Genomic DNA, 115343 nt, shown 5'->3' on the forward strand with positions numbered 1-115343 from the left:
CCACTTTACCGCCCATGCGGCTGATGCTGTTTACGAAGGAAGCGCCCAGGACGCCGGTTCCACCGGTAACAACGATGACCTTATCTTTTAATGTTCCGAATTCCATAAGCCTATGCTGCTTTGGCAAAAATGCCGGTTAAAGTTGATTAAACTGCTTCTTCAATGATGGATTCAATGGGTTTCATGTTTCTCGTTAGCAGTTGGATAACGCCCCAGGCCAGAATGTAAGCACAACCACTAATTATAAACAGAATATGATAACCTGCGGAAATGTTTCCAAGATCTTTATAGTACGCCAACAAGGTACCCACAAATAATGGGAACAGGGCGGAGGCAATGGAGCCCGACATGCCACCAATACCCACCACGGTGCTTACTGCGGATTTCGGGAACATGTCTGAAACGATCGTGAAGATGTTTGCGCTCCAAGCCTGGTGTGCCGCAGTAGCCAGGGCTACCAGTGCAACTACACTCCAGATGTCTGAGGCATATTGTACGAAGAAGATCGGCATCACCAGAATGGCCACGATCAGCAGCGTTGTTTTTCTGGCTTTTAATACCGGCCAGCCCGACTTGATGAAGTGCGAAGAAAGGAAGCCGCCGCCGATGCTGCCGAAGGTAGTTGCACCGTAAATTGCCGCCAGCTGAAAGCTTGGCTTGGTAAGGTCGAGCGCAAAAGTGTCCGCAAAGAAGGAAGGTAGCCAGAAGAGGAAGAACCACCAGATCGGATCGGTAAGCACCTTCCCAACGATGTACACCCAGGTTTGCCTTAACTTCAGCAGGTCCGCCCATTTAATTTTAATCTTGATTTCCGGCGCGCCCTGATCTTCATCGCTGTTGATGTAGTCGAGCTCCGGTTGTTTCAGGCGTTTCTGTTTGGTTGGAATTTCATAGAAGATCCACCAGAAGATGAGCCAGATAAATCCAATGGAACCCGTAATGATGAATGCTTCCTGCCAGCCGTATAGACCCAGAATCCAGGGCACAATTACCGGGGCAAGCACAGCACCTACACTCGTTCCGGAATTGAAAATACCCGTGGCAAGTGCCCTTTCACGCACAGGAAACCACTCTGCAACAGCTTTAATGCCTGCAGGGAAGTTTCCGGATTCCGCAAGCCCCAGGAGTCCACGAACAACACCAAATCCAAACGTGCTTTTCACGAAGGCATGCATGACCGCGGCAATACTCCAGACCAGTACAGAAATGCCGTAGCCGATCTTTGAGCCAACTTTGTCGATGAAAGTTCCGAAGATGACGTAACCTACAGCATACATAATGGCAAAGACCATCACGATATAGCCATAGTCTACTTCTGTCCAGTGGAACTCTTTCTCCAGGGTGGGTTTGAGTAGCCCGATAACCTGCCGGTCGATGTAATTGATTGTTGTCGCGAAAAATAAAAGGGCGCAGACGATCCAGCGATAGTTTCCTCTTTTTACGTTTTCCATAATTAGAAACGGGTTTATATTTGGTTATATTGGTTAAATCGTTGTAATGGCGACTTCAGTGCCTTTTTGTTCTGCAGACACGTAGCCGGCGTATATGGTTGCAATCACATCTGCGGCGAGGCTGCTGTTGCTTTCAATGGGTTCGCCAAAGGCGACGCTGCGGTAAAAGGCATCCATCTCATGCTGGTAGCCGTTGAACCAACCCTCATCGGGGGAGATGCTGGACCAGCCTTGTTTGGTCTCTGTCTTTTCCACCACGTAGAGGTCTTTAAAGTATTTTTCATCCGGGGTATAGGCCTGCATGGCGTTGTTCGGCCCGAGGTTACACACTGTGCGGTGGTTATTTGCATTGATCTCCAGCTGGTTTTTGACGCCGCCAAGTACGAGCTCACTGGCAAAGAGATTGGCGACCGTACCATCTTCAAACACGATGTGTACCATGGCCAGATCTTCGATGTCTTTGTAATGCGTTTGCAGATGACCTTTGTTGTCGTAATTGTCCATGCGGGTGATGGCATGGGTACGTGCAGAGATGGATTTCGGGCGGATGGGCTGACCTGTACGGTTCCGGCCTTCCGCATGTTTCAGGTAGATCGCTGCGGCAGTGGGGTGACTGCCTTTGCCAATCATAGAACCGCCTCCGGATAACCGCCATTCGCCATAAGCAAGTGAATGAGAGCCTGAGTGGGATTGTTCGCCATGGATCCAAAGGATTTGTCCGCCTGATTTTTCAAGTGTTTCGCGGGCTTTCTGAATGGCCGGTGCGTACACCCAGTTTTCTGCGTACATGATGCGGCCCTGGCTTGATCGCTCCGCATCCAGCATGCGGCGGATGCTTTCAAGGGTATGCTCCAAGCCAGTCTGGCGTGGAAAGGTGTCGCCATTGAAGTCTGCGCCACCATCACCAAAGTAGCCGGTGAATGGCTTTTCGACGATGGCATGTTTATGTTTTTGTAAGATGGCTATCACTAATGGTTCGTGGGTGACCGGTGGTGTACAAACGTGCAGCACGTCGCAGGCATCAATCAATGCATGTACATCCTGAAAAGCATGGATTTGTCGCGGTTCGGTAAACTGCAGCAGCTTATCCGAATTTCTGGCGTAGGCACCGATGACTTCAATGCTGGTACTGAAAACGCGTTTCAGGGCGTCGACATGGAATCTGGCGGCAAAACCAGCGCCGATGATGCCAACCTTTATGACACTTTTGTTCATAGCTTATATTTGGTATGGTGTGCAACCATGCATGCTGCAATCGATTGCAATTACATAATTAGAAATAATTATCTTTAAATCAAAAGCGTTAGCTATAATAAACTTAGGAATTTAACAGCAAGCTGCAGGAAAAATGCCTTTAAAAACGGGAAAGTTACATTAAAGCAGAAAGGACGTTATTATTTGTGCCTAATTTAGAGCTGTCGGCAGAGCCGGCACAAAACCAAATATCAGTTGTATGAGCAGTATGCACCGGTCTGATCCATTTTCTTTGAAAATGTTCAAAGGCCTAACCTTCAAAAGAACCTTCCAATTCCTGAGCCTGGTGCTGATCAGCATCTGCTGTAGCCAGTGTAAAACAGATCCACTTTCTGCCGAAGCATCACTCGATAATATGACCGTTGAAGAAGGCTTTGAAGTAAAGCTTATAGCCTCTGAGCCGCTGATCAGCGCACCCGTGGCGCTGACCTTCGATAATCAAAGCCGGATATGGGCATTGGAGATGAACGGCTATATGCCCGATACGCTGGGGACCGGAGAAGATCAGCCCAGTGGAAAAGTGGTTATCCTGGAAGACGAAGATCATGACGGGGTGATGGATACGCGGAAGGTCTTTTTGGATAGCCTGCGTTTGCCACGTGCACTGTGCCTGATTGAAGATGGCTTGCTGGTGGGTGAGCCGCCATACTTATGGTATTACGAGATCAAGAAAGATAAACCAGGTAAGCGCGTTCTGGTGGATAGCCTTTATGCAGATGAGGGGAATGTGGAGCATCAGCCAAATGGCTTGCTGCGCGCTATGGACAACTGGATATATAACGCGAAATCTGCCAAGCGCTATAAAAAGGACGGGGATCGCTGGATCATTGAACAGACGCATTTCAGAGGCCAATGGGGCATTAGCCAGGATAACTATGGCCGCCTGTACTATAACCATAACTCTGCAAATGTTATTGGCGACTACTTTACGCCAGGTTTAGGGGCGACAAATAAAAACCAGCGGGAAGTTGCGGGCTACAACATGAGTATTGTGCCTGATAATCGGGTTTACCCGGCACATGCAACCCCAGGGGTGAACCGCGGGTATCTGCCGGGGGTGTTGGACACGACGCAGCGACTGGTGAATTTCACCGCCGCCTGCGCTCCGCTAATCTATCGTGGTGGCTATTTCTCCGCGCCATATCGTTTAAATTCTTTTGTTGCGGAGCCTGCGGGCAATCTGGTGAAAAGAAATGTGATGACGCTGGACAGCGGTTATGCCGCAAGCGGGGTTCAGGCGTATCAAGATCGGGAATTCATATCGAGTGTGGATGAACGGTTCCGGCCGGTAAACCTGCATGACGGGCCAGATGGCGCCTTGTATGTTGTGGATATGTATCGAGGCATTATCCAGCATAAAACCTATCTGACACCGTATCTGAAGCAGGAAATTAAAAAGCGAAACCTGACTTTACCGTTGGTTTGCGGCAGGATATATAAGGTGGTGCCCAAGGGTAAAAAGCCTGATTTCAGGAAGATGCCGGAAGATCCACAAGTGCTGGTTCGCCTGCTGGCGGATCGTAACGGCTGGATCCGGGACCGTGCCCAGCAGATTTTGGTAGACCGCAAATCCAAGGATGTCGTGCCGGCATTGATAAAAGCGCTGCAATCAAACAACATCAATGCAAGGATGCATGCCTTCTGGACGCTGGAAGGACTACATGCGCTGGAAGCGCCACAGGTGCTCCAGTTCCTGAAATCACAACATTGGCCATTGCGGATGCAGGCCTTAAGTGTTTTGCCTTCGGTGATCAATAAGGCGACCGCAGCGGGATATGTGCAAGTGCTGACTGCCCCGGCAATGCTCGGGGATAAGCTTGCCGCACCTTACCTGGGCTTTCTCACAAACACCATTCGCAAGTTCGATCCTGCTGCTGCAGATTTAATGCAGAACCAGCTACTGAAGCGCTATGCGGCGGAAAAATTCGTTGCGGATGCCGTGATATCTAACCTGGAGGGTAAAGAGGAAGCATTCCAGAAGCAAGTCTTAAGACAGTTTCCGGATACTGCATTGGTCATCAATAAACAGCTTAAGACCATTGTGACCAATAAATTCAATGCAAGGAACAGCGACGATCCGAAAGAAACGGAGCGTAAATACCCAAGAGGCGCTGCATTATTCAGAACGAATTGCCAGACTTGCCATGGTGCGGATCTGAATGGCATCAAATCGCTTGCACCGCCGCTCAACAAATCGGAATGGGTGACCGGCAAAAAGGAACGCCTGATTGCCATCGTGCTTTATGGCCTTACCGGTCCGGTGGAAGTGAATAAACACCTGTACACGAAACCAGAGATCATGGCCGACATGCCGGGCATTGCAGGCAGTAATGAGTTTTCTGATGAAGATATTGCGCAACTGCTAAGCTATATCCGTGATTACGGCCGGAATAAGGCAGATAAAGTCAAACAACCGGAGGTCGCTGCAGTAAGGGAGCAGCTGAAAGGCAGAGATAAGGCTTTCACCGTTGAAGAGCTCCTGAGCCATAAGGTTACAAAATAATGCAAGAACAACCTATTACATGAAAATCAAATAAGAACGATATGAACCTAAGCAAATTAATAATCCTGACGGTGTTCTGCTACGCTGGAACGTGTAACGCACAACAACCGCAGCAATCCGGCGGTTGGAAGAACTTGTTCAACGGCAAGAATCTGGACGGTTGGGAGCAGCTCAACGGGAAAGCGAAGTACGAGGTGAAGAATGGCGAGATCATTGGCACAACCGTTCCAAAGGAGCCGAATTCTTTTCTGGCGACAAAGGAGCAGTATGGCGATTTTATCCTGGAGCTTGAACTGCTGGTGAACAATGAGATGAACTCCGGTATACAGATTAGAAGTGAAAGCAAACCAGATTACCAGAATAACCGGGTACATGGCTATCAGGTGGAGGTTGATCCATCCGCGCGGGCATGGAGCGGCGGCATTTATGACGAAGCGCGCCGAGGTTGGTTATACCCAATGGACATCAATCCCAAAGGGCAGAAGGCTTTCCGAAAAGATGCCTGGAACAAGTACCGCATCGAGTGTATCGGGAACAGCATCCGCACCTGGGTGAATGGGGTGCCTACGGCGAACGTGGTGGACAGCATGACCCCGTCTGGCTTTATTGCCCTGCAGGTGCATGGCATATACGGCGACATGCAACCAGGGATGCAGATCCGCTGGCGGAACATTCGCATTCAGACCAGTAATCTGAAGCCAAGCAAAATGGACGACATCTATGTGGTGAACCTGGTGCCGAATGACTTATCCAAACAGGAACAAGCGGAAGGTTTTGCGATGCTGTGGGATGGAGAGACGACAAAAGGCTGGCTGAGTGCCAAAACCAGGACGAAGTTCCCGGAAAGCGGCTGGAGCATCGCCAATGGAGAGTTGCATGTGCAGGAAGCAAAGGGTCAGGAATCCACCAACGGGGGAGACATCATCACGGAAAAGCAGTACAAAGCTTTTGAAATGAAGTTCGACTTCAAGCTGGATGAGGGTGCAAATAGCGGCGTTAAGTATTTCGTGACGCTTGCGGAGCAAACACAAGGGTCGGCAATCGGACTGGAGTACCAGATTCTGGATGATGCGCGCCACCCGGATGCGAAACTCGGCCGTGATGGCAATCGTACGCTGGCATCCTTATACGACCTGATTACCAGTAAAAAGATCCCAAATGGTCAGCACAAGATTGGCGAATGGAACCAGGGTTTGATTCGTGTTTACCCGGACAACCGCGTGGAACATTGGTTAAATGGCTTTAAAGTGCTGGAATATACACGTGGTTCCGAGGAATTCAAGCAGTTGGTACAAGCCAGTAAGTACAAGGATTGGAAGAACTTCGGTATGGCAGAAAAGGGACATATCCTGCTGCAGGACCATGGGAACCATGTGGCCTTCCGCAGCATAAAGATTAAGGAATTGTAGGCAATAAGCCAGATATATGTTGCTGACGATATTGAACATGATTTTCTGTATCTCCTTCATTGGCTTTGCTTATGTAAATCTTAATGATGGAGATTCATGGCTTTGGGTACCCATTTATCTGGTTGCTGCGGGCCTTTGTGGCGCCGCGGCTTGCGGCTATTATTACCCTTGGGCCTATATTGCTGCCATTTCCTTTTACCTGATCTATGCGGTGCAGCTATTCTTTAGTAAGGACGGTGTAAGGGATTGGATAAAGGTGTACGGGCGACCGAGCCTGGTGGAAAATATGCAGGCCACGAAACCCTACATTGAAAAGGCGCGGGAATTTTTCGGACTGCTGATCATCAGTGCCGCACTCGCAATAAACTATTTTACGATTTAAAGGAGCATGATAAACAACAATGCGATGGAAGCTATAGACAGCTTATTCATGGATATTCTGGAGACCAGGCTTCATCCGGAGGGGTATGGCTGGCTTTGCGAACAAGGTGCTGCACTGCGTTCGACCGCCAAGCCGGGAAAGCTCAACCGGATTTTCGCGCAGGTGCCGCGATTCGCAATTAAGGCTGATCCGGAACTTGCTGCGCAGCAGCTTGCGCAAGGGGGTAAGCAGCTGCCGGTAAATGCCATGCGCGAATGGTTGATAGACACGCTCAGCCGCGTATGGCTGCTGCTGCAGGTGCCCGATGGTGATCAAATCAGCTATGTAGCCACCATAGACCCGCTGTTTGTTGGGGCGGAGGTAAATGAGCTGGTGGCACTTTATAAATCCCTGGAATTGCTCGCCTATCCGGAGCAGTGGATTACGCGTTGTGAAGAAGGGATCCGAAGCAATATCGGGAGTGTTCTGGAAGCCATCATGTGTAACAATAACTATCCGGCCGTATACCTTAAGGAAGCCGCCTGGAATCAGATGATCTTAAAGGCATTCTTCACGGATAAAGACGTTCGCCGGATTCGCGGACTGGAGCAGCGGATGAACCCGAGACTCAAAGCAGCGCTGGAAGATTACGTTCAGGAACGAACCGCGGCAGGACGCAGCGTAAATCCTGAAATCTACAAGTTAATGGAACTACAATAATTGGAATAGATATGTGTTGCAACGATAATTTAAATGAACGAAATCAGGGTACAAGAACACACCGTGCACTTGACCTGAGTGCGATTGCGGGGATGCGGTTCTTTGACCCGCATGTACACATGACCTCGCGCACCACCGATGACTACCAGGCGATGGCTGATGCAGGGGTGGTGGCACTGATAGAGCCCGCTTTCTGGCTGGGCCAACCGAGAACGGGTCTGGACAGCTTCCGCGATTATTACAGCAGCCTGATTGGCTGGGAGCGCTTCCGTTCTTCGCAGTTTGGAATCAAGCACTATTGCACAATAGGTTTAAACTCGCGTGAGGCTAACAATGAAGCCTTGGCCGAGCAGGTAATGGAACTGCTGCCAGCATTTGTGTACAAGGAAGGCGTGGTGGGCATTGGTGAGATCGGCTTCGACGACCAGACCGCCGCAGAAGAAAAATACTACAGGCTACAGCTTGAACTGGCAAAATCGGCAGGACTCCCGGTTCAGGTGCATACGCCGCACCGGGATAAAAAGAAAGGCACCAGCAAAAGCATGGACATCGCGGTTGAACATGGCCTTTCGCCGGAAATGATCATCATAGACCACAACAATGAAGAAACAGTGAAGGAAGTGCTGGACCGGGGCTTCTGGGCCGCATTCACGATTTATCCCTTCACCAAGATGGGCAACGAACGGATGGTGGAAATCCTGAAGCAGTATGGACCGGAGCGCATCATGATCAATTCTGCAGCAGATTGGGGCATCAGTGATCCACTGGCCGTACCTAAATCGGCAGCCCTGATGAAGCAACGCGGCATTTCGATGGAAGCAATTGATTTGGTCTGTTACCGAAATGCCATCACCGCATTCGGGCAAAGTGGCCAGATCCATGAAAAGGATTTCGACCAGATCCGCGAAGTGGATCAGGCACAGAAATTTGAAAGCAATTCGATACTAAGAGGTGGGCAGCAGCCCAGAATAGATAAGGGTACGATCATTATCGCTTAGGCTTATGAGCACAGTATTGGGGTTTCTCCGTTTAATGCGGCTGGCAAATGTAGTTACTGCGGTAGCGGATGTGCTGGCGGGTATTGCCATTTCAGGGTACTTTAGCGATGCCGGGAGTTACTATCCGGTATTGCTGCTTTGTATCTCTACAATAGGACTTTATGCGGGTGGCATCATCTTCAACGATGTCTTTGACGCCGGCCTTGATGCGATTGAGCGCCCTGAACGGCCCATTCCCAGCGGCTTAATCTCCGTTGGCGCAGCCACGGCATTTGGCGTTATGTTTTTCAGCATTGGTGTTGGGGCAGCAGCCAGCTTTCAGCCGCTTTCTTTTCAGATCGCCGTACTCATTGTGCTTGCCTGCCTGACTTATAACCGCTGGGCGAAACATTATACCATTTGGGGCCCGCTAAATATGGGGCTTTGCAGAGGCTTGAACCTGTTGCTGGGATTAAGCATTGTTACACCGGCCCTTACCCACTGGTGGTATCTGGCCTTCATCCCTCTGATCTATATTGCCTCGATTACCATCATCAGCAGGGGTGAGGTGCACGGCGGCGATAAAAAGATGCTCCGCATTGCGGCGGTACTGTATGCCACAGTGGTGGCCAGCGTCCTGTGGGTTTCCATACATATGCAAAACGTCTGGCTTACGCTGCTTTTCATCATCCCCTTTGTGCTGATGATCTTTGGGCCGCTGCTCACCGCCTTCCGGATACCCAGTGCAAACAACATTGGCAAAGCCGTTAAAGCGGGCGTTATCGCGCTTATCCTGCTTAATGCTTCCTGGGCGGGTGCTTTCGGCATCTGGCAGGTCGCAATTGTTATTGTTTTACTCTTACCGCTCTCCCTGTGGCTAAGCAAAACCTTTGCAGTCACCTAGTTATACGCTTTTATGGACTACTTAGAACAATCTTTTAATATACGTTACCACTACAAGATCTTCTTCACAGAAGGCCTTTTTGATTCCGATAACTTACTGCTCGCCGATTTTTTCAATGGCGAGTCATCAGCTGCACAGAAGAAGGTGCTTTTTGTGCTGGATGCGGGCCTGGTAGATGCAAATCCAGCATTGGAAACGGCAATCACGGCTTATTTTCAGGTGCATCGGGCTGTGGAGCTGGTTAGCGAGATCCTGATCGTACCTGGGGGCGAGGCGGCAAAGAATAACCCCGCCGTGCTGGAAAGCATTATTGAAGCGGTGGATGTCCATGGGATCGACCGGCACAGCTATATTGCCGCTGTTGGTGGTGGGGCGGTGCTCGATCTTGTTGGCTACGCTGCAGCCATTGCACACCGGGGCATCCGTCATCTAAGGATACCAACAACCGTGCTTGCTCAGAACGACTCGGGCGTAGGGGTTAAAAACGGGGTCAATTACAAAGGGAAGAAGAACTTTCTGGGCAGCTTTTCCCCGCCAGTGGCAGTTTTCAATGACAAGCAATTTCTGCTGACGCTAAACAACCGTGATTTCCGGTCGGGTATCTCAGAAGCAATTAAGGTTGCTTTAATCAAAGATCCGGCGTTCTTCACCTGGATTGAAGCGCATGCCAGCAAGTTGTTGAACCGCGACATGGAAAGCATGGAATACCTGATAAAACACTGCGCCAGGCTCCACCTGGAACACATCTCCAGCCTTGATCCATTTGAGCGTGGCTCCTCAAGGCCGCTGGACTTTGGGCATTGGTCGGCACACAAGCTGGAACAGCTCAGCAATTTCAGCATTACCCATGGTGAAGCTGTGGCTATGGGGATGGCGCTCGACAGTACCTATTCGCTTTATGCAGGGGTATTATCCGAAGAGAAGCTACAAAGGATCTTAAACCTGCTGGCTTTATTCTTCGACATCACGAATCCTCTAATTCGGATTACAGACCTAAATGCACCCATACTGCAGGGTTTGCAGGAGTTTCGGGAGCATCTTGGTGGCAACCTCTGCATCACGCTGTTGCGCGATGTTGGTGAAGGCTTTGAGGTACATGAGATGGACCCACATACACTGTTGCAAGCCAGTCAATACATCCTGCAGTTTAAGAAGCGCCAGTTTGATACCAATACCTTCCCGCTATGAAAACGAGCTCAGGACATTTAACGTATTGTACCAATATCCATGCGGGGAAGGACTGGAGCACAGACTTTGAACAGCTCAAGACCCACTTTCCAGGCATCAAAGCGGCCATTTCCCCCGAAGCCCCAATGGGCCTGGGCCTGCGTTTATCTAATGCAGCCAGTATAGCACTTCAGGATGGAGCAACCCGCAGGGAATTTAAGGATTGGCTAACGGCCACCGATGCTTATGTTTTTACGATGAACGGTTTCCCTTACGGGGATTTCCACGATACGGTGGTGAAAGCAGCGGTGCACAGTCCGGACTGGACAACCCCGGAACGGAAAGCATATACCCTGAGGCTGATTTCCATTTTGGAAGACCTGCTTCCTGCGGAACAGGATGGCGGCATTTCTACGTCGCCCTTAAGCTACAGGCACTGGTTCAGGGATGCGGAAGCTAAAGCAGCAGCCGTGAATACGGCAACCTTAAACCTGCTGGAGGTGCTCAAGACCCTCATCGCGCTATACCTAAAAACGGGTAAGCAGATTCACCTGGACCTGGAGCCCGAACCCGATGGGCTCATCGAATCTGGTGCCGAATACATCAGCTGGTATGAACAGCATTTGCTGCCCTTAGGGATTCCTGTGATCAGTAGTGCGTTTGAAATATCTGCTTCGGAAGCCGAGGTCTTGATTAAACAACATCTGTGTTTATGTTATGATGTCTGTCATTTCGCCGTTGGCTATGAAGATCATGGCTCGGTACTGCGGGTACTGGAATCTAAAGGTTTAAAGGTTGGCAAGATCCAGATCAGCGCTGCATTAAAAGGACAATTTCTAGAGTATCAGTCCAGGGCGCAGGTGCTTGAAGAATTTAAAGCCTTTGATGAACCGACCTATCTCCATCAGGTGGTGGCAAAAAATACTGCCGGTTCATTGATACGTTATCCGGACTTGGATGAGGCACTAGCAAAATTCCCTGAGCAAGAAACAACAGAATGGCGTGCACACTTTCATGTGCCCATCTCGGTAGATGAGATTGGAAACCTCCAATCTACGCAGGCCGATATTCTGGAGGTGCTGGCCATTCAGCAACAGCGCCCTTTTACCAGTCACCTGGAAGTAGAAACCTATACCTGGGCCGTATTGCCCGAAGGTTTAAAACTTCCAATAGGCCAATCCATCATTAAGGAGATGGACTGGGTTATTAAGCATGCCATAAAATGAAGAAAACAGTCGTTATAGATGTCGTTGGCTTATCGTCCAACCTCATCGGCATACATACGCCGTTTATCCGGCAGTACATAGAAAAGCATCAGTTAAGCCGCATCAAACCCATGTTGCCGGCGGTAACCACAGCAGTGCAGTCGACCTACTTAACGGGACAGACCCCTGCTGCGCACGGCATTGTCGGCAATGGCTGGTATGACCGTACAGATGCGGAAGTGAAGTTCTGGAAGCAATCCAACCACCTGGTACAGCAGCCGAAGATCTGGGACAAGGCAAAGGCGATTAATCCTGATTTTACCTGTGCCAATATGTTCTGGTGGTACAACATGTACTCCAATGCGGATTATGCGGTTACGCCGCGCCCGAATTACCTTGCGGATGGCCGTAAAATCCCCGATTGCTACAGCAAACCTGCGGAACTTCGGGATGTGCTGCAGGAATCGCTCGGGCAATTTCCGCTGTTTCGCTATTGGGGGCCAGGTGCCGACATTAAATCCAGCAAATGGATAGCAGAGGCCTCCATGAAAACTGATGCTTTATACGACCCTACTTTAACCCTGATTTACCTGCCGCATCTGGATTATGGCCTCCAGAAGTTTGGACATGATTTCGATAAGATCGGCAAGGACCTTCAGGAGCTGGATGCACTGCTGAAGCAGCTCGTAACGTACTATGAAAGCAAAGCTGCGGAGGTGATCATCCTTTCAGAATATGGCATTGTGCCCGTGCAGCGTCCTGTACACCTGAACCGGGTACTGCGTGAACATGGGCTTTTACAGATTCGTGTGGAACGCGGACTGGAGCTGCTGGACGCAGGGGCATCAAAGGCTTTTGCGGTGGCCGACCACCAGCTTGCACACATCTACCTTAACGATCCCGCCGTTATGGAGCAGGTAAAAGCCGTCCTTGCATCCCTACCAGGCGTTGCGCAGGTGCTGGATGAAGCCGGTAAAAAGCTGCAGGGTATTGACCACGAAAGGGCAGGAGACCTGGTGCTGATTGCCGAGCCGGATAGCTGGTTCACGTATTATTTCTGGCTGGATGATGCTCTAGCGCCGGACTATGCGCGGTGTGTGGACATCCACAAGAAGCCGGGTTACGATCCTGTAGAGATGTTTATGCGCTCTAAAGGACGTGCGGCGTACAAGCTGCTGCGCAAAAAGGCAGGTTTCAGGTATGTAATGGATGTGGTGCCTCTGGATGCCACGCTGATCAAAGGTTCGCATGGTAGCATAAATTTCCCGGAAGCATTTTACCCGGTCCTTATTTCAGGTCAGGTGCCTTCAGGAAGTCTAATGGAGGCTACTGCGGTCCATGATGTGATCTGGAATACGCTGATGCAGGATGATTTATAGTTTCTGAAAGGGGATATCCAGCAGCTCGTATTTTTCCCAGTCTTTGAAGTCGTAGTGCCACCATTCGTTGTACATCACCCGGAAGCCATGCTGCTGCATCACGTTGATCAGGAAGTCCCGGTTCTTTTTAATGGCGGGAGTTAGGTCCTGGTAATCCGCTGCGGCAGCAGCGCTGAAGCTGTCGTATGGGGTTGGCATTCGCACCGCTTTACCGGTTTTCAGGTCAATGATCGACAGGTCGACCGCACAACCGCGATTGTGCCTGGAGCCACTTTTAGGATGCGCAACGAAGTTCTTGTCTGATGCTTTCTGGTAAAAGGCCACTGTAATGGCGTAGGGGCGATAAGCGTCATAGATTACCAGCCCATAACCTTTCTTCTTCAACTGTGCCTGAATTTTCTTCAGCTGTTCCACCACCGGCCTTCTTGCAAAGGCGCGGGCACTGGGATACATCACCTGCTTCATGAAGTTGTTTTTGGTCGCATAGCGAATATCCAGCATGACACCCGGAACAGCCCTTTTGATGTCCACTAGAGCCTTGTTCGGGTCCTTAGCAACTGATTTCAGGTATTCCTGCTTAGTGCTGATGATCGCCAGCCCATAAGGGTTCTGCTGCGCACAAAGCGCCGAAAACTGGAAGAACAGCAGAAGAGCCAAAAGGTGCTTCATAAGCGATTAACGATTGGATACAACCAGTAGCTCAATGTCTTTATATGGCAGATTGAATTTGTTTGAAAGGTCCTTGTTGGTCAGATGCCCCTGATATATGTATAGTGCCTGACGGATGCCTGGTTTGCTCCATGCCAGGTTCACCATGCCGCCCATTTCGCCGATATCCACCAGGATTGGCGTGAAGATGTTGGTCAGCGCATAAGAAGCGGTTCGTGGTACCCTGGACGCGATATTGGGCACGCAGTAATGGATCACATCATATTTGCGGAACACCGGATCCTTGTGGTTGGTTACTTCAGAGGTTTCAAAGCAGCCGCCCTGATCAATGCTGACATCAATGACCACGGAATTTGGCTTCATGCGACTTACCGTTTCTTCGGTGACAATGCAGGGGCTGCGGCCGTTGGTGGCGCGGATGGCACCGATAACCACGTCGCAAGTGGTAATAGCCTTGTTAAGCACAATCGGCTGCATCACGGAGGTGTACACACGATCATGCAGGTTATTCTGTAACCGGCGAAGCCGGTAAATGGAACTGTCAAACACCTTGACTTCCGCACCAAGCGACAAAGCCGTTCTGGCGGCATATTCACCAACAGTACCGGCACCGAGAATTACGATCTCCGTAGGGGGTACACCGGTGAAGCCGCCAAGCATCAAACCCTTGCCACCAGTCACGTTACTCAGGTACTCTGCGGCAATGAATATGGAAGTGGCACCCACGATTTCACTCATGGCGCGCACCACGCTGAGGCTGTTTCCTTCATCGCGCAAGTGCTCAAAGCTCAATGCGTTGATCTTCTTCTCCAAAAGTGCTTTCAAGTACTCAATCTTCATGGTACCCATCTGCAGGGCCGAAAGGAGCGTCTGCCCTTTATGCATCATGGCAATTTCCTCGAAGGTTGGTGGCGCAATCTTTACCAGAATATCGGAATCAAAAACATCCTTTTTGTTGAAGGTGATGATGGCACCCTGTTCGGCGTAATTGTGATCGGAGAAATTAGCGCCGTCGCCCGCACCGCTTTCAATAACGACTTTATGGCCATGGTTCACCAGCAGGGCCACAGACAGCGGCGTCAATGCAATGCGGTTCTCCTGAAAAGAGATCTCCTTTGGAATGCCGATATAAAGACTATTGCTTTTTTCCTTTATCTCTGACATGGTCTCCTTTGGCTGTATTAAGCCTTGCTGGGCAATAGAGGCCATTTCTTCTCTTAAACAAGTAGCCATTTTGAGTAGTTAAGTTCTTAGAATCGTAAAGTTAATCAATAAGAAGTTAAATTCTTGATAGCGAGATCATCCGCTGTTCCGGGCCGGTCACCTGGATATCCACTTTCAGGTGGTGCTCCGGGAGTAATGCGGCAATGCGTTCCGGCCATTCTACCAGACAAAGATCACCCGAATAGAAGTATTCCTCATAGCCGATGTCGTAAGCCTCCTGTATGTTTTTGATCCTGTAAAAATCGAAATGGTAGATCTTACCGGTTCCAGCCAGGTATTCATTTACGATGGAGAAAGTTGGGCTTGAAACCAGGTCCGATACGCCAAGCGCTTCACAGATCACCTTGATAAAGGTGGTTTTGCCGGCACCCATGTCGCCTTCAAACAGAAAGATCTTTTCATCACCCGCAAAGTCCAGCAGCTGAACTGCGGCAGATTTAAGATCTTCCTGACTATTTATTTCAATATCCATTTATCTTGAACTGTATGTCGCTACCGGAATAACCATTTCTTCAAGAGAGATCCCACCGTGTTGGAAGGTCTCATTATAGTAGTTTACAAACTGGTTGTAATTGTTCTGGTAAACGAAGTAGCGATCTTCTTTTGCAAAAATGTAATTGGAGCTGATGTTGATCTTCGGCAGTTGTGCTTCATGCGGATTCTTAATCAGAAAAACCTCTTTCGCATTGTAATTCAAATTACGGCCCTGCTTATAGCGCAGGTTCGTGTTTGTATTACGATCACCAATAACCTTGCTTGGGTGTTTAACGCGGATGGTACCATGGTCGGTTGTGATGACCAACTTAACAGGCTTCTGAGAAATCTTCTTCAGCAGCTCCAATAGCGGGGAGTGTTCGAACCAGGACATCGTCAGGGAACGATATGCTGCATCATCATTCGCGAGCTCACGGATCATCTGCATATCCGTACGGGCATGCGATAACATGTCAACGAAGTTATATACGATGGCGTTGAACTCGTTCTGCATCAGATTATTAACCTGCTCGGTAAGTGCCTTACCATCATCGTAGGTCAGGATCTTGTTATAGCTGAACTTGCAATCTTTACGCAGGCTCCTTTTGATCTGATCTTCCAGGAAGGCCGCTTCATACATGTTTTTACCACCTTCGTCATCATCATTCTGCCACATGGAAGGGAAACGTTTTTCCATTTCCAAAGGCATCAGGCCGGAGAAGATCGCATTTCTGGCGTACTGCGTCGCCGTTGGCAAAATACTGGAATAGGTATCTTCTTCTTCCATGCGGAAGTATTCGGTGATTAAAGGATTGATGATCTTCCATTGATCGTACCGCAGGTTGTCAATCAGAATGAAAAACACTGGTGTGGTAGAATTGATCAGGGGGAACACCTTTTTCTTCAGCAGTTCATTGGACAGTAAAGGCGCTTTTTCTTTGCCATTTACCCAGCCCAGGTAGTTGTCTTCGATAAATTTAGAGAACTGCATGTTGGCTTCCGACTTCTGCATGGTCAGAATCTCATGCATCTGCGGATCATCGAGTTTTTCCAGTTCCAGCTCCCAGAACACTAGCTTTTTATAAACATCCACCCACTCTTCGTAGCTCAGTTTATCATTCAGCGTCATGCCCAGGCGTCTGAAATCCTGCTGATAGGCCATGGAAGTCTTTTCACTCACCAGGCGTTTGTTATCAATAATCTTCTTTATGGTTAAAAGCACCTGTTTTGGATTCACAGGCTTGATCAGGTAGTCGTCGATCTTAGATCCGATGGCATCTTCCATCAGGTTTTCTTCTTCACTCTTGGTGATCAGTACAACGGGTACATCACTCTTTATATTCTTTATGGCGGACAGGGTTTCTATTCCGCTTAATCCAGGCATGTTTTCGTCGAGAAATACCAGATCAAAATGTTCTTTGCCAAACGCTTCCAGGGCATCGTTGCCGTTGGTGAAGGTCGTAACATGATAACCTTTTTCGTTTAGCAGTAAGATATGTGGTTTTAATAAGTTAATCTCATCATCGGCCCAGAGAATCTTGGTTTCCTGCATTATTTATCTAATTAATATCTAAAAAGAACCTACTCTTTCCAAACTATGGATAAAAATAGCAATTTTTGTACCGTATAAACGATATGACCCATATTGAACAAGAAGAAAATCATAAATGATCCGGTTTACGGATTTATCAATATACCTTCAGCCTTACTCTTTGATTTAATTTCTCACCCTTATTTTCAACGTCTGAGATACATTAAGCAGTTGGGCATGACCCACCTGGTGTACCCCGGCGCGCTGCACACGCGTTTTCACCATGCGCTGGGTGCGATGCATCTAATGAGCCTGGCGATCAAGGTACTGCGTGATAAAGGGCATGAGGTGACCGTGGAAGAGGAGGAAGCGGCAACCATCGCCATCCTGCTGCACGATATCGGGCATGGCCCATTCTCTCATGCGCTGGAACATTCACTGGTAAATGGCATAAAACACGAAGACATTTCCATGCTGATCATGCAGCGGCTGAATGATGAATTTAACGGCCGCTTAACTTTGGCCATCAAGATATTTACCGGCAATTACGACAAGATGTTCCTGCATCAGCTGATCTCCGGACAGCTCGATCTGGACCGGATGGATTACCTGAATCGCGATAGCTTTTTCACAGGTGTATCTGAAGGCGTAATCAGCTTCGACCGCATCATTAAGATGTTCAATGTGCATCATGGGGAGCTGGTGATCGAAGAAAAAGGCATCTATTCCATTGAAAACTTCCTTATCTCGAGACGTTTGATGTACTGGCAGGTGTACCTGCACAAAACGGTGATCGCTGCTGAACAGCTGCTGGTGAAAATCCTGGAGCGTGCACGTGAACTATCGCTAAAAGGTATGGACCTGTTTGCTTCGCCGGCTTTAAAGCATTTTATGACCAATGAAGTGTCTGAAGCAGCCTTCTTTCAGGATCCCATGCATCTGGCACAATTTACAGCATTGGATGACCAGGATATCTTCACGTCCATTAAGGTCTGGGCAAGCCATTCCGATCCGATTCTTTCCTCCCTGTGCAGGATGCTTACCGAGCGGAACCTATACCGGATAGAGATCAGCAATGATGCACCCGATGCAGAACGCATCAATATGCTAAAAGATACAACTGCTGCAGTTTACCACATCAGTAAAGCGGAGAGTTCGTATTTCGTATTTACTGCCGTTATTATGAACCGCGCATACAATGCCGGAACAGGAAACATCAACATCTTGCTGAAAAACAGTACGATAATTGATATAGCAAAAGCATCGGATTTATCTAACTTAGAATCACTGGATAAAACGGTGAGGAAGCATATTTTGTGCTATCCGAGGATCATTTAGCATAATTTAACATTTAAATAACCAGATTATTCCGTCTTTAGTCACAATGAACGTCGATTAAATACCACAGGGGGTAATTTGTTCATATCAATTTAACATCTAACTTTGTAAAATGCAATTTACTGCCCGGCAGATAAGCGAACTTTTAAATGGAACCGTAGAGGGTGATGAAAACGTTCTGGTAGGAGAACTTTCAAAGATTGAGGATGGTAAGGCCGGTTCGCTGTGTTTTTTATCAAATCCAAAGTATGAGAGTTATCTGTACGGCTCTAAAGCATCAATCGTCATCGTTGGTGCAGATTTTACACCTGCGCAACCCATAGCATCAACTTTAATTAAAGTTTCCGACCCTTATAGTGCCTTTTCCATACTTCTGGAGAAGTACAATGAGATGCTGAACCTGCCTGATGATAAATCGGGCATTGAGCAGCCGAGTTTTGTGCATCCTAGTGCCAAACTGGGGAAAAATGTATTCATCGGCGCTTTCTCTTACATTTCAGAAAATGTGGTTATCGGCGACGATACCAAAATTTACGCACAAGTATTTATCGGTGCAGATGCCGTTATTGGCGAGAAAACGCAGATACAGCCAGGCGTAAAAATATACAACCGCTCACAGGTGGGCGACCGGGTAACCATTCATTCCAACACCGTTGTTGGAAGTGATGGATTCGGCTTCGCACCACAGCCTGATGGCACCTATTCTAAAATCCCGCAGATCGGAAATGTCGTAATTGAAGATGATGTGGAGATTGGCGCAAATACCACGATCGACCGTGCGACGATGGGTTCTACCTTTATCCGTAAAGGCGTAAAGCTGGACAACCTGATTCAGATTGCACACAATGTTGACGTGGGCGCACATACCGTTGTGGCTGCACAGTCCGGTATTTCCGGCAGTACCAAGCTGGGTGGAAATTCTGTGATTGGTGGACAGGTCGGCATCGCGGGTCACTTAAGCCTTGCAAAAGGAACCCAGATCGGTGCGCAGGCGGGCATTAACTTCAACACCGTAGAAGAAAACAAACAATGGCATGGTAGTCCGGCGCAGCCTTTGCGCGACTGGATGAGGGCCTCTGTGATATTTAAACAATTACCAAGTGTCGAAAAGCGCATCTCAAAATTAGAGGCTAAAATAGCCGAACTAACAGCTTTATTAGATCAAAGTAACACTACACAGACTTCATAATGAACGTAAAACAAAAGACCATTAAAAGCGAAATCTCCGTAACCGGGGTGGGTTTACATACCGGAGCCAATGTGACTTTAACTTTTAGTCCTGCACCAGACAATCATGGATTCAAATTCCAGCGTGTTGATTTGCCTGAACAGCCAATTATTGAGGCAGACTGTGATTACGTGACCGACACCGCACGTGGTACAACTTTAACGCAGAATGGTGCAAGCATCAGCACGGTAGAGCATGTAATGGCATCTTTGGTGGGGATGGACCTGGACAACATCTTAATGAAAGTTGATGGTCCTGAGGTTCCGATTATGGACGGTAGTGCAATTCAGTTCGTTGAAGCACTTGAAAGTGTAGGAACCGTACTTCAGGAAAAAGACCGCGAGTACTTCCAGATCCCGCACAACATCACTTATACAGAACCTGATCGTAAAGTTGAAATCGTAGCCATGCCTTTGGATGACTACCGTTTTACTTGTATGATCGATTATAACTCGCCTGTATTGGGTAGCCAGCACGCAGGCATTTCCAGCATTGCGGAGTTTAAAAAAGATATCGCTTCCTGCCGTACCTTCTGTTTCCTGCATGAACTGGAATATCAGTTGAACAACAACCTGATTAAAGGTGGAGACCTTAACAACGCAATCGTTATCGTAGATAAAGAAGTGACCTCGGAAGAGCTTGACCACCTGGCTAAGCTTTTCAACCGTAATGAAATCAAGGTTGCACCACAGGGAATCCTGAACAATATGGAGCTGCGTTACCAGAATGAGCCTGCAAGACACAAATTGCTGGACATGATTGGTGACCTTGCGCTTGTTGGCGTACACCTTAAAGGGCATATCATGGCGGCAAGACCTGGTCATGCTGCAAACGTGGCTTTTGCGAAGAAAATTAAAGCAGCCATCAAAAAAGAGAGAAACAAAAAAGTACAGCATACTTATGATCCAGGTGCTAAACCACTTTACGACGTGGTTCAGATCATGGACATTTTACCACACAGACAGCCGTTCCTGTTCATCGACAAGATTCTTGAGCTTTCAAAAACGCACGTGGTTGGCGTGAAAAACGTAACCATGAACGAAGAATTCTTCAAAGGGCATTTTCCTGGCGCGCCAGTTATGCCTGGGGTGATCCAGATTGAAGCAATGGCACAAACCGGTGGCATCCTGGTGCTGAGCACAGTGCCGGATCCAAGAAACTACCTGACTTACTTCCTGAAAATTGATAACGTTAGATTCCGTGCACAGGTGCTCCCTGGCGATACCATTGTATTCAGATGTGATCTGATGGAGCCAATCAGGCGTGGAATTGCGCAAATGAAAGGCGTGGGCATGGTCGGAGAGAAGGTTGTGGTAGAAGCAGAAATGATGGCACAGATCAGTAAAGTAAAAGAAACACAGCCTACATCATGATACAACCGTTAGCATATATACATCCGCAGGCAAAAATTGCCGACAATGTGGTGGTCGAACCTTTTGCCGTCATACACAAAGACGTAGAAATTGGTGAAGGAACCTGGATAGGTTCAAATGTGGTCATCATGGATGGTGCACGTATCGGTAAAAACTGCCGGATCTTCCCCGGCTCTGTGATCTCTGGTATTCCGCAGGATTTGAAGTTCGCCGGTGAGGTGACGACCGCCGAAATTGGTGACAATACGACCATCAGGGAGTGTGTGACCATCAACCGCGGAACCAAGGATAAATGGAAGACTGTTGTAGGCAGCAACTGCCTGATACAGGCATATTCGCACATTGCACATGATTGCCAGGTTGGTAATCATTGCATTTTTTCAAACAGCACGACGCTTGCAGGTCACATCACCATAGGCGATTATGTGGTGCTGGCAGGATTGGTTGCCATAAACCAGTTCGTAAAGGTAGGATCACATGCATTCGTAACCGGGGGTTCCTTGGTGCGTAAGGACGTGCCACCGTACGTTAAAGCTGCGCGTGAGCCACTTTCCTATGCAGGTATCAATTCCGTAGGGCTACGTAGAAGGGGATTCTCTTCAGAACAAATTCAGGAGATTCAGGAGATTTACCGGATGCTCTTTGTAAAGCATAACAATGTGACCAAGGCGCTTGATATGATTGAAACGGAATTTAAACCGACGGAAATCAGAGACGAGATCGTTGATTTCATCCGCAACTCCAACCGGGGCGTGATGAAAGGTTATGGCTCCGGAAATTAACCCTAAAGGTTAGATGCGGATCGAACTAAAAGACGCTGGAAGGCGCTTCAATCAGGAATGGATTTCCAGGCATGTAAACTACCTGTTTGAAGCGCCTAACCGTTATGCGGTACTCGGCCCTAATGGTTCCGGAAAATCAACCCTTTTAAGCCTGCTCTTAGGCAACCTGTCACCCTCTGAAGGGGAAATCATCTATACCGCTGCAGACGGCACCAACATCCCCGTAGATCAGGTCTACAAGCACCTCAGCTTTGCAGCACCTTACCTTGATCTCATCGAGGAATTCACCCTACAGGAAACCATCGACTTCCATTTTAAATTCAAGAAGGTTCATCCAGCCATTCAGAAATCGGAAATTCTAAACCTGCTCGGCTTGAAGAAGTCGCAGGACAAGCCCCTAAAATACTTCTCCTCCGGGATGAAACAGCGCACCAAGCTCATTCTGGCGACCTGCTCAGACACCCCGCTGCTGTGCCTCGATGAACCTACATCGAACCTGGACGTTCAGGGCATCGCCTGGTACCAGGAACTCATCGCGCAATTTTCAAAAGACAGGCTCGTTTTGGTCTGCTCCAATCAACAAAATGAATATTTGTTTTGTAATCATTTATTAGAAGTAACTGATTATAAGTAAACAAGTTTATATTTGTGTATAGTTTTTCGAGAAAAAGCGAGAAAATATTGGTTATTTAAAATATTTATATTTACTATTGTTTTGTAAGTAATATAACTTTACCTTTGCGGCACCAAATAGGGTCGATTATATAAGGTTGATTTTTAGTACAATGGCAAAAGCATCAGAAGTAAAAAGTGGTAATATTCTTCGTTTTAATGGTGAGTTAGTACAGGTAGAAGAGTTTCTTCACCGCACACCAGGAAACCTGAGAGCTTTTTACCAGGCTAGAATGAGAAATGTTAAAACTGGAAAACTGGTTGAGTACAGATTTCGTACAGATGAAGAGGTGACCATTTGCCGTGTTGAAACGAATGACTACCAATATTTATATGAAGATGGCGACTTTTTGGTTGTCATGGACAACAGTTCTTTTGAGCAGTTTAACATACCAAAGATTCTTTTCGGAGATGCGGTAAAGTTCTTAAAAGAAGGCATGAATGTGATTATCGCATTTGAGAGTGACGAGCCGATTATGGCACAGACACCAGCTCATGTTGAATTAGAGATCACATACACGGAACCCGCCGTTAAAGGGGATACTTCAACAAACGCATTGAAATATGCAACCGTTGAAACAGGCGTAGAAATTAAAGTCCCAATGTTTGTCAACCAGGGCGATAAAGTGAAGGTTGATACACGTACAGGGGATTACATAGAAAGAGTAAAATAAAGATTTTTCATAGTTTAGTTTTAGGTTTAGGTTGATTGTGGCTTCGGAGTGGTTCCCGAAGCCATCTTTTTTTATATATGTTTGTAAATGAAAAAATCAGCACTCCGGAAACAAGCCAATCTGCTGAGGGCGCAGCTCGATGCGGAGGCCATTCAATCCCTTTCCAATCAACTCCTTACACAATTTTCCAGGCTCAATTTCAACGGTGTAAAGGTGCTCCATATTTTCCTACCCATTCAGGAAAAGAATGAACCTGACACTTTTCTGCTGATAGAATGGCTGCGGGCACACCATCCCGACATTAAAATCATCGTACCAAAGTCAGACTTCAGTACCTTCCTGATGACGCACCATGTGTTGGGCGACCATAAAGAACTTCAGAAAAATGCATTTAATATTCTCGAGCCACAACAAGGGGAGGAGCACAAAGGGGATATTGATATGGTGATCTTACCCTTGCTTGCTTTCGACAGCAGAGGCTATCGCGCAGGTTATGGGAAAGGGTTTTACGACCGTTTCCTGCAGGGCATGGATACGCTAAAAGTGGGGTTATCCTTATTCGACGTCTCAGAAAACATCGAGGATGTAAATGAACATGACCTCAAACTAGATCTATGTATAACTCCAGGCAAGCTTTATGATTTCCGCCTGCCTGAAGCATAAAAGGGATTTAGACGTTTAATTCCAGCAGAACCGGGCAGTGGTCGGAATGCACCGCATCTGGCAAGATGCTCACCTTCTTCAAGCGTGGCAACATCGGTTCTGTTGCAAGATGGTAGTCAATGCGCCAACCTAAATTCTTGCCTCTGGAACCCGCCCGGAAGCTCCACCAGGTATAATGATGGGGATCTTTGGTAAAGTGCCTGAAAGTGTCTATAAAGCCCCTTTTCAGAAACAGATCCATCCACTCCCGTTCTTCCGGCAGAAAGCCGGAGGAGTTCGCGTTCGACTTCGGGTTGTGAATGTCGATCGGTGTATGGCAGATGTTGTAATCGCCAGAGATGATCAGGTTCGGGTAGGCCTGGCGAAGTTCATCGATGTAGCCATCAAAGAACTTCATGAACGCATACTTCTTAACCTGGCGCTCATCGCCGCTGGAACCGGAAGGCATGTACAGGCTCATTAAGGAGAAATCCTCGAAATCAGCCCTTAGGATGCGCCCCTCACGGTCAATCCATTCCTCTCCACAGCCATACTCTACATGCAATGGCTTAATGCGGGTTAGAATCGCCACGCCGCTATAACCCTTCTTCTCTGCAGGGAACCAGTAGTGGTGGTAACCCAGCTGTTCTATCAGTGCAATAATTTCAGGGATCTGCTCGGGCATCGCTTTCACCTCCTGCAAACAAACCATGTCTGCATCCGTCGCCTGCAACCAGCCAAAGAAGTTCTTGGTGGAAGCCGAGCGTATGCCGTTCACGTTATAGGATATAATCTTCATTTCTTGGGAATCGTTATCATTAATAATCTTTGTTCACCAGCATCGGAGCGGTGGCTTTCAGCGCTTTCTCCAGCTTGCGCGCATGACGGCGCTTCAGGATGCTGACTTCCATTTTCACATCTGCTACCGGGCGGTCTTTTTCGTCCGTCTTAACAACGGCAATGCTGTCCACCAGCTCCAAACCTTTTACCACCTCACCAAAAGCCGTGTAGTTGCGGTCCAGATGTGGAGAGCCACCAAGCGTCTTGTAGATTGCGCGGTGTGCCGCAGGGAGCTTAAATTGCAGCCTTTTGGTCTCTATTGCATCCAGCTGCTCGTCGGTATAGGTTTTACCCTGCACAATGTAAAACTGACAACCACTTGAAGCCTTCTCTGGATTGTTATCTCGCGCGGCAGCAAGCACCCCTTTCTTATGAAAAAGGCTGTCCCTGAATTCTGCAGGAACGGTATAACCAACATCTCCTTCACCAAGCGCAGCACCACTTACGGCCGCTCTGGAATCCGGATCACCACCTTGAATCATGAAATTCTGAATTACCCGGTGGAACAAAGTCCCATTGTAGAACTTCTCTTTGGCCAGTTTCAGAAAGTTGTCGCGGTGTAAAGGCGTCTGATTGTACAGCATAATGATGCATTCACCTTTGCTGGTGCTGATCCGTACATACTGGTGTTTTGGCTTTGCGGCATAGCTGCCCAGACTCAGGCACAATAGAAATAGTAGAAAAAGATTTTTCATGGTCAATTTGTGGGTATTTGAAGCAGCAGCTTCGACGCTGAATGGCGCTAATTTCTTAAAAATATGTAATTGCTAAGGTAAAGGTTTTTCTTTAGGCATAGAAATGCTTCGATCATAGTACTTTATGTACAAAAATCCTTTTTGTTTCAAGAAATTTATTATTTTTGATCACAATGACAACAACGCGGAAGATAGCAAAAGGATTAAGCATGCTGTGCCTTATTGGGCTCATCGGCATTGGGCTTAACTTGCACGTCTCCAGCGTAGAAAAAGCGCTTATTGATTCTGCCAGTTCGACCAAAATCATCAATACAACGGAGGCAAGCAATACAGCAGCGGCCTTCCCATCAAACCAAAATTCTGCGACTGCGGAAAACGTACCCGGCGATCAACATGGGTCCCGCTCCACCTTGCCAGATTTAGGCATCAAACAAATGCTGACGCCGATCATCTCCCAATACCTGGCAGAATTCCTGCCGAGGTTGCTGCATTAAGCCACCACAAGACCTTCATCATCAATTACGCATCCTGCATTTAGTACGGATTAGGACTCACTGCGGACCAGCCGCCATCCACCAGGATCGTTTGCCCGGTAATTTGCGATGCTTCATCGGATACCAGGAATAAAGCCGTATTGGCAATGTCCTGCACCGTTGCTGCGCGACCCATGGGGGTAATCTCCGCCCAGATCTTCTCATAATCCGGGTCAGAGAGTGTGCGTTCTGTCGCTGTTGCGCCAGGGGCGATGCAGTTCACCGTAATACCATACTGCGAAAGTTCGATCACCAGGTTCCTCGCCAGCATCTCCAGCGCTGCTTTACTCATGCCATACGCAGCAAGGTTCTTGTGCGCCTGATGGCCCGTAACCGACGACATAAACAGCAACCTGCCGCCACTTGCCTGTGCAACCATTTGCTTTGCTGCTGCCTGCGCAAGAAAGAAGCTGCCGCTCAGGTTTACCTCCATCACCCGGGAAAAAGCTTCCGGGCTGTAGCTGAAAAAATCGCCAAAGAGTGTTATGCCTGCATTTGCAATCGCGATATCCAGTCGCCCATACACCTGCACCGCAGTATCTACCAAGGCCTGTATGACCTTGCTGTCGCTGGAATCACCAGACACCGCCAGGCAAATGCCTCCATTGCCAGCAATGGTTTCTGCGGCTGCAGAAGCAAGCGCCGCATCCGCATCATTCAAAATGACCTTCGCTCCGGCAGCGACAAGCTGCCTGCAAATTTCCAGTCCTATCCCTTGTCCTGCACCCGTTACAATTGCTACTTTTTCATCTAACCTCATCATACTTATTTATTCATCTGCGCTACTCAAAAATTCATTAAACCCGTCAATGGGAATCCCTGGTCACTTCACTGCCGGATCCCCCGCGAAGGAAGTCCAGGTCCGCACCCAGATGCGCGCCTTGCACGTGCGACTGGTACAATCGCACGTAACCTCTTGCTGCGATTGGCTGCGCTGGAGGCAGTGCTTTCTTACGTGCCGCAATCTCTTCATCAGAAACATGCAAATGCAGCAACCGGCCCCTTACATCCAGCGTAATTTCATCTCCACTACGTACAATCGCCAGCGTACCGCCTTCTGCCGCTTCTGGTGCCACATGCAAAACCACGGTGCCGAACCCGGTTCCGCTCATGCGCCCATCAGAAATCCGTATCATGTCTGTCACGCCCTTCGCCAGGAGCTTAGCCGGCAGTCCCATGTTGCCCACCTCCGGCATCCCGGGATATCCTTTCGGCCCAACATTTTTTAGCACCAGCAAGCTGGTTTCGTCTACCTCCAGCGCCGGATCATCAATCCGCGCATTGTAGTCCTCAATATCTTCAAACACCACCGCCTTCCCCGTATGTTTCATCAGCTGCGCGGATGCCGCTGATGGCTTAATCACCGCACCCTGCTCACATAAGTTGCCCTTAAGGACAATCACGCCTGACATGGTGCTGAACGGTTTATCTGTGCTGGTAATAATATCCGGATCGTAGCAGTCGGCCGTGCCAAAATTCTCGGCAACCGTCCTCCCGTTTGCACCGATACATTCCTTATGCAGCTGCGGCAACAGCTTATTGATGATGGCCGGCAAACCACCAGCATAGTATAAATCTTCCATGAAATAGCTCCCCGAGGGTTGCAAGTTGGCAATCAAAGGAATGGACGCCGATAATCGATCGAGGTCTTCTAAAGCCAGCGGTACACCTATGCGGCCCGCAATGGCGAGCAGGTGAATAACGAAATTGGTCGATCCACCAATAGCTGCATTCACCATAATCGCATTCTCGAATGCTGCAGGGGTCAGGATGTCCGACAGCTTACGATCCGCCTTAACCATCTTGACGATCTCCGATCCGGACTGCTGTGCAATGATTTTCCGGGCTGCATCGGGTGCAGGAATCGCAGCATTGCCCGGCAAAGAGATGCCAAGCGCCTCGACCATACAGGCCATCGTCGAGGCCGTACCCATTACTGCACAATGTCCGTCACTGCGGCACATACCGGCTTCGGCAAGCGTCATTTCCATATCGTCCATGTGCCCGGCACGCTGTGCTTCTGAAAACCGCCAGATGTCGGATGTACTGATGCGCTTCCCACGGTGCCGCCCCGTAAGCATAGGCCCACCGGAGACAACGATCGTGGGCAGGTCTACGCTGCAGGCACCCATCACCAGCGAAGGTGTCGTTTTATCGCAGCCGCAGAGCAGCACAACGCCGTCCAGCGGATTGGCCCGGATGGCCTCCTCCACATCCATCGAAGCCAGGTTGCGGAACAGCATCGCCGTAGGCTTCATCAGCGTTTCCCCTAAGGAAAGCACCGGAAATTCCACAGGGTAGCCACCAGCTTCATAAACGCCGCGTTTCACGTGTTCTGCGAGCTCCCGGAAGTGCGAATTACATGGCGTAAGTTCCGACCAGGTATTGCAGATCCCGATGATGGGCCTGCCATCAAAGGCATGCGCCGGAATACCCTGCTTTTTCATCCAGGCACGGTAAATAAATCCATCCTTGCCTTTGCGGCCAAACCAGCCCTGACTTCTTAGTTTTTGCTCGTCCATAAATTTCCTTGACATGAGCCAACATTTTAAATGTGGCTTTTTCTCGTACTCATATGCATGCAGGATCTCCGCCTGGCGGAAGGCCAGCAGATACCGCTGCGATACAGTTTACATTGGTTCTGAACTAAATCTAATAAAACAAACGCTGGATTGCCGTATCGTAAAGAGATTGTGGCTAAACAGCTATACCATTTTCTTTTATCTTGCAGCAGCTTTAAACCTTAGTCCTTCATGAAAAGAATTCTTACCGCCTTGCTACTGTGTACTGCGGCCGCTGTACATGCACAGCAAACCAGCACACTGACAGTCGAGAAAATTATGCGCGACCAGAAATGGATCGGCGTTGCACCCAGCAATTACCGTTGGGCAGATGATAGCAAATCCCTGTATTTCGACTGGAATCCGCAGCAAAAAGCCAAGGAAGAACTTTTCCGCATACAGGTCGGTAAGATCAAACCGGAACGTTCCGCCGATTCTACGACAGAGAAATCCATTGGGCCGGTATTTACTTTTAACCAAAAAGGAACTTTAGGTGTTGCAGAGCAGGAAGGCGACATTTATCTGCTCAATGCAAAGACAAAGAAGAAAACACGCCTAACGAATACACTTGAGCGCGAGAGTAATCCAGGCTTTCTGATCAACGGCGCGATCTATTTCATAAAAGGTGGAAATTTCTTTACGCTCGATCCAAATACCCTGAGCCTTACGCAGCTCAGCAACTTTATGCCCGGCCCTAAGCCAGCAGCGAACAAAGCAGCACCGTCTCCGCAAGACACCTGGCTGAAAAATCAGCAGACAAGTTTATTCGATGTGCTGAAAGAGAATACCGCATCGGCAGGTAGAAGACCCGGCCGGCCAGCAGCTAAACAGACCATAAAACCAATTTACCTGGAAAATAAGTCCATCAATGGCCTGTCACTGAGCCCGGAAGGCCGCTTTGTCACCTACCAGCTCGTGACCATGCCTAAAGGCAATACCAACACCATCATCCCGAATTTTGTCACGAAATCTGGCTATACGGAAGATATCAATGGACGCACCAAAGTAGGGGAGCTAGCTGCATCTTACGAGTTCTACATCTACGATAAACAGCGGGACTCCGCGTACCGGGTGTCTGTAAGCAACCTGACCGGCATCAAAGACCTGCCAGATTATGTAAAAGACTATCCGAAGCAACTGGAAGAACGTCGCAAAAAGAACGAGGATCGCAAGGTTCGCTTTACACCGGTCATCTGGAATGCAGATGCAACTGCAGCGGTGCTAACGGCAAAGGCGCTCGACAACAAAGATCTCTGGATCCTCAAGCTAGATGCCAGTACAGGTCGTTTCAGTGTTGTGGACCGTCAGCGTGATGAAGCCTGGATTGCCGGTCCTGGTATCAGCTCTTACATCGCCAACATGGGCTTTATCGACCCTCAAAAGATCTATTTCCAAAGCGAAGCCAGTGGTTACTCGCACGTTTACGTTGCCGACCTGACTGCAGGCACGAAAAAACAGCTGACCAGCGGCAAATGGGAGGTGCAAAGCCTGAACTTGTCTAAAGACAAAAAGACCTTCTACTTCAGCGGAAACATGGCCCATCCGGGCATCACCCACTTCTACAGCATCCCGGTAACCGGTGGTAAACCAACCCAAATCACCAGCATGAAAGGTGGCAACCAGATCACCATGTCGCCAGATGAGAAGTGGATTGCCATCAACTACTCGTATATGGACAAACCATGGGAGCTTTATCTGCAGCCAAATAAACCAGGCGCAAAGGCGGTGCAGATCACCGAATCCAGATCCGCGGAATTTAAGTCCTACGCATGGCGCCAGCCGGAAGTGGTGGCTTACAAAAACCGCCATGGTGATGATGTGTATGCCAGGATCTATCCGGCGAAGAACGGCGGTAAAAACAACCCCGCAGTCGTGTTTGTACATGGCGCTGGTTACCTGCAAAACGTCCACTACTGGTGGAGCCAGTATTCAAGGGAGTACATGTTCCACAACTTGCTTGCAGACAATGGCTATACGGTAATCGATATTGATTACACCGGAAGTGCGGGTTACGGCAGAAATCACCGTACCGGAATTTACAGGCACATGGGTGGAAAGGATCTTTCTGACCACGTGGATGGCGTAAAACTGCTGGTCGACAAGTATGGCGTAGATCCAAAGCGTGTAGGCATCTATGGTGGTTCTTACGGGGGCTTTATCACCCTGATGGCGCTTTTCAATGAACCTGATGTATTTAAAAGCGGCGCTGGATTAAGATCCGTGACTGACTGGGCGCATTATAACCAGGGCTATACCGCCAACATCCTGAATGAGCCTTTTAACGATGAAATTGCTTACCAACGCAGCTCACCAATAAACTTTGCACAAGGATTAAAAGGCAATTTGCTGATGTGTCACGGTATGGTAGATGTAAATGTGCACTTTCAGGACATCGTACGACTGTCGCAAAAGCTGATTGAACTTGGAAAAAATAACTGGGAACTTGCTGTATACCCGGTTGAGGATCATGGTTTTACCACGCCAAGCAGCTGGACCGATGAGTACAAGCGGATCTACAAACTGTTTGAAACAACCTTGAAAACACCATAGGAAACATCTAATTCAGTTTATTACATGTATAGTTATCCTCTATATAGCCATAGAGAATAACGATGTATAATAACCCGTTTTGTATTGTGATTGATGCCGCAGAGCCCTACCTTTGCGGCATAAAAAAACGAATATAATTATGATCAACTTAGGTGAACAATTTCCTTCTTTCTCTAAAATTGCCGTTGTAAGTCTAGAAAAAGGTAAAGAATTCGAAACCATTACTTCAGATTCTTTCATCAATGATAACAACGAGTGGACTTGCATGTTCTGGTGGCCAAAAGACTTTACTTTTGTTTGTCCTACTGAAATTGCAGAATTCAACGCAAACTACAGCGAATTCCGTGACCGTGATACCAAATTAATCGGTGCTTCAACTGACTCAGAAAACGTTCACTTGGCATGGAGAAACAACCATGATGATCTTCGTGGCTTAAAATTCCCAATGCTTGCTGATACTTCTAAGTCTTTAGCACAAGCTTTAGATATTTTGGAGCCGGTTGAAGGTATTGCTTACCGCGCAACGTTCATCATTGACCCACAAGGTATCATCCGTTGGGTAAGTGCTAACGATTTAAGCGTAGGCCGTAACGTAAAAGAAGTATTAAGAGTACTTGATGCTTTGCAAACTGACGAACTTTGTCCTTGTAACTGGGAAAAAGGTCAGGAAACTCTTGTAGTTTAATTTTCACAACAACAATATTATCCCTGTAAATGCATTTTGCAGGGATTTTTTATACCCCACTATTTAAATATCATGAGCGAAAATACAGAAGTTATTCAGGAAGTTTTAGCCATCGTTGGCTTGGATGCAACCTATAGAAATGAAAGTTTAAGCCTGCTTGAAAAAGGCAATTCCAGATATGTACGTGACCTTAAATTAAACTTCACCAGCACGCTAACCTCTTCTCATTTATCGGAGAAAGAATGTGCGCTAGTGGCTTTAAGCATCGCTGTAAACAACAACAACGCCGTTTTAATCAACTTCCTGGAGAAACACGCTACAGATAAAGGTGCTACTGCTGAAGAAATTGCAGAAGCAGCAGGTTGTGCGTCTTTATTGGCTTTAAACAACGTGTTCTACCGTTTCCGTCACTTCACCGGCAAAGAAAAATATACCCAGATTCCCGCACGTGTACGCATGCAATTGATGAGCAGCCCGGTTACCGGAAAAGAGTTCTTCGAATTGATGAGCATCGCGGTTTCAGCAGTAAATGGTTGCGAAATGTGTGTTAATGCACATGAGAAATCCATCCTTGCTTTAGGATCAACCGAAGAGCGTGTGTTTGATGCGGTACGTATCGCTTCAATCATCACTGCAACAGGTAAAGTGATCTACTAAATTGTACTACCCCATGTAAATGGTTAATGATTATATGCTAAAAGCTGCCCCCACCAGGGCAGCTTTTATTTTTTATATCAAAAATGAAACGCTTAGGCGAGATTCCTGCCGGCGTTAACAATACCGTAAACGGTTCGTATGGCCAGCTTCTCGTAAGATTGCTGTGCTTCTTCATCAGGCTGTTGCTGTAGCATGGCCATTGCATAATGCTGAATGAGTACCAATGGCAGTACAATCTTCTCCCTTACGGCGATAGAGCGCTTCTCTACCGGATAATTCTCCATCAACGCTTCCTGATCCGCGAGTTTTAATAACATCGCCTTAGAAAGCTCGTATTCCGCATGTAACATCTTCCAGAAACCGCCAAACTCCGGGTCCTCCGCAAAATGCGCGGTAATCGAGAAGTCGGTTTTGCTCATGGACATCATACAGTTTTCGATGATCGTCTTGAAATAACCAGACTCCTGGTAGGTCTTGTGTACCTTATCCCAATTGCCTTGTTCTTCCTGATTCTTCAATGCCGTACCAATCCCATAAAAGCCCGGGATGTTCTGCTTCAACTGGCTCCAGGAGGTTACAAAACTAATGGCACGTAAATCTTCAAGTTCTAACTTCTTACCGGAATTACGCTTTACCGGACGTGAACTGATCGTGATCTTGGAGAGCAGGGTTAGCGGTGAAAACTTCTCCAGATAGCTTAAAAACAGGGGATCCTTACGCAGCGAAACGTAGGCATCGTAGCTGTCTTTCGCCATGTTATCCAGCACATTTTTATGTAGCGGATCCAGCAGGATGTTGTGCTTTTCCCGGATGCCCGCGGAAATGCCGGCATTGATCAGTTGCTCAATGTTGAACTCCGCACTTGGAATGGAACCATACTGTGAGCTAATGGTCTGCCCCTGAATGGTCAGTTGTATATTCTTATTTGCGATCTCCTTACCCATTGAAGCATAGAAACGGTGTGTTTTACCACCACCTCTTGCTGGAGGGCCGCCCCGGCCGTCGAAAAAGGCCAGCTGTATGTTGTGTTTGTTGGATACTTCTGTTAGTGCAACTTTCGCATTGAAAATGGACCAGTTCGCCATCAGGTAGCCACCATCCTTGGTGCTGTCTGAAAAGCCCAGCATAATGTCCTGCTTATTGCCGCGGCGTTCCAGATGCCTTTTGTAGAAAGGGTGCGTGTATAAGGTCTCCATGATCTCACCAGCAACCGCAAGGTCGTCCACCGTTTCAAACAGCGGCACGAAGTCCATACTCAGATCTTCTTCCGTCCAGCCGTTAAACAGGAACAGGTCGGTAAGCTGCAGGATATCTGTTGCACGCTGACAATTACTGATGATAAAACGGTGGCAGGCCAACGCGCCGTTACTCTGCTGAATTTGCTTGATCTCACCAATGGTGCTAAGTGTATCTACCGTCAATGCATCTGCTTCTATTGTGCGGTCCATGCAATAAGCATGCGCTTTACGCAGAATTCTACTGTCCTGACGAATATCCAGAGAGGCAAAATGACAACCATAAAGGTGAACCTTACGGATCAGATCATCCACCACGTCAACGAACAGGCCGTCATGTGAGGTGATCAGCGTATTCCGGATCTCTTCCAGCTGCGCTTTTAAATCTTCACTGATGTTTTCGGCTTCAATGCTGGTATCGAAAGCATTTTTATAAAGCACGTCCTGAATCTTAGCGATTGTATCTTCCACACCGCGGAAGGTAATGCGGCGTTTTAAGTTTCTGAAATCGCGGTAGTAACAGCGGAAAAGAATCTGGCGGAGCATTTTCGATACCTGTAAGGTCGAATCTGCATGCACATTCGGGTTCCCGTCCCGGTCGCCTCCCGGCCAGAAGCCAAGCTCAATGACCTTCTTCGAAGGGATGTTAAATTCCGCCAGGGTTTCATCAATGTCTGCCTGAATATTCGCTGCGGCGAAATAGAAGACGTTTTCCAGGAACCAGGCCAGGCTTAATGCCTCATCAACAGGGCTCGGCGATTTCTTATTAAAGAAAGGTGTTTTACCGAGTTGCTGTAAAAGCTGATTGATCGTGGAAATGTCGTTTACCTTAAGTGCGGTGGTCAGATCCGTGATGATCGACAATACACTGCCAGGATAAAATTGTGTAGGGTGAGCCGTTAAAACCAGTCGTAGGGAAAACTCTTCAATCAGCGCTTCTACCTTGGTTTGCAGGATCTTATTGTCTATTCCCTTAGATAAATAGGAGTGCAGCGAGCTCTGGTCGTCTGGCGTATTCAGCTTTTTAAAAGAGGCATCTTCAACAGCATCGAAAAGCACCACCTGGCGCTCGATGTATTGGATAAAACGGAAGAGTAGGTCAATTACTTCATTTGCATCTTCCTGTTTGCTGAACTTTTCAAAAAAGCTATTGATAATCTCGGTTGGGTTTTGATGTTGCTTCACACCGTCCTCGCAATGTTTGATAAACAGCGGCAATAGCGTTCCGGTATCTTTGATTTTGTAGAAGGGAAGCGTGAGAAATAAGCTGTTATAAAGTTCAAATCTGGACACGACATCATTGGAAAATATCGCTTCTTTTTGCCCACTGATTTTTGGTTTATAGGTCATAGTTTTAGGTCATTAGGAGCCCTTAAGCTAGGTATTTTAAGGTAAAAAGCGCGAAAATGCGGAAACAAAAATTTTGAAGAAATATTAAAAGTTTATATCTTGCTACCACAAGGTTATTAAATCTTACAACAAATAGTAGTAATTGATGTCTGCAAGACCATCAGATTTATTGTGTTAATTGTTAATTTTTTGGGAAAAAAAGGCCGCTGATTTCAGCGGCTTTTTTTTGTGCCGGAATTTTTCCTTGCTGCTTTACAGAGGCTGAACAAACTATTAAAAACCGGTATACAGAGGCGCAGCATACAGGGTCCCGACAGGGTCTCCACAGGGGGCATACAGGGGGTTAACAGGGCCCTGGCCTGGTGAACCCCTTGCTGGCTCCCTGTGGCCCGCCAACCCAGCCTTGGTATGCGAATAATCTTTTATCCTGCTGTCTATGTTTTGCTATTTGAACAGTGCCGCAGTTTATGGATATTTGATTATGAAAAAAATCGTACTGCTCGTGTTCTTTTCGATGTTGGGGAGTTATTTACATGCGCAGCAACGGCCCGCGGTGAAAAAAGACTGGATAGAAGCCAAAGGGGAGAAGCGGAAAATGGTGACCGTGCCACGTCAAAAGTTGATCAGCACTGCGGTGAAAGAAGAATACCTGATTGTGGTAGACAACCGCATATTTGAGAGTGACGCCGCTGCTTTTGCACGCGTTCCAAAAGATTCTCTGCAGCTGGTGAATACCATCAGAGATTCGCTGAGCACTTCAAACATCAAGATGATCCGCATATATAAACGGAAATAAAAAAAGAGATGAGGCTAAACTCATCTCTTTTTTATTATTAACACCATTAACGTTGTTAGTGTACATCCACCGGGATGTCCACATTCTTTTTGAACTTCTGCAGATACAGTAGTGGGATGGAGCAGAGCATGATCATGCCGGCAACCCAATAGGCATCATTATAAGTAAGCAGTAAGGTTTGCTTCATGATGGTACCCTCCAATGCTTTTGTTGCAAGCATCTTCGAGTCCATATAACCATATCCTTTACCCATGAAGTTCTGGATAAAACCATTAAAGCGCTCCGTAAATGCAGGATTGTACTCATTTACGTTGGTTAGCAGGTTTGTCCTGTGGTAACCCTGACGTACGTGAATCAGCGTGGTCAGTGCGGCAATACCGAATGAACCACCAAGCTGGCGCATCATGTTGTTTAAGCCTGAACCCTGACCGATCTCCGGTCCTTTTAGGTCCTGAATGGCCAGCGTGGTAAGTGGTACAAACAATAGCGCCATACCAAAACCACGGATCACCAACGGTAAAAAGAAGTCGCCGGTTCCCGATTGCAGGGTCGACTTGCTCAGCATCATACAAAACACGTAGAATAAGAACATCCCTACAGTCGCCATGAATTGCGCTGGAATCCCTTTTTTAAGCATGATCCCGATGAATGGCATCATAACGATGGTACACAGTCCCCCTGGAAACAGGAGCTCTCCGGTTTGTAGAGCGGAGAATCCGAGCAGGTTCTGGCAGAAGATCGGGAACACGAACACGGAGCCGTACAAGCCAAATCCAAGGATGAACGAGGTGAACATACCCACGGCGAAACTCCGGTGGCGCATGATCTTGAAGTTCACAATCGGGTGGTCTGTGGTGGTTTCGCGCCAGATGAACAGGAAGATACCCAGTACCGACATGACACTCAGTACAATGATGTATCCTGCAGAAAACCAGTCTTCACTTTCCCCTTTTTCAAGTACGGTCTGTAAGCTACCCACGGCAACGGCAAGTAAGATGATGCCCCACCAATCGATCGGCATACCTTTACCATCTTTGGGCGTCGTTCGGACGAAGGTATAGGTGAGGTATGCGGCGAGGATTCCGACGGGAATGTTTACGTAGAAAATCCAGGGCCAGGAGCTGATGTCCAGAATGTATCCACCGATGGTTGGACCTACAGTAGGGCCAACAACGGCACCAAGTCCGAAAAGGGCAGTAGCAATACCAATATCTTCCCTTGGCCAGGTTTCGATCAGAATGGCCTGCGCTGTGGAGATCAGTCCACCCCCTGCGATACCCTGCAGGATTCGGAAAATGATGAGCTCGTCCAGGCCGGTTGCGTTACCGCACAGGAAGGAGGCGATGGTGAAAAGTACGATGGAAAACAGAAAGTAGTTTTTTCGTCCGAAGCGGGAGCCGAGCCAGCCCGACATGGGCAGCACGATGACGTTCGCGACGGCATAACCGGTGGAGAGCCAGGCAACGTCTTCGAGCGTGGCACCCAGGTTACCCTGTATTTGTGGGAGTGCGACGTTCACGATGGTGGTATCAATCAGCTCCAGCAAGGAGGCGGTGATCACCGTAAACGTAATAATCCACTTTTTAAAACCTTGTTCGGCCATAATATTAATCTTTTATGGAAACAGAAACCTGTACACTCATGCCGGGACGTAGTTTGTCCATGATGGCTTTAGAAGCTTTTGTAATTTTGATCTTCACCGGAACACGCTGTACAACTTTTACGAAGTTACCAGTGGCATTGTCCGGAGGTAGTAAGGAGCCTTTCGCCCCGGTTATCGGAGAGAAGTTATAGACCTCGCCAATCACCTCTTCATTTGGATAAGCATCAACTTCTACCCTTACTTTCAACCCAGGTGTGATGTCTTCAAGTTGGGTTTCTTTGAAGTTCGCAGTTACATAGATGCTGCCTTCATTTACAATAGAGAATAGGGATTGTCCGGCTTGTACCAGTTGGCCTTTCTGAATGTTTTTACGGGAAACGATACCTGTTGCAGGGGCTTTGATTTCTGTATAAGAAAGCTGCAGCTTCGCAAAATCTACATCTGCCTGGCGCTGATTTACGCTGGAGCTGCTTACTGCAAGTTGCGATTGCGTGGTACCCACTTGTTTAACAACAGCATTGTACTGGTCGGTCGCGGCCTGAAATGCTGCTTCTGCAGATTCTTTCTGCGCTTTTGCCTGATCAAACTGTTGTTGGGTGATTGAACCGTCTTTTACCAGGTTAGCATAGCGTTCGTAATCTTTTTGCGCCAGGTTTAAACGTACACGTGCTTCGGTGATATTCGCTTTTGCCGTGCTGGTATTGGCAGATGAAGCGGCAATCTGTGCCTGCGATACGCCAACACCTGCAGATGCACCTTTCTGGGTAGCCAATGCCTGTTCCAGTTTCACTTTATAGTCGCGGTCGTCCAGTCTAACTAGGGTCTGACCTTCGGTTACGCGTGTATTTTCTTCGAAAAGGATGTCGTTAACGTAGCCACCAACGCGGGTAACCACAGGACTGATGTCGCCATCAATTTGTGCATCATCTGTATCCACGTGGGTACTGTAATATAAGTATTCCTTAACGCCGAAGATGGCGCCAATAAGGATCAATACCCCTAATATGATTGGTACGATCTTGCTTTTCTTTTTTACTTCGGTTGTCATGTTAATGGTTGTATGATTTATTGAAAAATTTTTCCGGTTGCGTTTAGTAGGGTATAGTAGGCAAGGCCTGCATCTGCTTTCGCGATTTCCAGGTTGATCTTGCTTTGGTACAATAAGGTTTCGGCATCGATACGGTCGATTGCGGAAGCGACATTGTTCCGGTATTTAGATTCCAGCAAGCGGTCGTTTTCTGAAGCTTGTTGAATAGATGTTTCCAGGATCTTGATTCTGGCGAGTGCCAGCTGATAATCCTGGTAGTTCTTGTTGATTTCAGTTTTCACCTGATCTACCTGCAGGTCCTTCGTAAGCGTAACTTCCTGCTGCTGAATTCTGGCTTCACTTACCTTGTTTTTGTTGTTCCATAGCGCGCCGATGTTCCAGGCCACATTTGCGCCAACAGTCATCGGTACAATATATTGGTTGGCGGGTGGGATGAATTTGCCGCTTGGATTGACGTAATACAGATTGGCACCAACACCAACCGTTGGCAGCAGGTTCGCTTTCACGTTCTTGATGTTGTTTGCTGCAACGCGGTTCTGGATATCTAATGAGCGCAGTTCCTGGCGATTTGCCATAGCCAATTCCAGGTAGTTGTTCAAGTTTTGCGGGGTATTCAGCGTTTCATCCGGGTTTGCGATTTCAAGGGTTGTCTGCTCCGGCAGGCCAAGCAGAATATCCAGGTTATAGTTGATGACCTTGCGGTTGTTTTCTGCTTCCATTTGGGAGAGCGTAACATTGGCCTGTTGCAACTGGAACCGCAAAACGTCGTTTTTAGTGACGATACCTTGCTCGAAGAAGCGTTGTGCTTGTTTCAGCTGGCCCGCAATCGCTTCCAGGTTCTGGGCAATTACTTTCTGGCTCTGACTGATTTTATGTAAAGCGTAGTAGGTATTGATGATTGCATAGCTGACATCCTTGGCGCTTTTATCGGCGTCCAGTTTTGCCACTTCCGTTAGCAGTCGGGTAGATTCTTCTGCAAGTTTGAATTTACCACCACCGTAAACCACTTCCTTTACTGCTGCGGTACCGATGAAAGCATCTGAACGTTTCGGCAGGCTAAGCGGATCAGCACCGCCAAAATCAAATGTGCTGGTTGTTATTTCCGCATGATTGTAAGCGAAGGAAGCACTCGCTGAAGGGAGCTTTTCATCTTTCACAATTTTCAGCTGCGCGACCGCACGGTCGATTCTGTTCTGCGAGAGCTTCAGGTTCTTGCTGTTCTCCAGTCCGAGTTGCACGGCCTCTGGCAGACTCAGCTTCCTGACGTCTTGTGCATAGAGCATGCCCGGCAGCAGCAAAGCTACTATGCTTAGTTTAAAGGTGTTTTGTATCATTTTTGGGGTGTTAAATACGTTTTTGTTAAATCTTTAAGGTGGGTGATCAGGCGCTCCGTTAAGATTTCACGATCCGCAGGGATCTTGATGTCGAGCTTGGAGCCCGCCGTAATCTTTGATGGCGAGGTGACCACATTGGTGATGGTGCCCATGATGGAGGCAATGACCATTCTGACATCCACGGACCTGAATTCGCCTTGCGCAATACCTTCATTGATGATGCGCTCGATGATCATCAGATTACCGCTCATGGCTTGTTTAAGCTTGTCGTACATCTCCGGACGTTGGGAGAGCGACAATTCGCGGTGCATCATTTTATGAAAGGCGATGTTGTCCAGAATTCTGCGGGTGTACTGATCGATGACCATCATCAGCTTTTCGAGCTGGTTCAGGTCTTCAGCCTCAATGCTGGTCAGTGCCAAACTAAATCCCTTGATGCGGTTGGACATGATCTCCATGAATACGCCTTCTTTGGAGCCGAAGTAATAGTTGATCATAGACATGTTGGCACCGGCCTCCGTGGCAATCTGCCTTGTGGAGGTTCCTTCAAAGCCTTGGGAAGCGAAAAGCTTTTCGGCGGCGTTGAGGATGCTGGTTCGTTTGTCTGTCTTTTCCATTTTTGAATAGCGATGCAAAACTAATCAATCGTTTGATTGATTGAAAGTATAAATGGAAAAAAGATTACAGTTTACCGCGTGCTGACAGAGCAGGATGGATGCTTAATTGCTAGGTTATATGCCTGTTATGGGGAAACAGAAAGGGCAGGAGTTTGTTAATGAAATTAAATGGTTTTTAAAATATTTCGATACCTTTGAAGCATTAGCAATTATGAATATGAATACAGAAGAAAGCACACAGAGTTTTGATTGGGTATATTATGTGTTAGGGATCGTTGCCGGAATCCTTATTGCAGCGTCCGTAACAGGTAGCGTATTATCGTCGATTGCAGGCGGTATTGTTGGTTTGATCATTTCAGCGTTATTCCTGAATAAGATCGTTAAAGGCCGTACTTACTAGTATTTTACCTAACTTCATCACCAAACCAAATATTGAACAGATGAAAAAATTAAGTTTAATGGTCGTACTTGCATTATTTGCAATTACGGTTAATGCACAGGAAGTGAAGTTTCCGGGATTGGATCCAAGTCCGGTAGACCTGGCATATTTCCCTGGAAGGGCTACACAGATGGCTAAAAAAGGTGCAGAATCTGCAGCTTTAATTAAAGTTACCTATGCTCGTCCTGCGAAAAAAGGCCGTGAGGTCTTCGGTGCTTTAGAGAAGTTTGGTGCTGTTTACCGTTTAGGTGCAAATGAGAGCACAGAAATTAAGTTTTACAAGCCTGTTGTAGTTGGTGGTAAAACCATTCCTGCAGGTAGCTATAGCTTGTTCGCCATCCCGAATAAAGACAAATGGACCATCATCATCAATAAGGATATTGACAGATGGGGTGCTTATGCGTATGACGAGACGAAAGATGTTGCCCGGGTAGATGTACCGGTAAAAGCTTTAACGGAGCCGGTTGAAAACCTTGCGATGGTATTTTCAGGCACAGAAAAAGATGCTGTATTGAACATTGGCTGGGACATGACCAGCGTAGCATTGCCAATCCAGGTACAATAGTATATAAGATATTGATCTCCCTTATGGGAGAACAAAAATGAAAGGCCGCTTAGTTGGAAGACTAAGCGGCTTTTCTATTGAAGCAGCATTTACGTTTTAGCTGAGGGTGGTTTTATTGGCATGCAGCTTTCTTCTGAGCAGGCGATCCATGTAAAGGAGTGCCAGGGCCAGGTCTACCATCAAGAAGATTTTCATAGACAAAGGGCTGAGCATTTCGCTCATGTTAAAGCTGAAGCTTGCCTCAGGCAGCTTGAAGGCCGACTGTGCAGGGTAGGTGCTGTTTGCCAGGACATAGATGAATATCGCCGCCAGGCTGAGGATAAAGAAAGCCGCAATGCCATAGATGATGTTGTTATTCACCCTCGTAGAAAGCTTTTTTGGTGCAATTTCTAGTGCAACGGCATCCATGACATTCCTGCTGAAAGACATGGAAGGTTCTTCCAGTTCATCAGCGGCCATGAGGTCGTTAAGCTTGCTCAGCTCCTGATAGGCAACCGCGTAATTGTCATCCGTCGCGATTTTTTCTGCAATGCGCTGGCTTTCGGCGGCGTTACAACTGCCGTCAATGTAGGCCCAAATTTCTTCATCTATCGTTTTCATAACAATTCTTTAACTTCATCTTTTAACAATAACTGCAGTTTTTCTTTGAGCCTGGTTCTGGCTCGATGCAGCTTTACTTTGATTGTATTGGGCTCCATTTTCAGTGCCTGTCCGATTTCTTCCAGGCTTTGCTCGCCTTTGTAAAACAGGGTGATGATCGCTGCATCATCTGGCAACAGCTGATCAATGGCCTGGTTCAGGTAAACATAACCCGAGCGTTGGTCATGGCCGTTGGCCTGGTAAGCAGAGATGTGATTCTCCAATTGTATGCTACTTTCTTCGTCGTTAATGGAATCGGTAAGCAGTCGCTTTTTCCTTAGGAACGTCATGGCCGTGGTATATGTTATGCTGAATAACCAGGTGCTGAACTTTGAGCTTTGTTTGAAGGTCCCCAAAGCACGGTAGGCTTTCACGAAGGTGTCCTGCGCAATTTCCTCTGCATCTTCGCGGTTCTTCGCATAACGCATGGCTAAGGTAAATACGTAACGCTGGTGACGCTTCACCAACTCCGCATAAACAGCAGTGTTGCCCTCCAGTATGGCCGTAATGAGTTCGATATCGCTTAGCTGCTGCTGCATAATTACCTCTGAGACGTCGCTTTTGGAATGGAGGTTACAGCAATTTAAGAATATTTTGTGGTGCCGAAAACCGGCTTTGTCGCTAAATGGATAAAAAAACATTAGCATGCGCTGGCATGTACCCTTAATTTTGGTTTATAAACCACGATTACACCGAATGACTATGATTACAAAACTGAAGTTGTTGCCTGGTATCATGCTGCTACTTTTTACAGCAACCGCTACTTACGCGCAACAGACCAAAACCTACACCATTAAATCGCCAGATCAGCAGCTTTCCATTCAGGTAGAAGCTGGTAAAAAGCTCCAGTGGCAGGTGCATTTGAATGGTAAAACCATCATCGCACCTTCTGAGGCAAGCATGAAGCTTGCTGAAAAGCAAACCTTTGGTGAAAATATGGTTATTCAATCCAGTCGCATTGACGATGTGGACACGAAATTTGACGCGCACTTCTATAAAAAGAAGTCGGTGAAAGACCAGTACCAACAATTAACCTTGAACATAAAAGGCAATTATGGGGTTATTTTCCGCGCCTACAATGATGGGGTGGCCTACCGCTTTTTCAGTACGAAGAAGAACGACTTCACGGTTGTTTCTGAAAACGCAAACTTCAACTTTGAGAAAGATTACAAAGCTTTTGTGCCCTATGTGAACGACCCACGTGCACCTGGGGATTCATTTATCAGTTCCTTTGAAGCCTTATATGACGAACATTTGATTTCAGGTTTCCTGAAAGATTCCCTGGCATTTTCACCTTTACTGGTGGACCTGGAGAACGGGGTAAAAGCAGCGCTGATTGAGGCACACCTGGAAAACTATCCGGGTATGATGTACTTGAAAAGTTCGGTAGCTTACGGGCTGAAGGGTGCTTTTGCTGCCTATCCCTTAGCGTACAAGGTTGGTGGCCATAACATGTTGAACCAGCTCGTAACGAAAAGAGCCAATTACATTGCAAAGGTTAAAGGCGCAACTGCCTTCCCATGGAGGGGGCTGATTATTAGTAAGCAGGATACCGAGCTGTTGAATAATGACATGATACAGAAGCTTGCGGCACCAAACCGCATCAAGGATATTTCCTGGATTAAGCCTGGTAAAGTGGCGTGGGACTGGTGGAACAACTGGAACGTCAGCAATGTAGATTTCCGTGCAGGGATTAATACAGAGACCTACAAGTATTACATTGATTTCGCGGTTGCGAACAAGCTGGAGTACATCATTATGGATGAAGGCTGGAGCAATTCGGTAGACTTACAGCAAATCAACCCGAAGATTGAGGTGGAAGAGATTGTGAAGTATGCCAAATCTAAAAACATCGGTGTGATCCTTTGGGCATCCTGGAGAGCTGTAGATGCCGACATGGAAGCTGCATTTGCGAAATACGCGAAAATGGGCGTTAAAGGTTTCAAGATCGATTTCCTGGACCGTGACGATCAGGTGATGACCAACTCGACTTATCAGATTGCTGCTGCAGGTGCGAAACATAAGCTTTTAATTGACCTGCATGGGGTGTTTAAACCGGAAGGCTTACAGCGTACCTACCCGAACGTCATCAACTATGAAGGTGTTAAAGGACTGGAAAACTCCAAGTGGGCAGATGCCAATGATGTTCCACGTTATGACGTAACCATTCCATTTGTACGAATGCTGGCAGGTCCTTTAGATTATACGCCTGGTGCCATGCGAAACGCTGTAAAGGCGAACTACCGAGCGATAAACGATAACCCCATGAGTCAGGGTACCCGTGCACACCAGGTCGCGATGTACGTGATTTATGAAGCGCCGCTGCAGATGCTGGCAGATAACCCTACTGCATATTATAAAGAGCAGGAAACCACAACCTTCATCAGCAAGGTGCCTACAGTATTCGATGAAACGGTTGCGCTGACCGGAGAGGTGGCGGAATATGTCGCACTTGCCAGAAGGAGCGGCCAGATCTGGCATGTAGGTGCGATGACCAACTGGACTGCGCGGGACCTGGACATAGACCTGTCGTTCCTGCCTGCAGGAAACTATGAAGCGGAAATCTTCCAGGACGGCGTTAATGCTGACCGGGAAGCTACGGATTATAAGGTTAGAAAGATCAAGGTGAAAAAAGGAGATAAGATCAAGGCACAGCTGTCTACCGGTGGCGGATGGGCGGCGCGCATCTATCCTGTAAAATAAAATATCCTGATCCGCATTGCGGATCAGGATATAAAACCAAAAAAAGGATAGCCTTGGCTATCCTCGTGTTTTTTCGGATGTTTTGATGATTATTCCGGGTGTTTATCGATCCAGTTCTTCTCTATTACATAAGAGATGATCAGGCCAATTCCCCCGAAGATGCCCAGGAAGCCGAAGTAAACGGCAACGGATTCTTCTTCTGTGAGCTGGTATAACTTTGCGACGAACAGCGCGATAATTAGACCGATACCCAGTCCGACCAACAGTAAACCGAATTTAAGGCTCAGGAACGGTTTCGGCGCGGCAACACTCTTGCTCATGCCTGGATCCATGCCACGCTCGATCATGGCCATTTTCTCTTTATTAGATAGATATCTGATGCCAAACACCATTGCGAAAGCACCAAGGAACATTGTGATTGGAATTAATTCTTCCATGATATTGTGTGTTAAAAGGTTAAAGTAAACATGAACTTAACAGCTGTTCTGTATACTAAGACCACATGAAATTTTAACAGGTTACACCCTTATGAAAAAATACTGAAGGTTTATATGTGCTTTTTACCAAATGGGGCACTATAGGCCAGCTATATTGCCCTGAAATGCCCTTCCCGAGCAGTTCTTTTAAGCTTCAGGGCGGGCGAGGTACCTTTCTTTAATCACATTGGTATGGTGAATAACGTGACCCGCAAGCACAAATAACATCGCACGGACGGTAATGTCGCGGTTGGAGGCATTGCCCATCATGTTCAATTCATGTTCCTGCAGGGATTTGAAAAGATACATGTTAGACCGACGTAATAAAGAAAACTCTTCGGAGAAGCTCAATAAACTACGGTCGCTGAAATGTGCGTTTGCAACATAATCATCTTCTTCAAAGCCCGGCACGGGGGTCTTTTCACCTCTTGCGAAGCAGATTACCCGATAGGTCAGGATTCGCTCGGTATCGATCATGTGCCCGATCAGTTGCTTAATGGTCCATTTGCCTGGTGCATAAGCGTAATCTGCTATCTCGATAAGGTTGTTTATGAAATCGGCAAATTCGAGCGCCTGACTTTCCAGCACTTGTAAAACATCTTCATTTACATGTTTAATGTACGTTTCTGCCCAGACAGGATACTCATTAGGTTGTGGTCGGTTCATAGGTTATGCTGCTTTTTAATACGATTCTGAAGGTAGTGCCTTTGCCGAGTTCAGACTCTTTAACAAAGATTTGTCCGCTGTGGTAGTTCTGAACAATACGTTTGGTGAGCGATAATCCCAATCCCCATCCGCGTTTGCGCGTGGTATAACCAGGCTGGAATACGGCCTCGAACTTAGAACGTGGAATTCCCTTGCCGGTATCGGTTACATCAATAAAGACCTCTTCTTTTGCAAGGTGCTCAATGATGTTCACCGTAATGGTCCCTTCATTGCTGATGGCGTTTGCAGCATTTTTCAGCAGGTTCTCAATCACCCAGTCGAACAGCGGTACATTCAGCAATGCACGCACCTGATCGTCGCCGATGATTTGAAAAGTGATCTTATCTGAAGTCCGAAGTTTAAAGTAGTTGACGAAGTTGCTGATGACCACATGCACTACATGGTCTTCCAGGATGGGTTTGGACCCAATCTTAGAAAAGCGGTCGGTAATAACCTCCAGTCGCTTGATGTCGTTTTCCATCTCTTCAATGAGTGGATCGTTCTCCGCATTAAAGCGCGATTTCATGAGCTCCACCCATGCCATGAGGGAGGAGATCGGCGTGCCCAGCTGGTGCGCGGTTTCTTTGGCCATACCCACCCAAACCTGGTCCTGCTCTGCCTTACGTGCCGCACTGAAGGCCACATAAGCAGTAATCAGAAACAATGCAATTACCCCGAGCTGTATGTACGGGAAGTAACGAAGCTGCGTTAAAATAAAGGAGTCCTTGTAATAGACCAGCATCTTTTCACCCATGTAGTTAATTGGCAGGGGGGTATGCTGTTCTTTCATCCGCCTCAGTTCACGCTGAAAGTAGGCGGGGTCGTAGGTGGCGGTAGATTCTGCGTTGATGTAGTTGGTCTTGGTGCTGTCTAAGCGTAGATACGCCTGGATCTTTGTGCCGGTGGTGTCTGTCAGGATTACGGGCACCTTGCTGCTTTCTTTAATCATGTTCAGCACATCTGCGTAGCGAACATCATCGAAGATTTCAGAAGACTTTTCCGTTCCTTTAACCCAGAGTTCAAATTGTACTTTCTCTTCGCGCTCCATCTTCTTCACGAAAAAGTCGGAATAGAATACAGATGCCGTTCCAATAACGATGGCAAAAACAAGGAGAAAGATCTTCCAGCGGCGTTTCTTTTCGTAAGGATTCATAGTGTAGGAAGGCAAATTACAAATTATATATCTTTGCAACACAACTATGGAAAAGAAAGTAAGAGTAAGATTTGCTCCAAGTCCGACCGGAGGACTTCATTTAGGTGGTGTACGTACCGCCCTGTTTAACTATTTGTTTGCCAAACAAAATAATGGAACCTTCATTTTAAGGGTTGAAGATACGGATCAGACACGCTTTGTGCCAGGTGCCGAGGAATATATCGCCTCCTGCCTGGAATGGTGTGGCATGAAGCCCGATGAAAGTCCGACCCTGGGCGGGCCTTTCGCACCTTACCGCCAAAGTGAGCGTAAAGCGAGCTACAGGCAATACGCAGAAAAGCTGGTTTTAAGCGGCCATGCATACTACGCTTTTGATACCCCGGAAGAGCTGGACGTTAAGCGTAAAGCTGCACCGAACTTCCTTTATGGCCAGACCACACGCATGGAAATGCGCAACTCACTAACGCTAACAGCCGAAGAAGTACAGCAACTGCTGGATGAAAATACACCACATGTGGTAAGGATCAAGATCCCTGAGAATGAAACTGTTTCTTTCTTTGACCAGATCCGTGGGCATGTAAGTTTTGATACAAACCTTGTAGATGACAAGGTACTGCTAAAAGCAGATGGTATGCCAACCTACCACCTGGCCGTTGTGGCCGATGATCGCGCTATGGAAATATCCCATGTTTTCAGGGGTGAGGAGTGGTTGCCTTCAGCACCGATACACATATTATTATGGAAATACCTGGGCTGGGCAGATGAAATGCCGGAATGGGTGCACCTACCTTTGATCCTTAAGCCAGATGGAAATGGCAAGCTGAGCAAAAGAGATGGCGACAGGCTTGGCTTCCCCGTTTATGCGCAGAACTGGACGGATCCCAAAACCGGCGACCTGACCAAAGGTTTCCGCGAGTTGGGCTTCATGCCAGAAGCATTTATAAACCTGCTTGCGATGCTGGGCTGGAACGACGGTACCGATCAGGAAATCTTTACTATGGAGCAACTGATCGAGAAGTTCTCCCTGGATCGCATTTCTAAGGCGGGCGCTAAGTTCGATTATGAGAAAGCGAAATGGTACAACCACGAGTGGATCAAGCAAGCCGATGCTGCAGCGCTTGCACCTGAAGTAAAAGCAGCTTTAGCGACTGCTGGGGTGGAAGTTCAGGATGATGAAAATTTAAGCACTGTCATTGAGCTCGTTAAAGACAGATGTAATGTAATCTCCGATTTTGTCACACAAAGTTCCTATTTCTTTGTTTCTCCTAAGGATTATGACGTCGCAGCGGTAAAGCCGAAGTGGAATGCGCAGAAAACCGCCTTTTTCGAAGCCTATGCGGCCCTTCCTATGGACGGTAATGCCGTGGAACTTGAAGCGCAGTTTAAAGCACTGGCTGCAGAACACCAACTAAAACCTGGTGAACTCATGCTGCCCTTCCGTGTGATGCTTGTTGGCGGTAAATTCGGCCCTGGTGTATTCGATATCGCCATTTTATTGGGTAAAACTGAAGTTGAAAATAGAATAAAACAAGCATTAGAGGCGTTCATTTAAGTATATAGCTATGCAATGGTTTGGTAAAGGAAGTGGCAATGTAGATGACAGACGTGGTATGGGCGGTGGCGCTGCCATCGGTGGTATAGGCGGTATCATAGTTGTTGTACTCGGATTGTTATTCGGTCAGGACTTCAGTGGACTGGTCAATCAGCTTCCAATCGGAAACCAAGCCGCTACAGAAGGCAAGAAGGGCGTTCCGGAAGATGCTGCAGGACGTTGGGCATCTAACGTCCTTGCTTCTACAGAGATGGTTTGGGCGGCAAAATTCGAAGAGATGGGCCGCCAGTATGAACCACCAGTCCTTACCTTATTTGAAAATGGTGTATCTACAAGCTGCGGAAACGCCAGTTCCGCAGTCGGACCGTTTTACTGCCCTGCAGATCGCCATGTGTATCTAGACCTTAGCTTTTACAATGAGCTGAACAACCGTTTCGGTGCTTCCGGCGACTTCGCCAACGCTTATGTCATTGCGCATGAAGTTGGGCACCACATCCAAACTTTACTAGGTATTTCACAGAAAATGGACCGCTACCGGTCACAACTTTCAGAAGTGGAGTACAACAAGCTTTCTGTGAAGCTGGAGCTACAGGCCGACTTCTTCGCTGGCGTATGGGCAAATGGCGCAAAGAACCTTGGACCAGACCTGTTTAAACTCGAAGAGGGCGATATCGAAGAAGCGTTGAATGCTGCCAACGCCATTGGTGATGATAAACTGCAGAAACAGGCACAAGGAGAGGTTAAACCCGACTCCTTTACGCACGGAACTTCTGCACAACGCATGGCCTGGTTCAAGAAAGGTTTCGATACAGGCGATATGAACCAGAGCGACACCTTTAATTCACCAGACCTGTAACATTCAAATAACAGATCGTGAGTTTTACTTTAACATTATCGCAATAATATACAAAGTTGTATAACTTAACCACACATTATACAGCCGCCGCTAAGGCTTAATATAAAAGAATGATTCTAATCGTAGATGACACCCCAGAGAACTTAATATCCTTAAAAAAAGTTCTTGAAAAACATGACTTTGAAGTTGATACCGCCTCTTCAGGAGAAGAAGCCCTGCGAAAGGTACTCCGAAATGAATATGTTCTAATCATCCTCGACGTTCAAATGCCCGGAATGGATGGTTTTGAAGTCGCAGAAGCCATCTCCGGCTATAGCAAGGCTAAAGAAACCGCAATCATTTTCCTCTCTGCAGCGAATACTGAAACCAGATTTATTACCAAAGGATACTCTTCAGGTGGTTTGGATTACATCACCAAACCGGTGGATATGAGTGTATTGCTGCTAAAAGTGAAAACCTTCTACCGCATTTACGAACAAAGCAGAAAGCTTATCGAGATTCAAACGGCATTGCTTGAGGAGATAGAGTTCCGGAAACAGGCGGAGTACAAGAAAGATGAATTCATCAGTATAGCCAGCCACGAGCTCAAAACACCGCTTACCAGTGTAAAAGGTTATGTGCAACTGCTGGAAAGAAGCATCGACAAAGGTGATGTGCAAACGGTAAAAAAACACCTCCTAAAAGCACAAACACAGCTTGAAAAACTAAACAACCTCATTGCCGACCTGCTTGACATTTCCAAGATTGAAAGCGGAAAGCTGAAGTTCAATAAACAAAACTTCTATATCGGTGATCTGTTGAAAAACCTGGTTGAAGTGATGTCCCATTCCTTCCCAGACTACAAAATCGTCATCAATGGTCAGGTAAAAAGCTGCATCTTCGGCGACGAGATGCGCATTGAACAGGTGATCATCAACTTCCTTACCAATGCCATAAAGTACTCTCCGGGTACAAGCGAAGTGGTCATCAATGTGCGCGAAGAAAACGAACGCATCTATCTTGGTGTGCGCGATTACGGCATCGGCATTGCGCCCGAGCAGCAGAAAAGCCTGTTTGAGAAGTTCTACCGTGTTGAAGAAACCGCACTGCACTTTCAGGGATTGGGCATCGGCCTGTATATCTCCGCAGAGATCATCAGAAGACATGGCGGTACTGTAGGTGTGCAAAGCACCCTTGGTGAAGGCGCTGAGTTCTACTTTGAAATACCTTTGATATCTCCTCCGGAAATCGATTAATTTTAAGTTTACTATGCAGAAAACATTGAAAAACAACCTACAGGTCGGTTTAGGTCTGTCGCTATTAATCTTATTTATCACATCCCTGGCTTCCTACATCAGCATCCGCAATCTGGTGGAGAGTTCTGAGCTCGTTGCGCATAGTAATGATGTGATCTACAAGACCAACCAGATCATTTCACACCTTAAAGATGCAGAAACCGGTCAGCGGGGCTATCTGTTAACCGGTGAGGAGGTGTTCCTGGAGCCTACGGTGGGTGCTAAAGCGAAAGCCCTTGACCTCATCAATGAAGTTGCTGCGGAGACCAAAGACAATGCTTTTCAGCAGCAGAACCTGGAGAAACTGCATAGCATCGTAGATCGCCGCCTGGACATGATCATGCGGCTCATCGAGGTAAGATCTAAAGGGGGCAACATCAGCGTAAGCGCGCTGCTTGAAGGTAAAGACCTAATGGATAACGCCCGGGCCATTATCAAGATGATGCAGACGGAAGAGGCTAAAATCCTGCAGGCCCGCACAACAGAACTGAACAAGTTTGCTGGCTACACGCCCATCCTGATTATCATCGCAGCCATCATATCTATTTTCATTACCATCTATTTCTACCGTAAAGTCTACAAGGATTTCTACGCCAAGATGGAACTGCAACGTGCCTTACAGGAGAAAAACGACGAAATCGACTATCGGATCAGTGTAATCCGTGACCTGGCCAGCCAGATTTCTTCCGGTAATTACGACATCCGCCTGGATGACCAGCAAACCGACGGTTTGGGCAGCCTTACCGGGCACTTAAACGCTATGGCTGCCTCGCTTAAAAAATCATTTAGCCTGCTTGAAAACAAAGAGTGGCAACAAGCTGGTGTGGCTAAACTGAACGATAAGATGGTGGGCGAGAAAACCGTCCAACAGCTGACCAGCGACGTCCTGGAGAACATCGTTGAACACATCGACAGTCAGGTTGCTGCTTTCTATTTACTAGAACATAAGGAGTTGCATCTGGTGAGCAGCTTTGCGCTTGCCGAAGGACATGCGAAAGCTCGCGTAAAAATCGGGGAGGGACTTGCCGGACAGGCAGCAGATTCCAGGAAACTGATGGTCTTGCAGGATATCCCACAAGGTGATCTTACCATCAGCTTTAGTGCAGGCAGTACCGTTCCAAGGAATGTTGTTGCGGTACCTGTACGTCGTGATAGAACGGTCATCGGGGTGATGGAATTTGGTTCGCTGAATGCCTTTAACCCGCAACAGCTGGAGTTCCTGGAGAGTGTTGCACACAACATCGGCATTGCCATACACGTCGCGCAAAACCGGAAGAAACTGCAAGAGTTCCTGGAAGAAACACAAGCACAGACCGAAGAGCTACAAGCACAACACAGTGAACTGGAAGGTTTAAATGCTGAATTAGAGGCCCAGTCACAAAAAATTCAAACCTCTGAAGAGGAACTCCGCGTGCAGCAGGAAGAATTGCTGCAAAGCAATCAGGAGCTTGAAGAACGCACCAGTTTGCTGGAAGAGAAAAACCAGATGATCCAGGAGCGTAACCGCGATATTCAGCAGAAAGCAGAACAGCTGGAGCAGAGTACCAAGTACAAATCTGAATTCCTGGCGAATATGTCGCATGAGCTGCGTACACCGCTGAACTCGATCCTCCTGCTTTCTAAGCTGATGTCAGAAAACAATGACCTCGACAAAGAATACATCGAGTATGCAGAAGTTATTCAGAGCTCCGGACAAGGCCTATTGGGCTTAATCGACGAAATTCTGGATTTATCCAAGATTGAAGCCGGTAAAATGAAGCTGGAGTTTGCGGACGTGAACATCGCGGAAGTCGCCACAGACATGCGCTCGCTCTTCAACCCAATAGCCAAAAACAAACAGTTGCAGCTACTCGTAGAAGTGGATGAAGACGTAAAAACGCTTAATACAGACAAGATGCGTCTGGAGCAGGTGATCAAAAACCTGCTGTCGAACGCCATCAAATTCACCACCGTAGGGGAGGTTAGACTCAGCGTCGCCAAAGACGATAGCGGTAAAAAGATCCTGTTCAAAGTAACCGATACCGGTATCGGTATTCCGGAAAACAAGCAGAGCCTGATCTTCGAAGCTTTCCAACAAGCGGACGGTTCTACCCGCAGAAAATATGGCGGTACCGGCTTAGGACTGTCCATCAGTCGCGAGCTGGCCAAGTTGCTTGGCGGCGAAATTGAACTGACCAGCAAGGAAAATATCGGCAGTGAGTTTACCCTTGCTTTACCAATAAACAGAGCTGCGGCGGCGGAGGAAACCGGCTTTGCAGAGCCTGTAGTTGTGCATCAGGTATATCCGGAAAAGGTGGAAGAGCAGCTTCCGGAGCGCTACACGGTAACCAACATACCACAAGACGTAGAAGACGACCGGAACCACATTCAGCCGGGTGATAAAGTCATCCTGATCATTGAAGATGATACTAACTTCGCGAAAACGCTGCTGAACTTTACGCGTAAACGCGACTATAAAGGGGTCGTAGCCGTAAGGGGCGACGTCGGCATAGAGCTGGCAAACCACTATAAACCACTGGCAATCCTATTGGACATCCAGCTGCCGGTTAAAGACGGCTGGCAGGTGATGGAAGAGCTGAAAAGCAACCCGGCAACACGACCAATTCCCGTGCACATCATGTCGTCCATGGAGGTTAAGAAAGAAAGTCTGCTCCGCGGGGCCATAGATTTCATCAATAAACCGGTAGCCCTAGAGCACATGAGCCAGATCTTCCAGAAGCTAGAGCATGCGCTAAGCAGACATCCTAAAAAAGTGCTCATCGTTGAAGAAAACCGTCAGCATGCCGAAGCACTGAACTACTTCCTGAGCAATTACAACATTCAGACGCAGGTGGCCAACAACGTGAATGAAAGTATTGGCGCGCTGAGCAAGCAGGAGGTAGATTGTGTGATCCTGGATATGGGCGTTCCGGATACCAATGCTTATGAAACGCTGGAAACCATCAAGAAAACCAAGGGATTGGAGAACCTGCCGATCATCATCTTCACCGGCAAGAACCTGTCGAAAGGCGAGGAGGCGCGCATCAAACAATATGCAGACTCAATTGTCGTAAAAACCGCGCATTCTTATCAGCGCATTCTGGATGAAGCAGGCTTATTCCTGCACCTGGTAGAAGAACAGACGGCCGCAACAAAGCCAGGAAAACAGCTGCCAGAACGTTTTGGAGGGCTGTACGAAGTGCTAAACGATAAAACGGTGCTGATTGCGGACGATGATGTAAGAAACATCTTCTCCCTGACCAAAGCATTGGAGCAGCACAAGATGAAAGTGCTTGCCGCGACAGACGGAAAAGAAGCCCTGCAGGTGCTTAAAGAGAATCCGTTGGTGGACATTGTCTTGATGGATATGATGATGCCGGAGATGGATGGATATGAGACAACCAAGGAAATCCGCAAGATTCCAGCATACAAACAATTGCCAATTCTAGCTGTTACAGCCAAAGCAATGATGGGCGACCGCGAAAAATGTATTGCCGCAGGTGCTTCAGATTACATCTCGAAACCCGTAGATGTAGACCAACTGACCTCCCTGTTAAGGGTATGGTTGTATGACAAAGTTTAATTTGGCTTATTGATATGGCTAAGGATAAAATATTAATCGTAGATGATGATAACAGGAACATCTTTGCCCTTTCAGCAGTGCTGAAGGCAAGGAAGTACCGATGCATCTCCAGCACCAGCGGAGAAGACGCATTGGCCCTGTTAAAACAAGATAAAGAGATCGGCATCGTGTTGATGGACATGATGATGCCCGGTATGGACGGTTATCAGGCCATTGCAGAGATGCATGCAGATGATGACCTTAAAGACGTACCGGTTATTGCCGTAACGGCACAAGCCATGCTTGGCGACCGCGAGCGATGCCTGGAAGCAGGCGCAATGGGCTACGTATCGAAGCCAATCAATGTCGATACACTCACTGAAATTATCACTAAATACATCTGATTTGGAGGTTACCGTAATCACAGAGGAGCAGATAGATGCATTGCTGGCGGATTTGCTGGAGCGGTATGGCTACGATTTTACGGGCTATTCCAAAGCTTCGCTAAAGCGCCGCATACAGCGCCTTTACAGCCTCGATAAAGCCCTTAGCTTTGCGGAATTCAGGTTCAAGATTGCCAATGAGCCGCTTTATTTCAAGCGCTTTGTAGAGCAAATTACCGTCAACGTTACAGAAATGTTCCGTGATCCGACCTTCTTCAAAACGCTGCGGAATGAGGTATTGCCTAAACTGGGCACCTATCCTTTAATCCGCATCTGGATCGCAGGCTGTTCCACCGGCGAAGAAGCCTATTCCATGTGTATCCTTTTGCAAGAGCTCGGACTCCTGCAGAAATCGCTCGTGTATGCCACAGACTTGAACCCGGCTGTGCTGGAGAAAGCTGCGCAAGGCTTTTTCGGGCTAAGTCAGATGAAGCAATATTCCGAAAACTACATCCAATCCGGCGGCAGCAAAGAGTTTTCAAGTTATTACACCGCCAAGTACTCCCTGGCCAAGTTTAACGACGACCTGAGGAGTAAAATCATCTTTTCTACGCACAATCTGGTGTCTGACCGCTCTTTCAATGAGTTTCAGTTGATCCTCTGCCGGAACGTACTCATCTATTTCGACCGCGACCTGCAGAACAAAGTTATCGGTCTTTTTGATGACAGCCTTGAAGAGCTGGGCTACCTGGCGCTGGGCAGTAAAGAAACGATGGAGTTCTCTGGGGTGTCCAAGCGTTACCGCAGGCTCCCATCGGATAAAATCTGGAGGAAAATGAATTGATGAAAACGTGTGAAGCCTTGGTTATCGGTGGCTCCGCTGGGAGCCTGGACGTACTGCTGAAAGTGCTGCCGGATCTAAGGCCGGATCTGTCTTTCCCAATCATCATTGTCATTCACCGTAAACACGGCGCAGATTCCCTGTTGCCGGATTTGTTAAAAGGCCGTACCACGCTGAATGTTAAGGAAGTAGAGGAGAAGGAGCATATTCTAGCCGGTACAATCTATGTTGCGCCTTCAGATTATCACCTCCTCATTGAGCAGGATCGTACCTTCTCCTTAGACTCTTCCGAGAAGATCAATTATTCCCGGCCTTCCATAGATGTGACCTTCCAGACCGCTGCGGAAATCTACCAGGATAAGCTGGTTTGCATGTTGCTCTCGGGCTCAAATGCAGATGGGGTAAACGGACTTAAAGCGGTAAAAGCTTACGGCGGAAGGGCACTAATACAGAACCCTGCGGATGCGCAAGTGCCCTACATGCCCGCACAAGCGGCACAAAATGTTGTAATTGACGCATCATTAAATATTGAAGATACCGCAGAATTCATAAATTTGCTATCTTAGATTAAATTGAATTACATGAGCAAGGCAAAAAAAGTGTTTGTATTTGACGATAATGTTGACATACTAGACCTTTGTACAATCATTCTTGAAGACGCTGGTTATGAGATCAAAACATCGTCTACTTCAAACAATATCATTGAACAGGTATCTTCTTATGTGCCTGACATCATTTTCATGGACAACTGGTTGCCTGATGTTGGTGGCATAGACGCCACTAAAGAATTGAAAGCACATGCGGAGCTGTCGCACATTCCTGTAATCTACTTTTCTGCAAATAATGATGTAAAATCTTTGGCAGAACAGGCAGGCGCTGATGACTACCTGTCCAAACCATTTGATATCGAAGAGTTGGAGAAGATTATAAGTAAGTACTTATAATCCACCCAATACGTCTACCCCTTGTTGAAATACAATATCAACCGGGATACCTTTGTTATTCAATTTATCTAAATCCTGCTTCAATTCATTGCTGATCACAGCGTTTTCTGCCTGTGCCTTGGCTACTGCTGCATGATCACCATCTCCCTGAAGGGTTAGTATCATCTTGCTCAAACCATTCATGGCCTGCTCAAACTTCGCGTAATCGATCTTGTAAGTGCCATTTGTGCCTCTTAGGAAAGCACCCTGCTGCTTGAAATAGTTAAAGCACTGCATGTTTGCACGTCCATGGGCACTCGCAGCCCCGAAACGTACAGAACGAAGCAAACCTGCCATATACGTGGTGTAGTAGGTTTTAATATCACCCTGCAGTTCGCCAGCTTTCAGCATGTTGGTCACCATATAAAGGCCCAAAACATCTGCCTTACCTTCTTCCAACCAGGAGAATTGCTCTTTTAACGCATCTTTAACAAGCCCTTTCCCGTTCACAGTTTTCTTGATTCCAAGTCCGTGCGCGACTTCATGGAACATCACATTCGCAAAAAACGCGTCGAAGTTGATGTATTGTTGCTGTTCTTTGTCGATCAGCTCATTGGCAATCGGCACCAGAATTTTATCAAACTTCGCCTGCATGGCATTCTTCAACTGTGATCTTCTGGTTCCTTTTTTCTGCTGGATGATTGGGTCATTTGGCAGATTCACCGCGATGGTTTTCGATCCCGCGTTACAATCACCCGCATAGTAAACCACATCATAAGCATTCAGTTCAGAGTCTACACCTGGTTTCTCTTGCTTGTATTTTGCAGGTACGGGTAAGCCCTTTTGTAGGCCCGGTAGCAGACTTACATATTTCTCCAGACGTTTGCTCCATGCCTTATCTTTTACAAGCACATAAGCCTCGTAAGATGCACGGGCATTGAACATGTTGTCTTCGTAGTTTTCAATCGGACCAATAATAATGTCCAGCCCATTGTTTTTCATGTCCATCCAGGCTAAATCGCTGGCGGTATAATTATCAGAGGTCAACGCATCTGCGCGAAGGTTCAGGTAATTTTTCAGTCCTTCATCCTCCGCAATCAGCGCCGCCTGTTTAAGCAGGCTGGAAGCACGTTGTAGCTGTGTGGCGAACAGTTCATGATAAGGAACCGTCATCAGTTTGCCGGTAGAATCGCGGCGAACCACGCTGTATTGTCCGTACTTGTCTTTAAGATCTGATTTCTCCAGCTCTTCCTTGGTCATGTCGGCCGGGTAGAAAGAAGCGCCTGCAGGTTTCGCACCAATGCCGGCAATGAAAGGTTTGTTGTTATTCAGCCTATCCCATGGACCATAATTGATGCGGATGTATTCTTTGGCGCGGTCATCTTTTACCGCATTTAAAAGGCTGTCTTGTTGTGGGTAAGCCTGAAGCCAGAAAAGCTCGTCCATAATCTGTGCGGCCTGGATCAGTAAAGGCAGCATTTTACGCTCGGCCGTACTCAGCTGATTCAGGTTTGTGGTCAGCTTTACCGATTCGTAAGTTTTTATTCTGGCGTTAACATATTCCTGCAAACTGTCTGGCAGCACTACGGTATTTGTCTTTTTTTCTTCATTGCTAGCCGTGTTGGTACAGGCTTGCAGGCCTGCCGCCAATGCACATCCTGTTAGGAATAATGTTGTTTTATTAAATAATTTCATTCAATCTAATTTTCACGTATTGGAGGGTTCAAAATTAGTAATTATAGGCTTCCATAAAGAATAACTAGCCTGCTGCTAAAGAATAACATTCCTGCTGGCTGCATTGCTTAATAAATCTTACTTTCACATTTTTGAAAGCTGATATGAATAAACCCTACAAATTACTTTACTTACTGCTTATCCCAATCGTATTTACCGCTTGTTCAAGCAATAAATACGCCGCAACGAATAAGATATATAAACAACAGGCAGAAAATTTTGCAAACATCATTAAAGCGCTTCCGCCACCGGGCCAATTTATAGATTCTCTGAAACCAGAAGTGCAATCTTTTATTGGCTCCGTAAACTTTGGTATCCGGAAGCCAAACTTTGTGGTGATTCACCACACTGCACAAACGTCGCTCGACCAGACCATCAAAACCTTCACGCTGGCAAAAACAGGCGTTAGTGCGCATTATGTGGTGAGCCGCGATGGGAAAGTGGTTCAAATGGTGAACGACTATCTGCGCTCGCAGCATGCTGGCTTGGGTAAATGGGGGAATGACACAGACTTAAACTCTTCTTCCATCGGGATTGAGCTGGATAACAATGGTTCGGAAGCGTATTCCGAAGCACAGCTGAACAGCCTGCTGGGCTTACTGGCGACGCTAAAAAAGAAGTACAACATCCCGACTGCAAATTTCATCGGCCATGCCGATCTTGCACCAAAACGCAAACCTGATCCAAATAACTTCCCATGGAAAGTGCTTGCAGATCGCGGCTTCGGGTTATGGTATGATCAGGTGCTGAAAATGCCGCCACCAACATTTGATCCCATCTTAGCTTTAAGGATCATCGGTTATGATACCAGCAATGTTGGTGCAGCCGTAATTGCTTTTAAAAGGCACTTCCTGCCGACCGAAAAAGGCGAAGCGATTTCACCTGCGGTGCGTTTAGTGCTGTTTAACCTGTACCCGAAATACATGTAATTGCTTATTAAAGCCTCTTTGGCTAAAAAGATATTGCCCGTCTCATCCTGCATGAAGACGGGCTTTTTTATGAACTAAGCTGTCAGGCGGGATAAACACCCGCTGGATTTATATCAAGCCCAGAGGAGTTGCACATGAAACGCACAGCAAACGCACACATTTGTGGGTGCTGTGTGCGTCTCGTGTGCGCCTGGTGTGCGTTTCGTGTGCGTTTGACCCGAAGCTATCCATTGCTTAGGCGCAGGTTATGCATACGCGATTATAGCGCATAAAAAAAGAGGATGCTCAATTGATGAGACATCCTCTTATATATTTTAAGATAGTGCTTGTATCCTTATTTTTTCGCTTTAGCCCAGGCGTCTTTCAAACCTACAGTCTGATTAAAGACAAGCTTTTCAGGTGTTGAGTCGGTGTCCAGGCTGTAGTATCCTTTACGGATAAACTGATATCTGGCGTCTTGCTTTGCATCAGCAAGGTAAGGCTCGATAAATGCTTCTTTAATCACCTTAATGCTGTCCGGGTTCAGGTAATCTTTGAAGTCGCCCTCTTCGCTGTCCGGAGACTCTACGGTGAACAGGCGGTCGTAGATTCTGATTTCCGCTGTTTTCGCATGTGCTGCGCTAACCCAGTGAATGGTCCCTTTAACATTGATGCCGCTGGTATCTTCGCCGCTTTTTGATTCCGGGATGTAGCTGCAGTGGATTTCCGTAACGTTTCCGTTTTCGTCCTTTACGAAGTCTTCACATTTCACGATGTAAGCAAACTTCAGGCGCACCATAGCACCAGGTGCCAGGCGGAACCACTTTTTAGCAGGCTCTTCCATAAAATCTTCGCGCTCGATCCACAGTTCTTTGCTGAACGGGATTTCGCGGGTACCGCCTTTATCTTCCGCTTCCGGGTTGTTTTCACCGATAAGCACTTCAGATTGTCCTTCAGGGTAGTTCGTGATCACCATTTTGATTGGATCCAGAACAGCCATCACGCGGTTTGCGGTTTTATTCAGGTGTTCCCTAACGCAGAACTCCAGTAAGCTCAGTTCGATCAGGTTTTCTCTTTTGGCAATACCGATACGCTCGCAGAATTCGCGGATACTTTCAGGCGTGTAACCACGTCTGCGTAAGCCGCTGATTGTTGGCATCCTTGGATCATCCCATCCACTAACCACACCTTCATTAACCAATTGCAGTAATTTACGCTTACTCATCACCGTGTAGGTCAGGTTTAAACGTGCAAACTCGTATTGATGCGAAGGGAAGATGTTTAGTTTTTCAATAAACCAGTCGTACAGCTCACGGTGTGAAACGTACTCCAGTGTACATATAGAGTGTGTGATGCTTTCGATGCTGTCGCTTTGTCCGTGGGCAAAATCGTACATCGGGTAGATGCACCAGGTATTGCCGGTACGGTGGTGTTCCGCATGTTTGATGCGATAGATGATTGGATCACGCATCAGCATGTTCGGGCTGCTCATGTCGATTTTTGCACGTAAGGTGCAGGCACCGTCCGGGAACTCGCCATTGCGCATGCGGGTGAAAAGATCAAGGTTTTCCGCAACAGATCTGGAGCGGTACTGGCTGTCTGTTCCGGGCTCTGTTGGTGTACCTTTGGTTTGTGCAATCTCTTCAGCAGTGCTATGGTCAACATAAGCAAGGCCGGCTTCAATCAGCTGTACTGCAAATTTGTAAAGCTGCTCGAAGTAATCAGAAGTATATAGTTCATTTTTCCATTCAAAACCTAACCAGCGGATATCGGCTTGCTGGCTGTCTACGTATTCGGTTTTTTCAGTTACTGGATTGGTGTCGTCAAAACGAAGGTTGGTATAGCCGCCATATTTCTGGGTTAGGCCGAAGTTTAAGCAAATTGCTTTGGCGTGGCCAATATGTAAATACCCGTTTGGTTCCGGCGGGAAACGGGTGATCAGGGTCTCGTATTTTCCGCTTTGTAAATCGTTTTCAATGATTTCCTCAATAAAATTCAATGATCTTTCCTCACTCATAAAAACTGTTAATTTTTCTCCAAAGTTAATATAAAACCGCTAATTTACTTACTTTTACCATCCGCTATTCTAACTATTTATGAGCAAAACATTGAACAGGCCAATACGTGTTTTGGTGGCAAAAGTGGGCTTGGACGGCCATGATCGTGGGGCTAAGGTCATCGCGACTTCACTCCGGGATGCCGGGATGGAGGTCATCTATACGGGCCTAAGACAAACCCCTGAAATGGTGGTGAACGCTGCTTTGCAGGAAGACGTGGATGCCATCGGTATCTCCATACTTTCCGGTGCGCACATGACCGTTTTTCCAAAAATTATGGACATTATGAAACAAAAAGGGTTGGAAAATGTACTGGTTACTGGTGGCGGCATTATCCCGGAAGGGGATATGCAGAAGCTGAAGGACATCGGTGTGGGTGAATTGTTTGCACCCGGGACAACCATGGAGGCCATTACCACGTATATTACAAACTGGGTTACAGAAAACCGAAACTTTTAAAATGGAATACCAGAATCTACATACAGAATTAAAGGATAACACCTTATATGTAACGATCAACAGACCGTTGAAGTTAAATGCATTGAACCGTCAGACCTTGCAGGAGCTTGCAGCTGTGGTAACGTATGCCAATGAGACCCGCGAGGTGCTTGGTGTACTGCTTACTGGCGCTGGCGAAAAAGCTTTTGTTGCTGGTGCAGACATTTCGGAGTTTGCTGATTTTGACATTGAACAAGGTGCGCAGCTGGCCAGAGATGGGCAGAACAACGTATTTAATGCAATTGAAAGCAGCAGCAAACCCTTTGTGGCGGCGATCAATGGATTTGCTTTAGGGGGTGGATTGGAACTAGCCATGGCTTGTCACCTGCGTGTGGCTTCAGAAAACGCCAAGCTGGGCTTACCAGAAGTTACCCTGGGCCTGATTCCAGGTTACGGCGGGACGCAAAGATTAACCAAACTGGTAGGCAAAGGCCGGGCCTTTGAAATGATTGCTACGGCAGACATGATCAGCGCTGAAAAAGCGGAAAAAATAGGCTTGGTTAACTATGTTGTACCCGCTTCGGAGTTAATTGGCACGGCAGAAGGTTTGCTGAGCAAGATTAAACAACGTGCACCACAGGCTATCGCAGCAGCAATTACGGCTACAAATGCTGCCGTTGATGCAGCGACCAATGGCTATGACATTGAGATCAAAGCTTTTGCGGATTGTTTCGGAACGGCCGACTTCAAAGAGGGTGTTTCTGCATTCCTGGAAAAACGTAAACCAAGCTTCACAGGTAGTTAACACAAATCTTCACGAAACTTTACGTGAAAGTGTAGAAAAAATTTCCCAGTAATTTTTTTTCGTTATCTTTACTTCTGAATTTAGCGAGCTCATCCCTGCGTATGAAAAACATTTTGATTATTGACGACGAGGTTAATATTGGTTTACTTCTATCGAAGTTTTTAACCAAAAATGGCTTTCTCGTAGATGCGGTTACATCGGGTGCATCAGCAATGGAGCACCTTACCAGTAAACAGTACGATCTGGTCCTGTGTGATTACAGGCTGGACGATACCGATGGCCGTGAGTTATTGATAAAAATCAAAGCTAAATATCCGCAAACCTGTGTGATCATCATCACCGGGTATTCTGATGTTAAAATCGCCGTAGAGCTTATCAAACTAGGCGCTTTTGATTACATCACCAAGCCCCTTTATCCGGATGAAATTCTGGCGACCATCAATAAGGCGCTGGAAACACAAACAGCATTGGCAAGCGGTCAGAATGTTGAACCGCAGAAAGGTGCCAAGCAGCCCTATAATCAGGATGCAAACTTCATTGCAGGTCAAAGTCAGGCTTCTAAGGATCTTTTAAGACAAATTGAGCTTGTCGCTCCAACAACATACAGCGTTATTTTAACCGGTGAGAGTGGTACAGGTAAGGAATCTGTTGCCAAAGCCATTCACATGAACAGTCCGAGGAAAGATATGCCTTTCATTGCGATGGACTGTGGATCTTTGACAAAGGAACTTGCGGGTAGCGAGTTTTTCGGTCATGAAAAAGGCTCCTTTACCGGCGCACTTTATACTAAGATCGGACACTTTGAGATGGCGAATGGCGGAACGCTGTTCCTGGATGAGGTGGGTAACTTATCTTATGATATCCAGGCGGCACTGTTGCGTACCGTACAGGAGCGTAAGATTAAACGTATTGGTAGCACCAAGGAAATTGATCTGGACGTTCGCATTATTGTGGCGACGAATGAAAACCTGTCTGTTGCCATTCAACGTGGCAAGTTCAGGGAAGATCTTTATCATCGCTTCAACGAGTTTTCCATCAGCTTGCCGCCCTTAAGTCAGCGTGGCAAGGATATCCTTGTTTTCGCACATACTTTTCTGCAGCTTGCAAACAAAGAGCTGAACAAAAATGTTCAGTCATTCTCAACGGAAGTTGAGGAGTGTTTTCTGACCTACAACTGGCCTGGTAACGTAAGGGAACTGAAGAACGTCATCAGACGTGCAGCACTCCTTTCTGAAGGATCTGAGATCCAGCTGAAGGCTTTGCCACTGGAAATCTCAACCTACGCCAAGAGTGCGATCATTGAGACCAGCATTCAGCGTACCGACCGGCCGAGGGATTTGAAGAATGCTGCATTTGAAGCAGAATACGCAGCGATTTTAAATGTACTGCGGGAGGTGAACTTCAACAAAACGAAGGCAGCTAAAATTCTGAACATCGATCGGAAAACACTTTACAATAAAATGAAAGCCATCAATCTGGATACCTAAACCTGTATGTCCCTCTTTACCTATAAACAGCGTAATAATATAAATCTTGTCATTATTGTCGCTCTGGGGGGACTGATTGCATATTCGCTACTTGGTATTTTCAGTTCTATTTTAGGTACGCTGGTGCTGTATACCATTCTGCGGCCAGTATACCTGTACATGGTTCAGGACCATAACTTAAATAAGCGCTTTGCCGCGCTGCTGCTGCTTTTCACATCGATTTTGCTTATTGTGCTGCCATTTTATGGCTTGAGCAACATGGTGATCACAAAGATCCATGAGCTGCAAAGCGATCAGATATACTACAAAAACCTTTTCTTTAAAATAAAGCAACTCGTTCCGGTGGGTGGCGATGTGGAGCACATCATTGCCGATAGTTTGCGAAAGGCCGGGACGTGGGCTACGGAACTGTTCCCTTCCCTGATATCCGGGGCCTTTAACATCGTTTTAGGCTTGCTGCTGATGTATTTCCTGCTGTACTTTATGTTGGTTGAACATGAGCGCTTTGAAGCGGCCATGCTGAAATATGCGCCGTTCCGGGAGCAGAATGCCCTCCGCTTTGCGGAAGAGATGAAGAACACGACATTTGCGAACGTGGTGGGGCAGGGGCTGATCTGTCTGGTGCAGGGATCGCTGGTTAGCCTTTCCTTTTTTGTGCTGGGCTTTAGTGATCCTTTCTTCTGGGGGGTGATCACGACATTTATCTGCTTTGTGCCCATACTGGGCCCACCAATCATCTTCGTGCCTGCAGCGATTATGCAGATTGCCAATGGCAATGAATTTGGCGGCTACGCCATGCTGATCTTCGGCTTTCTGGTGATCATCAACATTGATAACGTACTCCGATTCCTGATTGCGAAGCGGGTTGGAAACATCCACCCCATTATCACCGTGATCGGTGTGGTGATCGGAATCCCGCTTTTCGGCATCTTAGGACTGGTCTTCGGGCCTTTGTTGCTGTCCTATTTTGTACTTGTTGTTAAGATATATGAAACAAGTGCACTGGCTTCTGATAGAATGGAAAGAATTAAAACAATTTCTGAAACTCAGGAGTTATAGTCTTTGATAAACAAATAAATTAAAATTTACGGTTATGAATGATAGTTCAAAAGTATTAATAGGGCTTTTAGCAGGTTTGGCAGCTGGTGCAGCATTAGGTTTATTGTTTGCGCCTGAAGCAGGTTCTGAGACACGTGAGCGCCTTGGTCAGTCGTTTAAAGATCTTAGCGATACCATCAAAGAGAAGGCAGCTGAAGAGTTAGACCACCTGAGCGGACTTAAAGATAAGGTCGTTGACAAAGTAAAAGGCAGAGCGAACAATGATGACGAATATGCCGACGAATTAGATATAGCGTAGTACCTTTTAACTTTACAACGATGCAGGAAAATAAAGAAAAAACCCTGGATGAACTTTACGCTGATGCGAAGGTTTATCTGGAAACCCGGGTGGAGTATACCCGTTTTTATCTATTAGAGAAAACATCAAAGCTCGTTGCAGATATCATCACCAACACGTTCATGATTATCTGCTTTATCCTGGCTTTTCTTTTTGCTATTATCACCCTGGCGCTGTTCCTATCGGAGTTGATTGGAAGTTTTGCAGCAGGATTTGGAATAGTGACTTTACTTCTGGTATTGATTGCAGTAGTTGTAATGCTTGCTAAAGGAAAGGTAGAAACAGCGATCATCAACATCGCCATAAAAAAATATTTCACCAAATTAGCGGATAAGGACGATGAAGAGAAAGTATAACATCAATAACGCGGAAGAGCTTCAGGCAGCAATAAGCGGACTTAAAGCTGAATATACCATGCAGGAGGAGCGATTAACGGCCGATGCAAAAGTATACGTTAAACAATATTCTTTTAAAAGTTTGTCGAAGAAGTACCTTACGCCATCGACCTTCCTTAAGGCTGACGACCAGCTGAACATCAGCAGCAAAGTGATGTCGTTTTTACTTCCTGTGCTCATGAACAATACCTTGTTTAGAGGCTCTGGATTTATCACGAAAACGCTTGTGGGTCTTGCCACCAGTAAAGTTGGGAAGTCATTAGATGCAGAACACCTTACGGGGATGTTCAGCACGGTGAAATCCTGGTTTGGAGGTGCGAAAAAGAAGATTACAGCGAAGCGCCAGGTGAACTACATTGATTATGGGATACCGCCCGATAGCGAAACATTCTAGATATAAAAAAAGGAGCTTTAAGCTCCTTTTTTTTGTGTAGTGTATTTTGATTACTTCAGGTCTGTTTTAATTCTTAATTCCTGAAGTTGTTTGTCATCAATGGTTGATGGGCTATCGATCATCACATCTCTTCCGGAGTTGTTTTTCGGGAAGGCGATTACGTCGCGGATGGAATCCAGTCCTGCGAAGATGGAACATAACCTGTCGAACCCGAAAGCAATACCACCATGTGGCGGTGCGCCGAATTCAAAGGCATCCATTAAGAATCCAAACTGTTTCTGTGCTTCCTCTTTCGAGAAACCAAGGTGTTTGAACATCAGGGCCTGTAAGGTCCTGTCGTGGATACGGATGGAACCACCACCGATTTCGGTACCGTTTACCACCATGTCGTATGCGTTTGCACGCACATCGCCAGGGTTGGTATCTAATAATGCGATATCTTCTGGTTTAGGTGAGGTGAAAGGGTGGTGCATCGCGTGGTAGCGACCAGATTCTTCATCCCACTCCAAAAGTGGAAAATCCAGCACCCACAGGGCACTGAAGGTGTTTTTATCACGTAAGCCCAATCTGGTGCCCATTTCAAGTCTTAGCTCATTCAGTTGCTTGCGCACTTTGTCTTTAGCACCGGCAAGGATCAGGATTAGATCGCCCGGCGCAGAGTTGAATGCTGCAGCCCATTTTTGAAGCTCCACTTCGTTGTAGAACTTGTCTACCGATGATTTAATGGAACCATCTTCGTTATGTCTGTAGTAGATTAAGCCTGTTGCACCGATTTGCGGGCGTTTGATGAACTCGGTAAGTTCGTCCAGCTGCTTGCGGGTGTAATGTGCGGCACCTTTCGCGTTAATACCAACAACAAGCTCTGCCTGTTCGAAAACAGGGAAGTTATGGCCTTTTACCAGATCGTTTAATTCTACGAACTGCATCTCGAAGCGCGTATCTGGTTTGTCTGAACCATAAAGGCGCATCGCATCAGCATACTGCATTCTTGGAACTTCCGGCAGGTCAATGCCTTTAATTTCTTTGAAAAGCGTGCGGATTAAGCCTTCGAAGGTATTCAGGATATCTTCCTGTTCGATGAATGACATCTCACAATCGATCTGCGTGAATTCAGGTTGTCTGTCGGCACGTAGATCTTCATCGCGGAAGCATTTCACAATCTGGAAGTAGCGGTCGAAACCAGACACCATGAGCAATTGCTTGAAGGTTTGTGGCGACTGTGGCAGGGCGTAGAATTCGCCTGCATTCATGCGGCTTGGCACCACGAAATCTCTTGCACCTTCTGGCGTGGATTTGATAAGCACGGGTGTTTCAACTTCGATGAAGTCTAAGGCGTCCAGGTATCTTCTTACGGATTGCGCCATACGGTGACGGAGCACCATGTTATTTCGCACTGGATTTCTACGAAGGTCCAGGTAGCGGTATTTCATTCTTAGATCGTCGCCGCCATCGGTTTCATCATCGATTAAGAATGGTGGAATCTTGGAGGCATTCAGAATCTCTAATGCAGTGATTTTGATCTCGATCTCTCCCGTAGGGATTTTAAGGTTTTTATTTGAACGTTCAACTACCGTTCCGCTCGCCTGAATAACGAATTCACGGCCAAGTGTACGTGCAGTTTCGCATAAGGTTGTGTTGTCGTCCATATTGAAGACCAACTGCGTGATGCCGTAGCGGTCACGAATGTCAATAAACGTCATTCCGCCCAGATCTCTGGATTTTTGCACCCATCCGCATAATGTTACACTTTCTCCGATATTCTGGATGTTCAGTGCGCCGCAAGTCGTTGTTCTTAGCATTTTTTATCGTATTAAGCTGCAAAAATATTCATTTTGAGCCATATATCACTGTTAAAGTCTATTTTAAGGAATAGGATAGAGGGATTTTAAGAGTTGGGGAAGGGAGTTTCGAGAAGCAGGGAAGAGAATTTTTAGGAGGTGGAGAATGGAATTTTGAGGAGCAGGGAGGGGAAATTCTAGCCCGTAGCGAAGGGAACTTTGAAGACTAGAGAAGGAAATTTTCAGCACTGCTGTTTAAATATTAAAATAATTTATGCTGGCGTGCAACATTATGAAAAACCCGTAGTCTTTTGAATAGCATTGAGATGAGGGGGATGGGCCAGCAATAGTAAACAGGATAACCAGCAAATATTTTGGAAGCGGTATACATAGATAAACATGTTTCATTGATCAATGAATGCAGGCAGGGCAGCCGGCAGGCACAATTTGAGATTTACAAATTGTACGCTAAAGCCATGTTTAATGTTTCGTTCCGGATCCTGAATCATCATGGCGAGGCTGAGGATGTGTTGCAGGAATCTTTCCTGGATGCTTTCATGCGGGTTAAGGAGTTCCGCGCGGAAACCACTTTCGGCTTGTGGCTGAAGCAGATCGTTATTAATAAATCGATCACTTGTCTGCGTAAACGAAAGATGGATCTGGTGCCTGTTGAGGAACTTGATATCGCGATGCCGCCGGAAGAAGATGAGGAATCGCTGCAACTGCAGGTAGATCTGGTGAAAAAGGCGATCACGCTGCTGCCAGATGGCTATCGGCTGGTACTCACGCTGTATCTTTTTGAAGGGTATGACCATGAAGAGATTGCGCACATTCTGAACATTTCAGAGAATACGTCCCGTACGCAGTATATGCGGGCGAAACTTAGATTACATCGCTTACTAGCAAAGAAAGGAGAAAAGGATGAGCAAAAAAATTGAGGATTTTATCAGGGGCAATAAGGCCGCTTTTGACACGGAAGTTCCAGGGGATCATTTATGGTCTAAGATGGAACAGCGCTTGAATAGTGCAGCGGAGGCATCGATTAAGGCAGATGGGACGTTGAACGAAGCGGATGTGCCGTTGAAAGAAGTGGAGCGGTTGAACAAAGTGGGTCACTTAAATAAAGGGGAGCAGCAGTTCAACAAAGCGGCGCAGCGACAGCCGAAAAGCTGGTGGTGGATCGGGATTGCAGCGTCACTGCTGGTGGTTTTGGGGATTGGGTATATGTACAACCAGAAAGTACAGCCCGGAAACGCACTGGCACAGGTGAATCCGCACCAGGCCAAGAAGCAGGTGCGGTTCAGTAGTATGATTGCGCAGAAGGCCGACAGCCTGGAGGTATATGCGGCTGAGAATCCGGAGCTGTACCAGAAGTTTGCCTCCGACTTAGAGCGCATTCAGGCAGATTATGACCTGCTCAAAACGGATCTGGTAAAAAGCCCGAACCAGGAGTTTGTAATACGTGCAATGGAAAAGAACCTGGAACTTCAGTTACAAGTTGTATCGCAGCAACTTCAGATCATCAATCAAGTAAGACAAGTAAATAAAGATAGTCAACTATGAAAAACATTCTATTAACGCTGGGTCTGATGGGTATCGGAACGCTGGCCTTCGCACAAAGTGCATCGGTAAACGCCCAGCCTGCTCTATTAGCACCGCAATATGCAGCAGCAAGTGCTGCAGTACCACAAACGCCAATAAAGCCTGTGCTGCCGGTTATGCCTTCTAGCAATTCCGTGTTGCCTGCGCCTTTACCGCCTGAAATCCCGGAAGTTCCGGAATACGCTGGCTGGAATGCGGAGGGGGATTCGTCTGAAGAGGGTTTAACGAAGACCTTCAGCAAGACTTTCCCTGCTGCTGCTTCAGATATAATCAGCATGAACAATCAATATGGGTCCATTACAATCAAGATATGGGACCGCAAGGAGGTAAAAGCAGATGTAACCATCAGTGCCTACAGCAATAATGCGGATGAACAGCAGAAACTGCTTGATGGTACCCGGGTACTGGCAGATAAATCCGGTGATCAGATTGCTTTCAGAACGGAGATGTCGGGGAACCGGAATGGAAATTGGGGTAACGGCACTAGAAACGGTAAGAAGTGGCGCAGAGAGGTGCGCGTGAATTACACACTGTATGTGCCCGGGAACAATGATCTAAACATTTCACAACAGTATGGGAACGTGGAGATCGGCAACTATGCCGGCGCGGTAAATGCAAAGGTGCAGTACGGTAACTTCAGCGCACAAAAGCTAAGCAGCAGCAGCAATAACCTGAATGTGCAGTATGGAAAAATGACAATCCAGGACCTGAATAAGGGGAACCTGAAGCAACAGTACGGCGGCGGTATTACGCTGGGATCGGCAAGGGACATCAACATCAGTGCGCAATATGCGAATGTTAGAATAGACAGGCTGCTGGGCGATGCGGCACTGAGTGTTCAATACAATAAGTTGAATATTGCTCAGGTTGCCGAAAGTTCGAAGGTGCTGACCATCAGCGCGCAGTATGCAGGGGTAGATGTTGGCTTCAGCGACAGCTACAAGGGAAAGATGGATGTGAAAACCAGCTACGGCGGCTTCAATTTTGGTAAAGGGGTATCTGCAAAGGTGGAAGGTGATGATGAGGATCAAGGTTCCTTTACAAAGCGCTACAACGGCAATATCGGTGGTGGCGGAAGCGGCCAGGTACGTGTGAATGCTTCCTATGGTGAGGTTACGTTCAGGTAGCATGAGGAGATATACTCACAGATATATAAAACACTAGCGTAAAGAAGCTTGTTGAATGATCAGCAAGCTTTTTTCATATCTTAGCACCAAATATCTGCATCACTATGGAACTCTTAAGTAATCCGGAAGCCTGGATCTCGCTCATTACCTTAACCCTTCTCGAAATTGTACTCGGTATCGATAACATCATCTTTATCTCCATTCTTTCTTCAAAACTGCCACAGCACCTGCAGAAGAAAGCCAGACAATGGGGACTGGGTCTTGCGATGATTACCAGGGTGTTGTTGCTGCTTTCGCTAAGCTGGGTGATGACGCTGACTTCGCCATTGTTCAACATCGGCGAATGGATTAGCCTAGACAACGAGGAATGGTTGAGCAAACTGGCCATCTCGGGTAGAGATCTGATCCTGATTGTCGGGGGACTGTTCCTGATTTACAAGAGTACCCACGAGATTCACTTGAAGTTGGAAGGGGAGGAAGATCATACCGGCAATCCGAAGGTGCATACCTTCACGGGGGTATTGATACAGATTTTATTGCTGGATATCGTGTTCTCACTGGATTCGGTGATCACTGCAGTAGGTATGGCTGATCATGTGGAGATTATGATTACTGCGGTAATTATTGCGGTGCTGATCATGATGGTCTCTGCAAATGCGATCAGTAACTTCGTAAATAACCACCCTACGGTGAAGATGCTAGCACTGTCTTTCTTGCTGCTTATTGGCGTTTCGCTGCTTGCAGAGGGACTGGATCAGCACATTCCAAAGGGTTATATTTACTTCGCTATGGCGTTCTCTATCCTGGTGGAAATGCTGAACCTGAAGATGCGTGGTAAAGAACGCAAACCTGTAGAACTTAGAGATACGCCGAAAGAAGATCAGGTTTAGTACTTTTGTACATGATTTCTTTTTACGAGGCCTTCTTGGCTGAACTTGCTATCCATAGGATTGGAAACAAATCCCAGGATGAATTCTACGTGCTTTCTGATCAATCCCTGCATATTCAGGACAACCTGCTGAAGAACCTGCTGCTGCAGTACTTTTTAAGTCCTTACCAGAAGGTGAATGAGATATACCGTTTCACGCACCCCAATGATGACCTTAATCTTAATGAAGTGTATCACTTTGCTGCAGCGATCTTTGAGGATGGGTCCAAGTTTCATGAGCACAGTCAGCAACTCGCTAAATACCTGTATGAAGTGTCCGGGCACCCGAAGATTAAGTCTGGAGAGCTGTATGTAGCCTATTTTGAGAACGTACAGATCGAAGGTGAACTGCTGGATGCCATCGGGATCTTCAAGTCGGAAACCAAGGAAACTTACCTGAAGGTTTATCCGGAACAGGATGGCTTTAACCTGAGCTATGAAGAGGACGCCATCAACATCACGAAGCTGGACAAGGGTTGCCTGATCTTCAATACGGACAAAGAAGAGGGCTTCAAAGTAGCGGTCATTGACCAGACGAACCGCAGTGCGGAAGCCGTTTACTGGAAGGATGAATTCCTCAAACTGAAGGTCCGGAACGACAACTACAATCAGACAAACAACGTGCTTGGGGTGTACAAAAGCTTCGTGACCGAGAAGCTGGACGAGGAATTTGAGATGACCAAGGCAGACAAGATTGACCTGCTGAATAAATCCATGAAGTACTTCAAGGAGAAAGAAAGCTTTGATCTGGATGAGTTCGCCAATGAGGTTATCGCCAATGAAGATGGCATTGAATCCTTTAAAAACTTCAAGAAGAGCTACGAAGAGGAGTTTGATACCGCTATTCCAGACAGCTTTGACATCAATACTGCCGCGGTTAAAAAGCAGGCGAGGGTATTTAAAAGTATCATCAAGCTAGACAGGAACTTCCATATCTATATCCACGGAGATAAAGAGCTCATAGAAAAAGGCTTTGATGAAGATAAATCCATGAACTACTACAAGGTTTATTTCAAGGAAGAAGCTTAACAATACAACCTGGTTGATTATTGAGGTTGTTATATGCAGGTGAGCTTTCTTTTTAAAACTTCAATGCACATTATGTACTTGGAGGCCCAGTAGAACAACATTAAACTGACTTCAAGCATAAAATCACATTATACAAAAAAGCCTGCGCAACTGTCCTTAAAACAGCAGCTCAGGCTTTTTACATAATATATCTATGTGATTAAAGCACTCTTAAAAGCAAGCCTTTCAAGTATTCACCCTCTGGAAAAGAAATCCTTACCGGGTGATCTTCTGGCTGGCTAAACTGCTTTACAATCTGAATCTCCTTACCGGCATCCAGTGCTGCCCAGGCAATAATCTGCTTGAAAGTCTCAATGTCAACCGCGCCAGAGCAAGAGAATGTCGCCAGCAGGCCACCGCTTTCCAGCAAGCCCATTCCATGGCGGTTCAGGTCTTTGTATGCGCGTGCCGCGCGATCCAATGCAGAGCGCGAAGGCGCGTACTTCGGCGGATCCAGCACAATGACATCGAACTTCTTTCCTTCTTCCTTGAAGGCACGAAGTTGTTTGTTCACATCAGATTGAATTACCGTGCTGTGCACTTTGTCGAAGCCGTTTAAATCTATGTTCTGCTGAAGGGTCTCAAGGGCCAGTGCGGAGCTGTCCACGCTCGTCACATGCGCAGCACCCGCTTTGAAACTGTTCAAGGAAAACCCACCGCTATAGGAGAAGCAATCCAGGACGGTCTTTCCGGCAGTATATGCCGCTAAGATCTGGCGGTTATCCCGTTGATCGCAGTAGAAGCCCGATTTCTGCCCACCGGCGATGTTGATGTGGTAGATAATGCCATTCTCTTTCACTTCCAGGAACTCCGGTGGATTTTCACCCCAAAGCAGGCCATTTGTAACTTCTAAATCCTCATGGCCACGTGCAGTGGCATCGCTCTTATCGAATATACCTGTAGGCTGCAGCTCTTCACGCAGGATGCTGATGATGTCCTCCTTTGCACTTTCAATACCCGCACTAAGAATCTGAAGGGAAAGGAAGTCCGCATAGCGATCTACAATAAGGCCGGGTAGGAAATCTGCTTCGGAGAATACCAGTCGGCAGGTGTTGGTGTCGCCATTGCGGAGCACATGCGCCCTGGAAGCGATGGCTGTGCGGATCTTCTGCTGGTACCAGCTGCGATCAATGGTCTTTGCTTCATCCCATTCCAACATACGTACTGCCACGCGACTTTTCTCGTTGAAGTAACCGTAAGCCAGGAATTCCTTATCTGCAGCCAGTACGCGAACAACTTCGCCGTTTGCAGGACTACCTTTTACCTTGTCCAAAGCGCCGGAAAATATCCAGGGATGTCTTTGCAAAGCTGCTTTCTCTTTTCCTTTTTTCAGTATTACTTCAACCATGGCGCAAAGTTACTAAAAGCAAAAACACCAATACCTTTCTGTATGATATTTCTACCACAGCAGCAGGTATTGGTGTTTAGAAGCAATAAAGCGCTTAAATACGCTTATTTAGAAGCTTTTTCGAAACGTTCAGCAACAGCATCCCAGTTTACGACATTCCAGAAAGCCGCGATATAATCCGGCCGTCTGTTTTGATATTTTAAGTAGTAAGCGTGTTCCCAAACGTCCATGCCTAAGATCGGTGTACCTTTAACTTCAGCGATGCTCATTAAAGGATTATCCTGGTTTGGTGTAGAGCAAACAGCAACTTTCTTGTCAGCAGTAACGATAAGCCAAGCCCATCCTGAACCAAAGCGGGTCGCACCAGCTTCAGCAAATTTAGTCTTGAAGTCAGCAAATGATCCAAAAGCAGCTTTGATAGCATCTGCTAAAGCACCTTTAGGCTCACCACCTTTGTTTGGGCCGATAACTTCCCAGAAAAGGGAATGGTTGTAGTGACCACCACCATTGTTTCTCACTGCAGCAGGGAACTTGTCTACGTTCTTCATTAAGTCTTCAATGCTCTGGTTAGCTTCTGGTTTGCCTTCCAATGCTTTGTTTAAGTTGGTAACGTATGCCTGATGATGTTTGTCATGGTGGATTTCCATGGTCATTTTATCGATATGCGGTTCTAGTGCGTCAGTTGCGTATGGTAACGCAGGTAGTTCAAAAGCCATATTATTATGATTTAAGGTTTAAATTCTATACAAATATAACACTCACCTGCCAAGTTTGTTCAGGCTATTGTCAAGTAGTTTAATCGCGTCTGGCAGCAAAGAACTTACGCATCAGCGCGCCGCATTCTTCGGCTAGCACACCGCTTTCCAATCCCGTTTTTGGATGTAGAATATTGCTGCATTTGCTGCTGAAGCCTCTTTTCGGTTCGGGTGCACCATAGACCAGTTTGCCGATCTGCGTCCAGTAGCTTGCGCCTGCACACATCACGCAGGGTTCAACGGTCACATAAAGCGTACATTCCTTAAGGTATTTTCCCCCGAGGGTCTCACTAGCGGCGGTAAAGGCCTGCATTTCCGCATGTGCGGTGACGTCATTGAGCTGCTCGGTTAAGTTGTGGCCGCGGCCAACAATCCTGCCGCGACAAACCACCACAGCACCTACAGGGATTTCTCCGGCTGCAAAGGCCTTTTCGGCCTCCTGTATGGCCAGGCGCATGAAATACTCGTTTTCTGCCTTCGGATCTTTGTCTTCAGCGAAGTTGTAAAAGCTCATGCCGCAAAGATAGGGCTTTAGATGAGTTTACTGCCATTGGGCACCGGCCGTTCGAGGCTGGTGAGCACAATATCGCCATGCTCATCGGTGAAACCGGTGACCAGAAACTCCGACATGAACTTGCCGATCTGCTTTTTAGGAAAGTTGGTCACGGCAACGATCTGTCTGCCAACTAGTGATTCCTTGCTGTAATGTTTGGTGATTTGTGCCGAACTCATCCGCACCCCATAAGGGCCGAAATCTACCTTAACTTTAAATGCAGGCTTGCGTGCCTCTGGGAAGTCAAAAACCTCCAGAATGGTGCCTGCACGGAGTTCAACTTGCTCAAATTCAGACCAGGTAATCTCTTTCATTTTGCTGCTTAATCTTTAACGTTATAACGTGTGAGAGGTTAGAACCAGATCACATACTTTTTCAATTTCAATCACAACACTTTTAAGTTCCAATCAGATTGTTTTCAATTCCTAATCACAACTGTTTTAAATCCCAATCACATCTTTCTTTTTGCGCTGCTTCATGGTCTTCGGGATAACCGCTAGTATTTCTTCCCTAAAGGCATTCAGCATGCGTTTTTTGATGAAGTTTTTATGCGTAACAAGGCTAATTTCCCGCACGGGTTCTGGTGATTTGAAGGTACGCACTTTGCCCAGCTGCTTGTTCGTGAGTTCCGCAAGGGCGAGTTCGGGCACCAGGGTGGCACCGTCGTTCCTATCCACCATGCGGATCAGCGTTTCTACACTGCCGGTGTGGTAGGTCAGTCCCTGCAGGCGATTGTCTTTGGTGGTACGGCAGATGTTCAGCACCTGCGAGCGCATGCAGTGCCCCTCGTTAAGTAGCCAGATGTTTTCCTCCTCCAGGTCGTCCGGATCGATGTTCTTCTTCTTGAAAAGTTTACTGTTTTTGCTGATGTACGTTACGAACGATTCGTAGTATAGTGGCAGCTCCTCTGTCGCTGGATCCCCAAAGGGCGTTGCCATGATGCCGCAGTCCAGCACACCTGTTTTCAGGTGATGGATGATATCCTCTGTCGTATATTCCCAGATCAGCAGTTTCAAGTCGGGGTACTTCTCCATCATGGTGGAGATCACCTGCGGAAGCAGGTAAGGGGCAACCGTAGGGATGATCCCAATCCGCAGTTCACCAACGATGTCCTGCTGCTGGCTGTTGATGATCTCTTTAATCTTATGGCTTTCCTGCAGGATGATCCGGGCTTGTGCAATGACTTGTGCGCCAATCTCCGTCGGCACCACAGGTTGTTTGCTGCGGTCAAAGATCTTGACGTTCAGCATTTCTTCCAGCTTCTGCACCTGCATGCTTAATGTAGGTTGCGTAACGAAACACTTCTCTGCAGCACCTACAAAACTCCTGTAAGTATCTACAGCAACAATATATTCAAGCTGTACTAAGGTCATATAATCAAAGTTTATATACTACGAGTAAATATATAAACTTTAATTATTAATCTGAATGTAGGGAAGATCTAATATGCAACAATGGCAATTGATAATGAACCTATAGATGCAAATGTCCTAGATATTGATATCATTTAAGCTGAATGTAGGGAAGGTCTAAGGTGCAACAATTGTAAATGGGTAATGAATAATACATAAGAATGCCCTGAATATAGATATCATTTAACCTGAATGAAGGAACGATCTTAGGTGCAACAATGGCAATTAATAATGAACCAATAGTTGCCAATGCCCCAAATATGAAGATCATTAAAGCTGAATGAACCTAAAATCCAATACCAACAACCATAAATGACCAGTCAAGCTTATAGATGCGAATACCCTAAATACGGATATCCAGGAAATCCTCATACGCAAGCTTAATCCCTTGCTCCAGCTCAACCTTATGTTTCCAGCCAAGCTTGTGTAACTTGCTTACATCCATTAACTTCCTCGGCGTACCATCCGGTTTACTGCTGTCGAAAGTCAAAGCACCTTCATAGCCAATCACCTTCTTGATCAGCAAAGCCAGATCTTTGATGCTGATGTCTTCACCAGTACCAATATTAATCAAGCTCGGCTCATCGTAATGCTGCATCAGGTAGTAACAAGCCTCCGCCAAATCATCGGCGAACAGGAACTCGCGGAGCGGCGAACCTGAGCCCCAGATGGTCACCTGTGCCGCATTGTTAATCTTCGCTTCATGGAACCTGCGGATCAACGCGGGCAGTACATGGCTGTTTTCCGGGTGATAATTATCGTTAAAACCATAAAGGTTTGTCGGCATTACCGAAATGAAGTTGCAGCCATATTGCGCACGATAAGCCTCACACATTTTGATACCCGCAATCTTGGCAATCGCATAAGGTTCATTGGTTTCTTCCAATAATCCGGTCAGCAGGTACTCCTCTTTCAAAGGCTGCGGTGCCAGTTTAGGGTAGATACAGCTGGAGCCTAAAAACATCAGCTTTTTCACGCCATGTTTGTACGACTGGTGGATGACGTTGTTCTGAATGGCAAGGTTTTCATACAGGAAATCTGCGCGGTAAGTATTGTTGGCCATGATGCCACCAACTTTCGCTGCTGCTAAAAAGACATAGTCAGGTTTTTCAAGGTCAAAGAATGCCTGTACAGCTACCTGATCACGAAGATCAAGCTCCTTAGAGCTGCGGGTTACAATATCCGTATAACCTTCCTTAGCGAGTTTTCGGTGGATTGCGGAGCCAACCATTCCTCGATGCCCGGCGATGTAGATCTTTGCGTTCTTTTCCAATGTATAGTGGTTTAGGTGCTCAAAATTACTAAATAGATGCCAACTTATTTAAAAGACTGATTTAATTGTACTTTTGTGAAAAAATTGACAGGTGGGCAAAGATAAGCTAAGAAAATTCTCAGAAATAAACACATTTCCGAATGTATACCAGCTGGAAGCAGGTATGGCGCTAAAAGGAAATTGGGCAGAAGCGCATTTTAAAAACAACAATCCAGTGGTATTGGAGCTTGCCTGCGGCAAAGGAGAGTACTCGGTTAATCTAGCAAAACTATTTCCAGAGAAGAACTTTATAGGTTTAGACTATAAGGGTAATCGCATCTGGCGTGGCGCCAAGACGGGTATCGAAGAAAACATCCCCAATGTTGCCTTCCTGCGCATTCAAATTGAAGGTATTCTGGAGTATTTCGCGCCGGGAGAGATCGATGAGATCTGGATCACCTTCCCAGACCCACAACCGCAGCTCAGCCGTGAGAAGAAACGCTTAACCTTCCCAGGTTTCCTGGACAAGTATAAAGTACTGCTTAAGCCAGGTGGCAAGGTGAACCTGAAGACAGACAATGATGGCCTCTACGCCTACACCGCAGAGAAAGTTGCAGAACTTAACCTGGTTTGTCACAAATCCACAGATCAGCTGTACACCTCTGAATACTACGATGAAGTCCTGAAGATAAAAACGCATTATGAGCGGATTTATCTTAAACATGACAAAAACATCAACTATATTCAATTCTCCTTCGAGTAAGCGGAAGCACCAACATATATAGGCACGTCAAAATCAGTCAGCTATGGAAAAAACATTCTACGAAATGGTCTACGAAGTAGTGCGTCTGATCCCTGCAGGCAGGGTAACCTCCTACGGAGCCATTGCAAAATGCCTGGGTTCCGGGGGTTCCGCTAGGATGGTTGGTTACGCCATGAACAATGCCCATGGCATGCATCCGCCAGTGCCAGCACACCGGGTGGTGAACCGCAGCGGACTGCTCACGGGGAAGTTCCACTTTACGCCGCCTGAACTCATGCAGCAAATGCTCGAAAACGAGGGCATTGTCATTGTTGATGATAAAATTCAAAACTTTAACAAACACTACTGGGATCCTTCAGTAGAAATTTAAGAACACATGGGAAAATTAGTAGAAGAATTTAACGACTACCGTTCTAAAATGAACGATAGGATCATGGAGACCGCAAATACCAACATCAAAAGGTTTTTTGCTTTAGATACCACCACCTATGCAGAGGGCGCATTAGACGTAAAAACCAAAGAAATGCTTGGCCTGGTGGCTTCAATGGTGCTTCGTTGTGATGATTGCATAAAATATCACCTGGAGAAATGTTATGATGAAGGTGTTACCAATCCGGAAATCAATGAAGTATTTATGATTGCAAACCTTGTCGGCGGATCCATCGTAATCCCGCATTACCGCAGGGCAGTAGAATATTGGGACGAGCTAAGTTTATAACAGCAATCCATGCAAATAGAAAAGCTGATGCCTGCAAAGGTCATCAGCTTTTTTCATGATCAAGAAATCCTATTGCTGATGCATCAGGTTATAAGCTTTCACATAAGCGGCAACCGCTTTCGCATCAAAGCTTTCTGTCTCTTTGATCCGGGTGGCCAGATCCTCATCGTTGTTCAGCTTTTCCAGCAAAATCTGCTTTAAGCGCTGCTGATCCCCTGAAGAGTTCAGTTGAATTTCCAGCATCGGTCCTGTACCCGGCTTTTCAATAAAATACAAAGCCTTACGGCCAGCGGCTTTTTTGCTGTTGCTCCTGCGGCCTCCACCTATGGAAATGCCGCCGCCAATGCCTACGCCACCAAAACCACCGCGACTCATCCCGCCGGATCCCAAACCAAAGCCGATGTTCGGACTCACCCGCACACGTTTCTCCTGCGTCGCAGTTGGATCGCCCGATTGCTCACCAATGGCATACATATTTACCGCGCCCAGCTCCAGTACCTTAAAAAATCGTTGCTCTACTTTCTTGTTGTTGATGATTGGCTTGCTCACGTAAGTCTCCCCATTCCACAGAAATTCCTTCACGTCCTTCGCCTTATATATCACTTCAACCTGGTCGTCCTTCAGTAAGGAAACCGTATTATAATCGGTGCCTTTTATGGTGCCACGTACAAAGTTGGCGGTGTCCAGCATCACCACATCCTGCGCAGCAGCCAACAGTGAAAAGCCCGTAACAAAGCATAAAACAGCAATAAATCGAATTAACCTCATAGCTTACAAATAACGTAAATTATGATTCTATGATACAAAGCGGTTTACAATAATTAACTTTGATTATGAAAAAACTGTTCCTGCTCGATGGAATGGCGCTTATTTACCGGGCGCATTTTGCTTTAAGCAAAACTCCACGATTTACCTCCACAGGTCTGAACACTTCCGCCGTAATGGGCTTCGCAAATACGTTGCTGGAAGTAATTAACAAGGAAAAACCAAGCCATATTGCGGTGGTTTTCGATACTGAAGCACCCACAGAACGACATACAGATTTTGAAGCATATAAAGCGCACCGTCAGGCGATGCCAGAAGACCTTGCGACCGCTTTGCCATACGTGGTGAAACTGATCGAAGGTTTCGGCATTCCCGTGATTACCAAAGATGGTTTTGAAGCGGATGATATCATCGGTACGTTGGCCAAAGAGGGTGAGAAGCAGGGCTTCCAGGTGTTTTGCATGACGCCGGACAAAGATTTCGCACAGCTGGTTTCCGAGAACATCTTCATTTACAAGCCATCCCGTATGGGTAATGGCGTTGAAATCATGGGTGTACCCGAAGTGCTTGCCAAATGGGAAATCGAGAACGTTAAACAGGTCATCGACATCTTAGGCCTTTGGGGCGATGCCGTAGACAACATCCCCGGCATCCCCGGCATCGGTGAAAAAACCTCTAAGATTCTGGTTAAGCAATATGGTTCGGTGGAAAACATCATCGCCAATGCACATGAGCTGAAAGGCAAAATGCGGGAGAATGTACAGATGTTCGCAGCGCAGGGCATGGTGTCTAAAAAGCTGGCAACCATTATCCTGGATGTTCCCGTAGAATTTGACGCACACGCACTGGAACTTGGCGCGCCCAATCGCGAGTTGTTGGAGCCACTATTTGCGGAGCTGGAGTTCCGCACCTTGGGTAGACGCGTCTTTGGCGACAACTTCTCCCTTGGCAGTAACGGCGGGGGTATGTCGCAGCAAACGGATCTTTTCGGCCAGACCATGGCTGAACCGGAAACCAGCTCGAAAGTCTTTGTTGCACCACCTGCTTTATTCGAGCAGCCAACGGCGAAGACCATTGCAGATGTGCCACACGATTATAAATTGGTGGATACCCCAGAAGCGCGTAAAGCGCTGATTGATCTGCTGCTTCAGCAGGAAAGCATATCCTGGGACACTGAAACGACAGGTACAGATGCTAACCTTGCAGCGCTTGTTGGCCTGTCCTTCTGCATCAAGGTGGGCGAGGGGTATTACATCCCGGTTCCGGCAGAACGTGAAGCCGCACAGCTGATCATCGACGAGTTCCGTCCGGTACTTGAAAACGAAAAAATAGCCAAGGTTGGTCAGAACCTGAAATACGATATTCTCGTGCTGAAATGGTACGGCGTAAACATCAAGGGGCGCTTGTTCGACACGATGCTTGCCCATTACCTGATCGATCCGGATACCCGCCACGGTATGGACCTGCTTTCGCAGAACTACCTTAACTATACCCCAATCTCCATCACCAGCCTGATTGGTGCCAAAGGCAAAAACCAGGGCACCATGCGCGATGTGCCGGTTGAGAAAGTGGTGGACTACGCCGCGGAAGATGCGGATGTAACCTTGCAGCTGGCGAACATCTTCGAGCCGATGCTGAAGGAGCTGAATGCAGAAGAACTGGCCAGGGATGTCGAAAATCCACTGGTTTACGTACTTGCTGATATTGAAAAAGAAGGCGTACGCATTGATGTGGAAACGCTGAACAGATATTCCAAGGAACTGGAGACAGACATCGCGCGATTGGAGCAGAATGTGTTCGAGAAATGTGGCGTCACCTTCAATTTGTCTTCCCCGAAACAACTTGGCGAAGTGCTTTTTGATAAGCTCGAACTGGATCCAAAAGCAAAGAAGACCAAAACCGGTCAATATCAAACGGGTGAGGATGTTCTATCCCGCCTGGCAAATAAGAGCGATGTGGTGCAGGATATCCTGGATTACCGTCAGCTTTGTAAACTGAAATCTACGTATGTAGATGCCTTGCCTTTATTGGTAAACCCTAAATCCGGACGTGTACACACCAGCTTTAACCAGGCGGTGGCGGCAACCGGACGTTTAAGTTCTAACAATCCGAACCTGCAGAACATTCCAATCCGCACGGAAAGGGGTAGGGAAGTTCGGAAGGCCTTCATCCCGAGGGATGCAGATCATGTGTTGCTATCTGCGGATTACTCGCAAATTGAGCTGCGGATTATTGCGGAGATCAGTAAGGAGGAAAACATGCTGGAGGCTTTTGCACAAGGCACCGATATCCACACAGCCACGGCCGCGAAAGTCTACGGCACCACGATCGAACAAGTAACGCCAACGCAACGAAGGAACGCTAAGGCAGTTAACTTTGGGATCATCTACGGGCAATCGGCATTCGGACTTTCCCAAAGCCTGGATATCCCGAGAAAAGAAGCGGCAGATATCATTGAGCAGTACTTCATGCAGTACCCGGGCATTCAGCGCTACATGAGCGATACCATGACTTTCGCCCGTCAGAACGGCTTCGTGGAAACCATCATGGGCCGCAGGCGATACCTGAGGGATATCAATTCCGCCAACCAAACTGTGCGCGGCTTCGCAGAGCGAAATGCGATCAACGCACCTATTCAGGGCTCCGCAGCCGACATGATTAAAATTGCGATGATTAACATCCATAAAGACATACAGACTCGTGGTTTACAAGCGAAAATGACCATGCAGGTGCATGATGAGCTTGTGTTCGACGTGCCTAAAGGGGAAGTTGAAGTGATGAAAGAGATTATCAAACACCGTATGCAAACGGCCATCAAGACCAATGTGCCAATTGAAGTTGAAATTGGTATGGGCGAAAACTGGCTTGCCGCACACTAAGCAACAAGCCTTAACTACAGGCAACAGCCTAAAATATCATACAAATTAAAAGAGCCGGGTGTTAAATCCGGCTCTTTTGTTATAAGATTAATGCTTGCTTAAAGCTCGATGGTTTCTCCAATTGCCGGGAGCAACAGAATCTTGTCCTCGCGCTTAAACTTCGCCAGTGCATCTTCCTTGTCGATCTTAATCAAATCGAAAGTGTCATAGTGCACACCAATCACCTTACTGCAATCAATGTATTTCGTTGCGATAAGTGCATCATCCACATCCATGGTGAAATTACCGCCAATAGGCAGAATTGCATAATCCAGGTTGTACAGGTCTGCAAGCAACTTCATATCCATGTTCAGTGCAGTATCGCCAGCGAAATAGATGGCTTTACCGGCACTTTCCAATACAAAGCCAGCAGGATTCCCACCGTAGCTGCCATCAGGCAAACCGCTGGAGTGCGTAGCCCACACCATGCGCAGGTTTCCAAACTCAAACTTCGACTTACCAAAGTTCATCGGGTGTACATTTGTCACCCCTTGTGTTTGCAGCCAATCCGCAATTTCAACCATGGTAATAACCAATGCACCCGTTTGTTTGGCAAGGTCTACCAGGTCGGCAACGTGGTCGCCGTGGCCATGACTGACCAATATATAATCTGCAGTGATGGACTTCGTGTCAATTGCCGATGCCAAAGGATTAGGCGTGATAAATGGATCAAAAAGAAACTTTTTGCCCCCAAGTTCCAGCAAAAAGCAGGATTGTCCGTAATAGCTAAATTTCATGTTTTAGGATTTAGATTAAAGGAAAAGATTAAGCACCAAACATGCCACCCAGGCCACCAAGCATATCTTTTGTGGCCGATTGCATTTCAACAGCACTTACCTGATCTGCTTGTGTTAGCGCCTTGTTCACGGCGGTCAGCAACAGCTCTTCAATTTCTTCCTTATCGGCACCTTTGAAAAATTCTTCCTGAATTTCAATGGCGGTGATGGTCTTGTTTGCAGTAGCAGTAACTTTTATCGCACCGCCTTCAACCTCACCATATACAGAAACGTGATCTAAACGTTTTTTTATTTCCTCGGCCTTTTGTTGTGCGGCCATCAATTTATCGAACATAGTTTTGAATTTATATTAAGACCCTAAATTATTGAATTTGTTTGTATCGAGTTTCATCTGCACGCTTTTTGTACCAATCAACTGGCATAATGCATGCGTCATAACCCTCAACACGCACCAGGTTAATGATGTTTACGCGGCTTCGCTCTTTCGTATTGTACAGGCCATTTTAATTTTACCTCAAGTGCTTCTGCCGCATGTAGCGGGAAGTATGGGTCGCGCAAAAATTCTCGCGCAAGGAAGATCAGGTCCGCCTGACCGTCTTTAAGCACTTCTTCTGCCTGCTGCGCATCCGTGATCAGGCCTACGGCGCCAGTCATGATGCCGGTTTCCTTTTTAATCTGCTCGGCAAACTGCACCTGATAGCCCGGGAAAATAGGGATTTCCTGCTTTTTCGTCAATCCTCCGGATGATGCATCGATAAGGTCTACACCTTTAGCTTTCAGTAGCGCGGCAAGTTTTACCGACTCTTCAGCATTCCAGCCACCTGCTGCCCAGTCCGTCGCCGAGATGCGCACGAATAGCGGGTTTTCTGCCGGCCAGACTTCCTGCACAACATCCACCAGCTCCAGCAGTAAGCGGACCCGGTTTTCAAAGCTGCCGCCGTATTCATCCGTACGTTCGTTGCTCAATGGCGAGAGGAATTGATGGATCAGGTAACCGTGGGCCGCATGCAGCTCAATGACCTTAAATCCTGCTGCTATGGAGCGTTCCGTTGCCGCTCTGAAATCTGCTTTAACCTTCGCAATGCCAGCAGCATCCAAAGCTTCCGGAACGGTATCTTCTTCATTGAAAGGAATTGCACTTGGTGCAACGGTCTGCCAGCCACCTTCAGCAATGCTGATCTGTTTTGGATCTAGCCATGGCGCTTTAAAGCTGGCCTTGCGACCGGCGTGCGCCAGCTGAATGCCCGCAACCCCGCCATATTGGTGGATGAAGTCGGTGATGCGCTTTAAACCGGCAATATGTTCGTCTTTCCAGATGCCGATGTCGCCGGGTGAAATCCTCCCTTCGGGTGAAACGCTTGCCGCTTCGGAGATGATGAGTCCGGCACCACCCATGGCACGACTGCCAAGATGTACCAGGTGATAATCAGAGGTAAAGCCATCTTCTGCCGAATACTGGCACATTGGGGAGACTACAATTCTGTTTTTTAAAGTCAGATTCTTTATCGTAAGGCTTGAAAATAATTTCGACATGAGTTTATGATAGTTACTAAATGAAAGCGGAAAAGATCCGGATATCAACCGGCTTTCGTTCGCCTATTGTTCGCCTTTCGTTCGCCTATGCTTCGGCTCCAGCCGAACGAAAGGCGTAGCAGAGCCGTACCAGGGGCGAACCAGCTGAAAGGATAACAAGTCTCTTTTCCATTTGTTCAGCGTAGATTGTAAGGCTAAATTCATTTTAGATCATAAAAAAAGCGCCTTCATGGAAAGCGCTTTATCTACCTATAAGGTCGGGGATGTTATTTTCCGAACACGTAGTAGATGGAAAATGTGGTAGAGGACATTAGGTCGAAGCTAAAAGTATCACTTTTAAGCTCACGTTGCGCTCCATTCATTTTGGAGTGTTGATAACCTAAAGAACCAATTCCGGCGGTCAAGGCTACTTTTTTAACAGGAAAATAGACGAAATTAATACCTAAGCCCGCAGAGAAATAATTGTTGGTTGAATCATAATTGTAATTCAATAGTGCATCATTATTCTGACTACGATTTTTCCCACGACTGTAAGTTGCGTATGGGCCAATGCCAAATCCAACTATGTTATCATATAAAAAATATCTTTTGAGATTAAGTGAGGCATAGTAGTTTTTTGAATCTGTTTCTCCGCTTTGTTCTGGACCTGAAATGTCCTGATGTATATTTTCATACCCAACGCCGACCTCCAGACCTAATTTATCTGCGAGAAAGTAGTTGTAGCTTGGTCCAACACGTAGAATATTGCTTTTTTGGTCGGTGTTAGTATTTTGCTGCGCTGGATCATTATGCCGTGATGAAACTTTGTCATGGCTTGCCGAAATTGTTCCGCCGATCCATTGACTTCCTTTTTCTGTTTGCGCGCTTGCTGTTAAGCCGCTCAAAGCAGCCAATAAGAGAAACGTTAATTTTTTCATGTGTGTCTTTTTTGCCGAAGATAAAAAGATTCTTCAAAAAGCAGGGCTAATGGCTGCGGGTTTGTCCATTTCCACGGATCACCCATTTGTAACTGGTTAGCTCAGTAAGCCCCATAGGGCCACGTGCATGCAGCTTTTGCGTACTGATCCCGATCTCCGCACCCAGTCCAAACTGCGCGCCATCGGTAAACGCTGTAGAGGCATTCGCATATACTGCTGCGGCATCAACCTGGTTCAGAAAGCTTTCCAGCACTGCTGCGTTCTCCGAGATTATGGCCTCACTATGTTTCGAGCTGTACCGGCTGATGTGTTCCAGCGCCGCTTCCAGGTTGTCAACTGTTTTAACCGCAAGTTGGTGCGACAGGTATTCCGTTCCGAAGCTGTCTGGCGTAGCATGTTTAAGCAACTCCGGGGGATAGTTATCCTGCAAGACCGAATATGCCAGTTCATCTGCATGGAGCACCACTTTTGATCCACTTAGGGGAATGACCAAAGATGGAAGGTCTTTGATCCGCTCTTTATGGATCAGCAGGCAATCCAGCGCATTACATACACTCACCCGGCGGGTTTTTGCATTAAGCACCACGTTCTTCCCTTTCTCCAGATCGCCATCAAGGTCGAAGTAGGTGTGTACAATACCTGCACCGGTTTCAATCACCGGAATCTTGCTGTTGGCGCGTACATAATCTATGAGCGCCTGGCTGCCTCTGGGAATCAGCACATCAACGAAGCCCCTGGCATTCAGTAGGCTTTCCGTTGCCGCACGTTCCGGCGGAAGTAAGGTAATAACCTGCCTGGTAATGCCGTATTGCACCAAAACCTTCTGAATCACTTCCGTAATTGCGGCATTGGATTGTGCGGCATCACTGCCACCTTTCAGCAGGGCGACATTGCCCGTCTTGAAACATAAAGCGAAAACATCAGCGGTTACATTGGGCCGGGATTCATAGATCACACCCACGACACCCAGCGGTACACGGATCTTGGAGATCTGCAAGCCGTTATCGGTAACGTGTGCATCCATAACTTGTCCCACAGGGCTTTCTAAATCAGCGACCTTTCTCATGTCTGACGCAATGTCCTGTACCCGCGCTGCAGTAAGCTTTAGCCTGTCGTACTTCGAATCTTCCGGATCCATTAGGTCGAGATCTTTCTTGTTTGCTTCCAGGATCAGGTCTGTATTACGCACCAATTCCTCGGCTACATCCAGTAAGACTTGCGTAATGGTTTGTTTTTTAAGGATGCTGAGGGTTCTGCTGGCATTAAGCGCCTTTTCAAAATAGCTTAGGTATTCCATGATTAGAGGAGGGGATGAAAGTAGTTGTAGTGTACCAGGGGTCTTTGTTTCTGCTCACCGATGCAGTTTCGGGCTTGTTCTGCGCCATATTCGGCTACGCCCAAACCGATGAGCTGCTCCTGTTCGTCAATGAGCTTGATGATGTCACCCTTCTTGAAATCGGCCTGAATGCTGGTAATGCCTACGGGTAGCAAGCTGCTGGCTTTGCCGGATAAGAGTGCTTCTTTAGCACCGGCATTGAGTTGTACGATCCCTTTGGCGGTACCTTCGCCATGTGCGATCCACTTCTTTTTGCCGGACTTCACCTTTCCGGGTTTAAAGCGGGTGTGCACCACGGTTCCGTAAAGTAGATCGGTAATGATGTGCTCGCGCATGCCATTGGCGATCATGACCGGGATGCCCAGCTTCGCGACGCTTTGCGCCGTGTGCAGCTTGGTAACCATTCCACCGCGACCGAGGCCGGATTTGCCGGCGGTGATAAAACCACCTAGGTCAGCTTCTAAGCCGTCAATTTCAGGAATCACCCTTGAGGAAGGTAGTTTGGGGTCGCCGTTATAGATGCCGTCCACATTGGAGAGGATGATCAGCGCATCGGCGTTGAGCATGGATGCGATGAGACCCGCCAGCTCGTCGTTATCGGTAAACATCAGTTCCGTTACGGATACCACATCATTTTCGTTGATCACGGGAACAACTCCATGCTGTAGCAGGATTTCCATGCAGTTTCTGATGTTCAGGTAATGCATACGGTCGCGGAAATCTTCTTTGGTGACCAGCACCTGCGAGCAGAGCAGGCCATGTTTTTCAAACAACTGCTGGTACAGGTTGATGAGTTTGATCTGGCCAATAGAGGCCAGCAGCTGGCGTGCCGCAATGGTGTTTTGTTTTTCAGAGATCTGGATTAAACTCCTGCCGGCCGCTACGGCACCGGAAGAGACCAGAATAACTTCTTTTCCATCCTGCCTTAAGGCAGCAAGCTGTTCAACAAGCTGGGAAATGCGTTCTATGTTCGGGAGCCCATCGGCTTGGGTAAGCACATTGGAGCCCACTTTGATTACAATCTTCTTGTAAAGGGACGTCGTGGACATGAAAAAAGGGATGAAGGAGCTAAAAATGAGATGCTATTCAAATACTGATGTTTGCATCATGCTTTTAATGCAAACGGGCAAACAGGAAGCTTAAGGCCTTTAGTCTTTCTTGCTTTCGGGGTTGATGACTGGAATCTTGTGGATCGGCATCGGTTTAGCTGTAGATTGAAGCGATTTAAACCCATTGGGCATTGTGGCCGGTTGATTGTAATCGTTGTACTGAGGCTTTCGGATGAACTTGTTGGAGTCGGGCAGGAACCGGGTTGAATCTATCCGGCGAAACATCCGGGCACTGTCGGTTGTAATTTCAACGTCTGAAATTGAGCCCTGCAAATCGGGATAAAGCTTGAAGCCTGACTGTGCCTTGCTGGTTAAACTAAGGCAAAGAAGTGGGATTACAGTCGCGGAAAGAAGGGTAAGTCGTTTCATGTCAGTAGCTTTGAAGGCAATTTAAGGATTTTACATAAATCATTCATGTAGAATTCACATTACTTTTTTCCCGGCATCGCTTTCACAGGGTCGAATTCGTGCCAAACCCAACTGGAAACCATGGCGTCGAGCTGTTTAACAATGCTGATACTGTCGGTGGTTTTGTCCTGTGCCTGGAGCTGAAATCCGGCGGTAACGAAGGCGAGCAGTACAATGATCCTTTTCATGATTCATAGCTTGATTATGCGCATTTTTAATGTTGAAATTTCACCTAAGCAGAACTTGCTCCCTTTTTCTAAAACAAGTTAATGTTTTCGGTGGTTATAATCAAGTAATATTTAGTTTTGGGAGCCCTGCAAAGCGCTGAAGATCAGGATGTCTTGTCTGAAGTTTGAAATATTGCACGCCTTTAAGGGAAATGTAAAAAAACCAAAAACGTATTGCACAACTGAATATTTATTTAAACCTTTGCGCTTCAATTAATTTAAAGCGGGATTTAAACAGAAAATGAGTAAACGAAGTCTACATAAACTTTCCATTATAGCAGCAAAAGTTCTTGCGGCTAAAAGTTTGTTTATTGAACGTTTACGACCCATATTTTTTGCACCTTCAAACCGGCATACCTACACGCCACGTATTTGAGTAATTCCTACTCCATACATCCGGAGCAATTTCGCTCCAACCAGTTAATCAGTTATTTTTATTTTTTTCGTTATATAAATAATGAATATAAACGATTTTATAGTGCAGGTTGCACTACCTGAACATCGTGTTTTTGCAGAGGAAATCTGTGATGAAATGGCAGAATCTGCTAAAGCCCGCGGTACAGGGATTGCCAAACGTTCTCCGGAATATGTTGCAGGCAAAATGGCGGATGGGAAAGCAGTGATTGCTTTCCATAAGGACGGCAGCTGGGCGGGTTTCTGTTACATTGAAACCTGGAGCCATGGCCAGTTTGTGGCCAACTCCGGCCTTATTGTGAGTCCAAACTACAGAAAAGCTGGTCTTGCGCATGCCATTAAAGAAAGAATCTTCGAACTCTCCAGAACAAAGTATCCAAAGGCAAAAATCTTCGGCCTAACCACGGGTTTGGCGGTCATGAAGATCAACTCTGATCTTGGCTACGAACCGGTTACCTACTCTGAACTTACCCAGGATGAAGATTTCTGGAAAGGTTGCCAGAGTTGCGTGAACTTCGAAATCCTGAAAAGTAAGGATCGCAAAAACTGTATGTGTACAGCAATGCTTTATGATCCAGCTACGCAGAAGCATGATGTGGCAAAGAAATTCGCCGAAGAGCTGCAACGTAAGCCTAAGCTTTACGAGCGCTTTATGCTGATGAAGCAGAAGATGATCATCAAGAAAAATCCATTACTATTTTTATCGCTCTTCAGATAATCAATACCGGGCAGTGATCTCGCCAGATTGCTGTACCAGCATAGAATTTTTAACAGGTGCAGGCATTATGATGCCGCATCATCAATACATAACTTAAACAAGGATGAAAAAGAAAGTCGTTTTAGCTTTTAGCGGAGGGTTAGACACCTCGTTTTGCTGTATTTACCTGTCTCAGGACCGTGACTTAGAGGTTCACTCTGTCATTGTAAATACGGGTGGTTTTTCTGCGGAAGAATTACAGGAAATTGAGCGACGGGCTTATGCACTTGGTGTTGCTTCTCACGCTGTAGTTGATGAAACGGACAACTATTACGATGGTTGTATCAAATACCTTGTTTTTGGTAACGTATTGAAAAATGCCACTTACCCGCTTTCTGTAAGTGCAGAGCGCGTGAGCCAGGCCACTGCAATTGCGAACTACGTTAAAAAGATTGGCGCGGATTACGTTGCACACGGTAGTACCGGTGCAGGGAATGATCAGGTGCGTTTCGATATGATCTTTAACATCATCATCCCAGAGGTTGAGATCATCACGCCGATCCGTGATTTAAAATTATCCCGCGAAGCGGAAATCAAATACCTTGCAGAACATGGTGTTGAATATAGCGCTGAAAAAGCGAAATATTCCATCAATAAAGGCCTTTGGGGTACTTCAGTAGGCGGTCAGGAGACTTTAACTTCTCATGAGATGCTTCCGGAAGCGGCTTGGCCGACACAGGTTACGGAATCGGGCAACCGCCGTATAGAACTGACTTTCGAAAAAGGTGAACTTACCGGCATTGACGGCGAGTCGATGGCCCCTGTTGCAGCAATTCAGAAATTGCAGGCGATTGCACAGCCTTACGGCATTGGTCGCGATGTACACGTTGGCGACACCATCATCGGCATTAAAGGTCGTGTTGGTTTCGAAGCCGCGGCACCGATCCTGATCATTAAAGCACACCATACTTTAGAAAAACATACGCTAACCAAATGGCAGCTGAGCTGGAAAGAACAACTGGCTTCTTTCTATGGCAACTGGTTGCATGAAGGACAGTTCCACGATCCGATTATGCGTAACATTGAGGCTTTCCTTGCAGATACGCAGCAAGTGGTATCCGGAAAAGTGTTTGTTGAACTGATGCCTTACCGTTTCCAGATCATTGGCATAGAATCGGCGCACGACCTGATGAGCAACAAATTCGGTAGCTACGGCGAGATGAACAATACCTGGTCTGGTGAAGATGTAAAAGGATTCTCTAAGATTTTTGGTAACCAGGTGATGATCTGGCACAAAGTGAACGGTCATGAAGATTAAAGCAGGAATAGTTGGCGGCGCAGGCTATACAGGTGGGGAGATGCTCCGCCTGTTGCTGAACCACCCGGATGTGGAGATCGACTTCGTGCTGAGCAGCAGCAACGAGGGGAACCTGGTTTCTGATGTTCATACCGATCTATACGGCGATACCAGACTTCGCTTCTCTGGTTTGCTGAAGCAGGATGTTGATGTGCTTTTCCTTTGTGTAGGGCATGGTGATGCAAAGAAGTTTCTGGATGCAAATCCTATAGATAAAAGTGTTAAAATCATTGACCTTAGTCAGGATTTCAGATTGAAGGCTGCGGCTGGAACAGATTGGATCTATGGCTTGCCGGAGTTTAACCGTGAGCAGATCAGAACGGCAAATTACATTGCCAATCCAGGTTGTTTTGCAACAGCAATCCAGCTGGGTTTATTGCCATTGGCGGCAAAAGGCTTGCTTAAAGGTGAGATCCACATCAACGCGACAACGGGTTCTACAGGTGCAGGACAAAGTCTTTCGACAACCTCGCACTTCAGCTGGCGCAATAACAATCTTTCGATATACAAAGCATTTGATCACCAGCACCTGAATGAAATCGGGGAGAGCATGGTCTTTTTGGATCCTGCTTTTAACGCGCCGGTGAACTTCATCCCGCAACGCGGAGATTTTACAAGAGGCATTCTGGCGTCCATCTATATGGATACGGAGCTTTCCGGTGAGGAAGCGCTGAAGCTGTATGAAGATTACTATGCGGATGCGGCGTTTACGCATGTGAGCAAGAAGAATATAGATTTAAAACAGGTGGTAAATACCAATAAGGGATTATTGCATGTGCAGAAACACGGTAGCAAGCTACATGTGATCAGCATTATCGATAACTTGTTAAAAGGTGCCAGCGGACAGGCGGTTCAGAACATGAACCTGATGTTTGGACTGGAAGAGCGGCAAGGCTTGCGTTTGAAGGCTACTGCTTTCTAAACTGCATTGTCTTATTTTTAACCAGGCCTTTTGGTCTTAAACCTTTGTAAAATGAACTTATTCGACGTTTATCCATTAAATGATATAGAAATTGTAAAAGCAGCCGGCAGCAATGTCTGGGATGCAAACGGACAGGAGTACCTGGATCTTTACGGCGGTCATGCTGTAATTTCCATTGGGCACACCAATCCGCATTATGTTGGTCGTTTAACCGACCAATTGTCTAAAGTTGGTTTCTATTCCAACTCCATCAAAATTCCTTTGCAGGTACAGCTTGCGGAGAAATTGGGTCAGGTTTCCGGTAAAACAGATTACCAGCTTTTCTTGTGTAACTCTGGCGCTGAAGCCAATGAGAATGCATTGAAGCTTGCCTCTTTTTACAACAACAGAAAGAAGGTGATTGCCTTTAAAGGTGCTTTCCATGGCAGAACATCACTCGCGGTTTCTGCAACGGATAATCCTAAGATTATTGCGCCGGTAAATGAGACAGATAACGTTGTTTTCCTGCCTTTTAATGATGTAGCCGCACTGGCACAGGCCTTTGAAGATCATGGAGAGGAAATTTCCTCGGTAATCATTGAAGGTATTCAGGGTGTAGGCGGTATTAAGGAAGCTTCTGTGGAGTTCCTGAAATCGATCAGATCCTTTTGTGACCAGTACGATGCGGTGTTTATTGCAGATAGCGTACAATGTGGATACGGTCGCACAGGCTTGTTTTATTCGCATGATTATGCTGGCGTAAGTGCAGATATCTATACCATGGCGAAAGGCATGGGTAATGGTTTTCCGATTGGCGGCATCTCCATTGCGCCGAAGTTTGTGCCATGGCACGGCATGCTGGGTACCACTTTTGGTGGTAATCACCTGGCTTGTGCTGCTGCATTAGCAGTTTTGGAAGTGATGGAGCAGGATCAGCTGATGAAAAATGCTGCGGATCTTGGTGCTTACCTGATCTCGGAGATTAAGAAATTCCCGGAAGTGAAGGAAGTTCGCGGTCGTGGTTTAATGATCGGTATTGACCTGCCTGCAGAACTTTCCGGCGTAAAGAAAAACCTGCTTTTCAAACATCATATTTTCACCGGCGAAGCAAAGCCTAATGTGATCCGTTTATTACCTGCACTGAACCTTACGAAGGCACATGCAGACCAGTTCCTTGAAAAATTCTCCCTGGCTTTAAAAGATTAAGAATCCTGTTATGAAACAATTTACATCTGTACATGATGTTGCGGACGTTGAAACTTTGGTTAAAGAGGCTTTAAATTTAAAATCAAACCCATATAGCGATAAGCAACTTGGCGAAAATAAGACCCTTGGTCTTGTTTTCCTGAACCCGAGTTTACGCACGCGTTTAAGCACGCAGAAGGCCGCCATTAACCTTGGCATGAGTGTAATGGTGATGAACATGGATAAGGATGGCTGGGCACTGGAAACGCAGGATGGTGTGGTAATGAATGGTACCACCGTTGAACACATCCGTGAAGCTGCTGCAGTAATGGGGCAGTATTGTGATATTTTAGGCTTGCGCTCCTTTCCAAAGCTGAAAGACCGTGAGGAGGATTACAGTGAGGACTTCTTCAATAAGTTTGTTTCTTACTGCGGCGTACCCGTGGTAAGTCTGGAAAGCGCTACGCGCCACCCACTGCAGAGCCTTGCCGACCTGGTCACCATCAAAGAAACCTGGAAAGGAGAAGCTAAACCGAAGGTGGTGCTGGCCTGGGCACCTCATGTGAAAGCATTGCCGCAGGCTGTTCCGAACTCTTTCTCGGAATGGATGTGTAAGGCGCAGGAACTGGGTATGGTAGATTTTACCATTGCACAGCCTGAAGGTTTTGAACTGCACGAAGGCTTTACGCCTGGTGCGAAGATTTCGCACGACATAGATGAGGCATTAGCAGGTGCAGATTACGTGTACGTGAAAAACTGGTCGAGCTATTCGTCTTACGGACAGGTGCTACCTTACCCGGAAGGCTGGATGATGAACAACGAGAAGCTGAAGTTGACGAATGATGCGAAGGTGATGCACTGTTTACCGGTGCGCAGGGATCTGGAGCTTTCTGCGGAGATCCTGGATGGCCCGAATTCATTGGTGATCCATGAAGCTGGAAACCGCCTGTGGGCAGCGCAAGCAGTTTTGAAAGACCTTTTGCAAAACCTATCTTAGGATTTCTTATCATCTGAAGGATTAGATTTTTCATGTCGAAAAATGATTGTAAGATCATGATCGCTTCATTGCTAAAACACATCATCAATGAAAAAGCCACTAACGATAGTAAAAATTGGAGGTAATGTAATTGACAATTCTGAGCAGTTGCATTACTTCCTGGAAGACTTCTCTGCATTGCCGGGGGATAAGATCCTGGTACATGGCGGCGGTAAAGTAGCCACGGAGCTTGGCGTATCTATGGGCGTTGAAGCGAAGATGGTTGATGGGCGCCGCATTACAGATATACATACTTTAAGGATCGTGACCATGGCTTATGCCGGTCTGATCAACAAAAATATTGTGGCCCAATTGCAGGCCCGGTATTGCAATGCAATCGGCTTAACCGGTGCGGACGGCAATACCATTAAAGCCGTGAAACGGCCCGTGAAGACCATTGACTATGGCTTTGTGGGTGACCTGGATGAACATTCCATTGCGGTAGATACCATATCAAGTTTATTAAATGCCAAGCTGGTGCCTGTGTTTTGTGCAATTACGCACGACGGGGACACCCAGCTATTGAATACCAATGCGGATACCATTGCTTCGGCAATTGCCGTAGCCATGTCTGCTGCATACGATACCACCTTAATTTATTGCTTCGAGAAGAAAGGCGTATTGCGCGATGTGGACGATGAAAGTTCCATATTGTCTGAGATTCGTTTGGATGAATTCGCTGCCCTGCAGGAGTCCGGGGTGATTTCCGGAGGGATGATCCCCAAGCTGCACAACGCTTTTGAAGCGATTAAAAGTGGGGTAAAGGAAGTGTACATCGGTCATGCCGATGAACTATTGAAGCAAGGTGCACAGCAAGGTACCCGTTTAACGCAATAATATGGAGCAATTTACAGGCAAGATCGCCATCATTGGCAGTGGAAATATCGGGACCTCCCTGGCTAAAGGGCTGGTAAAGTCGGGCTATGCTGCGGCTGCCCAAATTACGCTGACCCGCCGGAATATTGCGGGTTTAAGTGCATACGCGGATCAGGGTTTTGCGGTTTCTGCGGATAATCCTGCTGCAGTTGCTGCCGCAGATATTGTGGTGCTTTGCGTATTGCCACAGCAGTTGAACAGGCTGCTGGAAACGTTGCAGCCGGTCATAGACCCGCAGCGGCATCTGGTGATTTCAGTCGCCTCCGGCGTAAGCTGTGCCGACATCCGGAATAAGCTTTCTGATGCGCTGCAGGTGGTACGTGCAATGCCGAATACCGCCATTGCTATCGGACAATCGATGACCTGCGTGGCGACCGACCAGGCGGATGAAGCGAATGTACAGCTGGTGAGCACCATGTTTGAAACGGTTGGTGCCGTGGTAAAGATTAACGAGGACCTGATGACGGCCGCTACGGCGCTTTGCGCATGTGGTATTGCCTTCTTTTTACGGGCGATTCGCGCCGCCTCACAGGGTGGGGTAGAGATCGGCTTCCATGCCGAGGATGCGCTGAAGATGGCGGTGCAAACGGCGAAAGGCGCTGCAGATCTGCTGCTGCTGATGGAATCCCATCCGGAGCAGGAGATTGATAAGGTGACTTCGCCGAAAGGCTGTACCATAGCAGGCTTAAATGAAATGGAGCATAATGGCTTCAGTTCTTCACTGATAAAAGGCATAAAATTATCTGCAGTTAAAGCAGGTGAACTATATAAAAAAGAATAACTATGATGGAGAAACTGCAAAATGATGCAGTAGCATTGTTGAAAGAACTGATTACGATATCGTCGTTCAGCAGGGAAGAAGATAAAACAGCTGATGTAATTGAAGCGTTCCTACAGGAACGAAAGGTGAAGACCCAGCGACAGGGGAACAACATCTGGGCCTACAATGCCCATTTCGATAGCAGCAAACCCACTTTGCTTTTAAACTCTCATCATGATACCGTAAAGCCCAACTCCGGGTACAGCAGAGATCCTTTTTCAGCTGATGTAGAAGATGGAAAGCTTTACGGGCTGGGTAGCAATGATGCCGGCGGTTGTCTGGTTTCGCTGATTGCAACCTTCCTCTACTATTACAACGCTGAAGATTTAACGTATAACCTTTGCCTGGCTGCCACTGCTGAAGAAGAGATTTCTGGGGTAAATGGACTGGAAAGTATTTTGCCGGAGCTCGGAGTGCTTGATTTCGCCATTGTCGGTGAACCCACGCTGATGAATCTTGCCATTGCAGAAAGGGGCTTAATGGTGCTGGACTGCGAGGTTCATGGTAAGGCAGGGCATGCCGCTCGTGAAGAAGGCGAGAACGCCATCTATAAAGCTTTGCGGGACATTGAATGGTTCAGGTCCTATCGCTTTGCGAAGGTGTCGGAGCTATTTGGTCCCTTGAAAATGTCGGTTACGGTAATTAACGCCGGTTCACAGCATAATGTGGTGCCTGCGCTTTGCAGCTTTACGGTTGATGTGCGCGTTACGGATGCGTACACCAATGAGGAGGTGCTGAAGATCATTAAGACGAATGTAGATTGTACGGTGAAGCCGCGTTCTACACGTTTAAAGCCTTCATCGATTGACAAGGATCATCCAATTGTGCAAAGCGGTATCCGCATGGGTAAGCAGACTTATGGTTCACCAACGACTTCAGACCAGGCGCTGCTGAGCATCCCTTCTGTAAAAGTTGGTCCTGGTGATTCTGCACGTTCGCACATGGCGGATGAGTACGTGTATGTGCAGGAAATTCTGGACGGCATTGCAGGCTATGTAGAGATGCTGAAGCCTGTGATTACGGCAGGGACGCTGTAAGCGTGGTTCACCCCGCTCCTTTAGGGGGCTCTTATTAATTATTCCTATTTTTGTTTTAATTTAAATATTACGGTAAGCATGAAGATCTGGCAAAAAAACATAGATGTGAACAAGGACATCGAGGCATTTACGGTTGGGCGCGACCGGGAGCTTGACCTGGAAATGGCTGCTTTTGATGTGCTCGGGTCTTTAGCGCACGTTGAAATGCTTGAAAGTATCGGCTTGCTGAGCGCTGAAGAACTTAAATCCGTACAAGCGGCTTTGAAGCAGATTTACAAAGCGGTGGAATCCGGAGAATTCGTGATTGAAGATGCCGTTGAAGATGTGCACTCCCAGGTGGAGTGGCTGCTGACGCAGCGCATCGGCGAAGCCGGTAAAAAGATTCACAGCGGGCGCTCGAGAAACGACCAGGTGCTGGTTGACCTGAAGCTGTTTTTACGTGCCAGCATTGAAGGCATGGTGGCGAACACTTCGGCATTATTCGAGCAGCTGATTTCACTGAGCAACACGCATAAGGATAAGCTGCTGCCGGGTTATACGCATTTGCAGATCGCGATGCCATCTTCTTTCGGCCTTTGGTTCGGTGCCTTTGCAGAAAGCCTGGTTGATGATATGGAAATGATGCTTGCAGCATGGAAGATCACCAACAAAAACCCACTTGGCTCTGCTGCGGGCTACGGGTCTTCTTTTCCTTTAAACCGGACGATGACGACCGAACTGCTTGGCTTTGAGCGCCTGAACTACAACGTGGTTTATGCACAAATGGGCCGCGGTAAAACGGAGCGTATTCTGGCGCAGGCAATGTCGTCTGTAGCGGCAACGCTGGCCAAGATGGCGATGGATGTGTGTTTGTTCATCAACCAGAACTTCAGCTTCATCAGCTTCCCCGCAGAGCTGACTACCGGTTCGAGCATTATGCCGCATAAAAAGAATCCTGATGTGTTCGAGCTGATTCGCTCACGCTGTAATAAGATTCAGGCATTGCCGAATGAAATTGCCATGATGACCACGAACCTGCCTTCAGGTTACCACAGGGATCTGCAATTGCTGAAAGAAGGCTTGTTCCCGGCAATCACATCTTTGAATGAGTGTCTGGAAATGGCAACGTATATGTTACAGCACATAGAGGTGAAGGACGGCATTCTGGAGGATAAAAAGTATGCATATTTGTTCAGTGTAGAGTCGGTGAATGAACTTGCACTGAATGGCGTACCTTTTAGAGAGGCCTACAAAATTGTAGGGGAGACCATAGAAAACGGTACTTTTGAACCAGGCTCTGCCGTGAACCATGTCCATGAGGGCAGTATCGGCAATTTGTGCAACAGCGAGATTTCAGACATGATGAATGCGGTGCTTGTGCAGTTCAATTTTGAAAAAGTAAAAACTGCCATTGATAAACTGCTGGCAGATTAATTAAATCCATAACAATGAATGTATCCTTATTAGCAAACGCCCTGATCGGCTCGGAGATTATCAAAATTGGAAATGAAGTCAACGAACTGAAGCGAAAGGGCGCCAAGATTGCCAACTTAACCATTGGTGATTTTGACCCTGCTGTATTCCCAATTCCTGATGCACTGAAGTCGGAGATCATTGCGGCGTATAACGATCATCAAACCAACTATCCGCCTGCGGATGGTATACTGCCTTTGCGCGAAACGGTAGCGAAGCTATTGGAAAATCGCCTGGAGCTAAGCTACGGCACCGGTGACATTCTGATTTCCGGCGGCTCCAGACCTTTGATCTATGCGACTTACCTCGCGCTGGTTGATCCGGGAGATAAGGTGATTTATCCGGCACCGTCCTGGAATAACAACCACTATTGTACTTTGTCCTCCGCGAATGGTGTAGCGGTTGAAACCACGGTAGAAAACAACTTTATGCCTACTGCAGCACAGTTGAAGCCGCACTTGAAGGGTGCGACCCTGCTGGCGCTATGTTCTCCGCTGAACCCGACGGGTACGATGTTTACAGCAGAACAGCTGGAGGAAATCTGTGACATTGTGCTGGAGGAAAATAAATCCCGCGCAGCGGGGGAGAAGCCCTTGTACTTGATGTACGACCAGATCTACTCCCTGCTGACCTTTGATAAGGCGCATGTAAACCCGGTGACTTTACGTCCTGAACTGAAAGATTACGTGATCTATATCGACGGTATTTCGAAGGCTTTGGCGGCGACTGGTGTAAGGGTAGGTTGGGCTTTCGGGCCAACGGAGATGATCTCTAAGATGAAAGCATTACTGGGCCATATTGGTGCCTGGGCGCCGAAAGCGGAGCAAGTAGCGGTTAGTAAGTACTTCGCGGACGATGCGCAGGTGGATACGTTCTTAGGGGAGTTTAAAGAGAAGATTCAGTTGAGCCTGAATGCGATCTATGCCGGCTTCAAAGGCCTGAAGGCTGAAGGATTCGCCGTTGATGCAGTGGTGCCCATGGGTGCGATTTACCTGACCATCAAGATTGATTATATCGGCAAAACGACGCCGGAGGGCAATGTGCTTAAGGACAGTGCAGATGTAAACTTCTACCTGATCAAGGAAGCGCAATGCGCTTTAGTGCCATTCTCTGCGTTCGGCAATGATCACAGCATGCCTTGGTTCCGTGCTTCCGTTGGCGGCTGCTCACTGGAAGACATCCAGGCGATGGTACCGAGAATTAAAGCTGCATTGAGTAAGCTGAAGTAAGGTTTTTGTTGCTGCGCGCAGCGCTTTACATTTGACATATACAGCAAAGGCGACCAATTGGTCGCCTTTGCTGTATATGTGCTTTACTTGAATTCTCATGTTCTACTTGAATTCTGACGTTTTATGGAATTCGATATCCGGGTAATCCCGCATGGTCATGTTGATCATGAAGTCGTTATCTGCGAGGTAAACGGGGTTACCGTCTTTGTCGGTCCCAATATGCGCCTGTTTACGTTTAAGGAATTCTTCGAGTTTCTTTTTGTCCTTTGAAGTTACCCAGTTTGAACGGCTGTACGTTAGCGTGCGGAAATGCGCTTTAGCGCCATATTCGTGTTCTAATCTGAAGGCAATTACCTCGAACTGCAGTTCACCTACGGCACCGATGATCTTACGGTTACCAGGCTGCTGCACAAAGAGCTGTGCCACACCTTCTTCGGTAAGCTGCTGAATGCCTTTTTCCAGCTGTTTCGTTCTTAATGGATCTCTGTTCTCTACTTCCTTGAATATCTCAGGAGAGAAGCTCGGAATACCCTTAAACTGAAGTTTCTCGCCCTCTGTAAGGGTGTCACCAATCTTGAAGTTGCCGCTATCGTATAATCCGACAACGTCACCAGGCCAGGCTTCTTCCACAATACTCTTCTCGTTAGCCATGAAGTCCATTGGATTGGAGAACTTCAGCTTTTTATCCTGACGGGTGTGGTAGTAGAACTTGTTCCGTTCGAACTTACCGGAGCAGATTCTTAAGAATGCGATGCGGTCGCGGTGCTTAGGGTCAAGGTTTGCGTGGATCTTGAATACAAATCCACTGAAGTTCTTCTCTTCTACCGTTACCATGCGTTCTTCCGCTTCGCGGCTTTTAGGACTTGGTGCGATATTGATGAAGGTATCCAGAAGTTCCTTGATACCGAAGTTGTTAATGGCACTGCCGAAGAACACCGGTGCAAGCAGACCTTCGGTGTACATTTGGCTATCCAGGTGACCGTAAACGCCTTCTACAAGCTCCAGATCCGTCTTTAAACCGTCAAGTTCTTTGGGTTTAAGGAAGTTGCTAAGCTTTTCATCTTCCAGATCACTAACCTCAATTACAGGTTCGCTGATCTTCGTTTTATCGGGTTCGAATAAGTTTAGATGCTTGTTGTAGATGCTGTAAACGCCTTTGAAGGTATGACCCTGGCCGATTGGCCATGATAGTGGGCACAGGCTGATGTTTAGTTTGTTTTCGATCTCATCCAGCAAATCAAAGGCGTCTTTACCCTCACGGTCCATCTTATTGATGAAGATGATTACCGGCGTGTTACGCATACGGCAAACGCCCATGAGTTTCTCGGTTTGTTCCTCCACACCTTTCACACAGTCGACCACGAGAATTACGCTGTCCACTGCAGAAAGCGTTCTATAGGTGTCTTCCGCAAAGTCCTTGTGACCTGGAGTATCCAGGATGTTAATTCGCTTACCATTATATTCAAAACCCATCACGGAAGTGGCTACGGAGATTCCGCGCTGCTTCTCTATTTCCATGAAATCGGAGGTGTTGCTTTGATTGGCTTTGTTCCTTTTAACCGCACCCGCGGTATTGATTGCACCTCCGAAAAGCAGGAATTTCTCGGTAAGGGTTGTCTTCCCGGCATCGGGGTGACTGATGATGGCAAAGGTTTTTCTTTTTTCTATTTCTGGGTGGATCATAAAGGATTACGCCTGTTTTTGAATAAGGCTGCAAAGATAACTATAATATAAATAAGAAAAACCGGCACTAAGGCCGGTTTTGTAATGGTAGTACGCTTTGTTAACCTCTTCCGCCGCCGCGGCTTGCTCTGCTGGCGCCTGATCTTTCAGCACCATTGCTGCCCATAGCACGGGCTTCCGAGGAGCGCTGTGGCGCTTGTACGCGTTCTGTACGTTGTGGGGTAGACATCTGCTGTTGACGTACCTGTCTTTGCTGCACTTCACGCTGTTGTCTTTGTTGCGACTCGCGTTGTTGATTCTGCTGCGCCTCCCGCTGTAGTCTTTGGGATTCACGTTGCGTTCTTTGCAGCGCCTCACGTTGTTGATCCCGTGCTTCTACTTGCTTTTGCGCTTCGCGTTGTTGGGTCAACTGTACCTCCCGCTGTTGTCTTTGCTGCGCATCGCGTTGCTGTCTTTGTTGTGCCTCACGTACTTGGTTTTGCGCATCACGTTGCTGGTTTTGAGCTTCACCGCGTTGTACCGGGCTCCGCTGAACTCCATTACCTTGTTCACGTTGTGCGCGGGCAGTTGCCAATGCTTTCTGCTCACTTCCAGTGTTACGATCACGGGTGTTTCGGTCCAGGGTAACACGCTCTGAAGAAACGCGGTTTTCATTGAAACGACCTGAAGGCCTGTTCATGTTCTCATTGCGAGGCTGCCCAGCATCCCTGCGGCCATCATTTCTAGCAAGTGCATCTCTTTGTACCACTGTTCTTGGTGCTGCATTTTTGTTGTCTGCACCTCTCGCAGGGCGAGGATTGTAGATGTTTACAGTAGTGTTGGAAATGCTGTTTCTGCCTGGACGGCTGTTTCTATTGATGTTGTATACCGTCACATCACGGTTGGTTACGCGTCTGATCTCCTCTCTTCTAGGACCGGTGTAATAGGTGTTCCTGTTGTTCACATACACGTTGTTGATGATTACGGTATTGTTGATGTAACGTGCATTTCTATATGAACGATATCTTGGAAAACGGTCTATGTATATCCTGGTCTGCGGTACGAATACCCACCAGAAGCTCGGTACGTTAAATCCAACGCTGATGCTTGGCCCTAATGGTGCCCAGCCGTATTGGCCGCCACCACTTCGCCAGTTCACCCATGCAGGTCCCCAGGTGGTATCCGGAATCCACATCCACTGGTTGTAACGGTCTGTCACCCAGCGGCCATAGTGAAATGGCGCCCAGCCCCAGTCGTATTCAGATACCCAGGTGTTCCCATATTCGGTCATCACCCAGCGGCCATTGGTGTAATACGGCCTAAACTCCCGCTGATCTACATCAGGCCGCCATACATAACCGTACTGCGGATCCTGAATCCAGGTGCCGTAAGGGGAAAGCTCATCGTAGAAAGTCTGTAACGAGATGTCCTCGTCCTGTGCAAACACTTTCTGGGTCATTCCGGTGAGGAGCAACATAAGCCCCAGCACAATCGCCGGCAGTTTAATCATGTGTTTCATTGTATTTGGATTTGTGTGTGTTGTTAACCTAAACTATTGGTATGAGTGGGTGTGCCCCTTAATGGTTTAATTATGCATGCATAATAACATTTAAATTACAATAGAACCCTAATGAGCGTCGTTATCTGGTGTTTAAAAATTGAAAAACTATTCAATATACTGATTATTAGATGATCAAACAATTACAAAGGTTGCATGTGACATAAAGATTATTCTAAAAATTCCAGAATTCGCTTTACAACTATTTATTTCGACCTTTGTGATCTAATTTTCCATTATGCAAAGAGGAGTTCTTTTTCTTATACCTGTACCGCTGGCAGAAAACGCGGCGACCAAAACTTTCACTGCCTACAACATTGAGGTAATCAATTCGATCAATACGTACATCGTAGAGAATGAGAAAACCGCACGTAAATTTTTGAAAGAAGCAGGTATTAAGATCCCACAAAGTGAACTTGTGATTCATGATTATGGGAAGCATAAAAGGGGGAATTCGCTGGTGCCTTTCTTTAAGGAGCTGATGACTGGCAAAGATGTTGGCCTGATGAGCGAAGCCGGCTGTCCGGGTGTAGCGGATCCAGGTGCAGAGGTGGTTGCCGAAGCACACAAACGTGGGATTAAAGTTGTGCCGCTTTCCGGTCCGAACTCTATTTTGCTGGCGCTGATGGCATCTGGCTTTAATGGCCAAAGCTTCACCTTCCATGGCTATATACCCATTGATAAAGTAGAAAGAGGCAAGAGAATTAAGGAGCTGGAACAACTCGCGGAGAAAAACCGTCAGACGCAGATCTTCATTGAAACGCCGTTCCGTAACAACCACCTGTTTGATGATATTTTGAAGAATACCGCTGCGCAGACGTTACTTTGTGTGGCCTGCAACCTGACTGCAGAAGACGAATTTGTTAAAACACAAACCATCGGGCAGTGGAAACAGGAGAAAATTGACCTGCATAAAAAGCCTACGATATTTTTGATTTACCGTGAACACCAGCGCTAATCGAGATTACTGAATATTATATAGCCGCCTGAGCCCTTAAGCTCAGGCGTTTTTGTTTCAGGTGTAAGCAGTCTGAAAATTTGAATGTGAAACGGTCGTTTTCATCACCGAACGTGTCCGTTGCAGGGCAGAAATGGCGTGGCAGAGATTTGTTGTTTTCTATGCAAGAAGTGGTCCTGGCAAGTCAGGCATAACCTCAAAGATTTACCGTCGTTATCAAACGAGCCTTGTTCATTGCAGGGCAAAAAGGCCCAGTAGAGATTTATAGCTTTCCTTACAAGAAGTGTTCATCGTAGCGCAGAAAAGACCAGCAATTGATACTTGAACAGCCAGTACCCTCTGCTACGTCCTTAGCGGTACATATTCTTTCCTTCAATAAACTCCAGTACGCTGTCTGGCAGGAAGTACTGCACGTTTTTACCTTCCTTAATCGCATTGCGGATGAAAGTGGATGAAATCTCCATATTCGGGGTATCCGTCACGCGGATTGCAGGATGACCTTCCCACTCACTGATGTCCGCCCCAGGGCGGGGATAAACGTAAATTGTATGATTGGCCAGCAGGACTTCGTAATTCTTCCACTTCTTCAATGAAGCAAGGTTATCCGCACCCATGATCAGCGAGAACTCGCGACCAGGGTACTTCTCCTTCAGATATGCCAGCGTATCCACCGTATAAGAGGGTTGTGGCAAGCCAAACTCGATGTTGCTCACCTTCAGGTGCTCCGAATTTTCAGTCGCAAGCCTGGTCATCTCCAGCCGGTCGTACATGTTGGTCAGCTTGCGCTTATCCTTCAGTGGATTGTGCGGGGAAACCACCATCCATACTTCATCCAGGTCGGTAAAATTCGCCATGTAGCTGGCGATGATCAGATGCCCGGTATGCACCGGATTGAAAGATCCAAAGAATAAACCTACGTTCATCTGTTTAGAAAGGCTATTTGCTGATGAAGTCCGCTACAAGCTGCTCCGCTTCTTTGCAGGCCGTTTCTAGATCGTAGTTCTTCAGAATAACATCAAATTTATCGGCATATTGAAGCTCTTTTTCTGCCTTGATAAAGCGTTCCTGCAGCTTTTCCTCACTGTCGGTGCCCCGGCCACTCAAACGTTCCTTCAGAACCTCCAAAGATGGTGGCTGCACGAAGATCGCCAACGCATCCTGCTCGTATTTACGTTTCAGGCGTAAGCCACCTTCCACATCAATATCAAAAATCACATGTTTATCGTCGTTCCAGATTCGCTCAATTTCCGAGCGCAGCGTACCGTAGAAAGTGCCACTGTATACTTCTTCAAACTCCACGAATTCCTGACGGGCAACGCGGTGTAAGAAATCTTCTTTTGTGATAAAATAATAGTCGTTTTCATGTACTTCGGCACCTCTGGATTCGCGGGTCGTTGCAGAGATCGAGAAGCTAAGGTTGGGAAACTTCTGTAGTAGATGCTTTACAATGGTTGTTTTACCAGCACCAGAAGGAGCGGAGAATATGATGAGTTTACCTTGTTTCATTTGTGTATGTTGAGCCTGTTAAAGTACGTTTAACAGCTGTTCCTTAATCTTTTCCAATTCTTCTTTCATGCCCACAACCAGTTGCTGGATTTGTGCATCATTCGCCTTTGCACCCATGGTGTTGATCTCGCGACCAATCTCCTGAGAGATAAAACCTAACTTTTTACCGTTTGCATCTTTGCTCTTCAGCGTCTGTGTGAAATACTCGCAATGACTTCTCAGGCGGATCTTTTCCTCCGTGATGTCAAGCTTATCAATATAATAGATCAGCTCCTGCTCCAGACGGTTCTGGTCTACATTCACTTTACCTACATTATCTTCCAGGAATTGATTCAGGCGGGCCCGGATTTGTGGAATTCGCAGCGGCTCCAACACTTCAATCTGCGAGAAAAGATCAAGAATGTTCTTGATTCGAAGCTCCAGGTCCGTTTTAAGCACATCACCCTCTGTTGTTCTGAACTGGTTAAAATTGCTTAATGCAGCTAAAAATGTTGCGTGTACAATGTCCCATTCACCTTCGTTTACTACCTCTTCCGCATAGGAAATAACCTCCGGAAGGTTTAACACCGCCTGTAGCAGGTTGTTAGAATTGGCGCCAAGATTTACATTGATGGCCTCCAGTTCACGGTAATATTTACTTAATAAAGCGGCATTGATGGTAGCACCTTTAAGACTTTCTTCGCCGCGTTCAATGTTAATAGAAACGTTTACTTTACCGCGTTCAATGTCTTTACTGCAGATGTTGCGTAGTAGCAGTTCTTTTTCAGAAAAGGCTTTAGGAAGCTTCAGGCTGAGTTCCAGAAACTTACTGTTCAGGGATTTGATCTCTACAGAAAACTTGGTGTTTTCATGATCAGTAGAAGCCAGGCCAAAACCTGTCATTGATTTTATCATGTGCAAAGATAGGATTTATTGTTAAAATGCTTAATTCCCGCGACTTTTTACGCAGCTATTTGGCAAGGCCATGGCATTTAACATTATTTAACGCCAAAGCTCCTTAACAAAACGTAATTTTATGCGTTAGCATTTATGATGAAGTTACGCCTGTTATATCCCATTCTTTTACCCATTTTCAGCCTTCTTTCCTTCAGTGAGGCCCTTGCACAGCAGGAGTTTCAGCTAAAGGGTGTGGTTATGGAGAATGGCAGCAACAACCGCATCGCACTGAGCGAGATCACCAATAAGCGGAACAAGTTTGTTGTGGGGAGTAACGACCTGGGTATTTTTCAGATCCGTGCCGCCATAGGCGATACCTTGCTGGTTATCAAGAGAGATTTCGGCGACCGCGAAATTGTAGTGGTTTCTCAGCAGGATGTACTGGTTCGTATGAACCGGACCACCCTGAATACCGTAAACATTTACGGACAGACGCGAAAAGAGGAGATGAACGAGATCAAACAGGAGTTCCGGAATAAAGGCTCTTTTTACGCGGGCAAGCCACCTTTGTTATCCTACGTTTTCACGCCTTTAACTGCGCTGTATGAACTCTTTGGCAAAACCCCCAAGAATGCCAAACGCTTCAATCGTTACTATAATAATGAAATGCAGCAGTCGCAAATTGACGGCTTTTTCAATGAAGCGCTGATCAAAAAGAACACGCCGCTGGAAGGTAAGGAGCTCGAAAACTTCATGCTAAACTACCGTCCGGACTACGAAAAAGCCAAGAACTGGACCACCTACGACGCCATTAAGCACATCCGGGATGCTTATGCACAGTATGCAGATACTTTAAAAAACAAGGGAAAATAAGCTGAAAGGTGATCACCTAACACCAGATCAAACAACGCTGCTAAAGAAAAATTAAATGGAAAGGGCTTCACATGCCTTTTCGGCAGCAAGCTTCTCGGCGTTTTTCTTGTTGTAATCTCTACCGATACCTACAACTTCACCGTCAACAAGTGCATGGATGGTAAAAAGCTTCGCACTTTCACCAGCACCGTTATCCACCATGTCGAACGTAAAATCTTTACCCTGGCGCTGGCACCATTCAATAAGCTTGCTTTTGAAGTTGGTTTCTGTCACCTCCAGCATATGGATGTCGATGTAAGGCTTAACAATCCTTTTCATCAGAAACTCTTTGGTAAAGTCGTAACCCTTATCCAGGTAAATGGCGCCGATTAAAGCTTCAAAAGCATCACCCAACATAGAATGATGCTTAGATTGCATGTTCACCATTTTTTGATCGAAGATAATCAGCTGATCAAAACCCATCTTTCTGGCGAGTTGATTCAGGTTGGCACGGTTAACGATCTTAGACCGCATCTCCGTTAAAAAGCCCTCTTCCTTGTATGGATAGCTTTTAAAAAGCAATTCAGCAATAACAGAACCCAGGATGGCATCACCCAGAAATTCCAGACGTTCATTGCTGCTTTTGCTTCCGTTCTTTAACAATCTGGCCACAGAGCGATGTCTGAAAGCCATCTTATACAGGACCGTATTTCCTGGGATGAAGCCTAAAATGTTCTTAAGCTTCCTGATAAAAACCTTATCAGCCGAGAAATAAAGCTTATATAATCTAAGCAACGTTTGCTACCGTTAAAGAAACCAACATGATTACTCTTCGTACTTTTTGAATACTACAGAAGCATTGTGCCCACCGAAACCGAAAGTGTTGCTTAATGCAGCACGAACTGTACGTTTCTCTGCTTTGTTAAACGTGAAGTTTAAGTTCGCATCGAACTGTGGATCATCTGTAAAGTGGTTGATTGTAGGCGGAACGATGTCATTCTGAACAGCTAAGATCGCTGCAATCGCTTCAATGGCACCAGCAGCACCAAGCAGGTGGCCAGTCATTGATTTAGTAGAGCTGATGTTCAGGTTATAAGCATGTTCACCGAATAGGTCAACGATGGCGCTGATCTCGGAAATATCACCCAGTGGGGTAGATGTTCCGTGAACGTTGATGTAGTCGATCTCTGAAGTATTCATTCTGGCGTCATTCAAAGCATTGCTCATCACCATCTTAGCACCTAATCCTTGCGGATGTGGAGCGGTAATGTGATTCGCATCTGCACTCATGCCACCACCAACAATTTCAGCATAGATCTTAGCACCACGCTTTTTCGCATGTTCCAGTTCTTCAAGAATGATGGTTCCGGCACCTTCACCTGCTACAAAGCCCTCACGGTCTTTATCAAACGGGCGGGAAGCGGTTGATGGGTCATCATTTCTGGTCGAAAGGGCATGCATGGCATTAAATCCACCAATACCAGCTTCGTTGATAATTGCTTCAGAACCGCCTGAGATAATCACGTCGGTCATGCCAAGACGAATGTAGTTATATGCGTCGATCATGGCATTTGTAGAAGAAGCACAAGCAGAAACTGTGGCGAAGTTTGGTCCGCGAAGACCATATTTAATAGATATATGTCCTGGAACAATATCTATAATCATCTTTGGAATAAAGAATGGGTTGATTCTAGGGGTACCATCACCGGAGAAGAAATTACGCATTTCTTCAAGGAAAGTCTTAATACCACCAATACCAGAGCCCCAGATTACACCAATCCGGTTGGTGTCAAGGGTAGAAAAATCAAGTTGACTATCTTTAACTGCCTCATCTGTAGAAGCAATTGCATACTGGACAAATGGATCAAGCTTACGTGCTTCTTTTCTATCCATGAACTCTTCAGGATTGAAATTCTTAAGCTCGCATGCAAATTTAGTCTTGAATTTTTCGGTGTCAAAACCTGTGATCGGTCCAGCGCCGCTCACACCATTTAATAAGGCTTCCCAATATTCCGGGACAGTATTACCAATTGGAGTGAGCGCACCTAAACCTGTAACTACTACTCTTTTTAATTCCATTTATACGGATTATACGGAGACCGTATGTTTTACTTTACGTTTTTTTCTAAGTAAGCAACTGCTTGACCAACTGTACCAATGGTTTCAGCTTGATCATCTGGAATTGCTACATTGAATTCTTTTTCGAATTCCATGATCAACTCTACAGTATCCAAAGAATCCGCACCTAGGTCGTTCGTGAAAGAAGCTTCTGGGGTAACTTCGTTTTCATCAACACCTAATTTTTCAACGATAATAGCCTTAACTCTTGAAGCAATATCAGACATAATGTTATAATTTAATGGTTAAATAATTCAGTGCAAAGAAAAATAAATTCTAACACATTTCAAATGTTTTTATTTCTCTGGGTTTCTAATGTTTAATTTCAATCGGCAAAGTTAGAATTAGTTTTATAATTTCGTGGCCTAAAGCAATTAATCTGATTTGACCAGAACCTATTTAAAATTATCCCTCGATCTGGACTTTATTCTGATTGCCATAACGGCGCCTTTGAAAGATTATGTGCTCTGCCACAAAATTAATACAAGGCTCGATTATAACTTCAGCAAAATCGATGATCATGAAGTCTTTTTTAACATAGACGAACCTGCCTTAGCTTTCTCCAAATACCATTTTGAAGCCGAACCAGACGGTAACGTTTACTTCATTGTTAACAATCGAAACCCTGAAGGGTTTTTAATTCCTGAAATGAACAAAGTCGATTATTTCCTTGTTGTACACAATTATATCGACGAGGAAGATCTCAATTTCTTACTTAAGGGACTAAATCAAATACCTGATATACAGCTTGCTGTGCAAGTTGATCCTTTTAAGCTCAAATCCCGAGAAAACCTCGTTATGTAAATTTTACACCAGGGGTGTAGTAAATACACTATATTTGAATCTTGCAATAAACAGTAAATTAACGATTAAGCAGAGGGATTTTAGGTACGCACCCTTTATTTTAGCTCTGTTTATCCAACATTTAATAAAAGTAAATTCCAATGAAACCTTTTCATTCAAGAACAAAAATTGTGGCCACATTAGGCCCTGCCTCAGCCAAACCAGATGTTTTATTAAGTATGTTCAATGCAGGATTGGATGTTTGCCGCTTAAACTTTTCCCATGGCTCACAAGCTGTTCACCAGGAAGTTATAGATACAATCAAAAGTCTGAACGAGAAACATGATTATAACGTTGGTATTCTAGCTGATTTACAAGGCCCTAAAATCCGCATTGGTATGGTTAAGGACGGTGGCATTCACCTTGTTAATGGTAACCGCACCACCATCACCACCAAAGAATGTATCGGTAACGAAGAACGCATATATATTACCTACGAAACTTTCCCGCAAGATGTGAAAGCAGGTGAAATCATCCTTTTAGATGATGGTAAACTGCAATTGCGTGTTGTAGAAACTAACCTTGAAGATGAGGTGGTTTGTGAGGTTGTTCACGGCGGTATCCTAACCTCCAGAAAAGGGGTAAACCTTCCAAATACCAAAGTTTCCATTCCTTCGCTAACAGTTGAAGACCGTAAAAACCTGGACTTCGTACTGGAGAATGATGTAGAATGGATTGGTTTATCTTTCGTACGTAACGCTGAAGATATTATTGAACTTAAAGACATTATCGCTTCAAGAGGCAAGACCGCTAAGGTCATCGCGAAAATCGAGAAACCTGAAGCCATCGCTAACATTGATGCAATTATCGCTGCTTCAGACGCTGTTATGGTTGCCCGTGGTGACCTGGGTGTTGAAATGCCAATGGAAGAAGTTCCTTTGTTGCAGAAAATGATCGTTAACAAATGCCGCGCAGCTTCAAAACCTGTTATCGTAGCAACACAAATGCTGGAAAGCATGATCACCACACCACGTCCAACACGTGCAGAGGTGAATGACGTTGCCAATTCGGTACTTGACGGTGCAGATGCAGTGATGTTGAGTGGTGAAACCTCTGTAGGTGAGTTTCCATTAATCGTAATTGAAACCATGCAGAAGATCATCCAGAACATCGAGCAGAACAACTATCCGTTCTATGCAGATAAATATCTTAAAACCAGTGCAGAGACGTTCTTAAGCGATGCAGTATGTGATTCAGCGGTATTCCTGGCTAAACAAACCAAAGCTGTAGGCATCGTATGTATGACTTTAAGTGGTTATACTGCATTCGAAATCTCCAGCCACAGACCTGATGCGTTGATCTATATCTTCACCAGCAACAGAACGCTGTTAAACAGCTTAAGTCTGGTATGGGGCGTTCAAGGCTTCTACTACGATAAATTTGAAAGCACTGATGAAACCATCATTGATGTTAATCAGTTCCTGAAAGATAAAAAGCTAATCAAAAAAGGCGATGTAATCATCAATACCGCAGCAATCCCTATGGTGCGCAAGGGTAAAACCAATATGGTGAAGATTACAACAATCGATTAATCGGATAATATAAATTGCAAAATTTTCATAGTTTTGCAATCCGAAAAGGAGAGGTGTCCGAGTGGTTGAAGGAGCACGCCTGGAAAGTGTGTATACCTCAAAAGGGTATCGAGGGTTCGAATCCCTCTCTCTCCGCACCACATAACAAGAAAGCCCGTTGATCATCAACGGGCTTTCTTGTTTCTATACCTCTCTGGCTTCCTGCTTCACCCGTGCACTTAAATCCACGAGCTTATTCACCAGCAGTTCAATGTCCAGCGGCTTGGAAATGTAATCATCCATACCGGCCTGCATACAGCGTTCAATATCCTGACTCATCGCATTGGCCGTCATCGCCATAATGAGGGGTCTGCTGCCATACTGCGCACGGATGACCTCCGCTGCCTGAATACCATCAAGTACTGGCATCTGCACGTCCATCAGTACCAGATCATAATCTCCTGAGGCAACCATGTCCAGCGCATTCTGACCATCTACTGCCAAGTCTGGCGCATAGCCAAGTTTAGTTATCACCCGGGTAATCAGGCGCTGGTTCATCATGTTATCTTCCGCTATTAGAATCCGGAAAGGATAGCTTTGTGCAAAGCCTTCCGAAAGCACGCGCTTCGCAGATGCAGCCGCTTTTACGTCCTGTTGCATCTTCCGGTTTGCCGATCCGAGTTGCGCAATGTCGCATTCTATTTCAAAGCTGAAGCAGCTCCCGGAACCTTCAAAACTCTTCACCGAAATCTCACCACCCATAAGCCTGATCAGTTTCTCACAGATCACGAGCCCTAAGCCTGTGCCACCGAACTTCCTGGTGATGGTTGAGTCGATCTGATTAAAGGGCTTAAACAGCTTGCTAAGCTGCTCCGGATCAATACCAATGCCCGTATCCTTCACATCAAAGCCAATTCTGATCTTTTCCGCAGTTTGATGAACACAAAAAGCCTTCACCGATACGCTACCTTTGCTGGTAAACTTTACGCCATTACCAACCAGATTGATCAGCACCTGACTTAATCGGTGACTGTCACCGACAATAATTTCAGGAATCGCAGCGTCCAGGTCCGAAATCAGCTTAATTCCGGATTCCTGTACTTTCGGCGCAAAAATCGAGAACACATCCGCGATGCATTTGCGCAGATCGAAGGCATGCGCCTCCAGTTCCATCATGCCCGATTCGATCTTAGAATAATCTAGCACGTCATTTATAACGCTCATCAAAGACTTGCCGCTGGTCACAATGGCGGTGGTATATTCTTCCTGTTCGGTATCCAGGGCTGTTTTAGAAAGGAGGGAGGCCATACCCAACACACCATTTAATGGCGTACGCAGTTCATGACTCATGGTGGCCAGGAAAGTGCCTTTAGCAAGGTTTGCTTTATCCGCCAACTCCTGTGCTGCTTCCGCCATTAGCCTGGCTTTTTGCTCCTCATCTTTCTGCTTTAGCAGTTCCTGATTTACGATTTCCAGTGACTTTGTCTTCAAGCTAAGTTCCTTCGCCTGCTCGCTAATTGCTTTGGATTGTGTCCGCAATGCTTCCGTCTGTTGCTGAAGCGCCTGGTTCAGGTTTTGCAAGTGGAGTTGCTGTGACTCGATCTTTTTTGTTCTGTTGCGAACGAGATGCTCCAGCTTGGCCTTCTGCAGGGTAATGTATGTGATTCTTAAATAGTAGAGCTCGATCAATGCAGAAACCAATAGGATTGCCGCAAGAATCTGGAAGAAACGCGTCTGATAAAAAGGCGGTACAACAACCAGCTCCAGACGAGTTTCTTTGTCGTTCCAGACACCGTCATTGTTGGCTGCCTTTACCCTAAATACATATTTCCCCGGATCCAGATTGGTATAAGTGGCTTCTTGTTGATTCCCTACATACCGCCAATCCCCATCGAAGCCATCCAGGCGGTAAGCATACTTATTCTGCTCCGGGATCGTGTAGTTTAGCGCTGCAAAATGTAAGGTCAGTACGGAAAATTCAGTCTTAACCTCAATCCTTTTCGTAGTTAAAATATTCTCATGTAGAATGCTGTCTGCGCCGCCAGGTAAAACGGGCTTGTTGAACAACGATATCCCGGTCAGAATCACGTCTGGCTTATGCTTGTTAATTCTCGCCTGTTTCGGATCAATGCCGTTGAAGCCATTTACACTGCCGACGATCATCCGGCCATCTTTCAGCTTTTTACCCGAACCAGGGTTAAACTCCAGGCTGTTCAGCCCATTTTCATAGCCGTAATTGCGACTGACCCCGGTTTTTGGGTGCAGGCTGCTTAAACCCTGATTGGTGGTTACCCATAGTATGCCTTCTGCATCAGCATTGATGTAATTAATGTTGTTGTTCAGGAAACCATTCCTTTCCGTGAAGTGGCTAAACTTCCCGGTTTTAACGTTATAGTTGTTTAAGCCGCCCTCCAGCGTGCCAATGTACATGTTCCCCTGTTTGTCTTCGTAAAAAGCACTGATCACATCACTGCTTAACGCGGTATTACGGGTATTCAGGTGTTTGAAAGTTTTAGAGACAGGATTGTAAATGCTGATGCCCTTAGAGTAACCACCGATCCAGATGTTCCCCGCTTTATCTTCATACAGGGAATAGATTACATTGTCGCACACCGTATTTGCATCCTTGGCATTGTGCATCAATTTTTCCACTAGGCCGGTTTTAGGATCATATACATTCAAGCCACCATAACTGGTACCAATCCAGATTTTACCCTGTCGGTCTTCCAGCAAACAGATGATCGCATTGCTGTTGATCTTACGCGGTCCATATCCGGCAACAAAGTGCTTAAACTTGCCGGTCTTCGGATCCAGCCGGTCCAACCCGGAATTGTAGGTGCCCACCCAAACCATACCATCCTTTTTACTCTTCACCACCGCTGTAGTGTAGTTGCTGAGTAAGCTATTCGGATCTTTGGGATTATGTTGATAGGTTTTATAGCTACGATCAAAACGCGTGGCATAGACCAAACCGGCATCAGTGGCCAGGTAAAGGTTTACATTCACGTCTTCTTCAATTGCCCGGATGATGTTTTTCGCCGCGGGCTTTTTTACTGCTGCAGTTTTAAAAGGTGGAAAGTATGCCCGGTTCCGATC

General features: G+C 46.7%; 111 protein-coding genes and 1 tRNA gene (2 of these 112 running past the window's edge). 64 read left to right on the forward strand and 48 right to left on the reverse strand.

Features of this window, described 5'->3' with window-relative positions:
* The 3 genes in view from IEW69_RS03670 to IEW69_RS03680 are tightly spaced (at most 40 nt apart) and all read right to left on the reverse strand, a layout consistent with a single transcriptional unit that may run on beyond the window.
* Nucleotides 1-106, reverse strand: partial view of an SDR family oxidoreductase gene (locus tag IEW69_RS03670; RefSeq protein WP_188625474.1) — the 5' portion only. It extends 707 nt beyond the left edge of the window; the window shows 106 of its 813 coding nt (coding positions 1-106); it begins with the start codon at nucleotides 104-106; the stop codon falls past the left edge of the window.
* A 40-nt stretch (nucleotides 107-146) separates the two neighbouring features.
* Complete coding sequence (locus IEW69_RS03675; protein ID WP_188625475.1) at nucleotides 147-1451, reverse strand: MFS transporter; 1305 nt, start codon at nucleotides 1449-1451, stop codon at nucleotides 147-149.
* A gap of 33 nt (nucleotides 1452-1484) precedes the next feature.
* On the reverse strand, nucleotides 1485-2666 hold the full coding sequence (locus IEW69_RS03680; protein WP_188625476.1) for a Gfo/Idh/MocA family protein: 1182 nt from the start codon (nucleotides 2664-2666) through the stop codon (nucleotides 1485-1487).
* Between the two features lie 238 nt (nucleotides 2667-2904).
* On the opposite strand from IEW69_RS03680, the gene IEW69_RS03685 reads away from it, so the two are divergent.
* Genes IEW69_RS03685 through IEW69_RS03725 form a run of 9 tightly spaced genes read left to right on the forward strand, consistent with a single transcriptional unit; the run spans nucleotide 2905 to nucleotide 13330 of the window.
* A complete protein-coding gene (locus IEW69_RS03685) occupies nucleotides 2905-5208 on the forward strand; it encodes a DUF7133 domain-containing protein (RefSeq protein WP_229663501.1) in 2304 nt (767 codons plus the stop codon).
* A 41-nt stretch (nucleotides 5209-5249) separates the two neighbouring features.
* Entirely contained in the window at nucleotides 5250-6617 is a 1368-nt protein-coding gene (locus IEW69_RS03690; RefSeq protein WP_188625477.1) for a 3-keto-disaccharide hydrolase, read from the forward strand.
* Between the two features lie 16 nt (nucleotides 6618-6633).
* The gene (locus IEW69_RS03695; RefSeq protein WP_188625478.1) at nucleotides 6634-6999 is read left to right on the forward strand and encodes a transmembrane 220 family protein; all 366 of its coding nucleotides are present in this window, start codon (nucleotides 6634-6636) and stop codon (nucleotides 6997-6999) included.
* 6 nt (nucleotides 7000-7005) lie between these two features.
* Entirely contained in the window at nucleotides 7006-7698 is a 693-nt protein-coding gene (locus IEW69_RS03700; protein ID WP_188625479.1) for an EboA domain-containing protein, read from the forward strand.
* A gap of 11 nt (nucleotides 7699-7709) precedes the next feature.
* On the forward strand, nucleotides 7710-8696 hold the full coding sequence (locus IEW69_RS03705; RefSeq protein WP_188625480.1) for a TatD family hydrolase: 987 nt from the start codon (nucleotides 7710-7712) through the stop codon (nucleotides 8694-8696).
* Between the two features lie 4 nt (nucleotides 8697-8700).
* On the forward strand, nucleotides 8701-9579 hold the full coding sequence (eboC, locus tag IEW69_RS03710) for a UbiA-like protein EboC (RefSeq protein WP_188625481.1): 879 nt from the start codon (nucleotides 8701-8703) through the stop codon (nucleotides 9577-9579).
* Between the two features lie 12 nt (nucleotides 9580-9591).
* The gene (locus IEW69_RS03715; protein WP_188625482.1) at nucleotides 9592-10767 is read left to right on the forward strand and encodes a 3-dehydroquinate synthase; all 1176 of its coding nucleotides are present in this window, start codon (nucleotides 9592-9594) and stop codon (nucleotides 10765-10767) included.
* Nucleotides 10764-11972, forward strand: coding sequence for a metabolite traffic protein EboE (eboE, locus tag IEW69_RS03720; RefSeq protein WP_188625483.1), 1209 nt, complete (start codon nucleotides 10764-10766; stop codon nucleotides 11970-11972). The genes IEW69_RS03715 and eboE overlap by 4 nt, the downstream gene beginning before the upstream one ends.
* Nucleotides 11969-13330 (forward strand): alkaline phosphatase family protein, encoded by a 1362-nt coding sequence (locus IEW69_RS03725; protein ID WP_188625484.1) that lies wholly within the window; start codon nucleotides 11969-11971, stop codon nucleotides 13328-13330. The genes eboE and IEW69_RS03725 overlap by 4 nt, the downstream gene beginning before the upstream one ends.
* On the opposite strand, the gene IEW69_RS03730 is transcribed toward IEW69_RS03725, so the two are convergent.
* The 4 genes from IEW69_RS03730 to porX are packed head-to-tail and all read right to left on the reverse strand — an operon-like array spanning nucleotide 13325 to nucleotide 17249.
* On the reverse strand, nucleotides 13325-13999 hold the full coding sequence (locus IEW69_RS03730) for a M15 family metallopeptidase (RefSeq protein WP_188625485.1): 675 nt from the start codon (nucleotides 13997-13999) through the stop codon (nucleotides 13325-13327). The two genes, IEW69_RS03725 and IEW69_RS03730, sit on opposite strands and share 6 nt — an antisense overlap.
* Before the next feature lie 6 nt (nucleotides 14000-14005).
* Nucleotides 14006-15232, reverse strand: coding sequence for an alanine dehydrogenase (locus IEW69_RS03735; RefSeq protein WP_188625486.1), 1227 nt, complete (start codon nucleotides 15230-15232; stop codon nucleotides 14006-14008).
* Between the two features lie 46 nt (nucleotides 15233-15278).
* On the reverse strand, nucleotides 15279-15695 hold the full coding sequence (gene tsaE / locus IEW69_RS03740) for a tRNA (adenosine(37)-N6)-threonylcarbamoyltransferase complex ATPase subunit type 1 TsaE (RefSeq protein ID WP_188625487.1): 417 nt from the start codon (nucleotides 15693-15695) through the stop codon (nucleotides 15279-15281).
* On the reverse strand, nucleotides 15696-17249 hold the full coding sequence (porX, locus tag IEW69_RS03745; protein ID WP_188625488.1) for a T9SS response regulator signal transducer PorX: 1554 nt from the start codon (nucleotides 17247-17249) through the stop codon (nucleotides 15696-15698).
* 93 nt (nucleotides 17250-17342) lie between these two features.
* Between porX and IEW69_RS03750 the strand changes: the two genes are divergently transcribed.
* From IEW69_RS03750 to IEW69_RS03780, 7 genes are all read left to right on the forward strand, one after another.
* Nucleotides 17343-18566, forward strand: coding sequence for an HD domain-containing protein (locus IEW69_RS03750; RefSeq protein WP_188625489.1), 1224 nt, complete (start codon nucleotides 17343-17345; stop codon nucleotides 18564-18566).
* Between the two features lie 112 nt (nucleotides 18567-18678).
* Nucleotides 18679-19755, forward strand: a complete 1077-nt coding sequence (gene lpxD, locus IEW69_RS03755; RefSeq protein WP_188625490.1) for a UDP-3-O-(3-hydroxymyristoyl)glucosamine N-acyltransferase — start codon at nucleotides 18679-18681, stop codon at nucleotides 19753-19755.
* Nucleotides 19755-21167, forward strand: coding sequence for a bifunctional UDP-3-O-[3-hydroxymyristoyl] N-acetylglucosamine deacetylase/3-hydroxyacyl-ACP dehydratase (locus IEW69_RS03760; protein ID WP_188625491.1), 1413 nt, complete (start codon nucleotides 19755-19757; stop codon nucleotides 21165-21167). Before lpxD ends, IEW69_RS03760 begins: the two co-directional genes overlap by 1 nt.
* The gene (gene lpxA, locus IEW69_RS03765; RefSeq protein WP_188625492.1) at nucleotides 21164-21949 is read left to right on the forward strand and encodes an acyl-ACP--UDP-N-acetylglucosamine O-acyltransferase; all 786 of its coding nucleotides are present in this window, start codon (nucleotides 21164-21166) and stop codon (nucleotides 21947-21949) included. The genes IEW69_RS03760 and lpxA overlap by 4 nt, the downstream gene beginning before the upstream one ends.
* Before the next feature lie 13 nt (nucleotides 21950-21962).
* A complete protein-coding gene (locus tag IEW69_RS03770; protein ID WP_188625493.1) occupies nucleotides 21963-22583 on the forward strand; it encodes an ABC transporter ATP-binding protein in 621 nt (206 codons plus the stop codon).
* 151 nt (nucleotides 22584-22734) lie between these two features.
* Complete coding sequence (gene efp / locus IEW69_RS03775) at nucleotides 22735-23295, forward strand: elongation factor P (RefSeq protein ID WP_188625494.1); 561 nt, start codon at nucleotides 22735-22737, stop codon at nucleotides 23293-23295.
* An 87-nt stretch (nucleotides 23296-23382) separates the two neighbouring features.
* Nucleotides 23383-23958 carry a 5-formyltetrahydrofolate cyclo-ligase gene (locus tag IEW69_RS03780; protein WP_188625495.1) on the forward strand — a complete coding sequence of 192 codons (576 nt, stop codon included), beginning with the start codon at nucleotides 23383-23385 and terminating at the stop codon, nucleotides 23956-23958.
* A gap of 7 nt (nucleotides 23959-23965) precedes the next feature.
* Here the strand turns inward: IEW69_RS03780 and IEW69_RS03785 are convergent, their stop codons facing one another.
* Both IEW69_RS03785 and IEW69_RS03790 read right to left on the reverse strand, forming a co-directional pair.
* Complete coding sequence (locus tag IEW69_RS03785) at nucleotides 23966-24736, reverse strand: exodeoxyribonuclease III (protein WP_188625496.1); 771 nt, start codon at nucleotides 24734-24736, stop codon at nucleotides 23966-23968.
* 19 nt (nucleotides 24737-24755) lie between these two features.
* Nucleotides 24756-25472 (reverse strand): peptidylprolyl isomerase, encoded by a 717-nt coding sequence (locus IEW69_RS03790; RefSeq protein WP_188625497.1) that lies wholly within the window; start codon nucleotides 25470-25472, stop codon nucleotides 24756-24758.
* A 173-nt stretch (nucleotides 25473-25645) separates the two neighbouring features.
* Here IEW69_RS03790 and IEW69_RS03795 point away from each other — a divergent pair, with 173 nt between their 5' ends.
* On the forward strand, nucleotides 25646-25966 hold the full coding sequence (locus IEW69_RS03795) for a hypothetical protein (protein ID WP_188625498.1): 321 nt from the start codon (nucleotides 25646-25648) through the stop codon (nucleotides 25964-25966).
* Between the two features lie 40 nt (nucleotides 25967-26006).
* Here the strand turns inward: IEW69_RS03795 and IEW69_RS03800 are convergent, their stop codons facing one another.
* Both IEW69_RS03800 and IEW69_RS03805 read right to left on the reverse strand, forming a co-directional pair.
* Nucleotides 26007-26768 (reverse strand): SDR family NAD(P)-dependent oxidoreductase, encoded by a 762-nt coding sequence (locus tag IEW69_RS03800; protein ID WP_188625499.1) that lies wholly within the window; start codon nucleotides 26766-26768, stop codon nucleotides 26007-26009.
* A gap of 43 nt (nucleotides 26769-26811) precedes the next feature.
* The gene (locus IEW69_RS03805; protein WP_229663502.1) at nucleotides 26812-28542 is read right to left on the reverse strand and encodes an IlvD/Edd family dehydratase; all 1731 of its coding nucleotides are present in this window, start codon (nucleotides 28540-28542) and stop codon (nucleotides 26812-26814) included.
* A 216-nt stretch (nucleotides 28543-28758) separates the two neighbouring features.
* On the opposite strand from IEW69_RS03805, the gene IEW69_RS03810 reads away from it, so the two are divergent.
* The 3 genes from IEW69_RS03810 (at nucleotide 28759) to IEW69_RS03820 (ending at nucleotide 32458) form a co-directional block, all read left to right on the forward strand.
* Nucleotides 28759-31116, forward strand: a complete 2358-nt coding sequence (locus tag IEW69_RS03810; protein WP_188625500.1) for a S9 family peptidase — start codon at nucleotides 28759-28761, stop codon at nucleotides 31114-31116.
* A 139-nt stretch (nucleotides 31117-31255) separates the two neighbouring features.
* Complete coding sequence (locus IEW69_RS03815; protein ID WP_188625501.1) at nucleotides 31256-31801, forward strand: peroxiredoxin; 546 nt, start codon at nucleotides 31256-31258, stop codon at nucleotides 31799-31801.
* Nucleotides 31802-31873: 72 nt separating this feature from the next.
* The gene (locus IEW69_RS03820) at nucleotides 31874-32458 is read left to right on the forward strand and encodes a carboxymuconolactone decarboxylase family protein (RefSeq protein WP_188625502.1); all 585 of its coding nucleotides are present in this window, start codon (nucleotides 31874-31876) and stop codon (nucleotides 32456-32458) included.
* A 92-nt stretch (nucleotides 32459-32550) separates the two neighbouring features.
* Here IEW69_RS03820 and IEW69_RS03825 read toward each other — a convergent pair whose 3' ends face one another.
* The gene (locus tag IEW69_RS03825; RefSeq protein WP_188625503.1) at nucleotides 32551-35043 is read right to left on the reverse strand and encodes a phosphoenolpyruvate carboxylase; all 2493 of its coding nucleotides are present in this window, start codon (nucleotides 35041-35043) and stop codon (nucleotides 32551-32553) included.
* Between the two features lie 481 nt (nucleotides 35044-35524).
* On the opposite strand from IEW69_RS03825, the gene IEW69_RS03830 reads away from it, so the two are divergent.
* Complete coding sequence (locus tag IEW69_RS03830) at nucleotides 35525-35839, forward strand: hypothetical protein (RefSeq protein WP_188625504.1); 315 nt, start codon at nucleotides 35525-35527, stop codon at nucleotides 35837-35839.
* Between the two features lie 55 nt (nucleotides 35840-35894).
* Here IEW69_RS03830 and IEW69_RS03835 read toward each other — a convergent pair whose 3' ends face one another.
* From IEW69_RS03835 to IEW69_RS03850, 4 genes are read right to left on the reverse strand one after another with little or no spacing between them, the layout of a single operon-like run.
* The gene (locus IEW69_RS03835; RefSeq protein ID WP_188625505.1) at nucleotides 35895-37442 is read right to left on the reverse strand and encodes a DHA2 family efflux MFS transporter permease subunit; all 1548 of its coding nucleotides are present in this window, start codon (nucleotides 37440-37442) and stop codon (nucleotides 35895-35897) included.
* 4 nt (nucleotides 37443-37446) lie between these two features.
* Nucleotides 37447-38490, reverse strand: a complete 1044-nt coding sequence (locus tag IEW69_RS03840) for an HlyD family secretion protein (protein ID WP_188625506.1) — start codon at nucleotides 38488-38490, stop codon at nucleotides 37447-37449.
* A gap of 17 nt (nucleotides 38491-38507) precedes the next feature.
* On the reverse strand, nucleotides 38508-39824 hold the full coding sequence (locus IEW69_RS03845; RefSeq protein WP_188625507.1) for a TolC family protein: 1317 nt from the start codon (nucleotides 39822-39824) through the stop codon (nucleotides 38508-38510).
* Nucleotides 39821-40441: a TetR/AcrR family transcriptional regulator gene (locus tag IEW69_RS03850; protein ID WP_188625508.1), complete on the reverse strand. Its 621-nt coding sequence runs from the start codon at nucleotides 40439-40441 to the stop codon at nucleotides 39821-39823. The genes IEW69_RS03845 and IEW69_RS03850 overlap by 4 nt, the downstream gene beginning before the upstream one ends.
* A 217-nt stretch (nucleotides 40442-40658) precedes the next feature.
* Here IEW69_RS03850 and IEW69_RS03855 point away from each other — a divergent pair, with 217 nt between their 5' ends.
* Together IEW69_RS03855 and IEW69_RS03860 are read left to right on the forward strand one after the other, a co-directional pair.
* The gene (locus IEW69_RS03855) at nucleotides 40659-40841 is read left to right on the forward strand and encodes a hypothetical protein (RefSeq protein ID WP_188625509.1); all 183 of its coding nucleotides are present in this window, start codon (nucleotides 40659-40661) and stop codon (nucleotides 40839-40841) included.
* Between the two features lie 40 nt (nucleotides 40842-40881).
* Complete coding sequence (locus IEW69_RS03860) at nucleotides 40882-41445, forward strand: DUF2911 domain-containing protein (RefSeq protein ID WP_188625510.1); 564 nt, start codon at nucleotides 40882-40884, stop codon at nucleotides 41443-41445.
* Between the two features lie 96 nt (nucleotides 41446-41541).
* On the opposite strand, the gene IEW69_RS03865 is transcribed toward IEW69_RS03860, so the two are convergent.
* Together IEW69_RS03865 and IEW69_RS03870 are read right to left on the reverse strand one after the other, a co-directional pair.
* A complete protein-coding gene (locus IEW69_RS03865) occupies nucleotides 41542-42045 on the reverse strand; it encodes an anti-sigma factor family protein (RefSeq protein WP_188625511.1) in 504 nt (167 codons plus the stop codon).
* Nucleotides 42042-42623, reverse strand: coding sequence for an RNA polymerase sigma factor (locus tag IEW69_RS03870; RefSeq protein WP_188625512.1), 582 nt, complete (start codon nucleotides 42621-42623; stop codon nucleotides 42042-42044). Before IEW69_RS03870 ends, IEW69_RS03865 begins: the two co-directional genes overlap by 4 nt.
* Nucleotides 42624-42786: 163 nt before the next feature.
* On the opposite strand from IEW69_RS03870, the gene IEW69_RS03875 reads away from it, so the two are divergent.
* Nucleotides 42787-44787 (forward strand): retaining alpha-galactosidase, encoded by a 2001-nt coding sequence (locus IEW69_RS03875; protein ID WP_229663503.1) that lies wholly within the window; start codon nucleotides 42787-42789, stop codon nucleotides 44785-44787.
* An 89-nt stretch (nucleotides 44788-44876) separates the two neighbouring features.
* Here IEW69_RS03875 and IEW69_RS03880 read toward each other — a convergent pair whose 3' ends face one another.
* The 3 genes from IEW69_RS03880 to IEW69_RS03890 all read right to left on the reverse strand — a co-directional run bounded on the left by IEW69_RS03880 (nucleotide 44877) and on the right by IEW69_RS03890 (nucleotide 47121).
* A complete protein-coding gene (locus IEW69_RS03880) occupies nucleotides 44877-45224 on the reverse strand; it encodes a DUF6249 domain-containing protein (RefSeq protein WP_229663504.1) in 348 nt (115 codons plus the stop codon).
* A 186-nt stretch (nucleotides 45225-45410) separates the two neighbouring features.
* The gene (locus IEW69_RS03885; RefSeq protein ID WP_188625513.1) at nucleotides 45411-45929 is read right to left on the reverse strand and encodes a DinB family protein; all 519 of its coding nucleotides are present in this window, start codon (nucleotides 45927-45929) and stop codon (nucleotides 45411-45413) included.
* The gene (locus IEW69_RS03890; RefSeq protein WP_188625514.1) at nucleotides 45910-47121 is read right to left on the reverse strand and encodes a sensor histidine kinase; all 1212 of its coding nucleotides are present in this window, start codon (nucleotides 47119-47121) and stop codon (nucleotides 45910-45912) included. Before IEW69_RS03890 ends, IEW69_RS03885 begins: the two co-directional genes overlap by 20 nt.
* 46 nt (nucleotides 47122-47167) lie before the next feature.
* On the opposite strand from IEW69_RS03890, the gene gltX reads away from it, so the two are divergent.
* The 8 genes from gltX (at nucleotide 47168) to IEW69_RS03930 (ending at nucleotide 56512) form a co-directional block, all read left to right on the forward strand.
* Complete coding sequence (gltX, locus tag IEW69_RS03895; protein ID WP_188625515.1) at nucleotides 47168-48673, forward strand: glutamate--tRNA ligase; 1506 nt, start codon at nucleotides 47168-47170, stop codon at nucleotides 48671-48673.
* A gap of 10 nt (nucleotides 48674-48683) precedes the next feature.
* On the forward strand, nucleotides 48684-49529 hold the full coding sequence (gene ypfJ / locus IEW69_RS03900; RefSeq protein ID WP_188625516.1) for a KPN_02809 family neutral zinc metallopeptidase: 846 nt from the start codon (nucleotides 48684-48686) through the stop codon (nucleotides 49527-49529).
* Nucleotides 49530-49639: 110 nt separating this feature from the next.
* Nucleotides 49640-50764: a hybrid sensor histidine kinase/response regulator gene (locus IEW69_RS03905; RefSeq protein ID WP_188625517.1), complete on the forward strand. Its 1125-nt coding sequence runs from the start codon at nucleotides 49640-49642 to the stop codon at nucleotides 50762-50764.
* Nucleotides 50765-50789: 25 nt separating this feature from the next.
* On the forward strand, nucleotides 50790-54365 hold the full coding sequence (locus tag IEW69_RS03910; RefSeq protein WP_308420557.1) for a response regulator: 3576 nt from the start codon (nucleotides 50790-50792) through the stop codon (nucleotides 54363-54365).
* 14 nt (nucleotides 54366-54379) lie between these two features.
* Nucleotides 54380-54748 (forward strand): response regulator, encoded by a 369-nt coding sequence (locus tag IEW69_RS03915; RefSeq protein WP_188625519.1) that lies wholly within the window; start codon nucleotides 54380-54382, stop codon nucleotides 54746-54748.
* A 1-nt stretch (nucleotide 54749) separates the two neighbouring features.
* Nucleotides 54750-55571: a CheR family methyltransferase gene (locus tag IEW69_RS03920; RefSeq protein WP_373284093.1), complete on the forward strand. Its 822-nt coding sequence runs from the start codon at nucleotides 54750-54752 to the stop codon at nucleotides 55569-55571.
* Nucleotides 55571-56134, forward strand: coding sequence for a chemotaxis protein CheB (locus tag IEW69_RS03925; RefSeq protein ID WP_188625521.1), 564 nt, complete (start codon nucleotides 55571-55573; stop codon nucleotides 56132-56134). The genes IEW69_RS03920 and IEW69_RS03925 overlap by 1 nt, the downstream gene beginning before the upstream one ends.
* Nucleotides 56135-56149: 15 nt before the next feature.
* The gene (locus IEW69_RS03930) at nucleotides 56150-56512 is read left to right on the forward strand and encodes a response regulator (protein WP_188625522.1); all 363 of its coding nucleotides are present in this window, start codon (nucleotides 56150-56152) and stop codon (nucleotides 56510-56512) included.
* Here IEW69_RS03930 and IEW69_RS03935 read toward each other — a convergent pair.
* The gene (locus IEW69_RS03935) at nucleotides 56507-58186 is read right to left on the reverse strand and encodes a dipeptidyl-peptidase 3 family protein (protein ID WP_188625523.1); all 1680 of its coding nucleotides are present in this window, start codon (nucleotides 58184-58186) and stop codon (nucleotides 56507-56509) included. The two genes, IEW69_RS03930 and IEW69_RS03935, sit on opposite strands and share 6 nt — an antisense overlap.
* A gap of 143 nt (nucleotides 58187-58329) precedes the next feature.
* On the opposite strand from IEW69_RS03935, the gene IEW69_RS03940 reads away from it, so the two are divergent.
* A complete protein-coding gene (locus IEW69_RS03940; protein WP_188625524.1) occupies nucleotides 58330-59154 on the forward strand; it encodes an N-acetylmuramoyl-L-alanine amidase in 825 nt (274 codons plus the stop codon).
* Nucleotides 59155-59488: 334 nt separating this feature from the next.
* Here the strand turns inward: IEW69_RS03940 and IEW69_RS03945 are convergent, their stop codons facing one another.
* Entirely contained in the window at nucleotides 59489-61150 is a 1662-nt protein-coding gene (locus IEW69_RS03945; protein WP_188625525.1) for a glutamine--tRNA ligase/YqeY domain fusion protein, read from the reverse strand.
* A gap of 79 nt (nucleotides 61151-61229) precedes the next feature.
* Here IEW69_RS03945 and IEW69_RS03950 point away from each other — a divergent pair, with 79 nt between their 5' ends.
* The 7 genes from IEW69_RS03950 (at nucleotide 61230) to IEW69_RS03980 (ending at nucleotide 66105) form a co-directional block, all read left to right on the forward strand.
* Nucleotides 61230-61649 carry a cobalamin B12-binding domain-containing protein gene (locus IEW69_RS03950; protein WP_188625526.1) on the forward strand — a complete coding sequence of 140 codons (420 nt, stop codon included), beginning with the start codon at nucleotides 61230-61232 and terminating at the stop codon, nucleotides 61647-61649.
* 1 nt (nucleotide 61650) lies between these two features.
* Complete coding sequence (locus IEW69_RS03955; RefSeq protein ID WP_188625527.1) at nucleotides 61651-62433, forward strand: enoyl-CoA hydratase/isomerase family protein; 783 nt, start codon at nucleotides 61651-61653, stop codon at nucleotides 62431-62433.
* A gap of 101 nt (nucleotides 62434-62534) precedes the next feature.
* Entirely contained in the window at nucleotides 62535-63920 is a 1386-nt protein-coding gene (locus tag IEW69_RS03960; RefSeq protein WP_188625528.1) for a sigma-54-dependent transcriptional regulator, read from the forward strand.
* A gap of 6 nt (nucleotides 63921-63926) precedes the next feature.
* Complete coding sequence (locus tag IEW69_RS03965) at nucleotides 63927-64979, forward strand: AI-2E family transporter (protein WP_188625529.1); 1053 nt, start codon at nucleotides 63927-63929, stop codon at nucleotides 64977-64979.
* A 34-nt stretch (nucleotides 64980-65013) separates the two neighbouring features.
* A complete protein-coding gene (locus IEW69_RS03970; protein ID WP_188625530.1) occupies nucleotides 65014-65277 on the forward strand; it encodes a YtxH domain-containing protein in 264 nt (87 codons plus the stop codon).
* A 20-nt stretch (nucleotides 65278-65297) separates the two neighbouring features.
* Nucleotides 65298-65672, forward strand: coding sequence for a phage holin family protein (locus tag IEW69_RS03975; RefSeq protein WP_188625531.1), 375 nt, complete (start codon nucleotides 65298-65300; stop codon nucleotides 65670-65672).
* Nucleotides 65656-66105 carry a hypothetical protein gene (locus IEW69_RS03980; protein ID WP_188625532.1) on the forward strand — a complete coding sequence of 150 codons (450 nt, stop codon included), beginning with the start codon at nucleotides 65656-65658 and terminating at the stop codon, nucleotides 66103-66105. The genes IEW69_RS03975 and IEW69_RS03980 overlap by 17 nt, the downstream gene beginning before the upstream one ends.
* A gap of 50 nt (nucleotides 66106-66155) precedes the next feature.
* Here the strand turns inward: IEW69_RS03980 and aspS are convergent, their stop codons facing one another.
* Nucleotides 66156-67904, reverse strand: coding sequence for an aspartate--tRNA ligase (aspS, locus tag IEW69_RS03985; RefSeq protein ID WP_188625533.1), 1749 nt, complete (start codon nucleotides 67902-67904; stop codon nucleotides 66156-66158).
* Between the two features lie 353 nt (nucleotides 67905-68257).
* Here aspS and IEW69_RS03990 point away from each other — a divergent pair, with 353 nt between their 5' ends.
* From IEW69_RS03990 to IEW69_RS04010, 5 genes are all read left to right on the forward strand, one after another.
* Complete coding sequence (locus tag IEW69_RS03990) at nucleotides 68258-68821, forward strand: RNA polymerase sigma factor (protein WP_188625534.1); 564 nt, start codon at nucleotides 68258-68260, stop codon at nucleotides 68819-68821.
* Complete coding sequence (locus tag IEW69_RS03995) at nucleotides 68805-69446, forward strand: hypothetical protein (protein WP_188625535.1); 642 nt, start codon at nucleotides 68805-68807, stop codon at nucleotides 69444-69446. The genes IEW69_RS03990 and IEW69_RS03995 overlap by 17 nt, the downstream gene beginning before the upstream one ends.
* Complete coding sequence (locus tag IEW69_RS04000; RefSeq protein ID WP_188625536.1) at nucleotides 69443-70612, forward strand: DUF4097 family beta strand repeat-containing protein; 1170 nt, start codon at nucleotides 69443-69445, stop codon at nucleotides 70610-70612. Before IEW69_RS03995 ends, IEW69_RS04000 begins: the two co-directional genes overlap by 4 nt.
* Nucleotides 70613-70716: 104 nt before the next feature.
* A complete protein-coding gene (locus IEW69_RS04005) occupies nucleotides 70717-71502 on the forward strand; it encodes a TerC family protein (protein ID WP_188625537.1) in 786 nt (261 codons plus the stop codon).
* Nucleotides 71503-71513: 11 nt separating this feature from the next.
* Entirely contained in the window at nucleotides 71514-72569 is a 1056-nt protein-coding gene (locus IEW69_RS04010) for a nucleoid-associated protein (RefSeq protein ID WP_188625538.1), read from the forward strand.
* Nucleotides 72570-72768: 199 nt separating this feature from the next.
* Here IEW69_RS04010 and IEW69_RS04015 read toward each other — a convergent pair whose 3' ends face one another.
* The 6 genes from IEW69_RS04015 to fcl all read right to left on the reverse strand — a co-directional run bounded on the left by IEW69_RS04015 (nucleotide 72769) and on the right by fcl (nucleotide 77949).
* Complete coding sequence (locus IEW69_RS04015) at nucleotides 72769-73956, reverse strand: class I SAM-dependent rRNA methyltransferase (protein WP_188625539.1); 1188 nt, start codon at nucleotides 73954-73956, stop codon at nucleotides 72769-72771.
* Between the two features lie 104 nt (nucleotides 73957-74060).
* Nucleotides 74061-74672 carry a superoxide dismutase gene (locus IEW69_RS04020; protein ID WP_188625540.1) on the reverse strand — a complete coding sequence of 204 codons (612 nt, stop codon included), beginning with the start codon at nucleotides 74670-74672 and terminating at the stop codon, nucleotides 74061-74063.
* A 79-nt stretch (nucleotides 74673-74751) separates the two neighbouring features.
* On the reverse strand, nucleotides 74752-75225 hold the full coding sequence (locus tag IEW69_RS04025; protein WP_188625541.1) for a nucleoside deaminase: 474 nt from the start codon (nucleotides 75223-75225) through the stop codon (nucleotides 74752-74754).
* 17 nt (nucleotides 75226-75242) lie between these two features.
* Nucleotides 75243-75578: a tRNA-binding protein gene (locus IEW69_RS04030; protein WP_188625542.1), complete on the reverse strand. Its 336-nt coding sequence runs from the start codon at nucleotides 75576-75578 to the stop codon at nucleotides 75243-75245.
* Nucleotides 75579-75704: 126 nt separating this feature from the next.
* Nucleotides 75705-76637, reverse strand: coding sequence for a hydrogen peroxide-inducible genes activator (locus IEW69_RS04035; RefSeq protein ID WP_188625543.1), 933 nt, complete (start codon nucleotides 76635-76637; stop codon nucleotides 75705-75707).
* A 382-nt stretch (nucleotides 76638-77019) separates the two neighbouring features.
* Complete coding sequence (gene fcl, locus IEW69_RS04040) at nucleotides 77020-77949, reverse strand: GDP-L-fucose synthase (protein ID WP_188625544.1); 930 nt, start codon at nucleotides 77947-77949, stop codon at nucleotides 77020-77022.
* A 91-nt stretch (nucleotides 77950-78040) separates the two neighbouring features.
* Here fcl and trmB point away from each other — a divergent pair, with 91 nt between their 5' ends.
* From trmB to IEW69_RS04055, 3 genes are read left to right on the forward strand one after another with little or no spacing between them, the layout of a single operon-like run.
* Nucleotides 78041-78691 (forward strand): tRNA (guanosine(46)-N7)-methyltransferase TrmB, encoded by a 651-nt coding sequence (gene trmB, locus IEW69_RS04045; RefSeq protein WP_188625545.1) that lies wholly within the window; start codon nucleotides 78041-78043, stop codon nucleotides 78689-78691.
* Nucleotides 78692-78734: 43 nt separating this feature from the next.
* Entirely contained in the window at nucleotides 78735-79061 is a 327-nt protein-coding gene (locus IEW69_RS04050) for an MGMT family protein (protein ID WP_188625546.1), read from the forward strand.
* A gap of 6 nt (nucleotides 79062-79067) precedes the next feature.
* Entirely contained in the window at nucleotides 79068-79409 is a 342-nt protein-coding gene (locus IEW69_RS04055) for a carboxymuconolactone decarboxylase family protein (RefSeq protein ID WP_188625547.1), read from the forward strand.
* Between the two features lie 69 nt (nucleotides 79410-79478).
* On the opposite strand, the gene IEW69_RS04060 is transcribed toward IEW69_RS04055, so the two are convergent.
* A complete protein-coding gene (locus IEW69_RS04060; RefSeq protein ID WP_188625548.1) occupies nucleotides 79479-80177 on the reverse strand; it encodes a hypothetical protein in 699 nt (232 codons plus the stop codon).
* A gap of 65 nt (nucleotides 80178-80242) precedes the next feature.
* On the opposite strand from IEW69_RS04060, the gene polA reads away from it, so the two are divergent.
* Nucleotides 80243-83053, forward strand: a complete 2811-nt coding sequence (polA, locus tag IEW69_RS04065) for a DNA polymerase I (protein ID WP_188625549.1) — start codon at nucleotides 80243-80245, stop codon at nucleotides 83051-83053.
* 98 nt (nucleotides 83054-83151) lie between these two features.
* On the opposite strand, the gene IEW69_RS04070 is transcribed toward polA, so the two are convergent.
* The 8 genes from IEW69_RS04070 to IEW69_RS04105 all read right to left on the reverse strand — a co-directional run bounded on the left by IEW69_RS04070 (nucleotide 83152) and on the right by IEW69_RS04105 (nucleotide 89320).
* Nucleotides 83152-83829, reverse strand: coding sequence for a metal-dependent hydrolase (locus IEW69_RS04070; RefSeq protein ID WP_188625550.1), 678 nt, complete (start codon nucleotides 83827-83829; stop codon nucleotides 83152-83154).
* 28 nt (nucleotides 83830-83857) lie between these two features.
* On the reverse strand, nucleotides 83858-84163 hold the full coding sequence (locus IEW69_RS04075) for a YbaB/EbfC family nucleoid-associated protein (RefSeq protein WP_188625551.1): 306 nt from the start codon (nucleotides 84161-84163) through the stop codon (nucleotides 83858-83860).
* A gap of 122 nt (nucleotides 84164-84285) precedes the next feature.
* Nucleotides 84286-85362 (reverse strand): NADPH dehydrogenase NamA, encoded by a 1077-nt coding sequence (namA, locus tag IEW69_RS04080; protein ID WP_188625552.1) that lies wholly within the window; start codon nucleotides 85360-85362, stop codon nucleotides 84286-84288.
* 266 nt (nucleotides 85363-85628) lie between these two features.
* Entirely contained in the window at nucleotides 85629-86279 is a 651-nt protein-coding gene (locus IEW69_RS04085; RefSeq protein WP_188625553.1) for an outer membrane beta-barrel protein, read from the reverse strand.
* A 46-nt stretch (nucleotides 86280-86325) separates the two neighbouring features.
* Entirely contained in the window at nucleotides 86326-87576 is a 1251-nt protein-coding gene (locus IEW69_RS04090) for a glutamate-5-semialdehyde dehydrogenase (protein ID WP_188625554.1), read from the reverse strand.
* 2 nt (nucleotides 87577-87578) lie between these two features.
* Nucleotides 87579-88664, reverse strand: coding sequence for a glutamate 5-kinase (gene proB, locus IEW69_RS04095; protein WP_188625555.1), 1086 nt, complete (start codon nucleotides 88662-88664; stop codon nucleotides 87579-87581).
* Nucleotides 88665-88763: 99 nt separating this feature from the next.
* Entirely contained in the window at nucleotides 88764-89093 is a 330-nt protein-coding gene (locus tag IEW69_RS04100) for a hypothetical protein (RefSeq protein ID WP_188625556.1), read from the reverse strand.
* A 59-nt stretch (nucleotides 89094-89152) separates the two neighbouring features.
* Nucleotides 89153-89320 carry a hypothetical protein gene (locus tag IEW69_RS04105; RefSeq protein ID WP_188625557.1) on the reverse strand — a complete coding sequence of 56 codons (168 nt, stop codon included), beginning with the start codon at nucleotides 89318-89320 and terminating at the stop codon, nucleotides 89153-89155.
* A gap of 496 nt (nucleotides 89321-89816) precedes the next feature.
* Here IEW69_RS04105 and IEW69_RS04110 point away from each other — a divergent pair, with 496 nt between their 5' ends.
* The 10 genes from IEW69_RS04110 to IEW69_RS04155 all read left to right on the forward strand — a co-directional run bounded on the left by IEW69_RS04110 (nucleotide 89817) and on the right by IEW69_RS04155 (nucleotide 100363).
* Nucleotides 89817-90491 carry a GNAT family N-acetyltransferase gene (locus tag IEW69_RS04110; protein WP_188625558.1) on the forward strand — a complete coding sequence of 225 codons (675 nt, stop codon included), beginning with the start codon at nucleotides 89817-89819 and terminating at the stop codon, nucleotides 90489-90491.
* Between the two features lie 103 nt (nucleotides 90492-90594).
* The gene (locus IEW69_RS04115) at nucleotides 90595-91788 is read left to right on the forward strand and encodes an argininosuccinate synthase (protein ID WP_188625559.1); all 1194 of its coding nucleotides are present in this window, start codon (nucleotides 90595-90597) and stop codon (nucleotides 91786-91788) included.
* The gene (argC, locus tag IEW69_RS04120; RefSeq protein WP_188625560.1) at nucleotides 91778-92749 is read left to right on the forward strand and encodes an N-acetyl-gamma-glutamyl-phosphate reductase; all 972 of its coding nucleotides are present in this window, start codon (nucleotides 91778-91780) and stop codon (nucleotides 92747-92749) included. Before IEW69_RS04115 ends, argC begins: the two co-directional genes overlap by 11 nt.
* Before the next feature lie 51 nt (nucleotides 92750-92800).
* Nucleotides 92801-93934, forward strand: a complete 1134-nt coding sequence (locus tag IEW69_RS04125; RefSeq protein ID WP_188625561.1) for an aspartate aminotransferase family protein — start codon at nucleotides 92801-92803, stop codon at nucleotides 93932-93934.
* Nucleotides 93935-93944: 10 nt separating this feature from the next.
* Nucleotides 93945-94910, forward strand: a complete 966-nt coding sequence (locus tag IEW69_RS04130; protein WP_188625562.1) for a Rossmann-fold NAD(P)-binding domain-containing protein — start codon at nucleotides 93945-93947, stop codon at nucleotides 94908-94910.
* Nucleotides 94911-94997: 87 nt separating this feature from the next.
* Nucleotides 94998-95786: an acetylglutamate kinase gene (gene argB, locus IEW69_RS04135; RefSeq protein WP_188625563.1), complete on the forward strand. Its 789-nt coding sequence runs from the start codon at nucleotides 94998-95000 to the stop codon at nucleotides 95784-95786.
* A gap of 1 nt (nucleotide 95787) precedes the next feature.
* Entirely contained in the window at nucleotides 95788-96606 is an 819-nt protein-coding gene (gene proC, locus IEW69_RS04140; protein ID WP_188625564.1) for a pyrroline-5-carboxylate reductase, read from the forward strand.
* Nucleotides 96607-96608: 2 nt separating this feature from the next.
* On the forward strand, nucleotides 96609-97682 hold the full coding sequence (locus IEW69_RS04145; RefSeq protein ID WP_188625565.1) for a M20 family metallo-hydrolase: 1074 nt from the start codon (nucleotides 96609-96611) through the stop codon (nucleotides 97680-97682).
* A 78-nt stretch (nucleotides 97683-97760) separates the two neighbouring features.
* On the forward strand, nucleotides 97761-99095 hold the full coding sequence (argH, locus tag IEW69_RS04150) for an argininosuccinate lyase (RefSeq protein WP_188625566.1): 1335 nt from the start codon (nucleotides 97761-97763) through the stop codon (nucleotides 99093-99095).
* Nucleotides 99096-99109: 14 nt separating this feature from the next.
* Nucleotides 99110-100363 (forward strand): pyridoxal phosphate-dependent aminotransferase, encoded by a 1254-nt coding sequence (locus IEW69_RS04155; RefSeq protein WP_188625567.1) that lies wholly within the window; start codon nucleotides 99110-99112, stop codon nucleotides 100361-100363.
* A 102-nt stretch (nucleotides 100364-100465) separates the two neighbouring features.
* On the opposite strand, the gene IEW69_RS04160 is transcribed toward IEW69_RS04155, so the two are convergent.
* Nucleotides 100466-102046, reverse strand: coding sequence for a peptide chain release factor 3 (locus IEW69_RS04160; RefSeq protein WP_188625568.1), 1581 nt, complete (start codon nucleotides 102044-102046; stop codon nucleotides 100466-100468).
* A 100-nt stretch (nucleotides 102047-102146) separates the two neighbouring features.
* Nucleotides 102147-103544, reverse strand: coding sequence for a DUF6600 domain-containing protein (locus IEW69_RS04165; protein ID WP_188625569.1), 1398 nt, complete (start codon nucleotides 103542-103544; stop codon nucleotides 102147-102149).
* 277 nt (nucleotides 103545-103821) lie between these two features.
* Here IEW69_RS04165 and IEW69_RS04170 point away from each other — a divergent pair, with 277 nt between their 5' ends.
* Nucleotides 103822-104541 (forward strand): SAM-dependent methyltransferase, encoded by a 720-nt coding sequence (locus IEW69_RS04170; protein WP_188625570.1) that lies wholly within the window; start codon nucleotides 103822-103824, stop codon nucleotides 104539-104541.
* 350 nt (nucleotides 104542-104891) lie between these two features.
* Here IEW69_RS04170 and nadD read toward each other — a convergent pair whose 3' ends face one another.
* The 3 genes from nadD to IEW69_RS04185 are packed head-to-tail and all read right to left on the reverse strand — an operon-like array spanning nucleotide 104892 to nucleotide 106929.
* On the reverse strand, nucleotides 104892-105464 hold the full coding sequence (nadD, locus tag IEW69_RS04175) for a nicotinate (nicotinamide) nucleotide adenylyltransferase (RefSeq protein ID WP_188625571.1): 573 nt from the start codon (nucleotides 105462-105464) through the stop codon (nucleotides 104892-104894).
* A gap of 13 nt (nucleotides 105465-105477) precedes the next feature.
* A complete protein-coding gene (gmk, locus tag IEW69_RS04180) occupies nucleotides 105478-106047 on the reverse strand; it encodes a guanylate kinase (protein ID WP_188625572.1) in 570 nt (189 codons plus the stop codon).
* An 18-nt stretch (nucleotides 106048-106065) separates the two neighbouring features.
* Complete coding sequence (locus tag IEW69_RS04185; RefSeq protein ID WP_188625685.1) at nucleotides 106066-106929, reverse strand: YicC/YloC family endoribonuclease; 864 nt, start codon at nucleotides 106927-106929, stop codon at nucleotides 106066-106068.
* 147 nt (nucleotides 106930-107076) lie between these two features.
* Here IEW69_RS04185 and IEW69_RS04190 point away from each other — a divergent pair, with 147 nt between their 5' ends.
* On the forward strand, nucleotides 107077-107796 hold the full coding sequence (locus tag IEW69_RS04190) for a hypothetical protein (RefSeq protein WP_188625573.1): 720 nt from the start codon (nucleotides 107077-107079) through the stop codon (nucleotides 107794-107796).
* Between the two features lie 51 nt (nucleotides 107797-107847).
* Here IEW69_RS04190 and rnc read toward each other — a convergent pair whose 3' ends face one another.
* From rnc to IEW69_RS04205, 3 genes are read right to left on the reverse strand one after another with little or no spacing between them, the layout of a single operon-like run.
* A complete protein-coding gene (gene rnc / locus IEW69_RS04195; protein ID WP_262890733.1) occupies nucleotides 107848-108570 on the reverse strand; it encodes a ribonuclease III in 723 nt (240 codons plus the stop codon).
* A 30-nt stretch (nucleotides 108571-108600) separates the two neighbouring features.
* Nucleotides 108601-109854, reverse strand: a complete 1254-nt coding sequence (gene fabF, locus IEW69_RS04200; protein WP_188625574.1) for a beta-ketoacyl-ACP synthase II — start codon at nucleotides 109852-109854, stop codon at nucleotides 108601-108603.
* A 29-nt stretch (nucleotides 109855-109883) separates the two neighbouring features.
* Entirely contained in the window at nucleotides 109884-110120 is a 237-nt protein-coding gene (locus IEW69_RS04205) for an acyl carrier protein (RefSeq protein ID WP_091367661.1), read from the reverse strand.
* A gap of 157 nt (nucleotides 110121-110277) precedes the next feature.
* On the opposite strand from IEW69_RS04205, the gene IEW69_RS04210 reads away from it, so the two are divergent.
* From IEW69_RS04210 to IEW69_RS04220, 3 genes are all read left to right on the forward strand, one after another.
* Nucleotides 110278-110697 (forward strand): IPExxxVDY family protein, encoded by a 420-nt coding sequence (locus IEW69_RS04210; protein WP_188625575.1) that lies wholly within the window; start codon nucleotides 110278-110280, stop codon nucleotides 110695-110697.
* A gap of 140 nt (nucleotides 110698-110837) precedes the next feature.
* Nucleotides 110838-112268, forward strand: coding sequence for a pyruvate kinase (pyk, locus tag IEW69_RS04215; protein WP_188625576.1), 1431 nt, complete (start codon nucleotides 110838-110840; stop codon nucleotides 112266-112268).
* Between the two features lie 47 nt (nucleotides 112269-112315).
* Nucleotides 112316-112403, forward strand: a tRNA-Ser gene (locus IEW69_RS04220).
* Between the two features lie 48 nt (nucleotides 112404-112451).
* Here IEW69_RS04220 and IEW69_RS04225 read toward each other — a convergent pair.
* On the reverse strand, nucleotides 112452-115343 hold the 3' portion of the coding sequence (locus tag IEW69_RS04225) for a hybrid sensor histidine kinase/response regulator (protein WP_188625577.1). 1044 nt of this gene lie beyond the right edge of the window; 2892 of the gene's 3936 nt are visible here — the last part of the coding sequence; the start codon falls outside the window, past its right edge; the stop codon is at nucleotides 112452-112454.

Origin of the sequence: Pedobacter quisquiliarum (assembly GCF_014642175.1) — a bacterium.
Classification (GTDB): domain Bacteria; phylum Bacteroidota; class Bacteroidia; order Sphingobacteriales; family Sphingobacteriaceae; genus Pedobacter; species Pedobacter quisquiliarum.

Coding starts and splice junctions, on each gene's coding strand:
- IEW69_RS03675 (WP_188625475.1), bottom strand. CDS start 1,451: ATGGAAAACGTAAAAAGAGGAAACTATCGCTGGATCGTCTGCGCCCTT.
- IEW69_RS03680 (WP_188625476.1), bottom strand. CDS start 2,666: ATGAACAAAAGTGTCATAAAGGTTGGCATCATCGGCGCTGGTTTTGCC.
- IEW69_RS03685 (WP_229663501.1), top strand. CDS start 2,905: ATGAGCAGTATGCACCGGTCTGATCCATTTTCTTTGAAAATGTTCAAA.
- IEW69_RS03690 (WP_188625477.1), top strand. CDS start 5,250: ATGAACCTAAGCAAATTAATAATCCTGACGGTGTTCTGCTACGCTGGA.
- IEW69_RS03695 (WP_188625478.1), top strand. CDS start 6,634: ATGTTGCTGACGATATTGAACATGATTTTCTGTATCTCCTTCATTGGC.
- IEW69_RS03700 (WP_188625479.1), top strand. CDS start 7,006: ATGATAAACAACAATGCGATGGAAGCTATAGACAGCTTATTCATGGAT.
- IEW69_RS03705 (WP_188625480.1), top strand. CDS start 7,710: ATGTGTTGCAACGATAATTTAAATGAACGAAATCAGGGTACAAGAACA.
- eboC (WP_188625481.1), top strand. CDS start 8,701: ATGAGCACAGTATTGGGGTTTCTCCGTTTAATGCGGCTGGCAAATGTA.
- IEW69_RS03715 (WP_188625482.1), top strand. CDS start 9,592: ATGGACTACTTAGAACAATCTTTTAATATACGTTACCACTACAAGATC.
- eboE (WP_188625483.1), top strand. CDS start 10,764: ATGAAAACGAGCTCAGGACATTTAACGTATTGTACCAATATCCATGCG.
- IEW69_RS03725 (WP_188625484.1), top strand. CDS start 11,969: ATGAAGAAAACAGTCGTTATAGATGTCGTTGGCTTATCGTCCAACCTC.
- IEW69_RS03730 (WP_188625485.1), bottom strand. CDS start 13,999: ATGAAGCACCTTTTGGCTCTTCTGCTGTTCTTCCAGTTTTCGGCGCTT.
- IEW69_RS03735 (WP_188625486.1), bottom strand. CDS start 15,232: ATGGCTACTTGTTTAAGAGAAGAAATGGCCTCTATTGCCCAGCAAGGC.
- tsaE (WP_188625487.1), bottom strand. CDS start 15,695: ATGGATATTGAAATAAATAGTCAGGAAGATCTTAAATCTGCCGCAGTT.
- porX (WP_188625488.1), bottom strand. CDS start 17,249: ATGCAGGAAACCAAGATTCTCTGGGCCGATGATGAGATTAACTTATTA.
- lpxD (WP_188625490.1), top strand. CDS start 18,679: ATGCAATTTACTGCCCGGCAGATAAGCGAACTTTTAAATGGAACCGTA.
- IEW69_RS03760 (WP_188625491.1), top strand. CDS start 19,755: ATGAACGTAAAACAAAAGACCATTAAAAGCGAAATCTCCGTAACCGGG.
- lpxA (WP_188625492.1), top strand. CDS start 21,164: ATGATACAACCGTTAGCATATATACATCCGCAGGCAAAAATTGCCGAC.
- IEW69_RS03770 (WP_188625493.1), top strand. CDS start 21,963: ATGCGGATCGAACTAAAAGACGCTGGAAGGCGCTTCAATCAGGAATGG.
- efp (WP_188625494.1), top strand. CDS start 22,735: ATGGCAAAAGCATCAGAAGTAAAAAGTGGTAATATTCTTCGTTTTAAT.
- IEW69_RS03780 (WP_188625495.1), top strand. CDS start 23,383: ATGAAAAAATCAGCACTCCGGAAACAAGCCAATCTGCTGAGGGCGCAG.
- IEW69_RS03785 (WP_188625496.1), bottom strand. CDS start 24,736: ATGAAGATTATATCCTATAACGTGAACGGCATACGCTCGGCTTCCACC.
- IEW69_RS03790 (WP_188625497.1), bottom strand. CDS start 25,472: ATGAAAAATCTTTTTCTACTATTTCTATTGTGCCTGAGTCTGGGCAGC.
- IEW69_RS03795 (WP_188625498.1), top strand. CDS start 25,646: ATGACAACAACGCGGAAGATAGCAAAAGGATTAAGCATGCTGTGCCTT.
- IEW69_RS03800 (WP_188625499.1), bottom strand. CDS start 26,768: ATGATGAGGTTAGATGAAAAAGTAGCAATTGTAACGGGTGCAGGACAA.
- IEW69_RS03805 (WP_229663502.1), bottom strand. CDS start 28,542: ATGTCAAGGAAATTTATGGACGAGCAAAAACTAAGAAGTCAGGGCTGG.
- IEW69_RS03810 (WP_188625500.1), top strand. CDS start 28,759: ATGAAAAGAATTCTTACCGCCTTGCTACTGTGTACTGCGGCCGCTGTA.
- IEW69_RS03815 (WP_188625501.1), top strand. CDS start 31,256: ATGATCAACTTAGGTGAACAATTTCCTTCTTTCTCTAAAATTGCCGTT.
- IEW69_RS03820 (WP_188625502.1), top strand. CDS start 31,874: ATGAGCGAAAATACAGAAGTTATTCAGGAAGTTTTAGCCATCGTTGGC.
- IEW69_RS03825 (WP_188625503.1), bottom strand. CDS start 35,043: ATGACCTATAAACCAAAAATCAGTGGGCAAAAAGAAGCGATATTTTCC.
- IEW69_RS03830 (WP_188625504.1), top strand. CDS start 35,525: ATGAAAAAAATCGTACTGCTCGTGTTCTTTTCGATGTTGGGGAGTTAT.
- IEW69_RS03835 (WP_188625505.1), bottom strand. CDS start 37,442: ATGGCCGAACAAGGTTTTAAAAAGTGGATTATTACGTTTACGGTGATC.
- IEW69_RS03840 (WP_188625506.1), bottom strand. CDS start 38,490: ATGACAACCGAAGTAAAAAAGAAAAGCAAGATCGTACCAATCATATTA.
- IEW69_RS03845 (WP_188625507.1), bottom strand. CDS start 39,824: ATGATACAAAACACCTTTAAACTAAGCATAGTAGCTTTGCTGCTGCCG.
- IEW69_RS03850 (WP_188625508.1), bottom strand. CDS start 40,441: ATGGAAAAGACAGACAAACGAACCAGCATCCTCAACGCCGCCGAAAAG.
- IEW69_RS03855 (WP_188625509.1), top strand. CDS start 40,659: ATGAATACAGAAGAAAGCACACAGAGTTTTGATTGGGTATATTATGTG.
- IEW69_RS03860 (WP_188625510.1), top strand. CDS start 40,882: ATGAAAAAATTAAGTTTAATGGTCGTACTTGCATTATTTGCAATTACG.
- IEW69_RS03865 (WP_188625511.1), bottom strand. CDS start 42,045: ATGAAAACGATAGATGAAGAAATTTGGGCCTACATTGACGGCAGTTGT.
- IEW69_RS03870 (WP_188625512.1), bottom strand. CDS start 42,623: ATGCAGCAGCAGCTAAGCGATATCGAACTCATTACGGCCATACTGGAG.
- IEW69_RS03875 (WP_229663503.1), top strand. CDS start 42,787: ATGATTACAAAACTGAAGTTGTTGCCTGGTATCATGCTGCTACTTTTT.
- IEW69_RS03880 (WP_229663504.1), bottom strand. CDS start 45,224: ATGGAAGAATTAATTCCAATCACAATGTTCCTTGGTGCTTTCGCAATG.
- IEW69_RS03885 (WP_188625513.1), bottom strand. CDS start 45,929: ATGAACCGACCACAACCTAATGAGTATCCTGTCTGGGCAGAAACGTAC.
- IEW69_RS03890 (WP_188625514.1), bottom strand. CDS start 47,121: ATGAATCCTTACGAAAAGAAACGCCGCTGGAAGATCTTTCTCCTTGTT.
- gltX (WP_188625515.1), top strand. CDS start 47,168: ATGGAAAAGAAAGTAAGAGTAAGATTTGCTCCAAGTCCGACCGGAGGA.
- ypfJ (WP_188625516.1), top strand. CDS start 48,684: ATGCAATGGTTTGGTAAAGGAAGTGGCAATGTAGATGACAGACGTGGT.
- IEW69_RS03905 (WP_188625517.1), top strand. CDS start 49,640: ATGATTCTAATCGTAGATGACACCCCAGAGAACTTAATATCCTTAAAA.
- IEW69_RS03915 (WP_188625519.1), top strand. CDS start 54,380: ATGGCTAAGGATAAAATATTAATCGTAGATGATGATAACAGGAACATC.
- IEW69_RS03925 (WP_188625521.1), top strand. CDS start 55,571: ATGAAAACGTGTGAAGCCTTGGTTATCGGTGGCTCCGCTGGGAGCCTG.
- IEW69_RS03930 (WP_188625522.1), top strand. CDS start 56,150: ATGAGCAAGGCAAAAAAAGTGTTTGTATTTGACGATAATGTTGACATA.
- IEW69_RS03935 (WP_188625523.1), bottom strand. CDS start 58,186: ATGAAATTATTTAATAAAACAACATTATTCCTAACAGGATGTGCATTG.
- IEW69_RS03940 (WP_188625524.1), top strand. CDS start 58,330: ATGAATAAACCCTACAAATTACTTTACTTACTGCTTATCCCAATCGTA.
- IEW69_RS03945 (WP_188625525.1), bottom strand. CDS start 61,150: ATGAGTGAGGAAAGATCATTGAATTTTATTGAGGAAATCATTGAAAAC.
- IEW69_RS03950 (WP_188625526.1), top strand. CDS start 61,230: ATGAGCAAAACATTGAACAGGCCAATACGTGTTTTGGTGGCAAAAGTG.
- IEW69_RS03955 (WP_188625527.1), top strand. CDS start 61,651: ATGGAATACCAGAATCTACATACAGAATTAAAGGATAACACCTTATAT.
- IEW69_RS03960 (WP_188625528.1), top strand. CDS start 62,535: ATGAAAAACATTTTGATTATTGACGACGAGGTTAATATTGGTTTACTT.
- IEW69_RS03965 (WP_188625529.1), top strand. CDS start 63,927: ATGTCCCTCTTTACCTATAAACAGCGTAATAATATAAATCTTGTCATT.
- IEW69_RS03970 (WP_188625530.1), top strand. CDS start 65,014: ATGAATGATAGTTCAAAAGTATTAATAGGGCTTTTAGCAGGTTTGGCA.
- IEW69_RS03975 (WP_188625531.1), top strand. CDS start 65,298: ATGCAGGAAAATAAAGAAAAAACCCTGGATGAACTTTACGCTGATGCG.
- IEW69_RS03980 (WP_188625532.1), top strand. CDS start 65,656: ATGAAGAGAAAGTATAACATCAATAACGCGGAAGAGCTTCAGGCAGCA.
- aspS (WP_188625533.1), bottom strand. CDS start 67,904: ATGCTAAGAACAACGACTTGCGGCGCACTGAACATCCAGAATATCGGA.
- IEW69_RS03995 (WP_188625535.1), top strand. CDS start 68,805: ATGAGCAAAAAAATTGAGGATTTTATCAGGGGCAATAAGGCCGCTTTT.
- IEW69_RS04000 (WP_188625536.1), top strand. CDS start 69,443: ATGAAAAACATTCTATTAACGCTGGGTCTGATGGGTATCGGAACGCTG.
- IEW69_RS04005 (WP_188625537.1), top strand. CDS start 70,717: ATGGAACTCTTAAGTAATCCGGAAGCCTGGATCTCGCTCATTACCTTA.
- IEW69_RS04010 (WP_188625538.1), top strand. CDS start 71,514: ATGATTTCTTTTTACGAGGCCTTCTTGGCTGAACTTGCTATCCATAGG.
- IEW69_RS04015 (WP_188625539.1), bottom strand. CDS start 73,956: ATGGTTGAAGTAATACTGAAAAAAGGAAAAGAGAAAGCAGCTTTGCAA.
- IEW69_RS04020 (WP_188625540.1), bottom strand. CDS start 74,672: ATGGCTTTTGAACTACCTGCGTTACCATACGCAACTGACGCACTAGAA.
- IEW69_RS04025 (WP_188625541.1), bottom strand. CDS start 75,225: ATGAGCTTTTACAACTTCGCTGAAGACAAAGATCCGAAGGCAGAAAAC.
- IEW69_RS04030 (WP_188625542.1), bottom strand. CDS start 75,578: ATGAAAGAGATTACCTGGTCTGAATTTGAGCAAGTTGAACTCCGTGCA.
- IEW69_RS04035 (WP_188625543.1), bottom strand. CDS start 76,637: ATGACCTTAGTACAGCTTGAATATATTGTTGCTGTAGATACTTACAGG.
- IEW69_RS04050 (WP_188625546.1), top strand. CDS start 78,735: ATGGAAAAAACATTCTACGAAATGGTCTACGAAGTAGTGCGTCTGATC.
- IEW69_RS04055 (WP_188625547.1), top strand. CDS start 79,068: ATGGGAAAATTAGTAGAAGAATTTAACGACTACCGTTCTAAAATGAAC.
- IEW69_RS04060 (WP_188625548.1), bottom strand. CDS start 80,177: ATGAGGTTAATTCGATTTATTGCTGTTTTATGCTTTGTTACGGGCTTT.
- polA (WP_188625549.1), top strand. CDS start 80,243: ATGAAAAAACTGTTCCTGCTCGATGGAATGGCGCTTATTTACCGGGCG.
- IEW69_RS04070 (WP_188625550.1), bottom strand. CDS start 83,829: ATGAAATTTAGCTATTACGGACAATCCTGCTTTTTGCTGGAACTTGGG.
- IEW69_RS04075 (WP_188625551.1), bottom strand. CDS start 84,163: ATGTTCGATAAATTGATGGCCGCACAACAAAAGGCCGAGGAAATAAAA.
- namA (WP_188625552.1), bottom strand. CDS start 85,362: ATGTCGAAATTATTTTCAAGCCTTACGATAAAGAATCTGACTTTAAAA.
- IEW69_RS04085 (WP_188625553.1), bottom strand. CDS start 86,279: ATGAAAAAATTAACGTTTCTCTTATTGGCTGCTTTGAGCGGCTTAACA.
- IEW69_RS04090 (WP_188625554.1), bottom strand. CDS start 87,576: ATGGAATACCTAAGCTATTTTGAAAAGGCGCTTAATGCCAGCAGAACC.
- proB (WP_188625555.1), bottom strand. CDS start 88,664: ATGTCCACGACGTCCCTTTACAAGAAGATTGTAATCAAAGTGGGCTCC.
- IEW69_RS04100 (WP_188625556.1), bottom strand. CDS start 89,093: ATGAAACGACTTACCCTTCTTTCCGCGACTGTAATCCCACTTCTTTGC.
- IEW69_RS04105 (WP_188625557.1), bottom strand. CDS start 89,320: ATGAAAAGGATCATTGTACTGCTCGCCTTCGTTACCGCCGGATTTCAG.
- IEW69_RS04110 (WP_188625558.1), top strand. CDS start 89,817: ATGAATATAAACGATTTTATAGTGCAGGTTGCACTACCTGAACATCGT.
- IEW69_RS04115 (WP_188625559.1), top strand. CDS start 90,595: ATGAAAAAGAAAGTCGTTTTAGCTTTTAGCGGAGGGTTAGACACCTCG.
- argC (WP_188625560.1), top strand. CDS start 91,778: ATGAAGATTAAAGCAGGAATAGTTGGCGGCGCAGGCTATACAGGTGGG.
- IEW69_RS04125 (WP_188625561.1), top strand. CDS start 92,801: ATGAACTTATTCGACGTTTATCCATTAAATGATATAGAAATTGTAAAA.
- IEW69_RS04130 (WP_188625562.1), top strand. CDS start 93,945: ATGAAACAATTTACATCTGTACATGATGTTGCGGACGTTGAAACTTTG.
- argB (WP_188625563.1), top strand. CDS start 94,998: ATGAAAAAGCCACTAACGATAGTAAAAATTGGAGGTAATGTAATTGAC.
- proC (WP_188625564.1), top strand. CDS start 95,788: ATGGAGCAATTTACAGGCAAGATCGCCATCATTGGCAGTGGAAATATC.
- IEW69_RS04145 (WP_188625565.1), top strand. CDS start 96,609: ATGATGGAGAAACTGCAAAATGATGCAGTAGCATTGTTGAAAGAACTG.
- argH (WP_188625566.1), top strand. CDS start 97,761: ATGAAGATCTGGCAAAAAAACATAGATGTGAACAAGGACATCGAGGCA.
- IEW69_RS04155 (WP_188625567.1), top strand. CDS start 99,110: ATGAATGTATCCTTATTAGCAAACGCCCTGATCGGCTCGGAGATTATC.
- IEW69_RS04160 (WP_188625568.1), bottom strand. CDS start 102,046: ATGATCCACCCAGAAATAGAAAAAAGAAAAACCTTTGCCATCATCAGT.
- IEW69_RS04165 (WP_188625569.1), bottom strand. CDS start 103,544: ATGAAACACATGATTAAACTGCCGGCGATTGTGCTGGGGCTTATGTTG.
- IEW69_RS04170 (WP_188625570.1), top strand. CDS start 103,822: ATGCAAAGAGGAGTTCTTTTTCTTATACCTGTACCGCTGGCAGAAAAC.
- nadD (WP_188625571.1), bottom strand. CDS start 105,464: ATGAACGTAGGTTTATTCTTTGGATCTTTCAATCCGGTGCATACCGGG.
- gmk (WP_188625572.1), bottom strand. CDS start 106,047: ATGAAACAAGGTAAACTCATCATATTCTCCGCTCCTTCTGGTGCTGGT.
- IEW69_RS04185 (WP_188625685.1), bottom strand. CDS start 106,929: ATGACAGGTTTTGGCCTGGCTTCTACTGATCATGAAAACACCAAGTTT.
- IEW69_RS04190 (WP_188625573.1), top strand. CDS start 107,077: ATGATGAAGTTACGCCTGTTATATCCCATTCTTTTACCCATTTTCAGC.
- fabF (WP_188625574.1), bottom strand. CDS start 109,854: ATGGAATTAAAAAGAGTAGTAGTTACAGGTTTAGGTGCGCTCACTCCA.
- IEW69_RS04205 (WP_091367661.1), bottom strand. CDS start 110,120: ATGTCTGATATTGCTTCAAGAGTTAAGGCTATTATCGTTGAAAAATTA.
- pyk (WP_188625576.1), top strand. CDS start 110,838: ATGAAACCTTTTCATTCAAGAACAAAAATTGTGGCCACATTAGGCCCT.